Source organism: Nocardia huaxiensis (genome assembly GCF_013744875.1).
GTDB classification, from domain to species: Bacteria; Actinomycetota; Actinomycetes; order Mycobacteriales; family Mycobacteriaceae; genus Nocardia; species Nocardia huaxiensis.
The window spans coordinates 1-114,667 of record NZ_CP059399.1; the positions used below are offsets into that span (position 1 = coordinate 1).

Annotated in this window: 104 protein-coding genes, 1 tRNA gene and 2 pseudogenes (1 of these 107 cut by a window edge); 60 read left to right on the forward strand and 47 right to left on the reverse strand. The window is 67.9% G+C overall.

The window, feature by feature from the left end:
* A complete protein-coding gene (locus tag H0264_RS00005; protein WP_231083685.1) occupies window positions 1-822 on the forward strand; it encodes a lytic polysaccharide monooxygenase in 822 nt (273 codons plus the stop codon).
* 7 nt (window positions 823-829) lie between these two features.
* Here H0264_RS00005 and H0264_RS00010 read toward each other — a convergent pair whose 3' ends face one another.
* The 4 genes and pseudogenes from H0264_RS00010 to H0264_RS00025 all read right to left on the reverse strand — a co-directional run bounded on the left by H0264_RS00010 (window position 830) and on the right by H0264_RS00025 (window position 6,941).
* Window positions 830-1,783 (reverse strand): esterase/lipase family protein, encoded by a 954-nt coding sequence (locus tag H0264_RS00010; protein WP_181582048.1) that lies wholly within the window; start codon window positions 1,781-1,783, stop codon window positions 830-832.
* Window positions 1,784-2,470: 687 nt separating this feature from the next.
* A pseudogene (locus H0264_RS00015) lies at window positions 2,471-3,727 on the reverse strand (YibE/F family protein); the annotation flags it as partial.
* Between the two features lie 461 nt (window positions 3,728-4,188).
* Complete coding sequence (locus tag H0264_RS00020) at window positions 4,189-5,466, reverse strand: pyridoxal phosphate-dependent aminotransferase (protein ID WP_231083686.1); 1,278 nt, start codon at window positions 5,464-5,466, stop codon at window positions 4,189-4,191.
* Window positions 5,467-5,510: 44 nt separating this feature from the next.
* A complete protein-coding gene (locus H0264_RS00025; RefSeq protein ID WP_231083687.1) occupies window positions 5,511-6,941 on the reverse strand; it encodes a helix-turn-helix domain-containing protein in 1,431 nt (476 codons plus the stop codon).
* A gap of 231 nt (window positions 6,942-7,172) precedes the next feature.
* On the opposite strand from H0264_RS00025, the gene H0264_RS00030 reads away from it, so the two are divergent.
* Window positions 7,173-7,625 (forward strand): hypothetical protein, encoded by a 453-nt coding sequence (locus tag H0264_RS00030; protein ID WP_231083688.1) that lies wholly within the window; start codon window positions 7,173-7,175, stop codon window positions 7,623-7,625.
* Window positions 7,626-7,918: 293 nt separating this feature from the next.
* Here the strand turns inward: H0264_RS00030 and H0264_RS00035 are convergent, their stop codons facing one another.
* Window positions 7,919-9,271 (reverse strand): DUF7159 family protein, encoded by a 1,353-nt coding sequence (locus tag H0264_RS00035; protein ID WP_181582050.1) that lies wholly within the window; start codon window positions 9,269-9,271, stop codon window positions 7,919-7,921.
* Between the two features lie 255 nt (window positions 9,272-9,526).
* Between H0264_RS00035 and H0264_RS00040 the strand changes: the two genes are divergently transcribed.
* Window positions 9,527-9,916 (forward strand): hypothetical protein, encoded by a 390-nt coding sequence (locus tag H0264_RS00040; RefSeq protein WP_181582051.1) that lies wholly within the window; start codon window positions 9,527-9,529, stop codon window positions 9,914-9,916.
* Here H0264_RS00040 and dcd read toward each other — a convergent pair.
* Both dcd and ctaD read right to left on the reverse strand, forming a co-directional pair.
* Complete coding sequence (gene dcd / locus H0264_RS00045) at window positions 9,873-10,445, reverse strand: dCTP deaminase (RefSeq protein WP_181582052.1); 573 nt, start codon at window positions 10,443-10,445, stop codon at window positions 9,873-9,875. The genes H0264_RS00040 and dcd overlap by 44 nt on opposite strands.
* 64 nt (window positions 10,446-10,509) lie before the next feature.
* Entirely contained in the window at window positions 10,510-12,249 is a 1,740-nt protein-coding gene (ctaD, locus tag H0264_RS00050; RefSeq protein WP_181582053.1) for an aa3-type cytochrome oxidase subunit I, read from the reverse strand.
* A gap of 266 nt (window positions 12,250-12,515) precedes the next feature.
* Here ctaD and H0264_RS00055 point away from each other — a divergent pair.
* Window positions 12,516-12,589 (forward strand) — tRNA-Gly (locus tag H0264_RS00055).
* Between the two features lie 64 nt (window positions 12,590-12,653).
* Here H0264_RS00055 and H0264_RS00060 read toward each other — a convergent pair.
* The 4 genes from H0264_RS00060 to H0264_RS00075 form a co-directional block, all read right to left on the reverse strand.
* A complete protein-coding gene (locus tag H0264_RS00060; protein ID WP_181582054.1) occupies window positions 12,654-13,094 on the reverse strand; it encodes a hypothetical protein in 441 nt (146 codons plus the stop codon).
* An 85-nt stretch (window positions 13,095-13,179) separates the two neighbouring features.
* Complete coding sequence (locus H0264_RS00065; RefSeq protein WP_181582055.1) at window positions 13,180-13,503, reverse strand: hypothetical protein; 324 nt, start codon at window positions 13,501-13,503, stop codon at window positions 13,180-13,182.
* A 49-nt stretch (window positions 13,504-13,552) separates the two neighbouring features.
* Window positions 13,553-13,852 carry a hypothetical protein gene (locus tag H0264_RS00070; protein WP_181582056.1) on the reverse strand — a complete coding sequence of 100 codons (300 nt, stop codon included), beginning with the start codon at window positions 13,850-13,852 and terminating at the stop codon, window positions 13,553-13,555.
* Window positions 13,839-14,063, reverse strand: coding sequence for a hypothetical protein (locus H0264_RS00075; RefSeq protein WP_181582057.1), 225 nt, complete (start codon window positions 14,061-14,063; stop codon window positions 13,839-13,841). Before H0264_RS00075 ends, H0264_RS00070 begins: the two co-directional genes overlap by 14 nt.
* Window positions 14,064-14,149: 86 nt before the next feature.
* Between H0264_RS00075 and H0264_RS00080 the strand changes: the two genes are divergently transcribed.
* From H0264_RS00080 to H0264_RS00095, 4 genes are all read left to right on the forward strand, one after another.
* Entirely contained in the window at window positions 14,150-14,932 is a 783-nt protein-coding gene (locus tag H0264_RS00080; RefSeq protein ID WP_181582058.1) for an alpha/beta fold hydrolase, read from the forward strand.
* A 16-nt stretch (window positions 14,933-14,948) separates the two neighbouring features.
* Window positions 14,949-15,716: a crotonase/enoyl-CoA hydratase family protein gene (locus tag H0264_RS00085; RefSeq protein WP_231083692.1), complete on the forward strand. Its 768-nt coding sequence runs from the start codon at window positions 14,949-14,951 to the stop codon at window positions 15,714-15,716.
* Window positions 15,717-15,872: 156 nt separating this feature from the next.
* A complete protein-coding gene (locus H0264_RS00090; RefSeq protein ID WP_181582060.1) occupies window positions 15,873-16,982 on the forward strand; it encodes a DUF4185 domain-containing protein in 1,110 nt (369 codons plus the stop codon).
* A gap of 179 nt (window positions 16,983-17,161) precedes the next feature.
* On the forward strand, window positions 17,162-17,896 hold the full coding sequence (locus H0264_RS00095; RefSeq protein WP_181582061.1) for a class I SAM-dependent methyltransferase: 735 nt from the start codon (window positions 17,162-17,164) through the stop codon (window positions 17,894-17,896).
* 13 nt (window positions 17,897-17,909) lie between these two features.
* Here the strand turns inward: H0264_RS00095 and H0264_RS00100 are convergent, their stop codons facing one another.
* Window positions 17,910-18,500 (reverse strand): TetR/AcrR family transcriptional regulator, encoded by a 591-nt coding sequence (locus H0264_RS00100; RefSeq protein WP_244976069.1) that lies wholly within the window; start codon window positions 18,498-18,500, stop codon window positions 17,910-17,912.
* A gap of 58 nt (window positions 18,501-18,558) precedes the next feature.
* Here H0264_RS00100 and H0264_RS00105 point away from each other — a divergent pair, with 58 nt between their 5' ends.
* Window positions 18,559-18,993: a DUF6463 family protein gene (locus tag H0264_RS00105; RefSeq protein WP_181582062.1), complete on the forward strand. Its 435-nt coding sequence runs from the start codon at window positions 18,559-18,561 to the stop codon at window positions 18,991-18,993.
* Here the strand turns inward: H0264_RS00105 and H0264_RS00110 are convergent.
* Window positions 18,921-19,529 (reverse strand): alpha/beta hydrolase family protein, encoded by a 609-nt coding sequence (locus H0264_RS00110; RefSeq protein ID WP_181582063.1) that lies wholly within the window; start codon window positions 19,527-19,529, stop codon window positions 18,921-18,923. The two genes, H0264_RS00105 and H0264_RS00110, sit on opposite strands and share 73 nt — an antisense overlap.
* 324 nt (window positions 19,530-19,853) lie before the next feature.
* On the opposite strand from H0264_RS00110, the gene H0264_RS00115 reads away from it, so the two are divergent.
* The 3 genes from H0264_RS00115 (at window position 19,854) to H0264_RS00125 (ending at window position 22,581) form a co-directional block, all read left to right on the forward strand.
* Window positions 19,854-21,680 carry an acyl-CoA dehydrogenase gene (locus H0264_RS00115; protein ID WP_181582064.1) on the forward strand — a complete coding sequence of 609 codons (1,827 nt, stop codon included), beginning with the start codon at window positions 19,854-19,856 and terminating at the stop codon, window positions 21,678-21,680.
* A 73-nt stretch (window positions 21,681-21,753) separates the two neighbouring features.
* The gene (locus H0264_RS39270) at window positions 21,754-21,966 is read left to right on the forward strand and encodes a DoxX family protein (RefSeq protein WP_220139926.1); all 213 of its coding nucleotides are present in this window, start codon (window positions 21,754-21,756) and stop codon (window positions 21,964-21,966) included.
* A gap of 165 nt (window positions 21,967-22,131) precedes the next feature.
* The gene (locus H0264_RS00125; protein WP_181582065.1) at window positions 22,132-22,581 is read left to right on the forward strand and encodes a hypothetical protein; all 450 of its coding nucleotides are present in this window, start codon (window positions 22,132-22,134) and stop codon (window positions 22,579-22,581) included.
* Here the strand turns inward: H0264_RS00125 and H0264_RS00130 are convergent.
* Entirely contained in the window at window positions 22,568-24,313 is a 1,746-nt protein-coding gene (locus H0264_RS00130; protein WP_244976070.1) for a VanW family protein, read from the reverse strand. The genes H0264_RS00125 and H0264_RS00130 overlap by 14 nt on opposite strands.
* A gap of 316 nt (window positions 24,314-24,629) precedes the next feature.
* Between H0264_RS00130 and gnd the strand changes: the two genes are divergently transcribed.
* From gnd to H0264_RS38925, 4 genes are all read left to right on the forward strand, one after another.
* Window positions 24,630-25,658 (forward strand): phosphogluconate dehydrogenase (NAD(+)-dependent, decarboxylating), encoded by a 1,029-nt coding sequence (gene gnd, locus H0264_RS00135; RefSeq protein ID WP_181585175.1) that lies wholly within the window; start codon window positions 24,630-24,632, stop codon window positions 25,656-25,658.
* A 17-nt stretch (window positions 25,659-25,675) separates the two neighbouring features.
* Window positions 25,676-26,842 carry a glycoside hydrolase family 3 N-terminal domain-containing protein gene (locus H0264_RS00140; protein ID WP_181582067.1) on the forward strand — a complete coding sequence of 389 codons (1,167 nt, stop codon included), beginning with the start codon at window positions 25,676-25,678 and terminating at the stop codon, window positions 26,840-26,842.
* A gap of 190 nt (window positions 26,843-27,032) precedes the next feature.
* Window positions 27,033-27,632: a TetR/AcrR family transcriptional regulator gene (locus H0264_RS00145; protein WP_181582068.1), complete on the forward strand. Its 600-nt coding sequence runs from the start codon at window positions 27,033-27,035 to the stop codon at window positions 27,630-27,632.
* A 105-nt stretch (window positions 27,633-27,737) separates the two neighbouring features.
* Window positions 27,738-28,928, forward strand: coding sequence for a DUF5685 family protein (locus H0264_RS38925; protein ID WP_181582069.1), 1,191 nt, complete (start codon window positions 27,738-27,740; stop codon window positions 28,926-28,928).
* A gap of 414 nt (window positions 28,929-29,342) precedes the next feature.
* Here H0264_RS38925 and H0264_RS00155 read toward each other — a convergent pair whose 3' ends face one another.
* Window positions 29,343-30,215, reverse strand: a complete 873-nt coding sequence (locus tag H0264_RS00155) for a MaoC family dehydratase (RefSeq protein ID WP_420832021.1) — start codon at window positions 30,213-30,215, stop codon at window positions 29,343-29,345.
* Window positions 30,212-31,570 (reverse strand): 3-oxoacyl-ACP reductase, encoded by a 1,359-nt coding sequence (locus H0264_RS00160; RefSeq protein WP_181582070.1) that lies wholly within the window; start codon window positions 31,568-31,570, stop codon window positions 30,212-30,214. Before H0264_RS00160 ends, H0264_RS00155 begins: the two co-directional genes overlap by 4 nt.
* A 185-nt stretch (window positions 31,571-31,755) precedes the next feature.
* On the opposite strand from H0264_RS00160, the gene H0264_RS00165 reads away from it, so the two are divergent.
* On the forward strand, window positions 31,756-33,078 hold the full coding sequence (locus H0264_RS00165; protein ID WP_181582071.1) for an acetyl-CoA C-acetyltransferase: 1,323 nt from the start codon (window positions 31,756-31,758) through the stop codon (window positions 33,076-33,078).
* 148 nt (window positions 33,079-33,226) lie between these two features.
* Window positions 33,227-33,643 (forward strand): hypothetical protein, encoded by a 417-nt coding sequence (locus tag H0264_RS00170; RefSeq protein WP_181582072.1) that lies wholly within the window; start codon window positions 33,227-33,229, stop codon window positions 33,641-33,643.
* 75 nt (window positions 33,644-33,718) lie between these two features.
* Here the strand turns inward: H0264_RS00170 and H0264_RS00175 are convergent, their stop codons facing one another.
* Both H0264_RS00175 and H0264_RS38215 read right to left on the reverse strand, forming a co-directional pair.
* Entirely contained in the window at window positions 33,719-35,068 is a 1,350-nt protein-coding gene (locus H0264_RS00175) for an ADP-ribosylglycohydrolase family protein (RefSeq protein ID WP_220139927.1), read from the reverse strand.
* 7 nt (window positions 35,069-35,075) lie between these two features.
* A complete protein-coding gene (locus H0264_RS38215) occupies window positions 35,076-35,516 on the reverse strand; it encodes a hypothetical protein (protein WP_220139928.1) in 441 nt (146 codons plus the stop codon).
* A 253-nt stretch (window positions 35,517-35,769) separates the two neighbouring features.
* Here H0264_RS38215 and H0264_RS00180 point away from each other — a divergent pair, with 253 nt between their 5' ends.
* The 4 genes from H0264_RS00180 (at window position 35,770) to H0264_RS00195 (ending at window position 42,258) form a co-directional block, all read left to right on the forward strand.
* The gene (locus H0264_RS00180) at window positions 35,770-36,255 is read left to right on the forward strand and encodes a universal stress protein (RefSeq protein WP_181582074.1); all 486 of its coding nucleotides are present in this window, start codon (window positions 35,770-35,772) and stop codon (window positions 36,253-36,255) included.
* Between the two features lie 110 nt (window positions 36,256-36,365).
* A complete protein-coding gene (locus tag H0264_RS00185; protein WP_181582075.1) occupies window positions 36,366-37,457 on the forward strand; it encodes an isochorismate synthase in 1,092 nt (363 codons plus the stop codon).
* Window positions 37,458-37,562: 105 nt separating this feature from the next.
* Window positions 37,563-37,733, forward strand: a complete 171-nt coding sequence (locus H0264_RS00190; protein ID WP_181582076.1) for a DUF2613 domain-containing protein — start codon at window positions 37,563-37,565, stop codon at window positions 37,731-37,733.
* Between the two features lie 37 nt (window positions 37,734-37,770).
* On the forward strand, window positions 37,771-42,258 hold the full coding sequence (locus tag H0264_RS00195; RefSeq protein WP_244976318.1) for an alpha-(1->3)-arabinofuranosyltransferase: 4,488 nt from the start codon (window positions 37,771-37,773) through the stop codon (window positions 42,256-42,258).
* 69 nt (window positions 42,259-42,327) lie between these two features.
* Here the strand turns inward: H0264_RS00195 and H0264_RS00200 are convergent, their stop codons facing one another.
* The gene (locus H0264_RS00200; RefSeq protein ID WP_181582077.1) at window positions 42,328-43,491 is read right to left on the reverse strand and encodes an acyltransferase family protein; all 1,164 of its coding nucleotides are present in this window, start codon (window positions 43,489-43,491) and stop codon (window positions 42,328-42,330) included.
* A gap of 188 nt (window positions 43,492-43,679) precedes the next feature.
* Between H0264_RS00200 and pgfA the strand changes: the two genes are divergently transcribed.
* The 3 genes and pseudogenes from pgfA to H0264_RS39435 all read left to right on the forward strand — a co-directional run.
* Window positions 43,680-44,852: a cell envelope lipid trafficking protein PgfA gene (gene pgfA / locus H0264_RS00205; protein ID WP_181582078.1), complete on the forward strand. Its 1,173-nt coding sequence runs from the start codon at window positions 43,680-43,682 to the stop codon at window positions 44,850-44,852.
* Window positions 44,853-45,058: 206 nt separating this feature from the next.
* Entirely contained in the window at window positions 45,059-46,720 is a 1,662-nt protein-coding gene (locus tag H0264_RS38375; RefSeq protein WP_244976071.1) for a polysaccharide biosynthesis protein, read from the forward strand.
* Between the two features lie 10 nt (window positions 46,721-46,730).
* A pseudogene (locus H0264_RS39435) lies at window positions 46,731-47,603 on the forward strand (MmpA family trehalose lipid delivery protein); the annotation flags it as partial.
* 1,704 nt (window positions 47,604-49,307) lie between these two features.
* On the opposite strand, the gene H0264_RS00220 reads toward H0264_RS39435, so the two are convergent.
* Window positions 49,308-50,483: a glycosyltransferase family 4 protein gene (locus tag H0264_RS00220; protein ID WP_181582079.1), complete on the reverse strand. Its 1,176-nt coding sequence runs from the start codon at window positions 50,481-50,483 to the stop codon at window positions 49,308-49,310.
* Window positions 50,484-50,856: 373 nt separating this feature from the next.
* On the opposite strand from H0264_RS00220, the gene H0264_RS00225 reads away from it, so the two are divergent.
* Window positions 50,857-51,726: a class I SAM-dependent methyltransferase gene (locus tag H0264_RS00225; RefSeq protein ID WP_181582080.1), complete on the forward strand. Its 870-nt coding sequence runs from the start codon at window positions 50,857-50,859 to the stop codon at window positions 51,724-51,726.
* Here H0264_RS00225 and H0264_RS00230 read toward each other — a convergent pair.
* Together H0264_RS00230 and H0264_RS00235 are read right to left on the reverse strand one after the other, a co-directional pair.
* Window positions 51,688-51,990, reverse strand: coding sequence for a hypothetical protein (locus tag H0264_RS00230; RefSeq protein ID WP_181582081.1), 303 nt, complete (start codon window positions 51,988-51,990; stop codon window positions 51,688-51,690). The two genes, H0264_RS00225 and H0264_RS00230, sit on opposite strands and share 39 nt — an antisense overlap.
* Window positions 51,991-52,183: 193 nt before the next feature.
* Entirely contained in the window at window positions 52,184-52,387 is a 204-nt protein-coding gene (locus H0264_RS00235) for a hypothetical protein (protein ID WP_181586140.1), read from the reverse strand.
* 308 nt (window positions 52,388-52,695) lie between these two features.
* On the opposite strand from H0264_RS00235, the gene H0264_RS00240 reads away from it, so the two are divergent.
* Window positions 52,696-54,129: an aldehyde dehydrogenase gene (locus H0264_RS00240; protein ID WP_181582082.1), complete on the forward strand. Its 1,434-nt coding sequence runs from the start codon at window positions 52,696-52,698 to the stop codon at window positions 54,127-54,129.
* Window positions 54,130-54,193: 64 nt separating this feature from the next.
* The gene (locus tag H0264_RS00245) at window positions 54,194-54,481 is read left to right on the forward strand and encodes a DUF4190 domain-containing protein (RefSeq protein WP_181582083.1); all 288 of its coding nucleotides are present in this window, start codon (window positions 54,194-54,196) and stop codon (window positions 54,479-54,481) included.
* 65 nt (window positions 54,482-54,546) lie between these two features.
* On the opposite strand, the gene H0264_RS00250 is transcribed toward H0264_RS00245, so the two are convergent.
* From H0264_RS00250 to H0264_RS00260, 3 genes are all read right to left on the reverse strand, one after another.
* On the reverse strand, window positions 54,547-56,373 hold the full coding sequence (locus H0264_RS00250; RefSeq protein WP_181582084.1) for a phosphoenolpyruvate carboxykinase (GTP): 1,827 nt from the start codon (window positions 56,371-56,373) through the stop codon (window positions 54,547-54,549).
* 222 nt (window positions 56,374-56,595) lie between these two features.
* Window positions 56,596-58,359, reverse strand: a complete 1,764-nt coding sequence (locus H0264_RS00255; protein WP_181582085.1) for a hypothetical protein — start codon at window positions 58,357-58,359, stop codon at window positions 56,596-56,598.
* A gap of 237 nt (window positions 58,360-58,596) precedes the next feature.
* Window positions 58,597-59,256, reverse strand: coding sequence for a hypothetical protein (locus H0264_RS00260; protein WP_181582086.1), 660 nt, complete (start codon window positions 59,254-59,256; stop codon window positions 58,597-58,599).
* Window positions 59,257-59,514: 258 nt separating this feature from the next.
* Between H0264_RS00260 and H0264_RS00265 the strand changes: the two genes are divergently transcribed.
* The 4 genes from H0264_RS00265 to H0264_RS00280 are packed head-to-tail and all read left to right on the forward strand — an operon-like array spanning window position 59,515 to window position 65,709.
* Complete coding sequence (locus H0264_RS00265; protein WP_181582087.1) at window positions 59,515-60,861, forward strand: lipase family protein; 1,347 nt, start codon at window positions 59,515-59,517, stop codon at window positions 60,859-60,861.
* Between the two features lie 59 nt (window positions 60,862-60,920).
* Window positions 60,921-61,670, forward strand: coding sequence for a tRNA (guanosine(46)-N7)-methyltransferase TrmB (gene trmB / locus H0264_RS00270; RefSeq protein ID WP_181582088.1), 750 nt, complete (start codon window positions 60,921-60,923; stop codon window positions 61,668-61,670).
* Window positions 61,667-62,413, forward strand: a complete 747-nt coding sequence (locus tag H0264_RS00275; RefSeq protein ID WP_181582089.1) for an NYN domain-containing protein — start codon at window positions 61,667-61,669, stop codon at window positions 62,411-62,413. The genes trmB and H0264_RS00275 overlap by 4 nt, the downstream gene beginning before the upstream one ends.
* Window positions 62,413-65,709 (forward strand): MMPL family transporter, encoded by a 3,297-nt coding sequence (locus tag H0264_RS00280; protein ID WP_181582090.1) that lies wholly within the window; start codon window positions 62,413-62,415, stop codon window positions 65,707-65,709. The genes H0264_RS00275 and H0264_RS00280 overlap by 1 nt, the downstream gene beginning before the upstream one ends.
* A 130-nt stretch (window positions 65,710-65,839) precedes the next feature.
* Here the strand turns inward: H0264_RS00280 and H0264_RS00285 are convergent, their stop codons facing one another.
* The 6 genes from H0264_RS00285 to H0264_RS00310 all read right to left on the reverse strand — a co-directional run bounded on the left by H0264_RS00285 (window position 65,840) and on the right by H0264_RS00310 (window position 73,146).
* A complete protein-coding gene (locus H0264_RS00285; RefSeq protein WP_181582091.1) occupies window positions 65,840-67,483 on the reverse strand; it encodes a DUF2339 domain-containing protein in 1,644 nt (547 codons plus the stop codon).
* A gap of 848 nt (window positions 67,484-68,331) precedes the next feature.
* Window positions 68,332-69,138, reverse strand: coding sequence for an alpha/beta fold hydrolase (locus tag H0264_RS00290; protein WP_181582092.1), 807 nt, complete (start codon window positions 69,136-69,138; stop codon window positions 68,332-68,334).
* A gap of 69 nt (window positions 69,139-69,207) precedes the next feature.
* Window positions 69,208-69,975, reverse strand: coding sequence for a DUF1707 SHOCT-like domain-containing protein (locus tag H0264_RS00295; protein ID WP_181582093.1), 768 nt, complete (start codon window positions 69,973-69,975; stop codon window positions 69,208-69,210).
* Between the two features lie 59 nt (window positions 69,976-70,034).
* On the reverse strand, window positions 70,035-70,706 hold the full coding sequence (locus tag H0264_RS00300; RefSeq protein WP_181585178.1) for a response regulator: 672 nt from the start codon (window positions 70,704-70,706) through the stop codon (window positions 70,035-70,037).
* A gap of 30 nt (window positions 70,707-70,736) precedes the next feature.
* Window positions 70,737-71,945, reverse strand: coding sequence for a MacS family sensor histidine kinase (gene macS, locus H0264_RS00305; RefSeq protein WP_231083708.1), 1,209 nt, complete (start codon window positions 71,943-71,945; stop codon window positions 70,737-70,739).
* Window positions 71,926-73,146, reverse strand: a complete 1,221-nt coding sequence (locus H0264_RS00310) for an AI-2E family transporter (RefSeq protein ID WP_181585179.1) — start codon at window positions 73,144-73,146, stop codon at window positions 71,926-71,928. The genes macS and H0264_RS00310 overlap by 20 nt, the downstream gene beginning before the upstream one ends.
* Window positions 73,147-73,367: 221 nt before the next feature.
* Here H0264_RS00310 and H0264_RS00315 point away from each other — a divergent pair, with 221 nt between their 5' ends.
* From H0264_RS00315 to H0264_RS00325, 3 genes are all read left to right on the forward strand, one after another.
* Entirely contained in the window at window positions 73,368-74,885 is a 1,518-nt protein-coding gene (locus H0264_RS00315) for an adenylate/guanylate cyclase domain-containing protein (protein WP_181585180.1), read from the forward strand.
* A gap of 5 nt (window positions 74,886-74,890) precedes the next feature.
* Window positions 74,891-76,051 (forward strand): lysylphosphatidylglycerol synthase transmembrane domain-containing protein, encoded by a 1,161-nt coding sequence (locus H0264_RS00320; RefSeq protein WP_181582095.1) that lies wholly within the window; start codon window positions 74,891-74,893, stop codon window positions 76,049-76,051.
* Window positions 76,052-76,116: 65 nt separating this feature from the next.
* A complete protein-coding gene (locus tag H0264_RS00325; RefSeq protein ID WP_181582096.1) occupies window positions 76,117-76,500 on the forward strand; it encodes a DUF3054 domain-containing protein in 384 nt (127 codons plus the stop codon).
* Here H0264_RS00325 and H0264_RS00330 read toward each other — a convergent pair.
* Window positions 76,497-78,164 carry an NTF2-like N-terminal transpeptidase domain-containing protein gene (locus H0264_RS00330; RefSeq protein WP_244976073.1) on the reverse strand — a complete coding sequence of 556 codons (1,668 nt, stop codon included), beginning with the start codon at window positions 78,162-78,164 and terminating at the stop codon, window positions 76,497-76,499. The two genes, H0264_RS00325 and H0264_RS00330, sit on opposite strands and share 4 nt — an antisense overlap.
* A 338-nt stretch (window positions 78,165-78,502) precedes the next feature.
* Between H0264_RS00330 and H0264_RS00335 the strand changes: the two genes are divergently transcribed.
* The 5 genes from H0264_RS00335 to H0264_RS00355 all read left to right on the forward strand — a co-directional run bounded on the left by H0264_RS00335 (window position 78,503) and on the right by H0264_RS00355 (window position 81,810).
* On the forward strand, window positions 78,503-79,111 hold the full coding sequence (locus H0264_RS00335) for a hypothetical protein (RefSeq protein WP_181582097.1): 609 nt from the start codon (window positions 78,503-78,505) through the stop codon (window positions 79,109-79,111).
* Between the two features lie 136 nt (window positions 79,112-79,247).
* Complete coding sequence (gene aroQ, locus H0264_RS00340) at window positions 79,248-79,679, forward strand: type II 3-dehydroquinate dehydratase (RefSeq protein ID WP_181582098.1); 432 nt, start codon at window positions 79,248-79,250, stop codon at window positions 79,677-79,679.
* Window positions 79,680-79,806: 127 nt separating this feature from the next.
* On the forward strand, window positions 79,807-80,736 hold the full coding sequence (locus tag H0264_RS00345) for an ABC transporter ATP-binding protein (protein WP_181582099.1): 930 nt from the start codon (window positions 79,807-79,809) through the stop codon (window positions 80,734-80,736).
* Window positions 80,733-81,584 (forward strand): ABC transporter permease, encoded by an 852-nt coding sequence (locus tag H0264_RS00350; RefSeq protein ID WP_181582100.1) that lies wholly within the window; start codon window positions 80,733-80,735, stop codon window positions 81,582-81,584. Before H0264_RS00345 ends, H0264_RS00350 begins: the two co-directional genes overlap by 4 nt.
* The gene (locus tag H0264_RS00355; RefSeq protein WP_220139929.1) at window positions 81,574-81,810 is read left to right on the forward strand and encodes a helix-turn-helix transcriptional regulator; all 237 of its coding nucleotides are present in this window, start codon (window positions 81,574-81,576) and stop codon (window positions 81,808-81,810) included. The genes H0264_RS00350 and H0264_RS00355 overlap by 11 nt, the downstream gene beginning before the upstream one ends.
* 145 nt (window positions 81,811-81,955) lie before the next feature.
* Here H0264_RS00355 and H0264_RS00360 read toward each other — a convergent pair whose 3' ends face one another.
* The gene (locus tag H0264_RS00360; protein ID WP_181582102.1) at window positions 81,956-82,828 is read right to left on the reverse strand and encodes an NAD(P)-dependent oxidoreductase; all 873 of its coding nucleotides are present in this window, start codon (window positions 82,826-82,828) and stop codon (window positions 81,956-81,958) included.
* Between the two features lie 139 nt (window positions 82,829-82,967).
* On the opposite strand from H0264_RS00360, the gene H0264_RS00365 reads away from it, so the two are divergent.
* Window positions 82,968-83,327, forward strand: a complete 360-nt coding sequence (locus H0264_RS00365) for a winged helix-turn-helix transcriptional regulator (RefSeq protein WP_181582103.1) — start codon at window positions 82,968-82,970, stop codon at window positions 83,325-83,327.
* On the opposite strand, the gene H0264_RS00370 is transcribed toward H0264_RS00365, so the two are convergent.
* Entirely contained in the window at window positions 83,324-84,442 is a 1,119-nt protein-coding gene (locus H0264_RS00370; protein WP_181582104.1) for a glycerate kinase, read from the reverse strand. The two genes, H0264_RS00365 and H0264_RS00370, sit on opposite strands and share 4 nt — an antisense overlap.
* Before the next feature lie 96 nt (window positions 84,443-84,538).
* On the opposite strand from H0264_RS00370, the gene H0264_RS00375 reads away from it, so the two are divergent.
* Entirely contained in the window at window positions 84,539-84,862 is a 324-nt protein-coding gene (locus H0264_RS00375) for a GNAT family N-acetyltransferase (protein ID WP_181582105.1), read from the forward strand.
* Between the two features lie 46 nt (window positions 84,863-84,908).
* Here H0264_RS00375 and H0264_RS00380 read toward each other — a convergent pair whose 3' ends face one another.
* Window positions 84,909-85,670, reverse strand: a complete 762-nt coding sequence (locus tag H0264_RS00380) for a lysophospholipid acyltransferase family protein (RefSeq protein WP_181582106.1) — start codon at window positions 85,668-85,670, stop codon at window positions 84,909-84,911.
* 191 nt (window positions 85,671-85,861) lie between these two features.
* Between H0264_RS00380 and H0264_RS00385 the strand changes: the two genes are divergently transcribed.
* The 3 genes from H0264_RS00385 to H0264_RS00395 are packed head-to-tail and all read left to right on the forward strand — an operon-like array spanning window position 85,862 to window position 87,733.
* On the forward strand, window positions 85,862-86,476 hold the full coding sequence (locus H0264_RS00385; RefSeq protein WP_181582107.1) for a YqgE/AlgH family protein: 615 nt from the start codon (window positions 85,862-85,864) through the stop codon (window positions 86,474-86,476).
* 43 nt (window positions 86,477-86,519) lie between these two features.
* On the forward strand, window positions 86,520-87,026 hold the full coding sequence (locus tag H0264_RS00390; protein ID WP_181582108.1) for a sigma-70 family RNA polymerase sigma factor: 507 nt from the start codon (window positions 86,520-86,522) through the stop codon (window positions 87,024-87,026).
* Window positions 87,023-87,733, forward strand: coding sequence for a zf-HC2 domain-containing protein (locus tag H0264_RS00395; protein WP_181582109.1), 711 nt, complete (start codon window positions 87,023-87,025; stop codon window positions 87,731-87,733). Before H0264_RS00390 ends, H0264_RS00395 begins: the two co-directional genes overlap by 4 nt.
* Before the next feature lie 98 nt (window positions 87,734-87,831).
* Here the strand turns inward: H0264_RS00395 and H0264_RS00400 are convergent, their stop codons facing one another.
* The 3 genes from H0264_RS00400 to H0264_RS00410 form a co-directional block, all read right to left on the reverse strand.
* Complete coding sequence (locus H0264_RS00400; RefSeq protein WP_181582110.1) at window positions 87,832-88,632, reverse strand: ABC transporter permease; 801 nt, start codon at window positions 88,630-88,632, stop codon at window positions 87,832-87,834.
* On the reverse strand, window positions 88,629-89,603 hold the full coding sequence (locus H0264_RS00405; protein WP_231083714.1) for an ATP-binding cassette domain-containing protein: 975 nt from the start codon (window positions 89,601-89,603) through the stop codon (window positions 88,629-88,631). Before H0264_RS00405 ends, H0264_RS00400 begins: the two co-directional genes overlap by 4 nt.
* 122 nt (window positions 89,604-89,725) lie before the next feature.
* Window positions 89,726-90,250: an EXLDI protein gene (locus tag H0264_RS00410; RefSeq protein ID WP_181582112.1), complete on the reverse strand. Its 525-nt coding sequence runs from the start codon at window positions 90,248-90,250 to the stop codon at window positions 89,726-89,728.
* Window positions 90,251-90,442: 192 nt separating this feature from the next.
* Between H0264_RS00410 and H0264_RS00415 the strand changes: the two genes are divergently transcribed.
* Genes H0264_RS00415 through H0264_RS00430 form a run of 4 tightly spaced genes read left to right on the forward strand, consistent with a single transcriptional unit; the run spans window position 90,443 to window position 94,964 of the window.
* Entirely contained in the window at window positions 90,443-92,107 is a 1,665-nt protein-coding gene (locus H0264_RS00415) for a thiamine pyrophosphate-binding protein (RefSeq protein ID WP_181582113.1), read from the forward strand.
* A 2-nt stretch (window positions 92,108-92,109) separates the two neighbouring features.
* A complete protein-coding gene (locus H0264_RS00420) occupies window positions 92,110-92,769 on the forward strand; it encodes an SRPBCC family protein (protein WP_181582114.1) in 660 nt (219 codons plus the stop codon).
* Between the two features lie 9 nt (window positions 92,770-92,778).
* A complete protein-coding gene (locus H0264_RS00425) occupies window positions 92,779-93,819 on the forward strand; it encodes a 3-oxoacyl-ACP synthase III family protein (RefSeq protein WP_181582115.1) in 1,041 nt (346 codons plus the stop codon).
* Complete coding sequence (locus tag H0264_RS00430) at window positions 93,816-94,964, forward strand: aminotransferase class I/II-fold pyridoxal phosphate-dependent enzyme (RefSeq protein ID WP_181582116.1); 1,149 nt, start codon at window positions 93,816-93,818, stop codon at window positions 94,962-94,964. The genes H0264_RS00425 and H0264_RS00430 overlap by 4 nt, the downstream gene beginning before the upstream one ends.
* Here H0264_RS00430 and H0264_RS00435 read toward each other — a convergent pair.
* Window positions 94,918-95,886, reverse strand: coding sequence for a bile acid:sodium symporter family protein (locus H0264_RS00435; protein ID WP_181582117.1), 969 nt, complete (start codon window positions 95,884-95,886; stop codon window positions 94,918-94,920). The genes H0264_RS00430 and H0264_RS00435 overlap by 47 nt on opposite strands.
* A 103-nt stretch (window positions 95,887-95,989) precedes the next feature.
* On the opposite strand from H0264_RS00435, the gene H0264_RS00440 reads away from it, so the two are divergent.
* The 6 genes from H0264_RS00440 to H0264_RS00465 all read left to right on the forward strand — a co-directional run bounded on the left by H0264_RS00440 (window position 95,990) and on the right by H0264_RS00465 (window position 99,663).
* The gene (locus H0264_RS00440) at window positions 95,990-96,961 is read left to right on the forward strand and encodes a TIGR04222 domain-containing membrane protein (protein WP_181582118.1); all 972 of its coding nucleotides are present in this window, start codon (window positions 95,990-95,992) and stop codon (window positions 96,959-96,961) included.
* Window positions 96,958-97,923: an MbnB/TglH/ChrH family RiPP precursor modification enzyme gene (locus tag H0264_RS00445; protein ID WP_181582119.1), complete on the forward strand. Its 966-nt coding sequence runs from the start codon at window positions 96,958-96,960 to the stop codon at window positions 97,921-97,923. The genes H0264_RS00440 and H0264_RS00445 overlap by 4 nt, the downstream gene beginning before the upstream one ends.
* The gene (locus tag H0264_RS00450; RefSeq protein WP_231083719.1) at window positions 97,920-98,300 is read left to right on the forward strand and encodes an SCO6045 C-terminal-like domain-containing protein; all 381 of its coding nucleotides are present in this window, start codon (window positions 97,920-97,922) and stop codon (window positions 98,298-98,300) included. The genes H0264_RS00445 and H0264_RS00450 overlap by 4 nt, the downstream gene beginning before the upstream one ends.
* A 105-nt stretch (window positions 98,301-98,405) precedes the next feature.
* A complete protein-coding gene (locus H0264_RS00455) occupies window positions 98,406-98,705 on the forward strand; it encodes a hypothetical protein (protein ID WP_181582120.1) in 300 nt (99 codons plus the stop codon).
* Window positions 98,706-98,791: 86 nt separating this feature from the next.
* The gene (locus tag H0264_RS00460; RefSeq protein ID WP_181582121.1) at window positions 98,792-99,214 is read left to right on the forward strand and encodes a cupin domain-containing protein; all 423 of its coding nucleotides are present in this window, start codon (window positions 98,792-98,794) and stop codon (window positions 99,212-99,214) included.
* A gap of 14 nt (window positions 99,215-99,228) precedes the next feature.
* Window positions 99,229-99,663 carry a GNAT family N-acetyltransferase gene (locus H0264_RS00465; RefSeq protein ID WP_181582122.1) on the forward strand — a complete coding sequence of 145 codons (435 nt, stop codon included), beginning with the start codon at window positions 99,229-99,231 and terminating at the stop codon, window positions 99,661-99,663.
* Window positions 99,664-99,682: 19 nt separating this feature from the next.
* Here H0264_RS00465 and H0264_RS00470 read toward each other — a convergent pair whose 3' ends face one another.
* Complete coding sequence (locus H0264_RS00470) at window positions 99,683-100,084, reverse strand: SdpI family protein (RefSeq protein ID WP_244976074.1); 402 nt, start codon at window positions 100,082-100,084, stop codon at window positions 99,683-99,685.
* Window positions 100,085-100,259: 175 nt separating this feature from the next.
* Here H0264_RS00470 and leuS point away from each other — a divergent pair, with 175 nt between their 5' ends.
* Window positions 100,260-103,127, forward strand: a complete 2,868-nt coding sequence (gene leuS / locus H0264_RS00475) for a leucine--tRNA ligase (protein ID WP_181582124.1) — start codon at window positions 100,260-100,262, stop codon at window positions 103,125-103,127.
* A gap of 132 nt (window positions 103,128-103,259) precedes the next feature.
* Complete coding sequence (locus tag H0264_RS00480) at window positions 103,260-103,604, forward strand: GIY-YIG nuclease family protein (RefSeq protein WP_244976075.1); 345 nt, start codon at window positions 103,260-103,262, stop codon at window positions 103,602-103,604.
* A 137-nt stretch (window positions 103,605-103,741) separates the two neighbouring features.
* On the opposite strand, the gene H0264_RS00485 is transcribed toward H0264_RS00480, so the two are convergent.
* The 3 genes from H0264_RS00485 to H0264_RS00495 form a co-directional block, all read right to left on the reverse strand.
* The gene (locus H0264_RS00485) at window positions 103,742-104,245 is read right to left on the reverse strand and encodes a COG4315 family predicted lipoprotein (protein ID WP_220139930.1); all 504 of its coding nucleotides are present in this window, start codon (window positions 104,243-104,245) and stop codon (window positions 103,742-103,744) included.
* Between the two features lie 99 nt (window positions 104,246-104,344).
* Window positions 104,345-105,166, reverse strand: a complete 822-nt coding sequence (locus tag H0264_RS00490; RefSeq protein ID WP_420832023.1) for a polysaccharide deacetylase family protein — start codon at window positions 105,164-105,166, stop codon at window positions 104,345-104,347.
* A gap of 148 nt (window positions 105,167-105,314) precedes the next feature.
* Window positions 105,315-106,019 (reverse strand): SDR family oxidoreductase, encoded by a 705-nt coding sequence (locus H0264_RS00495; RefSeq protein WP_181582125.1) that lies wholly within the window; start codon window positions 106,017-106,019, stop codon window positions 105,315-105,317.
* A 471-nt stretch (window positions 106,020-106,490) separates the two neighbouring features.
* Between H0264_RS00495 and ggh the strand changes: the two genes are divergently transcribed.
* Window positions 106,491-107,831 carry a glucosylglycerate hydrolase gene (gene ggh / locus H0264_RS00500; protein ID WP_181585186.1) on the forward strand — a complete coding sequence of 447 codons (1,341 nt, stop codon included), beginning with the start codon at window positions 106,491-106,493 and terminating at the stop codon, window positions 107,829-107,831.
* Window positions 107,832-107,913: 82 nt separating this feature from the next.
* Window positions 107,914-108,669, forward strand: a complete 756-nt coding sequence (locus H0264_RS00505) for a glycoside hydrolase family 25 protein (RefSeq protein WP_181582126.1) — start codon at window positions 107,914-107,916, stop codon at window positions 108,667-108,669.
* A gap of 152 nt (window positions 108,670-108,821) precedes the next feature.
* Here the strand turns inward: H0264_RS00505 and H0264_RS00510 are convergent, their stop codons facing one another.
* The 4 genes from H0264_RS00510 to H0264_RS00525 all read right to left on the reverse strand — a co-directional run bounded on the left by H0264_RS00510 (window position 108,822) and on the right by H0264_RS00525 (window position 114,437).
* The gene (locus tag H0264_RS00510; RefSeq protein WP_181582127.1) at window positions 108,822-110,888 is read right to left on the reverse strand and encodes a PhoX family protein; all 2,067 of its coding nucleotides are present in this window, start codon (window positions 110,886-110,888) and stop codon (window positions 108,822-108,824) included.
* 132 nt (window positions 110,889-111,020) lie between these two features.
* The gene (locus tag H0264_RS00515; RefSeq protein WP_181582128.1) at window positions 111,021-111,746 is read right to left on the reverse strand and encodes an amino acid ABC transporter ATP-binding protein; all 726 of its coding nucleotides are present in this window, start codon (window positions 111,744-111,746) and stop codon (window positions 111,021-111,023) included.
* On the reverse strand, window positions 111,743-113,488 hold the full coding sequence (locus H0264_RS00520; RefSeq protein WP_181585187.1) for an ABC transporter substrate-binding protein/permease: 1,746 nt from the start codon (window positions 113,486-113,488) through the stop codon (window positions 111,743-111,745). The genes H0264_RS00515 and H0264_RS00520 overlap by 4 nt, the downstream gene beginning before the upstream one ends.
* Window positions 113,489-113,642: 154 nt before the next feature.
* Complete coding sequence (locus H0264_RS00525; protein ID WP_181582129.1) at window positions 113,643-114,437, reverse strand: LLM class F420-dependent oxidoreductase; 795 nt, start codon at window positions 114,435-114,437, stop codon at window positions 113,643-113,645.
* Window positions 114,438-114,582: 145 nt separating this feature from the next.
* Between H0264_RS00525 and H0264_RS00530 the strand changes: the two genes are divergently transcribed.
* A protein-coding gene (locus H0264_RS00530) for a heavy metal translocating P-type ATPase (RefSeq protein WP_181582130.1) crosses the window boundary here: on the forward strand, window positions 114,583-114,667 show its start. Its footprint extends 1,979 nt past the window's final position; the window shows 85 of its 2,064 coding nt (coding positions 1-85); the start codon lies at window positions 114,583-114,585; its stop codon lies off the right edge, out of view.

The following is a 114,667-nucleotide window of genomic DNA, read 5'->3' on the forward strand; positions in this document are numbered from 1 at the left end:
GTGGTAGCTAGCAGAAGACTGTGCACTGTCGGGGCCGCGACCGGAGTGCTCACCGCACTCGCGGTGCTCATGCCGGGAGATGCCCGCGCGCACGGATATGTGGACAGTCCGGCGAGCAGGCAGGCGCAATGCGCGCAGGGGCTCGTGGCCTGCGGGGAGATCAAGTACGAGCCGCAGAGCGTGGAGGGACCCAAGGGACTACGCAGCTGCAGCGGCGGGGTCGGGCGGTTCGCGGAACTCGATGACGACAGCAAGGGCTGGCGAGTCCAGAACGTCGGGCGCACAGTGACATTCAGCTGGAAGTTCACCGCGCAGCATCGGACGCAGAACTGGGAGTACTACATCGGGGGCACGCGGGTCGGGATGGTGGAGGGGAACAATCAACCGCCTTCGCAATCCGCCTCGCACACAATCGATCTCGGGGGATTCACCGGGCGGCAGAAGTTGCTGGCCATCTGGAATATCGGGGATACGGCCAACGCGTTCTATTCCTGCCTCGATCTGAACATCAGCGGGGACGGCGGCCCGACCACTCCCCCGGCGACCACCACGAACCCGCCCACCACGAACCCACCCGCGACGACCACACATCAGCACACCACCACGCCGCCGACCACCGAACCGCCGGTCACCACCACACCCCCACCGGTCACCACGACGACCCGGCCCGCACCCGCCGGTGAGTGGAAGGTACAGGCGCAGTACGCAATCGGCGATGTCGTGACCTATCAGGGCAGCCGCTACCGCTGCCGTCAGGCGCACACCGTCCACGACCCGAACTGGACGCCACCCGCCACACCGGCGCTGTGGGAACGGCTGTGACGCAGCGTTAGATTCCCGCCGGACCCGAGTTGGGCGCGCAGGGGATGGAACGCGGCTGGTCCGGATCCAGCCCCTGCACTGCCAGGTTCACCGACCGCGGATCGCTGGACAGCATCAGATGACCGGTCAGATTCTGCGGACATCCATGCTGCAGAACCACATTCGTCGCATTCGGGGCGTCCACCCAGCCATTGGTGAACGGCACCACCTGCCCGTCCACTTCGGTGAGAACCGAGTAGTAGCGCACCTCGTCCGAATAGACACCGCTGGCCGTCAGCCTGTCGATGAACGCCGAGCCGGTGAGCACATCGACGCAGGCCCCGCACGGCGGATTCATCGCGGCGTACACGCTGTTGTAGATGCCCAGCGAATTGGCACTGTTCGTGGTGCTCTGCGCAACCTGGGTGCCCTTCCACATGGGGGCCAGCGACACCTGGGCGTCGACGGTCCGATCACCACCGAGGAACTGGATATAGGCGGCACCGACCACCGCCCCCGCCGACCAGGTCAGCAGCTTCACCTTCGGCGCACCCGTCACGGCCAGCACCTGATCGACATACCGGGCGAGCTCGGCACTCGAATCCATGATGGGCGTCCGCCCACCCACGCCCGCCCACCATCCGCTGTCACCCGGATAGGTTCCGTAGGTGAGGGCGAAGACGCAGTAGCCCTCGTTCTTCAACAGCGGAGAGATCGTCTGCCAGCTGTTCTCGCCATTGCCCGACAGACCGGTCACCAGCACCACCGGCAGTGGACGCTCCGGGCCAGGTCTGCAGGTCCAGTCGTTGCCGCCCGGCGGGTCGTAGGGTGCGGTAGCCGTCAGGATGGCATTGACGAACGGCCCCATCCCGTAGACCACCGGCAGCCCATCCGCCGCTGCCGTACCGGGAACGGCAACGGTCACAGCCAGTGCGCCGGACAGTCCGGCGAGCAACAGCGTCTTGATTCTCCTGAGCAGCATCCGGACAACGCTCCTTGGCACTCGTCATTCCGGCGGGCTCGGCCGGAATCCGTCGTCGCCCGGCCAGCACCAACAGCGTGGATCCCGGCCACGAGCATGCCGGGATGACGGGGTTGCTGCTATCCCACAGCAAACCGAGGACGTGCGGTCACCGTACTCGGAATCATCCATTCACCAGCGGATTCCGATCAGCACAGCGTGTCAGGGCCGGGAGTGTCGACCGTGCCGCGGCGCATCCGGCGGGTTGTCGTCCGGCGGCACGATCGGCATGCCGGTCGGCGGGGTGGCGTCGTCGTCCCAGGCCGGAGCCGGGTCCGAGAACGCATCCCACGAACCGGTCGTCGTCGCCTCGTCCCCGTACTGCGGATCTCGCGAGCCGGAAGGTGCGGAGACGGAGGGGAATTCGCCGGTGCGGTATCGACTGGTGTGCGGAAAGTGCTGTGCTTCACCGGTTCCGGGCGTCTGCCCCGAGTCGCCCGGCCCTTCCGCGGATCGAGGCCGCTCACCGGTACCGGCGACCTCCGGTGCGGACGGCACGCGCGGGGCCTCCCCCGTTCGCGATCCGGAAGCCCTCGGCACCCGCGCGGTTTCACCGGTGCGCGGTGCATTGGGTCCACCGGCTTTCGGGCGCGGGCCGCTCGCACGAGCGCCACCCACGATCGCGCCGGAACGCGCCGCACGGGAGGAACCCGCCGCCCGCTTGGCCGCTGCGGGTTTGCTGCCGAATGGCCGGGCCAGCATGACGGCGATGGCAGTCGTCAGCGGTACGGACAGCGCGAGGCAGATGCCGCCGACCGCGGACCGCGCGATCTCGATGCCCACCGCATCACCGACGAGCACATCCCGGATCGGCCGATTCGCCACGCTGAACAGCAGCAGCAGCGGCAGCGCGCCACCGGCGTAGGCGAGCACCAGGGTGTAGACGGTGCTGGCGATGTGGTCGCGACCGACCCGCATGGCCGCCGCGAAAATGCCTCGGCGCGTAGCTTTTTCATCCAGCGCCGCCAGCTCGAACGCGGCCGACGCCTGGGTGATGGTGACATCGTTGAGCACACCGAGCGAACCGATGATGAAGCCCGCCAGCAGCAGCCCGGTAATGCTCACATGCTGGAGATACGTTGCGACAGTGGTGTTCTGCTCTTCCGACAGACCCGTCAGGTGCGTCATTTCGAGGGTCACCCAGGACAGCACGGCCGCCAGCACCATCGAGGCCAGCGTGCCCAGCAGTGCCGAACTGGTTCGCAGATTCACCCCGTGCGCCAGGTACAGCACGGCGTAGAGGATCAGCGCACCCGCCACCAATGCCACTGGGATGGCCGGTTTTCCGTCGAGCAGCGCGGGCAGCATGAACACCACGAGCACGCCGAACGCGAAGATCAGGCCGATCAGCGCGCGCAGGCCGCGCCAGCGCGCCACCGCGATGATCACCACCGCGAACACGATGGCGATGATGGTCAACGGCAGCCCGCGCGCGAAATCGTCGAAGCCGTACATGGCCTGCCCGGTGGGATCGACCTGCCGCACGATCCGAATGTGGTCGCCCACATGCAATTCGGGCTGACCCGGCCCCGGGGCGATCTCGAACAGCGTCTTGCTGCCCTCGTGCGGTCCGGAGTCGATGCTGATGATGCTGCGCGTGCACTCGTACGCCTTGGTCGGCGGCGCCTGCGGCTGATCCGCGAAAACCCGGCCCTGCGAAGCACTTCCACACGGTCCCAGATCCTGCGAGATCACGGTGCCGGCTTCGGTCTGCCAGGCGCCGCCGGTCGCGTTCTGCATGGGTAGCGGAATGTCGATCGATTGCTTGCTGGGCCACAACCACACCAGCCCGACCAGCACGGCGACACCGATGACGGCGAGCAGCCCGATGACGACACGGGCGGCCGTAGCGCTGATGGCTATCGGCCCCGAATGATCATGATGGTGGTGATGGTGATCGCTCACCCGAGGCAGCCTAAACGAAAACGATTCTCTGTCGCGCACAAGGGCGACAACGCGTTTCACGAGGCATTTCAGCAGAATTCTGAAAATACAAACACCCCGTAACGGGGGCCGGGGGCAGCGCCCCCGATTCCGGGGGTCCGGGGGCAGAGCCCCTGGGAAAAGCACAGAATCCCTGGGAGGGGGCGGCGGAGAGCAGGGGGATGTCTCCGCCGCCCGGGGGCCGGCGGCACAGGGGGGGTATGCCGGGCCGACCCAGGGCTGGACGGCCCAGGGGGGGTAGGCGGTCCAGCCGGGGCACTTGAAGTGCCGAGGACCACTGTACACAAAAGTCGGTTCTTTGCGCTAGCTAAGTCTCTAAAAACCCAACTTTTTCGTACCAGCGGTTTGTTTTTGAACCGAATCCCCGGAAAGCAGCTGGTCAAGCGACCAGCATGCCGATCGGGCCCCGAAGGTGGTGTGCGTCACTGCCGATAGCTCGACAGGAAGTTGCCGAATCGCTCGATCGCGACCGACAGATCCCGCGCCCACGGCAGCGTCACGATCCGCAGATGATCATGATGCGGCCAGTTGAACCCCGTGCCCTGCACCATCAGGATCTTCTCCTGCAGCAGCAGATCCAGCACCAGCTTCGAATCATCGTGGATCTCATGCACTTCCGGGTCCAAACGCGGAAACGCGTACAGCGCGCCCTTCGGCTTCACACACGAGACGCCCGGAATCGTATTCAGCTTCTCCCAGGCCACATCCCGCTGCTCCAGCAGCCGGCCACCCGGCAGCACCAGATCCTCGATCGACTGATGCCCGCCCAACGCCACCTGAATCGCATGCTGCGCAGGCACATTCGGGCACAGGCGGGTCGAGGCGAGCAGATCGATGCCCTCGATGAACCCTTCCGCATGATCCTTCGGGCCGGTGATCACCAGCCAGCCGGAGCGGTAACCCGCCACCCGGTACGCCTTCGACAGCCCATTGAAGGTGAGGCACAACAGATCCGGGGCCAGCGTCGCCAGCGAGACATGCTTGGCGTCGTCGTAGAGGATCTTGTCGTAGATCTCGTCCGCGAGCAGCAGCAGCTGATGCTTGCGCGCCAGGTCCACGACCTGCTGCAGCACCTCCGCCGAATACACCGCGCCCGTCGGATTGTTCGGGTTGATCACGACAATGGCCTTGGTCTTGTCGGTGATCTTCGATTCCATGTCCGCGATGTCCGGCTGCCAGCCATTGGACTCGTCGCACAGGTAGTGCACCGGGGTGCCGCCGGCCAGCGAGGTCATGGCGGTCCACAGCGGATAGTCCGGCGCGGGGATCAACACCTCGTCGCCATTGTCCAGCAGCGCCTGCATGGTGATGGTGATCAGCTCGGACACGCCGTTGCCCAGGTACACGTCGTCCACATCGAACTGCGGGAAACCCGGGACCAACTCGTAGCGGGTCACGATGGAACGCCGCGCGGGCAGGATGCCCTTCGACTCCGAGTAGCCCTGCGCGTACGGCAGCGCGGCGATCATGTCGCGCATGATCACGTCCGGGGCCTCGAAACCGAACGGCGCGGGATTGCCGATATTCAGCTTGAGAATGCGATGACCTTCGGATTCCAGCCGTGCCGCATGTGCGTGTACCGGCCCCCGGATCTCATAGAGAACGTTCTGAAGCTTGGTCGACTGCTCCAGGGTGCGCGGGGGCCGATGCGGTAGGTGACTGGAAGGGCTCACCCGACCAATGGTGCCATCCGCCCGCATGCCGGCTCGTGCACCACCTGGTTTGTCCCTCGGGCCCCCAACTGCTACCGCGCTGTATCAGGAGGTAACAGGCTCTTGGCGGCCGTCGCTCCGCAGAACTCCTCGATCCTTTCGTCCAGGTGGCGGCCCTCGGCGGCATCGCGGAACTCCGGACCGGTGAGGCGCTGACGCAGGCCCGTGAGGCGCTCCTCCAGCTGGGCGATGCGCTTGTCCTCGTCCAGCTGCAGCACCGGCTGCAACGCTTCGGCGGCACCGTCCAGGCTGCCGTTGATCAGGTGCGCGGCGGCACTGTCCACGCGGGCCAATGCCTCGGCACCGTACGAGCGCTGCTCGGTCGGGCCGTTGGCGTACAGGTCGATGGCGCGGGTCGTCGCCTCCAGCGCCGGCTCGGCCTGACCGAGATGGATGTAGGTGGCGCCCGCGTAGTACTGGCTCTTCGGTTCCTTGAAACCGAAGACGCCGCCGACCTCGTCGTGCAGGGTGTCGCTGACGTCGCCGCTGCGCGCCTCGTCCGCGGCACGGATGCAGCGTTCGGTGTCCTGCGTACTACCCAGGCGCGACCAGATACGGGCCTCGATATTGAGTAGTCGCACCCGCGCGGTCGCCGACTCCGCGTACTGCTGCCCGCTCTGGGCGAGGAGCACCGCGCGGCGTGGACGTTCCGACCAGTATTCGATGAGCGCCTGCATGCCCCGCGTCCACGCACGTAATCCGTTGTGCCCGCACAGTTCCGCGTAAGCCCAAGCGGCCCTGCCCTGTTCGCCCGCCGCATCGAAATACCCGAGATCGGTGCTGGCATTGGCGAGCAGTCCGGACAAGGTTCCGGCGAGTAGGTACAAATGCGACGTATCGGCCGGGCGCTGATGACCCTCGAGCAACCGGTACACACGACGCCGCACCCGCAGCATCTCCACCATCATGGGCACCGGGGGCACATGCACGTAATCGTTCGCAATACGCATGACATCGGCGTCGAGCTGCTCCAACGTGGTCGCTCCCACATTGGTGCTCTCCGCCCGCCCGGCATGCTCACTTGCTTCATGGGCAGCCGCCATGATCAGATCCCTCTCCGAAATCGCCGCTAACGCATCGCCTCTCATTGCACCCGTGTCGACGAGTGCCAGCAGTTCCGCGTCGCTGGAATAACTGGCTTGCACCGGACGGTCTTGCCGCTCAAAGGTTTTGCCCTGAAAGGCACCGTTGTGGTGCACATCGAAACCGGGTACGGCGGGGCGGTCGATCAGGGGTTGGTCGATCAAGGCCGCGAACCGTGCCCGCACAACATCGTCGGACCTGGCGAGGGAGGTGTCGAGGGCGGCCTGATTGATGGGGCGCGGATGCACCCGGATCCCACCGGCTTCCCACTTCGAGACCAAGCGCTCGTGCACACCCAAATGTGCTGCGAACTCCCGGATACTCATCCTTTTGGCATCGCGGAGGGCACGGGCCTCTTTACCTGACCACTGCCGGACCACGATGTCATCCCTTCCGAACGAACTCCGATGTCCAGGGTACGAGCGCTGCGTGACTGCGGCCACAGCCGAAACACAGCTGGTATCAGTCGGTATCAGAGTTGTACGCGCCGGTAGTAAAGGCAGCGGAAGGGCAGCGCAAGGCGGGCGCGCGGGCGTTTTCACACTGCCCCCGCAGGCGCGACCCTTGAAATCGGGAGGCTCCCCGTCATTTTCGGGAGTGCAAGGAGTCGGATGTTGAACGCGGACAAGCTTCGGACGGTGGAGGACTGGGTGTCCTTCTACCGGCACGAGTTCGGCCTGCCGGTAGCCGAACGCGGCGGGTTCGTCATGCTCCCGGTAACCGGGCAAATCGGCGTCGTCCATCTACCGGTGGCACGCGCCGAAAAGGTCCGCGACGCAATGCAACACCAGCAGACGCCCGCGCCCGCCCTCGCCCGGCAGATCCGCTGGAGCTTCCTCGTCGACCCCGACAGCCGCCCCGGCGACCAGATCATGGAGGAACTCAACCGCCTCGACATCGGCATACCCGCCATCGGCAGCGCCGTCATGCTCCCCACCGGCCTCGGCCGCTGGACGCGCGAAGGTTGCTACTGGGTCGTCCCACCCACCCGAGATCTCAAACTCCCACCCCTGTCGTCGCTCATCACGACAGCTCTGGCGGTGGGAATCGAAAGCGAGGGCTGAAACGCAGCCGGCCCTCGCCCCGGCGTCCCGTACGCCGGGACCCACCGAGTCCGCCCCTCCTGGCAGTCGACGGGGCGGACTCGGCGGGTTGGACAACTCTCGTAACTCTCAGGGGCTTCGCCCCCGAACCCCCAAAGGCGAAAGCGGGGGCTAGCCCCCGGCCCCCATAGGGCTGCGCCCGGTAATCCCACCCGTATAGCGGAAGCTCGGGACACCACTTGGCCTCGCCCAACTCTCGTAAGGGGGTTCGGGGGCGAAGCCCCTGAGAAGTCTGAATAGTTCAGACTTTCAGATCACGGAGCCGGAGCGGCTGGGAAGAGCGGCGGAATGGTGGGCACCACGATTGGCGGGAGGCCGGGGATCACGGTGATCGTGTTGGGGCCCTGCGTGGGTGGGGCCTCGGTGGTGGTCGTCTGGTAGCGAGGTTGCGGTACCGCCAGGGCGTCGTTGGTGGGGTCCGTGGTGGTGGGGGCCTCGGTGGTGGGGGCGGGAGCCGCCGAGGTGGTGGTGGGGACTGCCGTGGTGGTCGCGACGTCCTTGCTCTGGGAATCGTGTTCCAGGACTTGGGGGCCCCAGCCGAGAGTGGTGCCGATGGCGGCCACGACCACGAGGGCGCCTACCGCTACGCCGGCGACGCTGATTTCGCGGCGGCGGTTGGGTTTGTCGGGGTCGGAGTGGTTTCCGAGCCAGGCGGGTTCCGGGTCGGGGCGAACCTGGGCGGGGTGGTCGTCGTGGAAGGTCGACGGGAAGGGCGCGGGGGCCGGGCGCTGGTGGGCGGGACGGGCCAGCATGACCGCGCCGCGGGCGGCGACCGTGTCGGGGGCGGCGGCGACAATGACGGGGACGCCGAGCCAGCGGCGGAGAACCCTTGCCACCAGGGGGATTTGGGCGCAGCCGCCGATCAGGGCCACGGCCTGCACCGGTTGTTCGGAGCGCAGGATGACGTCTCGGGTCATGCGGGCGGAGGACTCGACGGCCAGCATGATGAGGGCCTCGAAGTTCTCCTGGGAGAGCAGGACCAGGCCCTCGGGGGAGGGCAGCGCTACCGCGCTGCTGGTGGAGAGCTGTTCTTTCGCGGTGCGGCACAGGGCGTCCAGGGCCGCCAGGCCCGCCGGATCCGCGGGGTGCGCGATGCGGCCGGAGGCGATCTGCTGTTCGCGGATGAGGGAGTCGAGGTAGTCGCCGCTGATGTCGCTGGTGCGTTCGCTGGCGCAGATCTGACGGGAACCGGTATCCACAACGGTGACCGAAAGGCCCGAAGCGCCCAGATCGTAGAGGGCGACGGTGCCGAAACCCTGGAGCTCACCGGCGTTTTCGAGGAACTCCAGCGCCGCGATCACATCCGGCACCAGCTCGTAATTGGTGAACTGGCGGCGCGCGAGTTCGGCGCGAATACCGCGGGCGTGCTGTTCGTCCCGATACGCGATGGCGGTCGCCGCGATCTGCGGATCGGCGGCCAGCACGGCGCCGATCGCATCCGCGACCAGCTCCTCCGCGCGGCGCTCCTCGACCGGAATGCCCTGCACGTCGAATGCGTCCGGCGCGGTGTGGAATCCGGCCGGGCGCGGCTCGGCGGAATTCCCGGCGTGTGGACGTGCGACGCGAACCGCGCCCGCCCCCACCGAAACTCCCAATACCGAACTCATCTGCAGCCCATCTCGATTCCACACTCCCCGACACATGGGAGCGAGCACTTGCCTGGTGCAATCGGCGGGTGTCGCGTCCCAACGGGTGGGGTCACTGTACCTGTCGGGGTCACCTTACGGCCTGACACGGGTTCCGTACACCCGGGGATTCACTGATCGGGCGACACATTCACGCCACATTTGTGGGCTGTACGAATCCACACCCGAAGCGCACGATTGCGATCGACATGTAGCGCGATCGGCGAGAGGGATCTCATGTCGGGCATACCGGTCACCGTGCGAATTGCCGCGCTGGGCATAGGCATTCACGCGATCAATCACATCATCGTCCTGCTGACCTCACCGTTCAGCTGGAATGTCGGCACCGTCTACCACCTGCTCGGCGCACCGATCTACGCGGCACTGATCCCGCCGATCCTGCGCGGGCGCAACTGGGCCCGCATCACCATCACCGTGCTGCTCGTCTGCCAGTTCGGCGGACGATTCGTGGTGTGGGCGCTGTGGCCCAGCGAAGGTGTGCGCGCGGCACTGGTTTTCGGCTGGGTGCTGTCACTGCTCGTCTTCGTCATGCTGTGGGCGCCGCGCGGTTCGCGCGCCCACTTCAGACCTCGAGTGGAAAGTTCAGGTACGCCCGCGACGGAGTAGGACCGCGCTGGCCCTGATACTTGGAACCGGCGGCGGCGCTGCCGTACGGGTGCTCGGCCGGGCTCGTCAGACGGAAGACGCAGAGCTGACCGATCTTCATGCCCGGCCACAGCGTGATGGGCAGATTCGCCACATTCGACAGCTCCAGGGTGATGTGGCCGCTGAAGCCCGGATCGATGAAACCGGCGGTGGAGTGGGTGAGCAGGCCGAGACGACCCAGACTCGACTTGCCCTCGAGCCGGCCCGCCAGATCGTCGGGCAGCGTGCACACCTCGAGGGTCGAGCCGAGCACGAACTCGCCCGGATGCAGGACGAACGGCTCGCCCTCCTTGGGCTCGACCAGCGAAGTCAGTTCGTCCTGACGCTGCGCCGGGTCGATATGGGTGTACCGGGTGTTGTTGAAAACCCGGAACAGGCTGTCCAACCGCACATCGATACTCGACGGCTGGACCAGCTTCTCGTCGAAGGGCTCGAGCGCGAGACGCCCAGCGGCGATCTCCGCACGGATGTCACGATCGGAAAGCAGCACTGTGCCATTTTGCCCTCCGCTTCGCTCCGGGCGGGCCGCGGCCCCCTCGGTCGCGGTTTTTGCGTTATTGCTTCGGGGCGGATTCCTTTTCGATTGCCTTCTTTCTCCGGCCTCCCCAGCCCACTTCGGCTTCGGTGCGCATGCGGTCGATCATGTGCGGGTAGTGCAGTTCGAAGGCCGGGCGTTCGGAGCGGATGCGCGGGAGTTCGTAGAAGTTGTGCCTGGGTGGCGGGCAGCCGGTGGCCCATTCCAGCGAGTTGCCGTAGCCCCAGGGGTCGTCGACGGTGACGACTTCGCCGTAGCGGTAGCTCTTGAAGACGTTCCAGACGAACGTGATCATCGAGAATCCGAGCACGAAGGAACCGACGGTCGAGATGGTGTTCAGGGCCGTGAACCCGTCCTGCGGCAGATAATCCGCGTACCGCCTCGGGAACCCCTCGTTTCCGAGCCAGTGCTGCACCAGAAATGTGGTGTGGAAGCCGACGAACGTGGTCCAGAAGTGCAGTTTGCCCAGCCGCTCGTCCAATAGCCGGCCGGTCATCTTCGGGAACCAGAAGTAGATGCCCGCGAAGGTCGCGAACACGATGGTGCCGAACAGCACGTAATGGAAATGCGCCACAACGAAATACGAGTCAGACACGTGGAAGTCGAGCGGCGGGGAGGCCAGCACGACGCCGGACAGGCCGCCGAACAGGAACGTGATCAGGAATCCGATGGACCACAGCATGGGCGTCTCGAAGGTGAGCTGCCCGCGCCACATGGTGCCGATCCAGTTGAAGAATTTCACCCCCGTCGGCACGGCGATCAAGAACGTCATGATCGAGAAGAACGGCAGCAGAACGGCTCCCGTCGCGTACATGTGATGTGCCCACACCGCCATCGACAGCGCCCCGATGGACAGCGTCGCGTACACCAGCGTGGTGTACCCGAACACCGGTTTCCGGCTGAACACCGGGAAGATCTCGGTGACGATGCCGAAGAACGGCAGCGCGATGATGTACACCTCGGGATGCCCGAAGAACCAGAACAGATGCTGCCAGGCGATGGCCCCGCCATTGGCCGAGTCGAACACGTGCCCGCCCATGCGCCGCTGGATCTCCAGCACCAGCAGGGCCGCGGTGAGAATCGGGAAGGCAAGCAGCACAAGCACACTCGTCACCAGGATGTTCCAGGTGAAGATGGGCATGCGGAACAGCGTCATGCCGGGTGCGCGCAGGCACACGATGGTGGTGATGAAGTTGACGCCGCTGAGGATGGTGCCGAGGCCGGACACCGCCAGGCCCATGATCCACAGGTCCCCGCCGACGCCGGGTGAGTGCATGCCGTCGGCCAGCGGCGTGTAGGCCGTCCACCCGAAGTCGGCCGCGCCGCCCGGGGTGAGGAATCCGGCCGTGGCCATGCTGGCCCCGAACAGATAGAGCCAGTAACTAAGGGCATTCAACCGGGGAAACGCCACATCCGGAGCCCCGATCTGCAGAGGCAGCACCGCATTGGCAAATCCGAAGACGATCGGTGTCGCATAGAACAGCAACATGATCGTCCCGTGCATGGTGAACAGCTGATTGAACTGCTCCGGTGAGAGCACCTGCAATCCCGGCCGCGCCAGCTCCACCCGCATCAGTAGCGCCATCAGGCCGCCGATCAGGAAGAATGTAATGGCCGTGAACATGTACATGATCCCGAGCACCTTGGGATCGGTGGTGGTGACGGCCTTCCAGAAGAAGGAACCCTTGGGCCCCATCCTGCGTGGATACGGCCGCACAGCCTTCAGTTGCGGAACGTCCTTGGCGGGCACAGCGGTCATAAGTCCTCCTCGACCCCCGAGCAGGAAGCACCGAACCCGCGCCAGCAAATGTTCAGCGCATCCAAAATCCCTGTGGTGGACGGGTTTTCGACCCTGCCCGACAGTCTACGACCGCCCGTAAGAGGAACTTCCTACTTCAGCGAAACAACCCCGCCGATCTTCGGCGCGCCGCCCCGACACGTCGACAACCCCCTCCCCCGCACCCCCGAAATATTTGCGCCCGCCCGCCCGGCGTCTGATAGAGTCGCGGACGCGCCTAGCGCACTGCCGGTGTGGTGTAGTGGCAACACGCTACCTTCCCAAGGTCGAATTGCGGGTTCGATTCCCGTCACCGGCTCCAGCAGAAAGGCCCTCCGACCAGCAAATCTGGTGGAGGGCCTTTTTCGTGTCGCGCGGCCGGACCGTCAGTTGCATTCGGAGACGACGCGGGCGGTGGCCTTCACGGCCTTGGGGATGTCCGAGGTGGTCAGGCCCAGGTCGGAGACGTTGAGGGTGCCGGTGGTGGAGTCGCTCTCCAGGATTTTGCGGAGGCCGGGCTGGGAGATGCCCTCGTCGATGTAGATCTCGGCGATGCAGTTGGCGGTCTTGGCGTCGAGACTGCCCTTGTCCTGCAAGGCTTTCGAGATCTCGGCCGCCGTGAGCGGGGCGCCGGAGACCGTGGTGGTGGACGTGCCGGTCTTGACCGTGGTGGTGGGAGCCGCGGAGGTGGTGCCCGCGGTGGTCGTCGCTGCCACCGAGGTTGCCGCGGCGGCCGAAGTCGACGGGGCGGTGGACTGGTCGCTACTGCCGCACGCGGCCAGCAGCGGCAGCATCGCCAGGGCTGCCGCTATCAGGGTTTTCCTCATCGCAATCCTCGAATCCGTTGGGCGACGGGATGATCGCCGTCTCGTACAACAGAGTGGAGGGCCGCGCTTGCAAATTGCCTAACAGCTACTTGAGGCACTCGCCGACGATGCGGTTGGTGGCGCTCTTCGCCTTCTCCGAATCGTCCTTGGTCATGCCGAGGGCCTCCGGGTCGGTGGCGGAGGCGGTCCGGCCGTCGTTCTTGATCATCAGGCGCAGGCCGTCCTGCGAAATGCCTTCGTCCACATAGATTTTCGCGGCGCAATCGGCCAGCTTGGTGTCCTTCAGGCCGCCGTCCTGCAGGGCCTTGGAGATCTCGGCCGCGGTGACTGCCGGAGCGTCGTCACCACCACCACAGGCGGTCAGCAGCGGGAGCGCGACGAGCGCGGCGGCGATCAGGGAAATCCTCACTGGTTCCTCTATTCTCGGCGGTCAGACGGGTTGTGCCGCAGAGACGATCTCACAGATCCATGGCAGCGCGCAGCGCGGTGTCGATCCGCTCCGCCGTCTCGATGTCCACCGTGCCGACATGCCGCGCCAGCCAGCCGCGATAGATGCGGCCCAGATTGCCGGCGTGAATCCAGCCGTGACCCGGAATCGACACGGCCAGAATGTCTTGCGGATCGTCGTCGAGCACCTCGGCGGCGATCAGCCACGGGCGCGGCGACTCGTTGATGCCGTCACTGCTGATGAGAATGATGTTGCGAAGCCGGGGGGCGTCGCCGTGCGGGTGGTAGAGCCAGACTTCACCCTTGCGCACGCAGCTCCTCCTCGGCGGCGGCCAGCTCCGCCTCTTCCGTCGCGGCGGACGCGGTCTGATCGGGCATCGGGCCGCAGCCGGTGCGAATGGCTTCGCGCCGAGCGGCGCGGGATATCCACGCCGAGGGTGACATGCCCGCGCGGGCCGCGGCTTGTTCGGCATAGGACCAGGCCGCCGCGTCGAGCGACAAGGTCACCTTCCTGGTAGCCATACCTTTTATCCTACTTCCGAGGTGGGCGTCCGGGTTGGCCGAATTGCCCTGTTGGCGGCATGTCAACCGCTGATAGGTTCAGCCGCGTGACGAAGTTGAACCACCACCGCACCGGGAGCGGCGAGCCGCTCGTACTCGTGCACGGCGTCGGCAGCCTGTGGCAGGTGTGGGAACCCGTCATTCCCGCGCTCGCCGAATCCTTCGATGTCATCGCCGTGGACCTACCCGGTTTCGGCGGCAGCGAACCGCTCACGCACACAACGGTTTCCACCCTCGCCGACGCACTGGTCGACTTCTTCGCCGCCGAAGGCGTCGAAAACCCGCATCTGGCAGGCAATTCCATGGGCGGCGGCATCGTGCTCGACCTGGCCGCGCGCGGCCTCGCCCGCTCGGTCACCGCCTACTCCCCCATCGGATTCTGGGACACGCCCGGCCGCATCTGGTGCCAGCAGGCACTGGCCCGCGCCAAAGACCTTGTGCGCGTGCTCGGCCCGAATCTGAGCGCCGGCATCCTGGGCACCACCGCGGGCCGCACCGCCTTCACCGGCCTGGTGTTCGGCAAGCCCTGGGACATCAGCCGAGAGGTCGCCATCGCCACCGCCGAAGGGCTCATGAGCGCCCGCGGATTCGACGCCGCCCTGGCCTCCTTCACCGACTTCCGGCTCCCCGACCGCACCGCCGTCGAAACCATCCCGGTCACCATCGCCTGGGGCAACCGTGACATTCTGCTCACATACGCCACCCAGGCCCGCCGCGCCCGCGCGGTACTGCCCGGCGCACGGCATGTCACGCTGCACGGCAGCGGCCACACGCCGTACTACGACGACCCGGCCGGCTGCGCCCGGCTCCTGCTGGACCAGCTGGGTTAACCCAAGGAAGTACGCAGTGAGCAGCAACAACAACGTCACCCTCAGCTTCGACGGCGACCGCGCCCACGTCACCCTGGACCGGCCGGACAAGCACAACGGCCTGACCATCGACATGCTGCGCGAACTGGTGAAGGTCGCCGGAATCATCGGCAAGCGCGGCGATATTCGCGTGGTCATCCTGTCCGGCAACGGGCCCAGCTTCTCCAGCGGCCTGGATATCGCCCGCGCCATGCGCAATCCGCTCGACGTGGCGCTGGCGTTCGTGCCGCTGCCGTGGAAGGGCACCAATGTCTTCCAGGAGGCGTGCTGGGCGTGGCGGCGGCTGCCGCAGCCGGTGATCGCCGTCGTGCACGGCAACTGCTTCGGCGGCGGCCTGCAACTCGCGCTCGCCGCGGACTTCCGGTTCGTCACGCCGGACGCCGAATTCTCGGTGATGGAAGCCAAATACGGGCTGATCCCGGACATGACCGGGGCAGCGACTTTGTCCCGCCTTGTCGGCGTCGACAAGGCGCTGCTGCTGACCATGACCGCCGACACCGTGGACGCCGCCTACGCCGAGAAGATCGGCCTGGTGACCGAAGTCACCGCGGACCCGCGGGAGGCCGCCGAGAAGCTCGCCGATCGCATCGTGGCGCGGCCCGCGCCGGCCGTCGCCGCGGCCAAGAAAATGTTCGATCGCACCTGGCAGGCGTCGGTGCGGCGGACCCTGGCCGTGGAGCGGGCGACACAGCTGCCGCTGATCGTCCGGCAGGCCCTGAATCGTGGTATCAATTCAGGAAAGTAAGCCAATTCACGGCAAACAATCCGGTTTGGAACCCCACCGGTTCCGGTTCCGCTGTTAGCATTTTCACACTTTGCCAGCGAGCTGAACACTTTGTGCGGCCCGTCACATACCGTGTGGTCCGCTCATTAAGTCGGCGAGAACCGGAGGGCCCACGCGTTGAACAAGTCCGCTTCCCTGCTGCTGTCCGCAATCGCAGGAGCCTCGGCCTTGCTCCTCACCGTGACCACACAAGCCTCGGCCAACCCCAACGCCATCAACCCCATCCCCGTGCTCAACGGCACCAACGGCCTGCCCCAACTCCCCGGGCGCAGCAAGGCCGTCTTCCAGGTGACCGGCATGCAGAGCCCCAACAACACCCAGACCTACAACGTGCTCGGCACCGACCTGGGCATCATGTGGGACAACGGGCACGGCGAAATGCTCACCGCCTTCGGTGACACCGCGGGCCTCGGCTTCCCCAACCTGCTGGTCGGCAGCACCTGGGCGTGGCGGTCCAACATTCTGGTGCGGTCACACACCCAGGACCCGTCCAACGGCATCTACTTCGACAGCGTGGTGCGCGACGTGTTCGGGCAGGCGCGCGACCTCATCCCCAGCCCCAAGATTCCATTCCTGGAGATCAGCCGGATTCCCACCGCAGCCATCTCCGTGGACGGAACCCAGTACATGAGCCTCATGTCGGTGAAGACCTGGGACGACGTCGGGCAGTGGACCACCAACTTCTCCGGGCTCGCCGTCTCCGGCGACAACGGGGAGAACTGGGTGGAGTTGCCGGCCACCCGGCGGCCCGACGAGGGCGCCAACGGGAACTTCCAGATGAACGCCTTCCTCAAGGCGGGCGGGTTCGTCTACGAGTACGGGACCGCGTCCGGACGCAACAATGCCGCGTATGTGGCGCGTGTGCCGGAGCAGGCCATCGCCGATCTCGGGGCGTACGAGTACTGGAACGGCGACAAGTGGGTCAAGGGTGATGTGAACGCGGCCGCGCCGGTCATCGGCGGCGGGGTGTCGGAGATGTCGGTCATGTGGAACGACTACCTCGGGCAATACATCATGCTGACCACCGATCCGTGGAACTCGGTCGTCATGTACACCGCACCCAGCCCGGAAGGGCCGTGGAGCGCGCCGTCGGTGCTGATCGACACGCGTGAACTGCCGACGGCCTACGCGCCCTCGATCTTCCCGTACCAGACCGGGCGTGACCTGTACTTCCTCACGACCGTGCACAGCCAGTACAACGTGATCCTCATGAAGACCACTCTCTAACTCTCAGAGGGGCTCTCAGGGGCTTCGCCCCCGAACCCCCAGGAGCGGGGCTCCAGCCTTCCGCCCCTGGCGCTCGAGGACCGCGGACTTCCGACTCCTGGCGCTCAGGGGCCTCGGCCGCGAACACAACGGTGTTCGCGGCCGATTCGCGTTTTCGGGGAGCTCATACACTCGTGGGCATGGATGCCGCGGCTTGGGACGAGCACTACTCACGCACCGAATTGGTGTGGGGTGCACCGCCGAGCGACACCGTGGTGGAGCAGGTGTTCGGGCTGGAGCGGAAGTTGCCGCTCGGCGGGTTCGGGATCGGGGAGCCGCGGCCGGAGTTGCCGCGGGCGCTCGACCTCGGGTGCGGGGAGGGGCGCAACGCGCTGTGGCTGGCCACGCACGGGTGGCAGGTGGACGCGGTCGACTACTCGCAGACCGGGATCGACAAGGGGCGGACGGTGGCGTCGCGGCTGTCGCGGTCGGTGCGGGGGCGGATCCACTGGCACTGGGCGGATGTCACCGCGCTGGAGAGTGCGGGAATCACCGGGCCGTACGAACTGATTCTCCTTGCGCACGTGCATATTCCGGCTGCGGAGCGGCGGGCGCTGTTGTTGCGTGCGGCCGAAATGCTGTCACCGGAGGGCACTCTCGTGGTGCTCGGCAACGACACCCTCAATATCACTGAAGGTTATGGGGGCGAACAGGATCCGGCGATCACCTTCACGCCCGAGGACATCCTCGCCGATCTCGGACCGGCCGAGGAACTCACCATCCGGGTGGCGGGCCGGGTGCAGCGGCCCACCGAGGATCGCGATGCCATCGACGCGCTGGTGGTCGCGTACAAGCCGGCGCCGGACGTTCCGCCCGCACAGCCGCTCGCACTCGATCCGCCCATCGAACCGCCGGCCCTGGGCCCGCAGTTGTGAACCGCGCCCGGGCTTATCCGGGCATCAGGGTGGCCGCTACCGAATTCGCAACTGTCGCAGTAAGTTCCGGCAGTTGCTCCGGATCGCCCTGGAACACCTGCAGCCACACGAAGATCGGCCCGAGCACGAGGGCGTGCACCGTCATCGGGTCCGGCAGCGCCGCCAATTCGCCACGGTCACGGGCACGTTCGAGAAGTTCGGTGATCACCTCGCGCTGCCGCGCCAGGAAGGTGCCCGAGAACCGTTCCCCGAGAGCCGAATCGGCGTAGATGTCGGCGAGCAGCCCGTTGACCACATCGGTCGGTGCGCTGGCGAGCTGTCCGGCGACCGTCGCGGTGAGCGCCGCGAGATCGGTGCGCAGCGAACCGGTGTCCGGCGGCGCGACCTCCCGCATGTCGTGGATGACGACGGAGAAGATCATTTCCTGCTTGGTCGCGAACCGCCGGTAGATGGCCGCCTTGCCGATGCCGGCGCGGGCCGCGACCGCATCCACGGTGAGGCCCGCGTAGCCGCGCTCGCCCAGTAGCTCCCGGGTGGCGCGGGCAATGGCGTGATCCACCTGACTGTCGCGGGGGCGTCCGACTGCTTGTTTCGGTTGCGGCACGGCCCTACTATACGGAACCAGAAGTATCGAAACTATCAGTTCCGTATTAGGAGTTCCGATGGTCAAGTGGGCAGGTCGCATCCTCGTTTTCCTCGGAGCCGCGCACACCGCGCTCGGACTCGCACTCACGGCCCCGCACCACGCCGGCGCATGGTTCGGCTTCGAACTGTGGACCGTGAGCGACAGCATTGCCGAGATGGACTCGAGCACCGGCGCGTTCTGGATGTCGGTGGGCAGCTTCGGAGTTCCGCTCGCCCTCGTCGGCGCGCTCGTGCTGTGGATGGACAACCGCGGCATCGTGCCGCCGCCGTTCATCGCCTGGACGGTCGGGCTCTGGATCGCGGTCGCCGCTGCGATCGCCGAACCGGCGCCATGGCTGGTCGCCTGGGTCGCGGTCGGGCTGCTGCTCGCGGCCGATCGTCAGGCCAAGCCCGCCCAGCGGGAGAGCCAGGGCATCGCGGCGCCGGCGATTTCGTCGAATCCCGCACGGTAGGAATGCGCCTGGCCCTGAACGACATGGACTTCCGCGGCATCGGCGGCATCCGGGATGCCGAACGGGTCGCGGGAGCCGTTGATCACGAGCACCTCGATGTCGCCGGGAGCCAGGAGTTCCTCGCGGCGCGACTTCTCCGGCTTGCCGGGCGGATGCAGAGGGAACGAGAGGGCGAGAACGCCGCGCGCCCCGGCCTCGCGGGCGGTCCGGCAGGCCACGCGGGCGCCATTGCTGCGGCCGCCCTGTATCAAAGGCGTCTTGGTGAACTCTTGGCGCAGCGCGGCGATGATCTCCAGCCAGGCGGCGTCCTGCACGTCGGCCTTGCCGGGGGCGCGGCGGCCCGCGACCCGGTAGGGCTGGGTCACCAGCGCCACCGCACCACCCAGCTCGACTGCGGAATCCCGCACGGCGAGAAGGTCTTTCGCATCGACTCCGCCACCGGAGCCGTGCGTCAGGACGAGCAGGAACTTCGGCTTCTTTTTCCCCGGCCGGTCGATCTCCACCTCAGCCGGACCGGCACTCGTGTCGATGCGCATAGCGAACGGTAACCAGCGCCGTCGCCGAGTCGTTCGCGCGGTCGCCGAATCCTCATCGCCGCAGCTCCCGCCCGGTGAGGACGGGCGCTAGCTGCGGCTTCGGGATCCCCTTGGGCGCAAGGGGTCTGCGACCTGCGGGCAACCCGCGTGCTTTCGATCACATTCGGCCGAGATCGCCTTGGCGGAGCCCCTACCGCTCGGTAACATGGCGCATAAGTTACCCGCCAGTAGCACTGCTTTACGGTGTCTACACGGTGGAGACCTGACGGGCGGGAACGGGACACACCGAACCGCACCCATCCTCAATGGAGAGTGAGTACGACCATGGGTCACTACAAGGCCAACGTTCGCGACCTCGAGTTCAACCTCTTCGAGGTCCTCGGCCTGGGCAGCCTGCTCGACAGCGGCGCCTACGGCGATCTCGACACCGAGACCGTGAAGGAAATGCTCTCCGAGGTGCGTCGCCTCGCCGAGGGCCCGCTCGCGGACTCCTTCGAAGACGGCGACCGCAACCCGCCGACCTTCGACCCCGAGACCCACACCGTCACCCTCCCCGCCTCCTTCAAGAAGAGCTACAAGGCTCTCGAGGACGCCGGCTGGTCCAAGGTTCCGGTGCGCGAGGAGCTCGGCGGCCTGGGCGCCCCCTCCGTCATCGGCTGGGCGCTGGGCGAAATGATCCTCGGCGCCAACCCGCCGGCCCAGATGTACGCCGCCGGCGCCGGTTTCGCGCAGGTCTTCTACAACAACGGCACCGATGAGCAGAAGAAGTGGGCTCAGATCATCGCCGAGCGCAACTGGGGCGCCACCATGGTGCTGACCGAGCCCGACGCGGGCTCCGACGTCGGCGCCGGCCGCACCAAGGCGGTTCAGCAGGAAGACGGCTCCTGGCACATCGAGGGCGTCAAGCGCTTCATCACCTCCGGTGACTCCGACGACCTGTTCGAGAACATCATGCACCTGGTGCTGGCCCGCCCCGAGGGCGCCGGACCGGGCACCAAGGGCCTGTCGCTGTTCTACGTGCCGAAGTACCACTTCGACTTCGAGACCGAGACCCTCGGTGAGCGCAACGGTGTCTTCGTCACCAATGTCGAGCACAAGATGGGCATCAAGGTTTCGGCCACCTGTGAGGTCACCTTCGGCGGCCACGGCGTGCCCGCCAAGGGCTGGCTGGTCGGCGAGGTGCACAACGGTATCGCGCAGATGTTCGACGTCATCGAGAACGCTCGAATGATGGTGGGCACCAAGGCCATCGCCACCCTGTCGACCGGTTACCTGAACGCGCTGGAGTACGCCAAGATCCGCGTGCAGGGCGCCGACCTGACCCAGATGACCGACAAGGCCGCGCCGCGCGTGACCATCACCCACCACCCGGACGTGCGTCGCTCGCTGGCCACCCAGAAGGCGTACGCCGAGGGCCTGCGCGCCATCTACCTGTACACCGCCGCGCACCAGAACGACGATGTGGCGCAGCTGGTTTCGGGTGCGGACCACGACCTGGCGCACCGCGTCAACGATCTGCTGCTGCCGATCGTCAAGGGTGTCGGCTCCGAGCGCGCCTACCAGTACCTGACCGAATCGCTGCAGACCTTCGGTGGCTCCGGCTTCCTGCAGGACTACCCGATCGAGCAGTACATCCGCGACGCCAAGATCGACTCGCTGTACGAGGGCACCACCGCCATCCAGGCGCAGGACTTCTTCTTCCGCAAGATCGCCCGCGACCGCGGCGTGGCGCTGGCCCACGTGGCCGGCCAGGTGCAGAAGTTCATCGAGCGCGAGGGTGGCAACGGCCGCCTCAAGGCCGAGCGCAAGCTGCTCGCCACCGCCCTCGAGGACGTGCAGGCCATGGCCGCCACCCTGACCGGGCACCTCATGGGCGCCCAGCAGGACCCGAAGGAGCTCTACAAGGTCGGCCTGGGTTCGGTCCGCTTCCTGATGGCCGTCGGCGACCTGCTCATCGGCTGGCAGCTGCTGCAGCAGGCCGAGGTCGCCATCAAGGCCCTCGACAACGGCTCCACCGAGCCCTTCTACCAGGGCAAGATCGCCACCGCGCAGTTCTTCGCCCGCAACATCCTGCCGGAGCTGACCTCGGTCCGCACCGTGCTGTCCAACCTGGACAACGACATCATGGAGCTCGACGAAGCCGCCTTCTGAGGCTAGAGCGAACTCTCTGAGATCTCCCGGCCCCCGCACCTTTTCGGTGCGGGGGCCGGACTCGTATGGAGGGGTGGGCAAACCGGCCAGGCTGCGGTCATGGTGCTCGGTACGAGGCGCGGATAGCGTTGAGGGAGCTGCGGCGGACTTTCTGAGGCCGGGTTGGATTCTGGCGAATATGGACCGTTATGGGGTGCCGCGGTCTTGGCTGCCGTGGCTGGGGAGTGCGAAAACTGTTGGGGCGGTGGGGTTGCTGGTGGGTTGCGACCACCTGTGGTTGTGGTGATGCGGGCGCGGGTGTACTCGGATCTTCCGTATCCGGTGTTGTTCGTGGCGCCGGTGATCGTGGCGTTGGTGCTCGGGGTCAGGGGCTGAGGTGCGCGAGGGGGTCTGCGCGAAATCTCCACAGTTGTCCCAAGATCTGTCCACGGGCTGTGGATAGCGTTGGGGCGTGGGGTATTTCCGGGGAATTGCCTATGGACTGCAGGTTGCGGGGACGTGGATTGCGGTGGCGGGCTGGGGACGAATCGGGATGGGGCTGTGGACAACTCGGCCGACTGCGGATCCCCTGCGGGATCTCGAAGGGGGCGGGTCCTTCGCGGCGGCCGTCCAGGTCTATCTGCCGTACCTGGTGTTGAGTGCGTGTGTGGCCGGGCTGGCGGTGGCCGGGCTGACGCCGGGGCGGGGAGCGGTGTGGGCATCGGTATGGGGTTCGGTACTGGTCGCAGCGTTCGCGGGGTGGGTGCTGAGCCGGGGGTATCTGCTCGACTATCTGCCGGGGCTGCATGAGCAGCTGCTGTGGACGCTGCCGCTGAGCGGGTGCGCGGCCGGGGTCGCGGCAGCGTCCTGGGGTGTCGATGAACTTCCGGCAGGGCGGCGGGAAAGGGCTACTCGCACTTGACGACCGGGATGGGGTCGTATTTGACGGTGCGGGTGGTGCGGGAGATTTCCTTGCCGGACTTGGAGTCTCGGATTACGCGGGTGTCGGAGGTGGTGAAGCCGGGGGCGCCCTCGGAGGCTATGCACTCCTTGCCCTTGGGGAGGGTGATCTCCTTGGGGTCGGTGGGCTTGGTGCGGTCGCCGGTGATCGACTCGACCTCTACGGTTTTGGTGCTCCACAGGCGGACGGTGACGTCGGAGCCGGTGGTGACGGTCTCGATGAAGACGCCGTAGGGGGTGTTGTTGCGGAATTTCAGGTCGATGGCGCCGTCGAAGACGGTGGCCTCGCGCGCCGCCGGATAGCGGGAGATGTAGTAGCTGTGCTCGGTGTGGCCCGCGTCCTCCATGCCGGCGAAATAGGCGGCGTTGTAGAGGGTGGTGGCGAACTGGCTGATGCCGCCGCCGACCGCGGTGCTGGGGCGGCCGTTGTTGATGATGCCGGATTCGACGTAGCCCTGTTCGACGCCGCGGGGGCCGGTGAAATCGTTGAGGGAGAAGGTGTCTCCGGGCTTGACGACCGCGCCGTCCACCTTCTGCGCGACCGTGCGGATGTTCACGCCGGAGGGACCGCTGAAACCACTCGTGGTGAACGAGCCGACAACCTGTGTGACACCGAGCTTTTCGGCGTCCTCGGTGACCAGTTTGGGCTTGACCTGTTCGTAGACGACGGTCTTCGATCTGTCCGAGGGTGAAAGCAGCAGGGCGGGAAGACCTTCCAGGGTCTTGTCCCACTTGATGGTGTCGCCCACCACCGACGGCACCACGGTGGCGCGAGTGCCGGACACGTTGAAGGTGGCGTCCTTCGGCTCGATCTCGGTGCTGTGCAGCTGGGGTTTCAGTGCGGCGATCAACGCGTCGTTGTTGTACGAAGCGGCAAGTCCGCCTTGGCCGTCGGGCGCGAAGGTGAGCGCGGCGGCGATCTGCGCGGGCTCGAGCACGCCATTGCCGCCCTTGCCGGTGAAGGTGACCGCGGCGCGCACGGCGGGCTGCGCCACCTCGCGCAGGGTGCGGTCCACGGCGGCCTGCGTCACCTGCGCCTGGGTTTCCACGGCGGGCAGTTCCAGCACCGAGCCGTCGGCCCAATGTTCGGACAGCACAGTGCGAGCTGCCGGAACGTCCAGCACCCGGCCGGGCACCGGGTACACGCCCACCGGCCGCGCGTCCTCGAAAACGATTCCGCCCTCGACGGGTTGGCGGTCGTGCGCGCGCAGCGCGTCCAGCTGGGCGGTCATGGCGGAGTCGGCAATGACGGCCGCGGGCTCCACATTTCGCGTGCTGAAGAAGGAGGCCAGCCGGGTGAGGGGGTTCACGGGCTGGCTGCCGATGCGCTCCCAGGTGCCGTCCCAGTCCACCGACAGGCCCGCGTCGCGCGGCACCAGGGTGGCCTGCACATCACCGATCTGCACCGTCAACGGTTGTGCCACACGCTGATTCAGCTCGGTTTCCAAACGGGTTTGCGCCTGTGCCCGCTCCAGGCCGCCGATGTCGATACCGGCGACCTGCACTCCGCGCGGCACATGCCCGGACGATAGCGACCAGTCCGCCGCGAAAGCCAGCCCGCCCGCAGCCATCAGCACACCTGCGGCGATTCCCGCCCGACGCGCCGCCGTGGAGTTCAGAAACTGCTGTGCAGGCGCCGAATTCCGATCCGGCTGACGCTCACGCGCGTGACGCCCGGGACTTCCGCTGGTCACGAACCATCCTCCCAAATGGCTGATCGTGGACTCACAGGGCGCGAATCCACCGCCCACCATAGTGGGCCGCACCGACAACCGAAGTATGCCCAGGCCGACAGCAAACTCTGTGCAACAGGTCGTCCGGGAACGAAGAGAGCTCCGTGCGGTTGCCGGGTCGGGGGTCTGGCAACAGCACGGAGCCACCCCGTCTATCGGGTGGTCCGGCGCGGCGTTACACACCTCTTTCACAGATCCGGAAAAATTTCCCGTAAGCCTCGACTGGGACAATGAAGCGAGAGGTTTCCGAAGCTCGACACGATTCGAGGAGATGAGTATGCAGCTCGGAATGATCGGACTCGGTCGGATGGGCGCGAACATCGTGCGCCGCATCGTCAGGGACGGGCACACGGCGGTCGGGTACGAACGCCATCAGACCAATATCGACGACCTCGCGGCCGAGCTCGGCGACAAGTTCTCCGGGACCACCGATCTGGCCAAGTTCGTGGCATCCCTCGACGCACCGCGGGTGGTGTGGGTCATGATTCCGGCCGGGGCCACCGGGGCGGTCATCGACCAGCTCGCCGATCTGCTGGAGCCCGGCGACATCATCATCGACGGCGGCAACAGCCGCTACCACGAGGACATCGCACGGGCGAAGACCTTGCAGCCCAAGGGCATTCACTACCTCGACATCGGCACCTCCGGCGGCGTGTGGGGGCTGGAACGCGGCTACTGCCTGATGATCGGCGGCGAAGCCGCACAGGTCGCCCACATCGACCCGCTGCTGAAATCCATCGCACCCGGCGTCGACGCCGCGCCCCGCACGCCCGGCCGCACCGGCGAACCCGCGCAGTCCGAACAGGGCTACCTGCACTGTGGTCCCGCAGGCGCCGGGCACTTCGTGAAGATGGTGCACAACGGCATCGAATACGGGGCCATGGCCGCCTACGCCGAGGGCATGAACATCCTGCACAAGGCCAATGTGGGCAATCAGCAGGACGAGGAGCATTCGGCCGAGGTCACACCGCTGGAGAATCCCGAGTTCTACCGCTACGACATCGATATTCCGGAGGTCACGGAGGTGTGGCGGCGCGGGTCGGTGGTGGCCTCGTGGTTGCTGGACCTCACCGCGGAGGCGCTCTACGCCGATCCCAACCTGGATTCCTTCGGCGGCCGCGTCTCCGATTCCGGTGAGGGCCGCTGGACCCTGGACGCCGCCATCGACGAGGGCGTGCCCGCGCCGGTGCTGTCCGCGGCCCTGTTCCAGCGCTTCTCCTCACGCGGCGAATCGCTGTACGCGGACAAGGCGCTGTCGGCCATGCGGAAGGCGTTCGGCGGGCACCACGAGCTACCGCAGCGGTAAGCGGCTACCGTCGGTGCATGCGCATTGTTCCGGGGATAGTGCTCGCAGTCACCGCGGTCGTGCTGACCGCTTGCTCGGGGAGTAGTAGCGGACCGTCGCAGGGCTCGGCGTCGAGCAGCACCGACCCGGGCAGCACGACGGCACCCGTCACAACCCAACCGGCGCAACAGGATTGCAAGGCCGGCTATCTGGCGCAGTTCACGCTGCGGCAGAAGCTGGCCCAGTTGCTGACCGTCGGTGTCACGGGCGCGGACGATGCCGAGAACGTGGTGCGGACCGAGCAGATCGGCGGCATTTTCATCGGCGGCTGGACCGATCGGGCATTGCTGGCCAACCAGCAGATAACCGAGGTCACCAAGGCTTCCCGCACGCCGCTCATGGTGACCATCGACGAAGAGGGCGGGCGGGTCTCACGACTGGGCGCGCTCATCGGGACGGTGCCGTCGGCGCGGGAGATCGTGGCGAGCGGCATCTCGCCCGAGCAGTACTACCAGGACAGTCTGGTGCGGGCGCGAAAGATGAAGGCGCTGGGCATCACCGTGGATTTCGCCCCGGATGTGGATGTCAGCAGCCAGCCCGACGACAGCGTGATCGGCGACCGGTCCTATTCGAATGATCCGGACGTGGTGGTGGAGTACGCGGACGCGCAGATCCGGGCGCTGCAGGACGCCGGGATCGGCGCGGTCATGAAGCATTTCCCGGGCCACGGTTCCGGGTCCGGCGACTCGCACACCGGCGCGGTGCGCACGCCGCCGCTGGCGCAGTTGCAGGAGAAGGACCTGGTGCCGTATCGGGCGCTGGTCGGGTCGGGCGCGGCGGTCATGGTCGGGCACCTGGACGTGCCGGGGCTCACTACGCCGAACGTTCCGGCCAGCATCAGCCCGGAAGTGATGGATCTCCTGCGCAAGGGCACCGGGTACGGCGCGGCACCTTTCGACGGCGTGATCTTCACCGACGATCTCGGCGGCATGGCGGCCATCACCAGCCGCATGAGCATTGAAGATGCCGTGGAAGCGGCCTTGGTAGCGGGTGCCGACAACGCGCTGTGGATCACCACCGACGCGGTGTCGAGCGTGCTCGATCGGCTGGTGTCGGCGGTGGAGGCCGGCCGTCTACCGGGAAGCCAGGTGGATGCCTCGGTGCTTCGCATGGCAAAGTTCAAAGGCACCGCTCCGCAGTGCTGAATTTTTCCCAGGGGCTCTGCCCCCGGACCCCCGGAATCGGGGGCGCTGCCCCCGGCCCCCGTTACTGGGTGGGAGTTTCTGGGGGGTTTCCGGGTTGATGGAGTGCGCTTCTAGCGAATGCGGGGCAATTGGCGGTCTTGGAACTTACCTTGGAGTAAGATAAGGGCTTCAACGTGTCCTAGGAGAGTGAATGGCAGGCGGAACGAAACGGCTACCTCGCGCTGTGCGCGAGCAGCAGATGCTCGACGCCGCCGTAGAGGTCTTCTCGCTCAAGGGGTATCACGACACCTCGATGGACGCGATCGCCGCCGAGGCGAAGATTTCCAAGCCCATGCTCTACCTGTACTACGGCTCCAAGGATGAACTGTTCCGCGCCTGCATCCACCGCGAGAGCATCCGGTTCATCGAGGCCGTCGCGGTGGCCGGCAACCCCAAACTGACGCCGCACGAGCAGTTGCGCGCCGGGCTCGAGGCGTTCCTGTCCTATGTCGACAAGAACCGGCTGTCGTGGCAGGTGCTGTATCGGCAGGCCATCAATCAGCAACCGTTCGCGTCGGAGATCGCCAACAGCCGGGAACGGATCATCGAGCTCACCGCGAAACTGCTCGAATCCAGTGCGAAATACGCCGAGCCCGGCACCAATTTCGAAGTGGTGTCGGTGGCGGTGATCGGGGCCGGCGAGGCCATCGCCGACCGGGTCGCCAGCGGGCAGGTCGAGATGGCCGAGGCCGTCGACCTGCTGGACAACCTCGCCTGGCGCGGTCTGTCCGGCAAGAAGAAGGACGCGTAGGCCCTTCCCCCTGGGTGAGCGTCCGCGTTAACCTCCTGCCACAGTTCGCACGATTTGTGGTGTAGGACGGCCGGGTTGGACACGGCCGGGGACGGGGAAACGCGAATGTTCGGCTTGCTGAAGCCCTGTGCGCACAGCGCGGCGGAGTACGGGATCGACGCCACCACCTGGCAAACCCATATGTGCGGGCTCTGCCTGGGCCTGCGCGACGGGCACGGGCAGTTGGCGCGGGCGGCCACCAATACCGACGCGCTCGTGCTCGGCGTGCTCACCGAAGCGCAGCAGCCGACCGAGGCCGAGCGCACGACCGCCGCGCCCTGTCCGCTGCGCGGCATGCGCCGGGTCCCGGTGGCGACGGCCGGCTCCCCCGGCGTTCAGCTCGCCGCCACCGCGTCACTCCTGTTGGGGGCGGCCAAGATTCGCGATCACGTGGACGACGGGCAGACCGGGCGGCTGTCGACCCGTCCGATGCGCCGGGTCTCCACGCGCTGGCGCACCCAGGCCCGCGCGGCGGCGGCTCCGATCGGGCTCGACATCGAACCTCTCATCGCCGCAATCGATTCCCAGGCGGAGCTGGAAACCCGACTCTCCGGGGAGCTCGAGCTGGATCGGCTGACCGCGCCGACGCAGGTGTGTGCGGCGGAGTTGTTCGCGCACACGGCGATTCTGGCGGGGCGGCCCGAAAACGCTGAGGCGCTGCGGGAAGCCGGGTGGCATTTCGGGCGGATCGCGCATCTGGCGGATGCGATCGAGGATCTGGACGAGGATCGGGCGGCGGGGCGGTTCAATCCGCTGGCGGCCACCGGGACCAGCGCGGAGGACGCGCATTCGCTGCTGCGGGAATCGAATTCGGCCCTGCGGGCGGCCTTGGCGCGGGTCGCGCTGGAACGAGTGGCCACGGTGCGGTGGATGCTGCTCGACCCGCTGAACGGGGTGGTGCGGCGGATCTGGCGGGTGACGGGGGCCGTGCGGGCGTGCAGCGCGCACGCGTGCGGGAACGATCATGCGGCGCAGTCGGAGGACGGCGTGGTGGCCGTCGTCCGCGGTGACACCACGAAGCCGCCGCGGCACCGGAAACCCGGCCTGCTCGAGGGGATCGGAATCATCCTCTCGCAGTACTGCACCGGATACGCGTGCTGCAAGGACCACACCCGGCCGTGTAGCGGGCATCGCCGCAACGCATGGGTGGACCGGTGCAATTGCCGTCGCCGGTGCAAGAACTGCTGTGACGCGTGTGATTGCTGCAGCGGTTGCGGTGACGATTGCTGCTGCGACGGCTGCTGCTGCGACTGCTGAAACGACAGGGTCGCGCGCTGATTCGGGCCGGATGTCGACACCCCTGCGAGACCACATACGACGGCGGACCAGTGCGCGACCCTTGGCCCCACCCACCTGGGGATCGTTACCGCCCCGCGGTCCGGTCGCGAACGGCCGGCGTGCGGAGCAGCCAACTGAGCACGGTACCTGTGTCCCAGTCACTTCGGGAAGGATCCACAGGAAGTTGGCAAGCCTCGTCAGTCAGCAGGCAGGCTACGGCCCACAAATATTCGTGCAGCCCGGACAGTCGCACGGCGGGTCGCGAATACGAAAGAGCCGCGCTCCGATTCGGCCGGATGTCGAAACCCCTGCCAAGCCACATACGGCGGAATCGGTGCGCGGCTCTCGTCCCTCCCTGTCCGGGAGACCAACTCTGTGTGAGAGCTGTTCAGGTTAGCGGATGGTCGCGGTGAAGTGGGGGAAACCCTTCTTCGGATGCTTCAGGGACAGGTCCCAGCCGCCCGCGACCTGATCCGCGTACAGGTTCACGGTGGACGGCAGGAAGATCGGCTTGCCGAATTTCACCGTGTACGTGGCCTTTTCGGGGATGCGCCCCTCGACGGCGCCGAGAATGGCGGCCGCCGACCACATGCCGTGCGCGATGGGCTTCGGGAAGCCGAAAGCCTTGGCGCCCAGGGCCGAGGTGTGGATCGGGTTGTGGTCACCCGAGGCGTTGGCGTAGCGGTTGATCATCTTCTGATCGACGCGCAGCTGCCGCAGCGGGGGCGGCGGCACCTCGTCCGGCTTGGGTTCCGGCTTCGGCCCGCCCGACAGCGAGGTGCGCTGCTGGTGCAGGAAGGTGGTGACCTGCCGCCACACCAGTTCCCGGCCCACACTCACCTCGGTGATGGCGTCCACGAGCAGGCCCTTCGGGTGCTCGCGCAGGTTCTCGATGTGGGTTTCGAAGTCCAGCGGCTCCGACACCGAGATCTCGCGGGTGCGTTCGATGACGTTCTCCGCGTGCACCGCGCCGACCGCCACGAACGGGAAGTCGCGGGCGACGACCAGCTGCATGGCGAGCGGGAAGCTGAGCACGAACGGGTAGGTCAGCGGGAGCGCGTCACTGAACCGCAGACCGGTCGCCCGGCAGTAGGCGGCCAGGTGATCGGGATCGACCTTGAAGCCCTCCAGCCGCACCTTGCGGTCCGGGATCTTCGAGCCGCGGGCGTTCAGCGGACCCGGCACCGGCACCGCGCCCAGCGCGGCCTTCACGAACAGCCCGGAGTTCTTGGGCACCTCGGTGAGGTTGATGGTCTGCGACATCATGCTCCGATCAGGGCCTGGCCGCAGACGCGAACCACATTGCCGGACACCGCGTTCGACGCCGGGGAGGCGAAGTAGGCGATGGTCTCGGCGACGTCCACGGTCTGACCGCCCTGCAGCAGCGAGGACAGCAGGCGGCCGGCCTCACGGGTGCCGAGCGGGATGGCGGCGGTCATGGCGGTCTCGATGAAGCCGGGGGCCACCGCGTTGATGGTGATGCCCTTCTCGCCCAGCTTCGGGGCCTCGGCGTTCACCATGCCGATGACACCGGCCTTGGAGGCGCCGTAGTTGGTCTGGCCGCGGTTACCGGCGATACCGGCGATGGAGGACACGTCGATGACGCGGCCGCCGGCCTTGAGCGCGCCCTTGGCGACCAGGCCCTCGGTAATGCGGTGCGGGGCAGCCAGGTTCACGTTGATGACCGAGTTCCAGCGGCCCTCGTCCATGTTCGCGAGCAGCTTGTCGCGGGTGATGCCGGCGTTGTGCACGACGATGTCGATGCCGCCGAAGCGCTCGGTGGCGAATTCGGCCAGCTTCTCGGCGGCGTCGGGGGCGGTGACGTCGAGGGCCAGGGCGGTCGCGCCGACCTTGTTGGCGGTCTCGGACAGCGCCTCACCGGCGGCCGGGATGTCGGCGACGATCACGGTCGCGCCGTCGCGGGCGAAGACCTCGGCGATGGTGGCGCCGATACCGCGGGCGGCACCGGTCACGACCGCGACCTTGCCTTCCAGCGGCTTGTCCCACGAGGCCGGGGCGGTGGAGTCGTCCTTGCCGACGCGGAAGACCTGGCCGTCGACGAAGGCCGACTTGCCGGACAGGATGAAGCGCAGGGTGGATTCCAGACCCGTTGCGGCGGAAGCGGCTTCGGGGTGCAGGTAGACCAGGTTGGCGGTGGCGCCGCGCAGCAGCTCCTTGCCGACCGAGCGGGAGAAGCCCTCGAGCGCGCGCTGGGCGATCTGCTCGTCGACCGACGCGGACAGCTCGGGGGTGGTGCCGATGACGAGCACGCGGCCCGACGGGGCGATGCTGCGCATGGCGGGCTGGAAGAACTGGAAGAGCTGCTCGAGCTCCTCGATGGTCTTGATGCCGGTGGCGTCGAAGACCAGCGCGCCGAACTTCACGCCGGGGGTGACGGAATCCACAAAGGTGTAGTCCGACAGCAGGTTCCGCACCGAATCAGCTACGCGGCCCTTGCCACCGACGAGCACCGGGCCGGGGAGGGCGGGCTCGCCGGCCTGGTAGCGGCGCAGGGTTTCCGGCTGCGGCAGGCCGAGTTTGCTGGCCAGGAACGCGCCGGGGGCGGAGTGGATGAACGATCCGTACAGGTTCGGAGCACCCTTGCTCTTGCTGGCTGCCACTGTTCCTACCTTCTCTGAGTCGGTTTGCGTTTCTTTGCCATCCCCAGGGCGGTGTTGCGCACACGGGCGGGGTACGGTGTCGACAAATGAACTTACTCCAGAGTAAGTTTAATGTAAACCGACTGACGCCGGTCCCGCGGGACCACATAAAGCCGGAACCAACCGACGAGACACTGGAGACTCGAGTGACCACCAAAGCCCGTTCGGCGAAGACCGCGGCCAAGAACACCAAGCAGGCCCGCCCGGTTGCCATCCTCGGCGGTAACCGCATTCCGTTCGCCCGCTCCGACGGCAAGTACGCGCACGCCTCCAACCAGGACATGTTCACCGCGGCCCTGAACGGCCTCGTCAGCCGCTTCGGCCTGCAGGGCGAGCGGCTGGGCATGGTCGTCGGCGGCGCGGTGCTCAAGCGCGTCGGCGAGCACGGCATGATCCGCGAGAGCGTCCTCGGTTCCACCCTGTCGCCGTACACCCCGGCCCACGACCTGCAGCTCGCCTGCGGCACCGGCCTGCAGGCCATCCAGACCGTGGCCGACGGCATCGCGCTGGGCCGCATCGAGGCCGGCGTCGGCGGCGGCACCGACACCACCTCCGACGCGCCGATCGGCGTGAGCGAGAGCATGCGCGAGTGGATGCTCGACGCCAACCGCGCCAAGAACAACAAGGACTACGTCAAGCTGGTCGGCCGCCTGCGGCCGTCCATGGTCGGCATCGAGATCCCGCGCAATGCCGAACCGCGCACCGGACTTTCGATGGGTGAGCACGCCGCCATCACCGCCAAGGAGTTCGGCGTCTCCCGCGAGGCGCAGGACGAGCTGGCCTACCTGTCGCACAAGAACATGGCCGCCGCCTACGACCGCGGCTTCATGGACGACCTCATCACCCCGTTCCTCGGGCTGACCCGCGACGACAACCTGCGTCCGGGCTCGACCATCGAGAAGCTGTCGACCCTGAAGCCGGTGTTCGGCGTCAAGGCCGGTGGCGCGACCATGACCGCCGGCAACTCCACCCCGCTCACCGACGGCGCGTCGGCCGTGCTGCTGTCCACCGACGAGTGGGCCGCCGAGCGCAACCTGAAGCCGCTTGCGTACCTGGTGGATTCGGAGGTCGCGGCCGTCGACTACATCCACGGACCGGACGGCCTGCTCATGGCGCCGACCTACGCCGTGCCGCGCATCCTGGCCCGCAACGGCCTGACCCTGCAGGACTTCGACTACTACGAGATCCACGAGGCCTTCGCTTCCGTGGTGCTCGCCACCCTGCAGGCGTGGGAGTCCGACCAGTACTGCAAGGAGCGCCTGGGCCTCGACGGCGCGCTGGGCTCCATCGACCGCTCCAAGCTGAACGTGAACGGCTCCTCGCTCGCCGCGGGCCACCCGTTCGCCGCCACCGGCGGCCGCATCATCGCCCAGACCGCCAAGCAGCTGGCGGAGAAGGGCGGCGGCCGCGCCCTCGTCTCCATCTGCGCCGCCGGTGGGCAGGGCGTCGTGGCGATCGTCGAGCGCTAAAGACCCCGGGGCTCAGGCCCTTCGGAACGCCGAGGGCGGTGCCCGGTTCGAGGACCGGGCACCGCCCTTCTCGCTGCCATAAGAAATATGGGCGTTTCAATTCGGGGCGATCTTCCTAGGCTGGCGGCCGCCCCAGGAAGGCATGCTCATGAAATACCGTCTCGCGCTGACCGCTATCGCCCTCGGACTTCCCCTGCACGCGGGAGCGGGAAACGCTCACGCGGAAGGCATTCCGCTCGAGCCCGTCGCCGTGGACTCCGGTTCCGCGCTGCTCGATACCGATCTGGCCACCCAGCTCGGCACCGGGTCGGGGCAACTGGCCAGGGCTTTGCTGACCGGATCCAGCCAGTTGCAGCGCGGCTCCAACGCCGACATCGCAGGCAGCGGATCCGGCGATCTGGCGAGCTCCGGATCGGCGCTCGGCAATGACGTTCTGACCACAGGCTCGGCGCAGGCCCTCATCGGACCGGGCAGCGCACTGTCCGACCTCGTGCTCGGGGTCATGAGTTCGGGCTCGGGCAAAGGCTGGCTGCAGGGCTTCGGCTCACACGCACCGGTGGGCTGAAAACCCTTTGGCCCCCAATCTGTTACGCCGATAGCATCGTGATCGGCTGCGGAGTTCGGTTCCCACCTCCATGACCTATCCGAATCTCACCGCCAGGTCGCGGGTGCGACCGGCGAGATCGGAAATACTGCTGCCGTCGTAACCGGTTACGGCGCTGCGTAATCGGTCGTGCAGGGGAGCGGTCCACCGGGCAGGGATTCTCGATGCGCCGGTGAGAATGCCCGCCACGGAGCCGGCGGTCGCTCCGTTCGAGTCGGTGTCCCAGCCCGCCTGTACGGTCAGACCGATGGTGCGGGTGAAATCGCCTTCGCCCCAGAGTAATCCGGCGGCGATGCAGCAGGCGTTGCCGATCGCGTGCACCCAGTTGTAGCGGCCGTAGCGGGCGCGGATGGCGGCGTTGGAATGCTCCCACGGGAAGCCGCGACGGTGGTCTTCCAGGACCTCCGAGAGGCCGGCGGCCAGGCGGGAGCGCTCGGGGACGAACCGCTGCGCGGTGGTGAGGGCCGTGTGCGGGGAGTCGGCGGTGAAGGCGGCGGCGACCAGGGCCGCCGCCCACTGGGCGGCCCATGAGCCGTTGCCCACGTGGGAGATCGAGGCATCGCGGGCGGCCAGGGCGGCGGCGCGGGCGGGGTCGCCGGGGTTGGTGTAGCCGTGGATGTCGGCGCGGATGAGCGCGCCTATCCACTCGCGGTAGGGGTTTCGGAAGGTGGCGGTGTCGGGTGGGGTGTAGCCGTCGATGAGATTGCGGTAGGCGACGCGTTCGGCGGTGTAGGTCTGCAGGAAGGGGAGACGCTCCAGCCAGAGGGACGCCACATCGTCGGGGGTGAAGTCCGGGCCGTGCTGTTCGAGCAGGTGCAGGCCGAGGATCGTGTAGTCGAGGTCGTCGTCGCGGGGGCAGCCGTCGATGCGGTCGCGGGTGGATTCCGGCCAGGTCCAATGCAATTCGATGCCTTCGGGCATGGGATCGCGCACCGGGACGTAGTCGCGCAGGGGATAGCCGCCGGCCGGTTCGAGATAATCGCGGATGCGGGCGGGGGTCCAGACGAAGCCGTTCTCCAGCGGCTTGCCCAGGGTGCAGCCGGCGCAGCGGCCGAGCCAGCCGCCGTGGATGCGGTCGAACAGCTCGTCCGGCGGAAGGGCGGGTGCCTCAACCCGGGGACGCGAATCATCCACAGCGCCCGGCGCATTCACGTCCCGCCACTCCACATACGGCCAATCAGGCAGGGGCGCAGCGGATTCGATGCGCTCCAGCAGCCGCCAGCATGCCTTCTCCAGCGGTCGTTCGACGCGGCTGAGTTCGTACACCTCCTCGGTGAAGTCGTCTACCGCATAACCGGATTCACGGCGCTGACACCACTCGTAGAACAGCAGGGCACGCGGATCGGCCTCGTGATGGCCGAAGAACGCCGACTCTATCGATCCCACCGCACCCTCACAGGACGGCCATGGTCGCGTCCACCACCTCCGACAGCAGCGGCAGGGACTCGTCGCGCTGCGGCGCCCGCGCCCACCATCGGCCCTCGTGGGTGTGCCGGCCGAATCCCGTGGGCAGGATGACATTGCTGCGATGCGGGCCGATGTCGACGCTGTTGCGTTCCATCCGCTCGATGAACTCGTCCGCGGGATACCCGTCGAACACCGCCAGGAACGTGCGGCGCGGCGGCTGATCGCGCACCAGCACCGGGCCCGGGATGCCGCGCACCGTGAGTTCGCCGAGTATCAAGGCGCCCAACGGTTCCGGCGTGTTCAAGGCCGCCACGGTGTCCTGCAGCGACAGCACCACGAAACCCGGGGTGGTCACATGCACGTGCGGCAAACCGAACAGGGACCGGTACACCAGTGCCCATTCCTGCGGGGTCGTCAGCTCGTCCAACCGCACAATCCACCCCTCGTTCGGGCCCAGCTCCAACGACGGCGATGTCGATCGTCGGCACGAGCCGACCCTTTCCAGTGAAAACCGGCCGGGCCGTCGACGCCATCGGTTTGGGTGAATCGTTCGCAAACGGTTGTATCAATGCGCGAAACTCCCAGTGGCTGTACCCACCACGTGTCGAGCTCACGTGATTCCGCACGGCGCGGGGGTAACCTCGGTAACGAGACAGACACTCCGAACTGGAGGTTTCGTCATGCCGTGCGACTTGATGCTGATCGCCTACGACGGGTCCGAGAACGCCCGGCGCGCCGTGGAGTACGCGGGACGGTTCCTGGCCGCCGACAGAGCCGTGGTGCTCACCGCCTGGGAGCCCATGGTGCGGCAGGCGGCGCGCATGTCCGGGCTGTCCGGGGTCATGCAGCCGGAATGGGTGACCGACGAGGAGATCGAGGACGTCGCCTTCGTGGACGCCAAGACCATCAATTCCGAAGGGGTCCGGCTCGCCAAGCTGGCCGGACTCAATGCCGAAGCCCGCACCGTGGAATGCACGACCACCATCTGGAACGCCATCGTGGAGGTGGCCGACGAACTGGACGTGGACATCATCGTCGCGGGCACGCGCGGCGCCACCGGCATCCGGGCGCTCATGCACTCCAGCGTCGCGGACGCGGTGCTGAAGCACTGCCATCGGCCGGTGCTCATGGTGCCGCCCGGACGCGAACCCGACTCGAAACGCTGACGCCGCAACAGCATTGAACCCGCAGGTGCGGCAGGGTGACGAGAGCGACTGAGATCTGCGTCGCTCCCCCGCCCCCACGGCTCGCGCGGCGGACTAGGGTCGGAAAGACCATGGACGGATTTCTGCTCGCGACACCGGACGGGGTCCTACGCACGACCGGAACCCGCGCCGCGTACGACACCGCGCAGAGCGCTGCCGCCGCCCTGCGCGACGGCGCCGCCGACCTGATCGTCGGCGCACTGCCCTTCGAACCCGGACGGCCCGCCGCCCTGCGCGCGCCCGCCGAGGCCCTCCACACCGCCGGACCCTGGCGGCCCGCCGCGGTGCCCGCGCTGCCCGCCGTGCGCGTGGTCTCCGAAATGCCCAGTGCCGCAGAACATGTGGCGCGGGTGACGAAACTCGTCGAACAGCTCGGCGACCCGGCGCAGCCGCTGCGCAAGGTGGTCGCGGCGCGCTCCCTGCTCGCCGAAGCCGAGGAACCCCTCGATCCCGAGGTGGTGGCGGCGCACCTGGTGACCCGGCATCCGCGAGCCAATGTGTTCGCCGTGGACCTGACACCCGCCGGGCGGCCGGGCGACACACTGCTCGGCGCGACACCGGAAGTCCTGGTCGCCAAACAGGGCAATACCGTGACGCTGCGCCCGCTGGCCGGCACGCTGCCCCGGCTCGCCGATCCGGAGGCGGACCAGGCGCAGGCGCGAGAACTGTTGTCCAGCACCAAGAATCACGATGAGCACGCCTTCGTCATCGCATGGATCCGGGCGCGGCTCGAGACCGTGTGCGGTGAATTGACGATCCCGGACGCGCCGGAACTGCTCGGCACCCCCGAGGTCTGGCACCTGGCCACACCCATCAGCGGAAAGCTGAACGACCCGGGCATCTCGGCCCTGGACCTGGCCGTCCTGCTGCACCCCACACCTGCCATCTGCGGCACACCCACCGACCTCGCACTCGAAACCATCCTCGAGATGGAGGAGGATCGCGGCTTCTACGCGGGCGCGGTCGGCTGGTGCGACAGCCGCGGCGACGGCGAATGGGTGGTCGCCATCCGCTCCGCCGAACTCTCCGCCGACGGGCGCTCACTGCGCGCCTTCGGCGGCGGCGGCATCGTCGCGGCCTCGGACCCGCACACCGAACTGGTCGAAACCACCGCCAAGCTCCGCACCTTCCTCGGCAGCCTGAACTGCGCAGTCCCGAACTAGACGGGTTTCAGCCGGGCAATCGGTATGTGCATGATCACGTCAGGGCCGTCGACCTGCTAGGTTGGCTCGAGTTACGCACAAGCGTCGATGTATGGGAGTTCCGCGATGAAGTTTGCCGTCCCGGGTGCAGCAAGTGCTGTCGGTGGAGCCTTGGTCGGGCTGGCCGCAGTCCTGGTCATCACGATGGCGGCGTCGCAGGACAAGCGACCCGATATCGACCGCAGTGGCGACGCCTCCTCGTCGCTGCTGAACAACGTTGAGTACGGCGCCCGCTGACGGGCTGACCAAGGATCCAACCGCGGCGACCGGTCCGGTGGACCGGTCGCCGAACACTGAACCGCTGGGCCGCCGCTGGCTGCTCGGCACCTTTCTCGCCGCGTTCCTGCTGACGTTCCTGCAGGCGCCCGGCCGCACCGTCGCCGACACCAAATACGACCTGGCGCAGAATCCGCTCGGCTTCCTCGAGCGCGCGTCACACCTGTGGAGCAGTCAGGCTCCCATGGGACAGGTGCAGAACCAGGCGTACGGGTACTTCTTTCCGCACGGGGCGTTCTTCTCGCTGGGCCACCTGCTCGGCCTGCCCGCGTGGGTCACCCAGCGCATCTGGTGGGCGCTGCTGCTGCTCGCCGGCTGGTGGGGAATCATCAAACTCTGCGAGGTCCTGGGGATCGGCAGCCGCGGGTCGCGGATCATCGCCGCCACCACCTTCGCGTTGTCGCCGCGCGTGCTCACCACCCTGGGCTCGATCTCGTCGGAGACGCTGCCGATGATGCTGGCGCCGTGGGTTCTCCTCGGCCCCGCCGCGCTCGGGGTTGCGCTGCGGCGCAAGCGAAATGAGAGCCATCCGGCCTCAGCGCACACAATCGCGCGGGAAACTGCCGAAACGGCGGAATCAGAGCCGGAAGTGTGCGCTCAGGCCGGATCTCCCCGCTGGGGTGCGGCGACCCCGGCGGGGAGCGCGCTGGCACTGGCACTGATGGGGTCGGTCAACGCGGTGGCGACCGCCGCGGCGTTTCTGCCCGCCGCGCTGTGGTGGATCTCGTTCCAGCCGAATCGGCGATGGTGGCAGTTCACGCGGGCGTGGATTCCGCTGCTGGTGCTGGCCACCTTCTGGTGGGTGGTGCCACTGCTGTTGCTCGGCAAGGTGAGTCCGCCGTTCCTGGACTACATCGAATCGTCCGGGGTGACCACCCAGTGGGCCTCGCTCGGGGAGGTGCTGCGCGGGACCGACAGTTGGACGCCGTTCGTGTCGCCGGAGCGGATCGCGGGGGCGGTGCTGGTCACGCAGCCTGCCGCCGTGCTGGCCACCGGGATGCTGGCGGCGGCGGGCATGGCGGGATTGGCCATGCGGTCCATGCCGTATCGCGGACGGCTGGCGCTGATCCTGGGCGTGGGACTGGTCGGCATCTGCGCCGGATACGCCGGGCAGCTGGGCGGGCCGTTCGCCGAGCAGGTGCGGCTGTTCCTGGACTCCGGCGGCGCACCGCTGCGGAACGTGCACAAGCTGGAACCGCTCATCCGGCTGCCGCTGGTGCTCGGACTGGCGCAGCTGCTGAGCCGGGTGCCGCTGCCCGCCTCGGTGCCGATGCCGGTGTGGCGCAAAGCCTTCGCGCATCCGGAACGGGATCGGATGGTGGCGGTCGGGGCGCTGATCCTCACCGCGCTGGCACTGTCCACCTCACTGGCGTGGACGGGGAAGCTCGCACCGCGCGGGGATTACGACAAGGTGCCGGACTACTGGCACCAGACCGCGGACTGGCTGGCGCACAACGCCTCCGACACCCGCGCGCTGATCGTGCCGGGCGCGCCGTTCGCCAGTCAGGTGTGGGGACTGACGCGCGACGAACCCCTCCAGGCGCTGGCGAGCACCCCGTGGGCGGTGCGAGACGCCGTGCCGCTCAACCCGCCCGGAGCGATCCGGGCCATGGACTCGGTGCAGCGGCTCATCGCGGACGGGCGGCCCTCGACCGGGCTCGCGGCCACCCTCGCCGCTCAGGGCATCGGAATCCTGGTGCTGCGCAACGACCTCGACCCCGACACCTCGCGCTCCACGCGGCCGATGCTGGCGCACCGGGCCATCGAGGGATCGCCGGGGCTGACCAAGGTCACCGAATTCGGCGATCCGGTCGAAACCCCGAAAGCCGAAGGACTCGTCGCCGACAACGACCTACGACCCGCGTACCCGGCGATCGAGATCTACCGCGTCGAAGCCGAACCACCGGGCACGCCGGTCGCCGGACAGGGCGGGAACGGCGACGCGGCGCGTGCGAACGGCGATCCGGGCAGCACAACCGGCGGCGACGGTGGCTCCGCCGAGTCGGGCAATGCGGCGATCGAGGTGCGCAGCGGAACCGGTGCGCCCCAATCATTTCCCGGTGCTTACACGGTGCCGCTGGACAGCGTGCCCGTGGTCGAGGGCGGGCCGGAGGTGCTGGAGCGGCTGCGCCGGAATCCGGCCACATCGAACGGGCCCGTGCTGCTCGCGGCGGATGCGGCGGCGGCCGGGCTGCCGGTGCGCTCCCTCACCGTCACCGACACACCCATGGATCGGGAAGCCGACTTCGGGCGGGTGGACAACCACAATTCGGCGTTGCGGGCACCCACCGACGCCCGACGGACACACAATCTGGTGCCCGACTATCCGGTGCCCGGCGCGCAGCTGGTCGAAGGCGAATGGTCGGGGGCGACCGTCACCGTGTCGAGCGCTGCCGCCGATGCCACCCAGCTCGGCGGGGCCGCACCCGGCAGTTCGACCGCGGCGGTGGTGGACGGGGATCCGGCCACCGCGTGGATCAGCAACGGCACCGAACACGCACTGGGGCAGTGGCTTCGGCTGGATCTCGACAAGCCGGTCAGCTCGGGGGTGCTGCGGTTGACCACGAGCGCGGCCGCCATCGGCAGCCCGGTGAAATGGGTGGAGGTCGAGACCTCCAAGGGGACGGTGGCCGGGCGCATCGCCGAACCCGGTACGCCGGTGTCGATCTCGCTGCCGCCGGGGAAGACCGACTGGGTGAAGATCACCGCCACGCGCACCGAGAACGGCACCGCCGGTGGGCAATTCGGAATCGCGGAACTTCAGCTCGTCGACTACGCGGACGGCGACAATCCGGCCCCGATCGACATCCGGCATCGCACGGTGCTGCCGCCTACACCCGCAGGCGCGGAAGTGCTGGGCTGGGATCTCGGGCAGGAATTCCCCGGCCGCGGTGCGTGTTTCGACGCACCCGACCGGGTGCGCTGCAGCAAGGGGCTGGCGCTCGCCGCCGAGGAACCCGGCCTGTTCGAGCGCACGCTGTCCGTGCCCCAGCCGGTCACCGTGACACCGGAACTCACCGTCCGCACCCGGCCGGGTCCCGCGCTGGACGCGCTCATCACCGATCCGAATCGGCCGATCGCACGCGGACAGGCCGATGTCGGCGATCCGCGCGGGTCGGCACTCGCCGCCACCGACGGTGACCCACGCACCAGCTGGATCGCACCCGAAACCACGGTGCGCAACCCCACCGGGCCGAAACCCACACTGGTCATCGAACTTCCGGAACCGACACTGGTGACCGGACTGGAACTCACGCCGTCCCTGGGCGATCTGCCCGCCCATCCGACCTCGGTCATGGTGAATCTCGGCGCGGGCCCGCAGGTTCGCGAAATGGATGCGGACGCAGGCAAACCCACTCGCATCGAGCTGTACCCGGCCGTCACCGACCGCATCGAACTCAGCATCCAGTCGTGGAAGCCGGTGCTGGACCGCACCGCGCTCGGTTTCGCGCAGGATCAGCCCGCCGGGCTCGCCGAGATCAACGTCCTCGGCCCCGAATACCCGGCACCGGCCGATCCCGACCGGCTCATCACCATCGACTGCGCGCACGGCCCCACCATCGCCGCGGCCGGCCGCACCCTGCACACCACGGCCACCGGCACCGCAGCCGAATTGCGTTCCGGCGCACCGCTGCCCGCACAGGTCTGCGCGATGGACGACGCCGCCGACTCCACCTTCGACCTGCCCTCCGGCCGCATCGACGTGACCGTCGCACCGACCGAGCTGTTCAGCGTCGACGAGCTCCGGCTGCAGCGACCGGCGACACCCACCATCGCCGACGATCCGAATGCGGGTCTCGCCGAGTCGGATTCCGAGAGTTCGGGTCTCGACGCCGGGAATCCCGGTCGCACGCACGTGAATCCGGAGGACGCCCCGCTGTCCCCCTCATCGGTGCGGGCGCCCGAGGGAGCGCAGCTGCTGGTGCTGCCGCTGAGCACGAATGTCGGCTGGAAGGCCGAGACCGCCGACGGCCGCACCCTCGACCCGGTGGTGATCGACGGCTGGCAGCAGGCGTGGCTGGTGCCGGAGGGCGCCTCCGGGCCGATCACCGTCAGCTTCCCCGCCGACCGCTGGTACCGGGCGGCCATCTTCGGCGGCCTGCTGCTGCTCATTCCGCTTGTGGCGCTGGCCTTCCGGGCGGGAACGCGGCGCGTGCGCGATCCGGGTCCGGCGCCGCGCGCCTGGCAGAGCCGCACGGTCGGCGCGGTCGCTGTGACTGCCGCGGCCGGTCTGATCGGCGGGCCCACCGGGCTGGTGCTGGCGGTGGCGGGACTGCTCGCGGTGCGGTTCGCGCCCGGCAACTGGTCGCGCATTCTCGTCTGGACCGCCGGGCTGGGGACCGCCGTCTGTGCGGCGGCCCTGTCGACCGGGCCGTGGCGCTCACCCGAGGGATACATGGGCGGGTCGCTGTGGACACAGTTCCCGGCCTTGGTCGCGATCGTCGCGGTGGGGCTCGCCGCACTCCCGGCCCGCGATTCGGACTGAGGCTGCGGCGACTCCCTCGCAGGCGGTCGAACCCTGGGCTGCGAGAACCCCTATCCACCCCTTACCGATTCAGCCGAAGCGGCGGCGCGTCCACTGCCGGACCGGCTCTTCGACGAGCGCGAAACTGGCGGCGGCCAAGGGCAGCGTGAAGGCGACGGTCAGCACATAGACGATCACGAAATGCCCGCGGAACGGGACGATTCCGAACACCGGGAAAATGATCGACAGCACCGCCAGATGCCAGATGAAGATGCCGTAGGACCAGCGCCCCAGGGTCGCGGCTGTGCGGCTCTCCAGCCACCGGTGCCGGGTTTCCGGCCGCAGCACCAGCGGCGCCAGCAGGCTGAATCCGATGATCATGCCGAAGACGATCTTCATGACGTACTGCCACGGTTCACCCCGCGTCAGGCCGCGCAGGCCCGCGAGATCGGTGGCCGACAACAGCAGCGCGGTCACCGCGATCGGCCACATCAGCCACTGGTTGCCGACGATGCGACGCAGCCGCGGCACCGCCAGATCGGCGAGTTCGGCCAGCAGCATGCCGGCCGCGAACCACGGCAGATAACCGGGCAGCCAGTTGTCGGCGTGCGTGGCCTCCGGCGTCGGAATCGGCAGCAGGTTCCAGGTCAGGAAGAGCAGCCCGAACGCGAGCACCGCCGGAACCCGCCAGCGGGCGCGCGGGCCGCGCAACCACGCGAAGGCCAGCGCGATCAGCGGAAGCACAAGGTAGAAGGCGACTTCCACCGACAGACTCCACATCTGCGTGAGCCCGTCGGTGAGCGTGTACGACACGAACACCTGCGCCAGACCGAGATTCGCCAACCACACCCGCAGGCCCGCGGTGTGCGCCGCGCTCGGCAGCAGGATCAGCACCGCGACCACCACCACCCAGTACGCGGGCAGAATGCGCGCGGCGCGATGCAGGAGATAGCGCCCCGCGCTCGGGGCCGCGCCGAGTCCACGCGCCGCCGCAGCGTGCGGCCGCCACAGCAGGAAACCCGACAGCGCGAAGAACACCGCGACCGCCATATCGAAGCGCTCCCACACGCGACCCAGGACGGGGTGCGCGGTCGCGCCGGTCTGGAAGGCCACATGGGTGAGGACGACACCGAGCGCCGCCATCGCCCGCATGCCCTCGAGCGAGGGGACGAACCTGCCCAGGCGCGCCGCCGGCGGAACGTCGGTTCCGGCTGTTGCGGCCGGTTCGCGGGACGGGTGCAGGGTCGTGCTCATCGCGTCCAGTGTGCCTGGTACCTCCCGCGAGTGAGCATCTCGTGTTTGACTTACGGGCGTTTCGCGATGTTTTCCTGCCTCAGCGAGACGATGTATGGGCCCGGACTGTTAGTGTCGGGGCTCACGAGTGCGGCGCGGCGACCGCAGCACTCACAAGAACAACCTGTTCGACGACGAGGAGAACTTGCATGGCACTGAGTGCCGGTACCAGAAGGACGGTGGCCTGCCTGCTCGTGGGGCTGGGTGCGATGCTGCTCGTCGCCGCGATCCTGATCCCCACCTACACGGTGAGCCGACTCGCGAAAACACCGCTCGACCTGGAGATCACCACCGTCGCGGCCAACACTCCGGGATCCACCAGCGAGGTGCTGGACAGCAAGTCGCTGACCTCGCCGACCGGTTCGGCCACGGTCGACAAGAACGTCCCGCTGATCTCGCAGCGCTACCTCACCGTCGAAGAGCCGGCGAACGCCGAGGAGCTGACCGTGCAAGCCGGTCAGACCCTGCGGCGCACCGACAAGCAGGGCGACACCGGCCTGCTCACCGCCACCATCGACCGCGTGACCATCGACCGCAAGACCGGCATGCCGGTCGACGAGGTCGACGGCGGCCCCAACGGCTCCATCGCCGTCACGGTCAACAAGCAGGGTGAAGCGGCCATGGAGCCGGTGCAGCACACCGGCCTGCAGTACCGCTTCCCGATCGGCACCGAGAAGAAGACCTACCCGTACTTCGATCTCAACGCGCGCAAGACCTTCGACATCAACTTCGTCGAAGAGACCGAGATCAACAGCATGAAGGTCTACCACTTCCAGCAGTCCGTCCCGGTCACCGACATGTCGGCCGTGGTCAACACCCCCACCAACAAGCTGGCGCTGCCGGCCGCCAAGTGGGGTCTGGAAGGCGACGAGACCGTCACCATGACGCGCTTCTACACCAACACCCGCGACATCTGGGTGGAGCCGCAGACCGGCACCGTCATCAAGGGCGGTGAGCAGATTCACCTCTACTACGCCCGCCAGGGTGACAAGCCCGAGGTGACCGCGCTCAAGGCGAACATCGTCTTCGACGAGAACACCATCGAGTCGCAGATCGCCGTGGCCAAGGAGAACATCGACAAGCTGTCGCTGTACGGCCGCATCATGCCGATCATCCTCGGCGTCCTGGGCGCCATCGCCCTCATCGCGGGCCTCGTCCTCGGCTTCCTCGGCGGCAAGAACGACACCCCGGTCCGCCGCGTCGCCCCCGCCGGCGGCAACCCCTACCGCGCCCCCGGCGCCGGAGCGGGCAACGCCGACGCCCCGACCGAGCAGATCGACATCGGCAAGACCCAGCAGATCGACATGAACAAGGACAAGTAGTCCCCAGTCGAGACAAGCGGCCCCGCACCTTGAAGGTGTGGGGCCGCTCCCATTGCTGGGCAATCCCAAGGAGGGGCCTTCAAGATCACGGAGCTGTATTGGCGGGAATTTGTCCGTTCCGCCGCCACCAGAGCTCCCTCACCGAAAGCCGCGCGGGTGTAGGGGTGGGCGGAGGGGGGTGGGGTGGGGGTGGGAGCATTGCGGGCGTGTCCGTTGTACGCCGTCTGCCCGTCGTCGCGGATTTGACGTTGGTGACGGCGGGGGCGATGACGGCGAATGTGGCGGGGTATCTGCTGCAGCTGCTGGCCAGCCGGTGGTTGGGGGTTACCGGGTACAGCGAGTTCGCTAGCCTGCTGGCGGTGCAGTCGCTGTGTGCGGTGCCCGCCATCGCATTGCAGAACGTGGTGGCGCGGGAGCTGGTGCGGGGGGCGAGTGTCGCGGTCGCCCGGCAGTTGACGCTGCGGTGCGCGGCGCTGGTGACGGTGGTGGCGGCGCTGCTCGTCCCTATCGTGGCAGCCGTTCTGAAGGTCGGGGTCGGAGCCTCGGCGGCTGCTCTGTGCATGACGCCGGTGCTGGTGATGCTGTCCGGGGAACAGGGAATCCTGCAGGGTCGCAGCCGGTTCCGGGAGCTCGCCTGGGTGCTGGGTGGCGCAACCATCGCGCGCGTCACCCCGGCGCTGGCCTTGCTCGCCGCCGGAGCCGGAACGGCCCCGGCACTGTGGGCGGCTGCCGCCGGCCTCGGTGTGGCCACGGCCGTCGCCCGCCGCGCCACCGACACCCACCAGACATTCCGACGGCCCACCGGAAATTCCGCCTCCGCATCGGCTGTCGGCGTGCAGGACACAGGCACCGGACGCTCCCGGCGTTCCCATCCGACGGACAACCACCATCCGGAATCCGGCGAGCACGAAGCCGGAACCACCACGAATCCGACCAGCGCGGGCGACGCGCTCGCACCGTCGGTCGAGTTCGATTCGCTTGCCGACGAGGCAGTTTCGGCAGTCGTGCGGGCACCCGGTGCCGGAGTCGCGGGGCGGGTGCGGGCGTATGCGGCCAGTGTCGGCCCCGTGATGCGGGCCGGGCAGGTGCAGGCGGCGTTGATCGCCCTGTCGTCGGCGGATTTGATCGTGTCGCGGATCGTGCTGAGCGAGCAGGACGCCGGACTGTACGCGCTCGGGGCCATCGCGACGAAAATTGCTTTCTGGTTGCCGCAGGCCGTGGGAGTCGTGCTGTATCCGCGGATGGCGGAGGCCCGGCACTCGGCTCGGGCGGTGCGCGCGGCGCTCGCCGTCCTGACGGCGGTGGGGGCGGTGGCGGTCGCGGTGGCGGCGGCAGCAGCGCCACTCGCGCCGATGCTGGCGGGACAGGACTACGCACCCGTGCAGGGGCTGCTCTGGCTGTTCGCGCTCAACGGGGCGCTGCTGGCCGTACTGCAGGGAGCGCTGCTGTCGGCCATCGCCACCGACCGGACAGCGCCCGCCGCGATCACGTGGATCGGGTTGGCCGCCGGTGTGGCCGCCATGCTCGCCTGCGCACAGTCGGTGGCCGGGCTGATCGGAATCGCCACGGCCACAGCCGCAGTCACCACAGCGGTGATCGCCGCGATCGCGGTGCGGACGGTGCGCAACTCCAACAAAAGCAGCAGCAACGCAGTCGACAGCGGCAACGCAGGCAGCGGCAACGTCGGCGACAGCAGCAACGCGAACAGCAGCAACGTCGACGACAGCGGCAACGTCGACGACAACGGCAACACGAACAGCGACAGCGACAGCGGCAGCTCCGACAGCCGCTGGGCCGATGGGGGTAGCAGTGGCGGCGGCGATGGAAGTGATTCCAGCGTCCCCGGTTTCGAGGCACGTGGAACGTAGGGTGCCCGGTGTGAGTGCGGAGGGCCGCGAGCGGCGGTGGATCAGGTTGGTACCTGCGGGATACAGCCTGGTGCTGGCGCTGCTCGTGGTCGGGCCGCTGCTGGGACCCGGATATCTGCTGCTGCGCGACGCGGTGAGTACGCCGCGCTCCTATCTCACGGATTCGGCGCTGGGGCTGGGTGACGCCGCGCCCCGCGCCGTACCGCAGGATGCGCTGATCGCCGTCCTGTCGACGGTGATCGACGGCGGCCTGATCGTCAAAACCATTCTGGTGGTGGCGATCTGGCTCGCAGGCTGGGGCGCGGCAGTCCTCGCACGTGAACTCCTGCACGTCTCCACCGCGCCGCAACTGGTCGCATCCACCGTGGCCATCTGGAACCCCTATATCGCCGAACGCCTGCTGCAGGGCCACTGGAGCCTGCTCACCGGCTACGCATCCCTCCCGTGGATAGCCCTGCTGGCCAACCGTTTACGCACCACCGACCGCCCCTTCCCCACCTGGGCGGCCCTCACCGGCTGCCTGGCCGCCGCCGGTCTCACCCCCACCGGGTCCCTGCTCGCCGGATGCGTGGCCGCACTGCTCGTCGGATTCCGCAAACTCCCAGGCGTAGTGGCGATCTGGCTCGCCACCTCCGCCCCCTGGCTGGTCGCCACCGCCCTGTCCGGAGCCGCCTCCGCCCCCTCCGACCCCGCAGGCGTGGCCGCCTTCGCCGCCCGCGCCGAACCCGGCCTCGGAACCCTCGGCAGCCTCGCCGGATTGGGCGGCATCTGGAACAGCACCGCCGTACCCGGCACCCGCACAACCCTGTTCGCCCTGATCGGAACGATCATCCTGCTCGGCTTGGTCGCCACCGGACTGCGCGCGGTCCTCGGCCACCCCGTGGATCGTGCGAAGACCGGCGGCGCATCCACAACGCGACCTTCTGGTGACTCGAACCCGCCGCCCAATACTGCAGCGGCATTCTCGTCATTCCGGCGCGCTTTTGGCCGGAATCCACACGATCTGATGCGGCACTACAGCGGTGGATCCCGGCCAAAACCATGCCGGGATGACGGAGGACGAGCCGAGCGCCGTCGCAGTACCGACCGCGAAGCGGCTGCGTCCGCCGACTCCGGAGCGCACGGTCTGCCGCGCAGAACCGTGCAGGGCGGCGACTTCACCGCCTCCGCGCATTCGCCGGCCGATCACGATGCGCGAGGCGTTATCCCCGGCGGCCGCGGGGCGGGCTCCACAGGTGGGGGCGGGCGGATCGCCGAATCCGCTGCGCGACATACTCGCCGGGTATTGCTCGGCGTGGCGGCGGTGGCGATCGTGGTGGCCGCGGCGGGCGCGACGGGCTGGGGCCTGTCGATCGGCGAGTGGCTGGTCGCGCACGTCCCGGGGGCGGGATTGCTGCGGGATACGCAGAAGTATGTCGCGCTGGCCATGCCCGCGTTCGCGCTGTGCGCCGCCGCCGGATGCGGTGTGATCGCCGCCCGGATTCGATCGGCCGCAACACTCGAAGCCGATGCTGCGGACGCCGTCGATGCCGAACGCACCGGCGCCGGCCGCGTGCCTGGGACCGACTGCTCAGCGCTCGATCGCAGCGGCGACAACGGCGATGCGGATGCCGTCCGCATGCGCGCTGAGGACGGTCCACGCAACGGTTTCGGAGATGCGGATCGCGAGACTCTCAGTGGCGCTGCCGCATCCGTGATGGTGACGCACTCGGTAGCAGGACAGCCTGCCTACCGGGGCCGAACTGCCGGTGTTGCAGCTGTTTTCATTGCGCTGCTGTTCGTGTCACTGCCGGATCTGGCGTGGGGTGTGGGCGGGCAGGTGCGGGCCGTGGAGTATCCGGCGGGGTGGGAGCGGGTGGCGGGGATGGTCGAGGGGCCGGGGGATGTGGCGGTGCTGCCGGGAGGGATGTTCCGGAAGTTCCGGTGGGCGGGGGACGCGCCCGTGCTGGATCCGGCACCGCGGATATTGCCGCGGGATGTGTTGCAGACCGGGGAGCTTCCGGTTCGGGGTGGGAGCGTGGCCGGGGAGGGGAATCGGGCGCGAGAGGTGGAACAGCTACTGCTGCACGGGGGTTCGGCGGCCGAGCTCGGGCGGCTCGGGGTCGGGTGGGTGCTGGCGGAGAAGGGCACGCCGGGTCCGGTCGGGGATTCGAAAAGCACACTGGGACAGTTGAATTCCGTGTACTCGGACTCGAGTCTGGAGCTTTACCGGGTGCCCGGGGAGATCACCGGGCACGACGCTTCGGCGAGCGCGCGGCGCATCGCGGGAGCGGCTCACTTACTGTGGGGGGCACTGCTTTTCGGGGGATTGCTGGTGGCGGCCGGGGCCGGGAGGGTTACTCCTTCGGGAATCCCACGTGGAATCCGTACGCGATGATGACTACGGCGACAGCGGATATGGCCGCGATGCTCCACATGCCGGGAGCCTACGACGATGCGAAAAGCCATGTGCGCTAATTGAGATAGTTCGCGGCGAACCACAGTGCGCCGCTCCGACTCTGAAACGCCAACGGGCCCGCAGGGTTGCGACGGTCGAACCCGGAACCGCTACTGCTCCACCAGGCGGGGGCGGCCCGGAGCTGAATTACTAGTGCTCCACCAGGGCGGCTGCGACCAAGCCGGAGACGCGGTCGCCGCGGGCTACCGCCGACAGCACCTCGTAGACGCCGTTTCCGGTTTGCTCCCAGGAGAATTCGCGGGCGCGGGCGCGGGCCTTCTCGCCCAGGACGGTGCGGGCTTCGGGGTCGTCGAGGAGGTCGCCGACGGCGGAGGTGAGCTGGGCGGGGTCGTCGACGAGGAGGCCGGTGACGCCGTCGACTATGGAGTCGGTGAGGCCGCGGGAGCTGCGGTAGCCGACGGTGGGTACGCCGTGCTGGGCGGCTTCGATGACGGCCAGGCCCCAGCCTTCCTTGCGGGAGGGCATGACGTGGACCCAGGCGCGGGCGAGCAGTTCGTGTTTGCGGTGCTCGTCGACGTGGCCGTGGAAGGTGACGGCGTCGGCGATGCCGAGGTCGCGGGCGTGTGCGCGGAGGTTGTCGGACCACCAGCCGTCGCCGATCACATCCAGGTGCAGACCGGGGATGCGGGCACGCAGGCCGGCGGCCACCGCCATGGCGTCCTCGATCTGCTTGTGCGGGACCAGGCGGGAGAGGACGACGATGCTGGGGTGCGCGGTGCGGGTGCTGTCGTCACCGGCGGGGAGGTCCGCGGGCAGCGGTTCGGCGCCATTGCGGACGACCGCGATGCGGGAGCCCTCCACGCCCAGCGCGGTCAGTTCTTCCGCCGAGGGTAGGGAGACCGTCAGGTACTGGTTGTTGCGGTGGACGCGCGGGGACAGCCGGGATTCGATCCACCAGCCGATGCGGCCGACCAGTTTGCCCGCCACCGGCCACTGCTCACGATGACCGTGATGCACGAGCACCACGGTCGGCGCCTGTGAGGCCGCGCGCGCGAAGAAGGGAATGCCGTTCTGGGTATCGATCACCGCGTCCGGTCGCACATCCCGCAGCGGGCCGAGGCCGAGCCGCCCGAGCGCGATGGCCGCCAGTGCCCGCGGATAAACGGTGTACCGTCCGCCGCCGCGACTGATGTCGATGCCGTCGATGCGTTCCCGCTTGGCCGCTCCCGGATACCGGGCGGTCCGCAGCGTCACCTTCACACCCTGGGCCGCCAGTTGCGCACCGACCTGCTCCAGATACCGCTCACTGCCCCCGCCCTGCGGATGCCCGGTGTCGCGCCAGCACAGCAGCAGCACTTCACGCACGGGCGGATCTCCAGGGTTCATGCACGGGGGCGACGGACAATGGGCTCCACCATATAGCCCGAATGCTGTCTATGGACCAGCAGTGGTCACATGACCTGGTCAGTCACCACTCTCGTGAAAGCTCTCAGGGGCGTTGCCCCTGAAACCCCTGAGGCCCCGGGAGGTCGTCTGCGCAGCCCGTCATCCCAGCGCAGCCCCGCCATCCCGGCGCGCTTTTGGCCGGGATCGACACGGATAGCGTGCGTCGCTCTGTGGAACCCGGCCAAAAGCATGCCGGGATGACGGGAGTGGCATCGCGGAATAGGTGTCGCTGGGGGTGCGAGAGTGCGGTCCGAAGGGTGGGGTGGGCGGCGGCTGTGCGAGACTTTCCGCCGTGCTTCGAGCCGAGCAGACCCTTTCGAGCGGGGCGGTCAACCGTCCGCGCTTCGCCCGTCGCGCCACTTTGCGGCGGTCGCTACGGCTGCTGGGCAGTTTCAAATACGCGCAGACGGATCCGGCCGTGTTCTACGGCGGGGTGGCCAGCGATACCGCGGATCTGGTGGGCGATTTCTATCGGGATCTGACGGGGCGGTCGTTGAACGGGACGATCGTGCTGGATGTGGGCGGCGGACCCGGGTATTTCGCGGACGAGTTCGGAAAAGTGGGGGCGCGGTATCTGCCCGTGGAGCCGGATCCGTCGGAGATGCACGCGGCGGGGTTGCGGGTCGCGGGGGCGGTGCGCGGGTCGGGGATGGCGCTGCCGTTCCGGGACGATGCGGTGGATGTGTGCATCTCGTCGAATGTGGCCGAGCATGTGCCGCGGCCGTGGGTCATGGCCGACGAGATGCTGCGGGTGACGAAACCCGGTGGGCTCATGGTGTTCTCGTACACCGTCTGGCTGGGGCCGTTCGGTGGGCACGAGACCGGCCCGTGGCATTACCTGGGTGGTGAGTACGCGGCGCGGCGGTATCGGCGCAAGCAGGGCCGGGAGCCGAAGAATCGGTTCGGGAAGTCGCTGTTCGCGGTGAAGGCGTCCGATGGTCTGCGCTGGGCGCGGGAAACTCCGGAGGACGTGGAGATTCTGTCGGTCTTTCCGCGTTATCACCCGCGTTGGGCGTGGTGGCTGGTGCGGGTGCCGGGCCTGCGGGAACTGCTGGTGAGCAATCTGGTGGTGGTGGCCACCAAGAAACCCGGTGCGGCCCAGGCGGATTCGACCGTGCGCGGTTCAGCGTTCGAGATGGCCGCGGCGCCAGAATCGGCGTAATCCATTGGAGCGGACCGGTTCGCTCCACGGTGACTCCTGGGTAGCCAACCCGACGGTCTCCATTGCGGTCAATCCGACCTGTCCGGCCAGAGCATTCACCGCAGCAACCGCTTCCGCGGCTTGCAATGCGGCCGTTGCCTGTTCGGTGGTGAGGGTGCGGCCGGGCAGGAAGGAGACGACCCATCCGCCTATGCCGACGCTTTTCGCCTGATGCGGGGTGAGATCACTGGTCATCAGCGACCGACCGACCACTTGCACCGCCATGACTCGGACTCCCCTGTGCGGTAACGGTTCAATTATCGAGCGAGCTATCCACGGTAGCTATAAAGCATGCTCGCTACGCCTGCCGAATGCAATAGTGCGTTCAGCGAAAAGCGAACCGACAGGTTGGGATTCGATTTTCCGGAGTGCTCGCAATTAGCCACCGGTATGCACGACCCTGCGTACCCGGCGAAGGTCAGAGATCGGACATGACCAGACGTAGCGCCGGCTGATCCTTGCGGCCGGGGCGCGGTGGAACGGCGACGACCTCCACGCGCCAGCCCGGCGGCAGCACCTTCTGCAACTGGCTCGCAGCCCGATGCATCGGCGTGCTCGCGGGCGCGGGCGCCAGTCCGGTTAACTCCGGGAGAATGAAAGCGTCGATGTCCACATCGGTCATGCCATTCGCCTACCTTTCGCGTATCGAACCAGCACGTTCGGCCGATGACCGGAAAAGCGCGGTCCAGCGGCCGCGGTAAAGAACATACCAACAGCTAATTTGAAGCAACCGACCAGAGTGGCGGCGAGACGAAACCATGCAGAGCATAAGCCACCGGCAGGCAAACGGAATTGCGAACCGCAATCCGAATGCGGAGTCTGCGAATCGAATTGCAAACCACCGAGTCGAATTGCACCCGGATCCCGGTGGCCGGGATCTGTCCGGAAGATGCCACGAACAGGAACCGGCCAAAACTGTAACGTGTTCTCATGGAGTACCCGAGCCTGTTCATCGGCGGTAAGTGGACCGCACCCGCGAGCGCCGACCGCGTCCCCGTGGTCTCGCCCGCCACCCTCGAAACCGTGGGCAGCGTGCCCGCCGTGACCAATGCCGACGTGGACGCCGCGGTCGCCGCCGCGCGCCGCGCCTTCGACAGCGGGCCGTGGCCGTCGACGCCGCCGGAGGAGCGCGCCGAGGTGCTCACCCGCGTCTCCCAGCTGCTCGATCAGAAGGTCGGCGACCTGGTCACGGCCCTGTCGGCGGAGATGGGCGCGCCCGCGCTCGCGGCCAATACGCTCAACTACTTCCCGGCCAAGGCGACGCTCGATTTCTTCGCCGGGCTCGGGAAGTCGTTCCCGTGGACCGAAACCCGCACCGGCATGTTCGGCACCTCGCGGGTATCGCGGGAACCGGTCGGCGTGGTGGCCGCGGTGATCGCCTGGAATGTCCCGCTCTTCCTGGCCATCAACAAGCTCGCGCCCGCGCTGCTGGCCGGCTGCACCGTGGTGCTCAAGCCCGCGCCGCTGACGCCGCTGTCGGCGAATATCGTGGCCGAGCTATTCGCCGAGGCCGGACTTCCCGAGGGCGTGCTGTCGGTGCTGCCGGCCGATGCGGAAGTCTCCGAATACCTGATTTCGCATCCCGATGTGGACAAGGTGACGTTCACAGGGAGCACGGCTGTCGGTCGCAAGATCGCCGCCATTGCCGGAAAACAACTGAAACGCTGCTCCCTCGAATTGGGTGGCAAGTCCGCAGCAATCCTGCTGCCGGATATGGACATCGCGGATATCCCCAAGCTCGCCTTCGCCGGTCTGATGAACAGCGGCCAAGCGTGCGTGGCCCAAACCCGCATTCTCGCGCCGCGCACACGGTACGACGAAATCCTCGGCGCGCTCACCGAATCCATCGGTGCGCTGCCCGTCGGACTGCCCAGCGACCCGGCCGCACAGCTCGGCCCGCTCATCTCCGAACGACAGCGCGAACGCGTGGAGGGATACATCGAGAAGGGCAAAGCCGAAGGGGCACGGCTGATCACGGGCGGCGACCGGCCGGACGGTCTCCCCGGCTGGTACGTGAACCCGACCGTCTTCGCCGACGTGTCCAACTCCATGACCATCGCCCGCGAGGAAATCTTCGGACCGGTCCTGTCGGTACTCCCCTACGACACCGAGGACGAAGCGGTCGCCATCGCCAACGACAGCGACTACGGCCTGGCCGGTTCCGTCTGGACCACCGACATCGAGCACGGCATCGAAATCGCCTCGCGCGTAAGGACGGGCACCTACGCCATCAACTGGTACGCCTTCGACCCCTGCGCCCCGTTCGGCGGCTACAAGACCTCCGGCATCGGCCGCGAGAACGGACCCGAGGGCCTCGACGCCTACTGCGAGCAGAAGTCCGTCCTCATGCCGATGGGCAGCTGAACTTCACGAGAAGGGCTCGCCCACATCATCATTCGTTCATGGTCGGTCGGCCACCCTACTGGCCATGAACGCGTACCACGCCGCCCCGCAGCAGAAGACCAACACGCTCGCCATCGTCACCCTGGTGACGGGCATCCTCGGCCTCTGCCTCATCCCGTGGATTCTCGGCGCCATCTCGCTGGGCCAGATCAAGAAGTCGGGCGAGAAGGGCCGCGGCATGGCGATCTGGGGCATGGTCATCGCCGTGGCCTGGACGATCATCGGCATCATCGTCGGGGTCGCCTCCGCGATGAACGCCGAGTCCGCCGAAACCGTCGAGGGCCTGCGCCTGCTGACCCAGACCGTGGCCTGACAGTACGAAAACGGCCCGCCCGCACCGGATTCGGTGCGGGCGGGCCGTGTCGTTTCGGCTGGGGACTAGCCCAGGCGCTCCTTGAGCGCCTCGAACTCGTCGCGCACGCCGGAAGGCAGCCTGTCGCCGACGAACTGGAACCACTCCTCGATCATCGGGATCTCGCGCTTCCACTCCTCGACGTTCACCACGAGCGCCTCGTCGACATCGGCCGGGTCGACGTCCAGGCCCTCCAGGTCGAGGTTGGCGGCGTGCGGCACGGTGCCGATCGGGGTGGCCTCGCCCTCGGCGGTGCCTTCGATGCGACCGACGATCCACTGCAGCACGCGGGAGTTCTCACCGAATCCGGGCCACAGGAAGCGGCCGTCCTCGCCGCGGCGGAACCAGTTGACGTAGAAGATCTTCGGCAGCTTGTCCGCGTCGGCGTTCTTGCCGAGCGAGACCCAGTGGTTCATGTAGTCGCCGACGTGGTAGCCGAGGAACGGCAGCATGGCCATCGGGTCGCGGCGCACGGTGCCGACCTTGCCCTCGGCGGCGGCGGTCTGCTCGGACGACATGGTGGCGCCCATGAACACGCCGTGCTGCCAGTCGAAGGACTCGGTGACCAGCGGGACGGTGGTCTTGCGGCGACCGCCGAACAGGATGGCCGAGATCGGCACGCCCTGCGGGTCGTCCCACTCGGGGGCCAGGGTCGGGCACTGCGACATCGGGGTGCAGTAGCGCGAGTTCGGGTGCGCGGCCAGGGTTTCCGACTCGCGCTCGTACCAGTCGTTGCCCTTCCAGTCGATCAGGTGATCGGGCTGGCCCTCCAGGCCCTCCCACCACACGTCGCCGTCATCGGTGAGCGCGACATTGGTGTAGACGGTGTTGCCCGCGTCGATGGTGGCCATCGCGTTGGGGTTGGAGGAGTGGTTGGTGCCCGGCGCGACGCCGAAGAAACCGAACTCCGGGTTGACGGCGTAGAGGCGGCCGTCCTCGCCGAAGCGCATCCACGCGATGTCGTCGCCGAGGGTTTCGGCGCGCCAGCCCGGGATGGTCGGCTGGATCATGGCGAGGTTGGTCTTGCCGCAGGCCGACGGGAACGCGGCGGCCACGTAGTAGTTCTTGTTCTCCGGCGAGATCAGCTTGAGGATGAGCATGTGCTCGGCCAGCCAGCCCTCGTCGTGCGCCATGGCGGAGGCGATGCGTAGCGAGTAGCACTTCTTGCCCAGCAGCGCGTTGCCGCCGTAACCCGAACCGTAGGACCAGATCTCGCGGTCCTCGGGGAAGTGGGTGATGTATTTGGTCTCGTTGCACGGCCACGGCACGTCGGCCTGGCCTTCGGCGAGCGGGGCGCCCACGGAGTGCAGGGCCTTCACGAACGCGCCGTCGGTGCCGAGCTTCTCCAGGGCGGCCTTGCCCATGCGGGTCATGACGCGCATGGAGACGACGACGTATTCGGAGTCGGTGATCTCGACGCCCAGCTTGGGGTCGGCGGCGCCGAGCGGGCCCATGCAGAAGGGCACCACGTAGAGGGTGCGGCCCTTCATACAGCCGCGGTACAGCTCGGTCATGGTGGCGCGCATCTCGGCGGGATCGACCCAGTTGTTGGTCGGGCCGGCGTCGGCCTCGTCACGCGAGCAGATGTAGGTGCGGGATTCGACGCGGGCGACGTCGGAGGGATCGGAGAGCGCGAGGTACGAGTTGGGCTTCTTCGCCTCGTTCAGCTTCTTGAAGGTGCCGGCGGCGACCAGCTGCTCGGAGAGGCGGACCGCTTCCTCCTCGGACCCGTCCGCCCAGACCACGCGGTCGGGCTGGGTGAGTTCTGCGACCTCCTGTACCCAGGCAAGCAGTTCCTTGTGCTCGGTGGGCGCGGTGCCATCGTGAAGACCAGGAATGGTCGCTGAGGTCATGAAAACTCTCCTGATGTGGGTGGCCCTCGGCGGCTCGCGACACCGGGTGCCACCAAATTGCGGCAAGGCACCCACCCGGCTTGCCGGTAGCACGTCCCGGCTGGACGGCGTACAAGGACCAAGCGGACGCCCAGGTTCCTGCCATAGAGGTTAACGCCATATATCCCGAGGTATGGAATCGGGTTGTCCAGTCGGTATCGGGTCGAAACCCTCGACCTGCGGTTATGCGAATTCGAGTGCAGCAAGGTCACGTTCGCATGCCGCCGTCAAGGCGGGTCGCCGCTGCGCCGCCTGACGTAACTGCGCCTCCAATTCCCCTACCCGACGGTCTGTTTCGACCATGCGCTCGGTGGTGGCGCCCACCACCTCTTCGGCCAGCCGCTCCTCCGCCTCGACCAGCGCGGTGGCCACCCGCTGCTCCAGTTGCGCCTTCACGTTCACCAGCGTGTCGGACACCCACTGCTGCACGTGCGCCCGCTCGGCGAGCTGTCCGCGCGCCCGCACCACCCACCACGCCACCGCGGCACCCAAAACCAGACCGACCGGCACGATTGCCCAGTCGAACGCCTCGAACACCGCCAGCGGCGCCACCACGAACCGCCCCAGCCCGAACCCCGCCGACGCGCCCAGCGCCACCATCAGCCGATCCTCGAGCCCGCGCCGCCGCCGCTCCGGCCCCGCCCCCACGCACGGCTGGACGACCCGCGCCGCCTGGCACGCCGCCTCCGCGATCTCCCACCCCGAACCACCGGCCGACACCTCGACCTGTGCGCTCAACTCCTCCACCCGTTTCCGGATCACGCGATCCATCTCACGTGTGAGATCTTCCACTGCACTCGCCAAACGCCCGAAATGCCCGATATCAGCCCTATTCGGCCGACCCTCGGCCTCCGCACGCGCCTCCATATTCAGCGCCCGCACCCGCGCACCCACCTCATGAACGAGATCGACTCGCGCCAACTGCAATCGATTCCGCAGCGTCGACATGGCCACCCCGCGACCGCCGTCGCCCACCGCCAGCAACGTCGCCCGCTCCTCCCGTAGCGCGACCACATCACCACTGCCACGCAGCTTCTCCAACTGCCCCTCGATCCGGGCGCGCGTCTCGTCCACCACCCGGTCCCGCACGATCACCCCCTGATCCACCAGCGCACCCGCACCCACCGCCGCCACCAGCCGCGCATGCAACAGCCCCAGCCCCGACCGATCCAGCAACGCCCCGTCCACACCCACCCGCGCCACCGCCGCCATACGCGCGGACACCGGAACAACCTCGACATCCGCCAGCGCCGCCCCACCCGACAACGCGATATCCCGCTCGAGGGTCAGCAGCGCGACATCCCGCTCGAGCACCGCCCGCCATTCCCGATGCGCATGAATCCCGTCCAGCGCGAACACCACCCGCGTCCCGTCGGCCCACAACTCGTGCACAGCCTGCAGACCGTCCCCGCCGATCGGCGACCCCGCGTCCAGCACGACCAACGCCACCGGCACCGGCCGTCGTCGGATTCCGCCGTGCTTCCCGTCGCGCCCAAGGGTTTCCGCGTCGCCCACGGCAGCCCTGTCCGAGACATCCGCACCGAGCGCCTCGTCACCGGACGACGGACCGTCCACAGCGGCAGGCCCATCCGCCGCTGTCCGCGGCTCCACCATGTCCACGTGCGGCTCGAACCGGGACAACTCGACGCGCAGCAGCATCTGGTTCACATCACCGGAACCGACCAGCGTCACCGCTGCCGCCGCCTCCTCGCCATCCCAGCTCATCGCCCGCAGCAGCGCGAGACCGTGTGGATTCCAGCGAGCCACAACCGCTTCCGCCGCATCGGAGATTCCGCCCGCACCGGCGAACGACGGCCCGGACACCGGATCGGACGGAGCGGTGGCCCCGCTCCCGCCGGTCGGCGCGTGGTTCGACCCGATCGACCGCCGCTCCACAGCAGGCAGGTTCAAGGCCGGCCACGTTCGGGCATCATCCTGCGCGCTCATGCAACTCCTACCGGTAAGAGCGGATTCGGCCTCCGAGACCGGCTGCGGCACAGCGATATCGGACCGCGCCGCAAAACCGGCGGGTCGTACGCATCCGCACACCGTGCGGGCGGGCAATCGTGGTCCACCGATGATCATTCGTTTCCGACTGTGGGAACGGCTGGCCCGATCACGAATTCGGGGGCACTCGGCCGTGGCGGCGGCGCGTGACCGGCGTTCGAGCACCGTTGCGGCGTGTCAGCCGCGCGGGCCCTGCTCGTAACGGCGATGCAGTTCCTCGTACAGCGCGTCGATACCGCTGGCGCAGTGCAGGATCTGCAGCAGGGCGTGCGGGGTGAGGGTGGGATCCATCCGCAGGGCGGTGAGCGCGCAGGCGACACCGTGCAGATCCCAGTGCTCGAGCAGCGTTCTCCTGTCGTCCACATCGGGTCCGAGGTCGGGGGAGGTGAAGAGCTCGGGGGCGAGGGCGAAGGCGGGGTCGTTGCGAGTGCGATGGCGCTGCAGGGTGCGAAGATCCGCGGTGGTGAAGGTTCCGGAGCGGGTGCGCGCGGCCAGGCTCGCGACGACCGGGTAGACGGGTACGCCGAGTATCTCGGCGTAGCGGGCGGCGGCCGCGGCCGCATCGGACCAACGGGTCCCTATTGTTTCGGCCTTGTTGAGGGCCACAAGTGTTCGCTCGGCTGTCAACGCTGCTGTGAGCTGTCTGTCCGTAGGTTGTGGACAACCGGTGAGTACATAGATGATCAGGTCGCCGTCGAGCACCGGAGCGGAACAGCCGGGTTGGTCGACCGGTTGGGTTTCTTCGGCGGCGAGGAGGGACAGCGCATTTCGCAGGGTGGTTTTGCCGACCTTGGAGCGGCCGGTTATCTGGATGCGCAAGGGTCGGCTTGCCGGCACAGGGGCAGCCTAATTGTTCATGGGGAGATGCGCGCAGGGTTGGGCAGGTGCGGAGCAGGCGCCCGGTGAGTGGGACGGCGCAGCGCCCCTGCCACTCGGGTCCAGCTGTGCGGCAGCACAATTCGGTGCGACTGCTCTTCACACACACTCCTGTTTCACCTAGTGTTTCGATCCGGTCGGCTGTGCGGCCGATGTGCGGTGTGACGGTGTGACCCCCGAAAGGTCCGGCCGCGCGCCGGAATTCGTGAGGAGGTTGCGATGACTGTCACCGCCGACGTCATCGGAGATGCGGAGCCGAGTGGCAGACAAGCCGCTCCGGACCGGCCGGTGCCACCGAGCCGGGACCCGTTCTTCCGCGCGCCCTCCGGGTTCGCCATGCACGCGCCGGGGACGATATTGCGCAGTCGCACAGTGGAATTGGCGCTGTTCGGCCTGGTGTCGCAGCAGGTGACGGCCTGGCAGCTGCTGTATCGGAGCAATGATCTGCACGGCCGGCCGGAGGTGGCCGTCACGACCGTGCTGCTGCCGAAAGGCGCTGCACCGGACCGGAATCGGCCGCTGCTGGCCTTCCAGTCGGCCATGGACGCGGTGACCGACCGCTGTGCGCCCTCCTACGCGCTGCGCAAGGGCGCGATGGCCCCCGGATCGATCACGCAGCTGGAATGGCTGCTGGTGGCCAATGCGCTGCGGCGCGGCTGGGCGGTGAGCATCGCCGATCACGAGGGCCCGGACGGCGCGTTCGGTGCGGCCCGCGAGCCCGGGTATCGCGCGCTGGACGGTGTGCGCGCCGCGCTGCGTTTCGCCCCGATGGGTCTGCGGCCGGAGACCAAGGTCGCGGTGTGGGGGTATTCGGGTGGCGGCATGGCCAGTTCCTGGGCCATCGAGATGGCGCCCGGGTACGCGCCGGAGCTGAATATCGTGGGCGCGGTGCTGGGCGCACCGGTCGGCGATCCCCGGCACGTGTTCCTGAATTTGAACGGTGGCCTGTTCTCGGGTTTCCCGGCGATCGTGATCGCGGCGCTGCGCGGTGTGTACCCCGCGCTGGCCTCGGTGGTGGACAACGACATCACCCCGGAGGGCCGCCGCATGCTCGACCGCATGGCACGTCTCGGCCCGATCGCGGCGCTGCCGCTGCTGGTGGGCCGGGGCATGGACAACTATCTGCATCGCCCGCTGACCGAGATCCTCCCGGAGCTGGAGGACATGTTCGACGATATGCGCCTGGGCAATTCGACGCCGGAGTGTCCGGTGCTGGTGGTGCAGCCGGTGAACGACCAGGTCATCCATGTGAAAGGCATCGACGGTCAGGTGGATCGCTACCGCGAGGGCGGTGCCGCGGTCTGGTACGTCCGCGATCGCCTGAGTGAGCATTTCTCACTGCTGCCGCTGTCGACGCCGATCAGCCTGGATTGGCTGGCCGATCGCATCGCGGGCAAGCCGCTGCAAGCCCCCACGACAAAGACCGTCTGGTCGGTCGCATTGCACCCGGCCCGCTGGCGCAGCATGGTGGAAATGGCAACTACCGCAATGCGAGTCACGCTCGGAATGCCCCTGAGCAGGGAAGCCGAGCAGCCCGCCGACACCGCGTCGGGCCTGGCAGCTTGACCGATCGCTGGGATCGGTAGGCGTAACCGATTGATGCGCTAAAGATCCAATACTGGACAATGGACGCCGTGAACGACGCCGACGCAGCCCGTCCCACCGGCAACCGCCTCTACCCTCGGGTGACCAGCTTCCGCGCGCGCCGCGGCGCGATTTCCCCGACGCGGCAGGATGCCTGGGATCGGTTGTGGCCGGAAATCGGCCGCGACGTCGCCGACGAACCCCTCGACGCCGACACCTGGTTCGGCCGCAAGGCGCCGGTGATCGTCGAGATCGGCTGCGGCACCGGCACGGCCACCGCGGCCATGGCGCAGGCCGAGCCGCAGTTCAATCTGATCGGCATCGAGGTGTACCGCCCGGGTCTGGCACAGCTCGTGCAGCGCATCGAACGGGAAAACATTCCGAATATCCGCCTGCTGCGCAGTGATGCCGTGGACGTTCTGGAAAACATGGTTGCTCCCGGGTCGCTGACGGGCGTCCGCGTGTTCTTTCCGGACCCGTGGCCGAAGGCTCGCCATCACAAGCGGCGGCTGTTGCAGCCGGAGACCGTGAAACTCATCGCGGATCGCCTGATGCCCGGTGGCGTTTTGCACGTGGCGACCGATCACGCTGATTATGCGGAGTGGATTGCCGAGGTCGGAGCAGGAGAACCCCAGCTCATCGGCCTGAACGAGACCACCGGGGGGCGTTCCGAGGACTGGAAAGAAACCGCACCGATCGGTTTCGAACGTCCGATTACCAAATTCGAGAACAAAGGACTCCGCGCGGGTAGCGCCATCCAGGAGTTCATCTGGGGGAAGATCGAATCATGAGCGTCAGTGAGATGGCCCGCGACGTCGCGGAAGTTGCCGAAATAGTGCACGGCACCTCGTCGACCGAACTAACGGGCACCACGAGCTTGTCCAGTAGCGTCCCCGATGTGCGCCGGGTGCTGCTGGTCTGGGACGCCCCCAACCTCGATATGGGTCTGGGCGCGATCCTCGGCGGCCGGCCCACCGCCGCCTACCGCCCGCGCTTCGACGCGCTGGGCCGCTGGCTGCTGGCCCGCACCGCCGAGCTGTCCGTCGGCAGCCCGACCCGCGTCGAACCCGAGGCCACCGTCTTCACCAATATCGCCCCCGGCACCGCGGACGTGGTGCGCCCGTGGGTCGAAGCCCTGCGCAATGTCGGTTATGCCGTCTTCGCCAAACCCAAGATCGACGAAGATTCCGATGTCGACAGCGACATGCTGGCCCACATCGAGCTACGCCGTCGCGGTGCGGGACTCGCGGGCATCATGGTCGCCTCGGCCGATGGCCAGGCCTTCCGCGCGCCCCTGGAGGAAATCGCGTCCAGCGGTGTCCCTGTCCAAGTATTGGGATTCCGCGAGCACGCGAGCTGGGCGGTCACGTCGGATATTCTCGAGTTCATCGATCTCGAGGACATCCCGGGCGTGTTCCGTGAACCGCTGCCCCGGGTCAGCCTCGACTCGCTGCCCGACGAGGGAGCCTGGCTGCAGCCGTTCCGGCCGCTGTCCGCCCTGCTCACCTCCCGCCCCGCTCAAGGAGTCGCTTAGTGTTCACCCGCTGGGGCGACCTGGTCTATCGGCTGCGCTACACAGTTCTCGGAGTTACCGTTGCCGCATTTCTCGGCCTCGGATATTTCGGGCTCGGGGTCAACGACCATCTCAGCTCCAGCGGATGGTTCGACCCCACCTCGGAATCGGTGCACGCCGCGATCCTCAAGGATCAGGCCTACTCGCGCGATCACAACAGTGACGTAGTGCTGCTGTACACCGCGCCCGACGGCAAGACCGTCGACGATCCGGCGTGGAATCAGAAGATCATCGACAGCCTCAATGCGCTGCCGAAGCAGTACCCGCAGATCAGCAAGGTCAATGTCGCGCCCTGGAAGACCGAAACAGGTCAGCAGGTGGCGCAGACGGTCAGCCCCGATCGCAAACACGCGTTCGCGACCGTCGCGCTCAACGCCAACAACGACACCGAGATGCTGCAGGCCTATGCCGCCGTGCAGAACGCCTTCACCGTTCCGGGCGTACAGGTCGAGGTCGGTGGTCTGCAGCCGATCGCGTACACCCTGAACAACACCATCGCCAGCGACGTGAAGCGCATGGAGATGCTCGCGCTCCCGGCCGTCGCGGTGCTGCTGTTCTTCATCTTCGGCGGCGTGGTAGCCGCCGCGCTGCCGCTGATCATCGGCGGTCTGACGATCATCGCCGCCAACGGCATGATCATGGCGCTGACCAAGTACACCGAGGTGAACTCGTTCGTCTCGGCCGTGGTGTCGATGATCGGCCTGGGCCTGGCCATCGACTACGGCCTGTTCATCGTGAGCCGCTTCCGTGAGGAACTCGCCGAGGGCTACGACACCAAGGCGGCGGTGCGCCGGTCGGTCATGACCGCCGGCCGCACGGTCACCTCCTCAGCGACCATGATCATCGCGGCCAGTGCGGGCATGCTGCTGTTCCCGCAGGGCTTCCTGAAGTCCGTCGCCTACGGCACCATCGCGGCGGTGCTGCTGGCCATGATCTCCTCGCTGACCGTGCTGCCGGCCATCCTCAGCATCCTCGGCCGACGCGTGGACAGCCTCAGCCTGAAGTGGATCAACAAGACCAAGACCGCCGACGAGATCGAGAACGGCTACTGGGGCAAGATGACCGCGTGGGTCATGAAGCACCCGCTCAAGGTCGCCATCCCGATCGTGATCGGGCTGCTGCTGCTCATCATCCCGGTGAAGAACCTGCAGTTCGGCGGTATCTCGGAAACCTATCTGCCGCCGGACAATCCGGTGCGCGTGGCGCAGGAGCACTTCGACGAGATCTTCCCGCTGCGCAAGGCGGATCCGGTGCAGCTGGTGATCGTCACCGACAACTCCAAGGACATCGGGCCGATTCTCGCGCAGGCGAACAAGGCTCCCGGACTGGTGAAGAACGCGCAGTTCGGCATCCCGTCCAAGCCGCCGAACGGCTCCAACGTGTGGGTCTCCGAGGCGACCGTCGAAGACAGCGCGCATCCGGAGGACACCGTCGACTATCTGCGGTCGATGGAGGTGCCGGACAACGCCGAGGTCATGGTCACCGGTCAGCCCGTCATGATGATGGACTCCATCGACTCGCTGCTGGCCAAGATGCCGCTGATGATCGCGCTGGTGCTGTTCATCACCACGGTGCTCATGTTCCTGACCTTCGGGTCGCTGGTGCTGCCGTTGAAGGCGGCGCTCATGAGCGCGCTCGGCCTGGGTTCCACGCTGGGTATCCTGACCTGGATCTTCATCGACGGTCATGGTGCGTCGCTGCTGAACTTCACGCCGCAGCCGATCATGTCGCCGGTGCTGGTGCTGATCATCGCGATCATCTACGGCCTGTCCATCGACTACGAGGTATTCCTGTTGTCGCGCATGGTCGAAGCGCGCACGCAGGGGGCCAGCACCACCGAGGCCGTGCGCATCGGCACCGCGCAGACCGGGCGCATCATCACCGCGGCCGCACTCATCCTGCTGGTCGTGACGGGCGCGTTCGCCTTCTCCGATCTGGTGATGATGCAGTACATCGCCTACGGCATGGTGGCGGCGCTGTTCATCGACGCGACCGTGCTGCGCATGCTGCTGGTGCCCGCCACCATGAAGCTGCTCGGTGACGACTGCTGGTGGGCGCCCGCCTGGATGAAGAAGATCCAGCAGAAGATCGGGCTGGGCGAGCCCATCCTCGATGATGAGCGGCCCGGCGGCGAGGAAGTGGTCGACCTGGTGAAGACCACGCCGATCACCGATCCGGTCACGATGCAGATCCCGATGCTGGCCGACGGCTCCATGCCGCGCAGCCGCAAGCCGCGCCGCACGGCCCGGAAGGTCGACGTCGACAGTGAGGCGCCCACCCAGGCGCTGAACGAGGTCGCCCCGGCCACCCCGGCGGCTGCGCCCGGAACTCCTTCCGGCCCTGCGCATCCCGCGCCGCCGTCGGAGCCCGCGAACGCCGGATTCACCGGTTCGCCGACGTCGGCGAACGCGGGTTTCGCCACCCCGTCCGCCCCCGCGAACACCGGATTCACCGCACCGTCGACGCCCGCCAAGACCGGATTCGCGGCCAAGTCCGATGGCCCGCACGGGGTTTCCGATTTCACCGCGTTCATCGGTACCGCGACGGGCGCCGCCACCGGCGATCCGGCCGCGGAATCCGGGGCCCCGCACTCCCCGGCCGCCGGCGTTGCCGGTGCCGACAGTGGTGCGCCGCAACGTGTTCCGGCGCCGCCGGCCCCGGCTGCCGGAGTGCCCCCGCGTTCCGATCGTGCCGCCGACGGCGCATTCACCCAGCCCGGATTCGGCACGCCGGCCGGACAGGATGTGGGGGTGCGTCCGGGTACGGGCGTCACCGAGCAGTCGACCTCGCGCGGCCAGGACGGTGCGTTCGCCCAGCAGGGCGGGCCCGCCGCGCCGCAGGGCCCGGTGCCCGCGGTCTCGCAGCCGGGTTCGGCTGCGCCGCAGGCGGATCCGCAGTCGCCGTCCGCTCCCGCGCAGCCGGTGGCCGGTGCGGAGCGGGTGCTGCCGCCACCGTCCATGAAGGTGCCGCCGCACCCGGCCACGCGCGCGCAGCTCTACCAGCCGCACGCCGAGCCGACGCAGCCGGTGGCGGCCGCGGAATCCGATGCGACGCAGCCCGTTCCGACGCAGCACGCGCAGCAGGAGGCCCCGCAGGGCGGGGGCCGCAACAGCATCGAACAGTGGATGTCGGACCTACGTTCGGCCCGTCGCCGCCCCGGCAAGGACGAGGAGGACGACGACGAGGGCAAACACCGTGGTGGTGAGGGCCGCACCGTCAGCGTGAACGAGCTCCTCCGCCGCCAGAACCGCGACTGACCGCGGCTCGATACACACGGCGAAAGTCCCGCACACCCCTTGCGTGTGCGGGACTTTCGCTTGTCGGGCGGAAGCGAAGGGTCTCGCTGCCGGGCACCGCGGCTGTCGCCGGGACCCCGTCCGCCCGCGGTCAGGGCGCAGGGGTCTCCCGGTCCGCGGCTTCGGCGAAGGCGCGCGCGTAGCGGGTGCCCGCCACGAGTAGGAGGACGCCGACCGCGAGGAAGGCGGCCGCCCGGACCAGGCCGTCGAGGGTGGCCAGGTCGAAGAGGAACAGTTTGGCCAGCGCGGCGGCGGTGACCAGCAGCCCACCGGCCAGCGCGACCTTCGCCTGCTGCGGTGTGCGCGCCAGGCGGCGCAGGCCGAAAAGCAGTGCCGCCGTGGCGGTCACCATCCAGATGATGGTGGCGATGCCGTGCCCCGCGAGGAATCCGTCCTTGTCGCCGGTGGCGACGCCGACCGACACCGTCAGCACGGTGACCGCGTACAGACCGAGAATCCCGGCCAGCACCGCGGCAGTCGAGGTGGTGTTCTCGCTGCCCAGCAACCCGATCCGGCGCGCGCACCACAGCGCGACCGCCACCACTCCCAGTGCCGCCACGGCCGCCAGCGCGGTCGAAACACCCAGGTGCGCTTCGGCGGAACGCTGCCCGGCCAGCATCCCCGGAGCCGCGATATCGAGGAACACCCCGGCCCCGAGTCCGGCGAAGGCGGCGCCGATCCAGGCCGCGACCTTCGAACGCTGTTGTGCTCCCACAGCGAGGAACCCCAGCGCCACCAGGAACAGCGCGATCGGCAGCGTCTCGAAGGTGGTGGCCCGGAAGCAGCCGATCAGCAGCGAGCACGCCCCGACCACCGCCGACACGATCGCCAGATGCCCCGGAATCCGCGCCGCCGCACCCAGTTTCGGCACCCACGGCAGCACGGCCACCGCGAACAGCACCACGGCGTACCCCACGGCGAGGCTCACCGCTCCGGCCCGCTCGAACATGGCCGTGGCCGCCACCAGCGGAATGCCCGCCGCCGCGAACGACACGCTCGCGGTGAGGTCACCGGCCCGCCGCCGCACCACCAGAATCGCCCCCGCGAGCCCGGCCACCGCGGCCACGATCGCCGCCGCGAGCACTTCCTCCCGAATGGACCCGCTCCTGCGCCCCTCGAACCCGACCGCGGCCACCGAGATCAAGATGGCCAAGGCCGCCGGAACGGTCCGCACAATGTGCAGATACGGCCAGTCCCGCCCCAATTGCACCGGCACAGCGGCGATTTGCAGCACCAGCAGGAACGCCAGCAATGCCATCTCGGTGGTGATCACCGGCGACAGCACCGCGGCCCCCAGCACGACCAGCACAGCCAGCGCCTGCGACCGCCACTGCACGGCCAGCCACACCCCCGCCGCAGCGATCCCGAACGCGACCGCCAATCCCGCAACCGGATGCACCCAGTCGTAAATGCTGGTCACCGCAACAACATCCAGATATCCCCCGGCGATACCCGTAGCCGCCAGCGCAACCGCACCCACATACCCCCCGGCCCGCCCGTGCACCCGCACCGCAGCGGCCACCAGCGCCCCCGAGAACACTGCCCCGGCAACAACTCTCGGCACCGGCCCGAAGAATCCGGCCTGCGCCGCCAGCACCAGCAGCATCACCACCCCGATCAGCGTGACCCCGACCCCGGCCACCGCCAGCACCCGGCTGATCACCCCTTCGCGCTGCCACCACGGCGGCCGCACCTCCCGAGGCGGCGCCATCCGCCGCTGCGGGATGCCCGGCATCGCCGGATAACCCTGGTACCCAGGCTGTCCCGCGGCCCCCTGCCATCCCGGCCGCGGCGCACCCGATTGCAGAGCGGGCGCGGCAGCGGCTCCCGCCGCCCACGGCGACGAATACGCCGCTGCCGCAGGGGGAATCCCCCCTCGAGGAGGAACCGGGCCCGCAGGCGGGATCGGCCCGACGCCGGGCCGGGCCGGCTGTGCGAACGAGCCAGGCATTGCGTGCATCGGCTGGCCGCTCCCCCAGGGCTGTGGTCCGGCACCCGGCGGAACCTGTTGCGCGGCAGGTGGAATCTGTTGTGCAGCAGGCTGAATCGGTTCCGCCGCCGGGGCGCTCTCGCCCGGCTGCGCGCTGACGGGCGGTGTCCGGCCGGAGGCCGGGGAAGCCGCACCTTGCGATGAAATCTGCTCGGCGGCAGACTTTTCCGCTCCGCTGGACGGCGCTTCCGGGCCGGCTTGCGGCTGGTTCGGGGCGACAGGCTGCTCCGCCGCTGTGCGCGGGCGCGAAAAACCGCCCGTCTGCTCGGCGGCGGGCGGTACAGGAGTGAAGGCGGCGGCAGCGGCGGAATGACGGTGCTCCGCGAGGACCTGGGAGTGCAGGGAGTCGAGATCGCGTCCGAGTACGCCCATCTGCTGTCCGAGCGCCGCGAACTCGTCCGACAATCGTGCGATCAGACGGGGGTCTATGGCGGTGTTCATGGGAGCCATACTCTCGGCCGGGGTGGGGCCGGGGCATGAGTAGAAACACGTGGGTGCGGGTCGATTCCTACCCGAATTCGAGCGGGCGGGAAGCACCCACCCGCAAAACCCCACCCGATAACGGGGGCCAGGGGGGTGAAGCCCCTGGGAAATCAGGCCGCGCGGGAGATGGTGGCGCGGATTTCGGCGGTGATGCGGGCGGGGTCCTCGAGCATGGGGATGTGTCCGAGGCCGGGAAGGGGGCGGATTTCGCGGGTAGGGGTTTCGACCAGCGGTGCGTAGACATGGGGCGGGAGGACGCGGTCGTGTTCGGGCAGCAGGATCGTCACCGGGACGTCGAGGGCGTCCATTGCTGTGAAACCTGTTGGCAGAGCGGGATCTTCGGCGATTTCCTCGACGATGGTGCAGTTGGCGGGTGCGGCGGCCATGGCCTTGGCGACATGATTGGGAACGATCGCGGGACGGTGGGCCAGCAGGGGTAGGAGCAGGCTGCGGATGAGGGCCGGGCTGGTCGGCGGGGCGTCGGTGTCGAGGCCGATGAGCGGGCCGAAGGTGCGGAATTTGCGGAGCAGGGAGTCGGCGGCGGCCGGGTTGCGCCAGAGGCCGCCGGGTGCGATGGCGGTGACGGTGCGGGCGCGCCCGCGGGCGGCGAGTTCGAGGGCGAGCCAGCCGCCGAGGGAGTTGCCCGCGAGGTGGGCGGTGGCCCATCCGGCCTCGTCGAGGGCCTGTTCGGCATGGTCGGCGAGGGAGGCGATGGTGGCCGGGCGCTTCGGTTCGGGGCCGCCGTGATGGCCCGGGTAGGTGATCGCCAGCACGTCGTGGTCGGCGGCCAGATCGTCGAGGACGGGCAGCCAGGATTCCCAGGTGAGCAGCGCTCCGTGCAGCAGCAGGAGGGGTTCGCCGCGTCCGGTCCGCAGTTGGGGTTCCGGAGTGGTTCCGAGGGGTGCGCCTTTCACCATGTGCGCGACGATACCGGCCGGCGAAAGTCGGCGGCGCGGGCTGCTTTTCGCATCACAGCCGCTGTCGTGTCACAACCCGTTGAGGAAACGCTTCCAGTGCGCGCTGAACGGATGCCGGACGGTGACCGAGCCGAATCGGAACTGGCCGTGCACGATCAGATGCAGGGGTCCGATGGGCGGCCCGGTGCGCACCTTGTTGTTGATGCCGGCGCCCACCAGTTGCAGGCCGTTGGTGTCGACGGTGGCCTCGCCGGGCACGATGAGCTCCAGGGAGCCGATCTGATGCCGCACCCGGATCTCCACCACCTGTGTGGACATGATGGCCTGGGTGAAGTCCAGTTCCACCCCGGCCATGCTGCTGTCGATGACCAGCACCGGCGGCACCGTCCACCTGCCCTTGCGGGTCACTCCGGACATGCGCGCGCGAATCACATTGCCGGGCACGGCCGGTTGCGGGCCGGGCCCGAATTGCGGTGCGGCACCGGCTCCGAACTGCTGCGCGGCCCCCGGCATGAACTGTTGCGCGCCACCGGCGATGAACTGCTGTGCCCGCGGATTCTGCACGAATCGCGGCGGTTGCTGCGCCGGTTGCGCGGGCTGCCCGACCAGCCGGATCCCGGGCAGATCCACCAGCACCGCGTTCAGTTCCCCGCGTGTCTTGGCCGCGAGCGCGGTATCCATGCGTTCGGTGAATTCGCCCAGTGACAGCATGCCGAGCCCGACCGCGCGCTGCAGCAGCCGTCCCACGTGTTCGCGTTCGCTGTCCGACACTCGTAGGTCCCGGTCGCCGACCACAGCGGCAGGTTCGGCGCCGGACATCGCTTCAGGACCTCCCATGATTCGAGGCTAACCAGGGCACGGTGTCCGGCGCATCAGGGCAATCCCTGAACTCGGTCCTATTCGCCGTCGAGGCCCTGTTCGATGGCGTACCGGGTGAGCTCCACGCGATTGCCGAGTTGCAGTTTGCGCAGTGTGGATTGCACATGGTTCTCGACGGTGCGGTGCGAGAGGCTGAGCCGGGTCGCGATCTGCTTGGCGGACAGCCCTTTCGCGACCATGCGCAGCACTTCGGTTTCCCGGTCGGTGAGCGCGGGCCGGTGCGGTTCGTCGCGATCGGGTGGGGTGTTGGCGATGCGCCGGTATTCGCCGAGGACCAGCCCGGCGAGCCCGGGGGTGAACACGGCCTGCCCGGCGGCGGTGGCGCGGACGGCGTCGTAGAGCTCGGTGGCGGAGGCGCTCTTCACGAGATAGCCGATGGCCCCGGCCTTGATGGCGTCGAGGACGTCGTCGCGTTCGGCGGAGGCGGACAGCACCAGCACATGGGTGCGCGGGGATACGCGCAGCACTTCGGCGGTGGCGTCGGCGCCGTTGCCGTCGGGCAGCTGCATGTCCATGAGGACGACGGCGGGTTGCACGGCGGCGGCGCGGCGTCCGGCGGCGGCGACGCTGTCGGCGGTGGCGACCACGTCGAATCCGGCTTCGGCGAGGTCGCGGGCGACACCGTCACGCCAGATGGGATGGTCGTCGACCACCATGATCGAAATCCGTTCGGCCGCATCCTCGGCCATGGCCACCTCCTCGGTCACCGGTCGTTCTTCTCATTCTCGTGGGCCGCGCGGGATGCGGAACTCCCATTCCGCGCCCGCGCCCTCCTCGGCGGCGTCGTCGTCGGCGGGCAGCGCTTCGAACAGCAGCTGCGCGGTGCCGCCGATGGCGTCGATGCGGCCGATGATGGATCGTGAAACCCCCATGCGCCCTTGCTCTTCGGCTTGCGCGAGGCGGCCCGGCGGAATGCCCGGCCCGTCGTCGCGCACGCTGACGATGAGTTCGTCGCCGGTGTCCTCCAGCAGCACATAGGCTTTCGCGCCCGGTCCGGCGTGCAGGGCGGTATTGGCGAGGGCGGCGGCCACGGCGGCGGAAACCTCGCGCGCCTCCCAGTGGCCGAGCAGCACCGGTTCGCCGGGTGTGGACACGAAGACCGAGGGGGTGGCCTGTGCGGTCAGCAGCGGACGCAGATCCTCGTCGGCGCTGTGTCCTCCCATGTCGGCGCGGGCGCCCTGTTCGGAGATGAGCACCCGCAGCGCCACCTCCTGCTCCCCGGCGCGCTGCGCCAATTCGGCGGTGGGACCGCCGATTTCGGTGCCACGCCGTTTGATGTAGCTGAGCACCTGGAGCACCCCGTCGTGCACTTCGCGCGCGAGCCGTTCGCGTTCCTTGGCGGCGGCCGTGAGCCGCACGGCGCGTTGCAGTTGTTCCTGCGCCCGCTTGGCGGTATTGGTGGCGAGCCCGAGCGCCAGCCCGACCGAGAGCAGCACCGGCAGCGTGGCATCGCGCCAGACATCCAGTTCCCATTGGGATCTCGCGGTGATGATGGCGAAGGAGATGAGCAGGCCGGAGCCGATGCCGCCGAACGGCCCCCACAGGATGGCGGCGGAAATGACGGCGTTGGCGCACCACAGCGTGGTGGGCAGGGTCTGATGCCCGTGATACCAGTCGTAGTCGGCGACGAACCGGGTCGCGAAGATGAGCGCGATGGTGATCAGGTGGTCGCCGATGACCACGCACACCCGCAGCCACGGATGCTGCCGAATGTTCCACTGCGACAGCAGGATCGCCGAGACGCCGGACCACATCGCCATGACCGCGATGAGCGCCCAGCTCAGCCGCTGATTGGTGTAGTGCGAGACGGATGCGATCTGCTGCCCGACCGCGTACAGCAGGGTGACCAGCCGCAGCGCCTGCGCCGCCCGCCACAGTGGCGCGGTGGCGATGGTGCCGGGGTCGGGTTCAGTCCGCGGCGGGGTCACCGGCGGGCTTGCTGTCGGAAGTCGTTGCCGCACCGTCGGATCCAGCCTTGCCGGGCGGGGCGGCCCCGCGCAGGTAGGCCACCTCGTCGAAGTCGTCCTCGGGACTGTCGGGTTCGGCGCTGTACATGGGTTTGCTCGGATCCCCGGTGTGCAGCTCCTGATACAGCTCCTCGGGCGTATCCGCGAGCAGGGAGCGGATGGCCGTGTTCAGCACCGCCACGAACGGCACCGCGAGCAGACCGCCCGCGATGCCGGCCAGCACCACACCGGCGGCGATGGCGAGCACCACGGCCAGCGGATGGATGCGCACCGCGCGCCCCATCAGAAGTGGTTGCAGCACATGGCCTTCCAGCTGCATGACCGCGATGGTGATGCCCAGCACGATGAGCGCGGTCACGAACCCCTTGGTCATGAGTGCGATGAATACGGCCACCGATCCGGCGATGAAGGAGCCGATGATCGGAATGAACGCGCCGATGAACACCAGCGAGGCCAGGGGTAGGGCGAGCGGCACGCTCAGGATCGCCAATCCCGCGCCGATGCCGATGGCGTCGACGAGCGCGACCAGCACGGTGGCCCGCACGAATCCGGTGAGCGTGCCGAATCCGAGCTTGCCCGCGACCCGCACCCGCTCACGCTGCTCGGTCGGGATGATGCGGGTGATGAACTCCCAGATCTGATCCCCGCCGTAGAGGAAGAAGATGAGGATGAACAGTGTCAGGAAGGTGCCGGTGAAGAATTCGCCGATGACGGTGGCGGTGGTGAGCGCCCCGCTGGTCAGCGTGTCCTGATTCGACTCGATGGTCTTGACGATGGTGTCGCCGGCATTGCGGATCTGCTCGTTGCTCATGTGCGGCGGCCCGTTGATCAGCCAGTCCTGGATCTCGTGCACGCTGGTCTTGAATTCGTCGGACAGCTGCGGCACGCCGACCACGAACTGTTCCACGACGAAGGTCATGATCCCGGCCATCAGCCCGATCGACCCGACGAGCGCGACGAAAACCCCTAGCGATCGCGGCACCCCGAACCGCTGTAGCAGGTCCACCAGCGGATTGAGCAGCGCCGCGGCCAGCAGCGCGATGCTCAGCGGAATCATCACCGAGGACAGCCGGTGCGCGAGATAGGCCACGGCGAGCACCGCGAACAGGATCAGCAGCAACCGCCACGACCATTCGGCGGCCTCCCGAACCAGCGGATGCACCGCCTCGGCATCCCGCTTGCGCACGGTTTTCGGCGTCGCGTCCGGTGTTTCTCCTGCCTGCGCCTGACTCACGAGGGCGAGCCTACTGTCTGGTTTATCCCGTCGCCCGGCTCCACACGGCTTCGCACCCCCTGTCGCACCGAACTCCGCGACTGAATCTTCATGATCGGACCGCTAGATTGGTGGGCGTGTCAGCGCCACTGGAAGCGGTCAAACAGACCATGCGAACCCGCTGGCCGCTGTACCTCGCTTCGATGCTGGCGGCCAATGCGTTCGGCGCTGTCCTGGTGTGGGCGTTCATCCAGTACGGGCTGCCGGTGCCCGAGGGTGAGCTGAGCGCGACGCGGCAGACCGGGCTGGTGATTCCGGCGATCGTCTTCGCGACCTGTGGGCTGTTGAGTGTGACGGCGTCGGCGCTCATGCTGCGCCCGGTCATGCGCTGGCAGATGCGCGGCGGTCCGCCGAGCCGGCAGGAGCAGATGGCCGCACTGCACGCGCCGTTGCGGCAGGCCATCGTGCATCTGGCGCTGTGGTTCCTGGGCGGTGGCGTGCTGGCCTGGTTGATCATCATCCGGGCGCCGGAGCTGGCGGCGGCCGTGATCGTCACCGAATGTATGGCCGCCACCATCGTTTTCGGTTTCACCTACATGCTGGGGGAACGGATTCTGCGGCCGGTCGCGGCCGAGGCGCTGACCGTGGGCGCGTTCGATCACACGCTGACCCCGGGTGTCGGCACCCGCATGGCCATGACGTGGGGGATGGGCACGTTCGCCCCGGTGATCGCCATCGTGCTGCTGTGCGTCACGCAGATTTCCTCGCGCGTGCAGTTCTCGGCGCAGTCGCTGGCGGTGTCGATTCTGCTGCTGTGCGGTGTGGTGATCATGCAGGCGCTGGCGCTGTCCATGCTCACCGCCTCGAGTATCTCGGATCCGATTCGCCAGCTCAGCCAGGCCATCGATCGCGTGCAGGAGGGTGCGCGGGATGTGCAGGTGGAGGTGTTCGACGGGTCGGAGATCGGGCTGCTGCAGGTCGGCTTCAACCGCATGATGGACGAGGCGGCCAAACGCCGGGAACTGCAGGAATTGTTCGGTCAGCACGTCGGCGAGGATGTGGCGCGCCGGGCCCTCGAATACGGCACCGAACTCGGTGGTGAGACCCGGTTCGTGGCGGTGTTGTTCGTGGATATGGTCGGTTCCACCGCGACGGCCGCGGAACGCCCGCCCACCGAGGTGGTGTCGCTGCTCAACGAGTTCTTCCGCATCGTGGTGGATGTGATCGACCGGCACCACGGTCTGATCAACAAATTCATGGGTGATGCCGCATTGGCGATCTTCGGGGCGCCGCTGGATCGCCCGGACGCGCCCACCGCGGCTTTGACGGCGGCCCGGGAACTGCGCGAAGCCCTGCGGGAAGTGCCCGGCCTGGATATCGGAATCGGTGTCTCCGCCGGGCTCGCGGTGGCCGGGAATATCGGTGGCGCAAATCGTTTCGAGTACACGGTGATCGGTGATCCGGTGAACGAGGCGGCGCGGCTCACCGAATTGGCGAAGGAACGGCCCGAGCGGGTGCTCACCTCGGGCAGCGCGCTGTTTTTCGCCGACGAGTCCGAACAGTTGCATTGGGATACCGGCGATGAGGTCCAGTTGCGCGGGCGACGCCGGAAAACCCGCCTGGCCTGGCCGAAGGAAAGCGGCGACCCGATGGATGCAGACGAGGTCGAGGCGAGTTCGTTAGGCTGACCAACGTGAAGGCCCATCGCGACCTGGCCGGCGAACCCGCGCCGCCTGCGGAGAACTCGCGCCGTGGCAGATTCTGGTGGGCCAAATGGGTTCTCGGTGTCGCACTGCTCGCTCTGTTGATCGGGGAGGGCGCGTATCTCTATCCGCGCCTGCACGATTCTTGGAAGAACCTGACGGAAATCCATTGGGGATGGGTGGTCGCGTGCATCGTCATGCAGGCGATTTCCATGAGCGGTTACGGCCGTATTCAGAAACAGCTGCTGCACGCCGGGGGCGTGGCTGTGAGTCAGCGGAAATCGGTGTCGGTGGTGTACGGCTCGACCGGAATGGCTTTGACGCTGCCGGCCGGGCAGGTGTTCTCCACGGCGTTCACCTACCGGCAGACGCGGCGCTGGGGTGCGAGTCCGATCGTGGCGTCCTGGCAGCTGGTCATGTCGGGGGTGGTGGCGGCGGCCGGGTTGGCGCTGCTGGGCGTGTTCGGCGCGATGCTGGCCGGGGACCGGATCGGTCCGGTGAAGGTGGTGCTGTCGCTGGGCGCGGTGGCGCTGCTGGTGTGGGCGGGCAACTACGTGTCCGCGCATCCGGGCGCCATCGAGGGGGCGTTGCGGCGAATTCTGCGGCTGGTCAACAGGATTCGGCATCGGCCGGTCGATGACGGCATGGACAAGGTGGCCGAGGTCCTGGACCAGCTGGAGTCCGTGGATCTCGGTAAGCGCGATGGCGCGTGGGTGGCGCTGTGGGCGATCGTGCACCGGCTCGCGGATGTCGCGTGCCTGGGCGCGGCCTGCTACGCGGTGGGCGCGGACCCGCGGCTGACCGGGCTCATGCTGGCGTTCGCGGCCGGAAAAGCGGTGGGCACCATACCTTTCGCGCCCGGCGGCATCGTCTACGTGGATGCCACGCTGTGGGCGAGCCTGGCGACCTTCGCGGGCCTGCCGTTCTCGCAGGCGGTGGCGGCCGCGTTCGTGTACCGCCTGGTGAGCTTCATTCTGGTGGCGATCGTCGGCTGGATCGTCTTCCTGTTCCTGTACCGCAAACCGCAGGCCGACGACGCCGAGTACGAGAAGGAGTTCGAGGAGCTCCGCACCGCTCCCCCGCTGTCGGACACCCGTCGCCCCAATCCGCCCGCCGCCCAGGACAACCCCGGCCCGTCACCCGCGGTCTGACTGGCATCCGGCGGCCGGGAGTGTCCCTGCGCGCCGCCGTTCGGCGCGGCCGATAACCTTTGGCCGTGAAGAAACTGGTGCCGTTCGCCGTCGATGTCGTTCTGGTCGTCGTGTTCTGCATGCTCGGCCGCTCCAGTCACGACGAGGACGTGCTCGCGGGCCTCGGCCGCACCTTCTGGCCCTTCGGCCTGGGCCTGCTGCTCGGCTGGGTGATCGCGGTGGCCGTGGCCTCCGGCCGCGAGGGCGCCAGCGCCGCAAAGCGTTTCGACGGCCGCGCGGCCTGGCCGACCGGCGTCATCGTGTGGGTCAGCACTCTGGTCGGCGGCATGCTGCTGCGCGCCGTGTCCGGTCAGGGCGTCGCCTTCAGCTTCATCATCGTGGCAACCGCGTTCCTCGGCCTGTTCCTGGTCGGCTGGCGGGTCGCCATGAGCATTCTGCGTACGCGCTAGTCGTCCGGGCTGGCCAGGGACTGCAGCATCCGCGCCGCCATCCGCGCGGTGGCGTCACCGCTGTCGGCGTCGTCGATGTGGATGGCGAAGGCGAGATCACCCATGGTGGCGATGAGCCAGCCGCCGGAACCGTAGGCGCTGACATCGCGATACCGGTTGAGCGTGACCATCTCCGGCGACGCGGACCCCTCCTGCAGCATGGCGCGCAGTTTGTCGGTGGCATTGCCGGGCAGCGCGGGCAGGTCGGCCTCGGTGGTGGCGGGGCTGCCGATGGCGATCATCGGTTTCGGCACCTGGCCGCGCGCGATGGCGGCGGCCGCGATGGCCATGCCCCACGGGCTGGCGAGCAGATTGTCGGCGGCCTTGCCGTTGCCGACGTTCTCCGCGCCGTTCTTGCCGTTGGGCAGCCGGCCGGTGGTCTCGTCGAGGCCGGGCACGGTGAAGTCGATGCCGACGCCGAGCTGGGTGGCGGCCTCGGCCGCGTCGTTGACCGAGACGTCCTGCGGCGCTTTGTTCTTGGTGACGGCGGCCAGGTTCTTGAACAGTTCGATCATGCCGCCGACCGGGTACAGCCCGGTGAAGGCGACCGACCCGTGCGCGCTGGCCTGGCTGTTCTGCGCCACCGCCACGAGTGCGCCACTGGAGGGCTGGATGGCCACGACGGAGGCGGGCGTGCCGACGCTCACCACAGCGTCCTCGGCGGCGCGTTGCAGCCGCTGATCCATGGTGGCGGGAATGTCGGGACCGGGCGGGCCCTGTTCGCCGGCGAGCTGGGTGATGAAGGCCCCGTTCTGCCCGAACAGCTGGACGCCCCAACCGGAGTGCTGGTCGTTGCTGTCCTGCCAGACCTTGCGTAGCGCGTCGAGCATGGGCGACCAGACCCGCCGGTCGGCGGAGATGAGCCGGTTCTGCTTCTCCATCACCACGCCGGGGATGACGGCCATGCGGGATTCGAGGATGTTGAAGTCGCCGTCGCGCAGCTGCACGGCCACGATCGGCTTGCCCTGCGACGACGAAAGCTGTTGCATGAGCGTCGCTCCCGTGATGAGCGGGGCGACGGGTTCGATGGCGTCGGCGAGGGCGTTGGTGGTGCCGACCAGGTCACCGGTCTTGGCCGGGTCGACCTTGATGACATTGATGGTCTGTTCGGTCATGAGCGGCGCGCCGACGATGTCGTTGACCTTGGGCGACGGCGCGGCGTAGGTGCGCACCAGTTTGGCGGTGCGGGTGCTGTCGAGCTGCGGCATGACCAGGGCCGGATCCCACGAGATGCGCCAGCCGACACTGAGTTTGCGGACGGTGCCCTGCAGGTCGTATTTCCAGTTCTTCTTCTCGCCGAAGTCCCAGGCGCCGGTCATGCTGAACAGACCGGTGCTGCCGTCGAGGTTGATGAACTGGGTGAGTTCGTAGTCGGGTTTGCCCGGGTCGAGTCCTTCGAAGACTTGCTTCAGGGTTGCCGAGGCACCGTTCGGGTAGGACGTGAGCCGTGCCGCGCCCTCGTAGTCCCGCTCGTCGAGCAGGTTGGTGAATCGCTCGACAACCGATTCAGCACTATTGGTGCGTTCTCGGAACGCACACGACCCCATCGCAATCGCGAGGGCAGCCACCCCCGCGAGCGCGATTGCGCCCCGTACCCGGAAGCGGCGGGATCCCCACACATCCATATCGCCCACTCTTCACTCTTGCCACATCAGCAACAGGTCCACGGTACCGCGAATCAATTGCCCGCGGTTCTACCTTTCCACCAGGCGTACTCCTTCTGAGCATCACCATAGTGCCCGTTTCGGCCAGGAGGGGACAGTTACATGATCACCGGTCGGTTACATCCCCTGGCGTATACGAGACGTTGCGAACCGTCCAGTCCGTACTGGTGGCGCGGGTGCGCCGCATCCGCGCCAACCGGGGCGAACCCCGTTCTCCCAGAGCGCAATCCACCCGCGCCAAAACACCGTAACGTTGTAATCAGTATTACAACTCCATGCAGTAAGTGAGTGTGACCGCCATGCGACACGGACATCACGGACGCGGATTCGGACGCCCCGGAGGCTGGCAGCAAGCCGACCTCCCCGACGCCGCGGATGCCGAAGACTGGTTCGCCGGAAGATTGCCAGCTGACTGGTTCACCGGCCCGGCAACCCTCGAGATCGATCGCGACGAAATCGTCGTGGTCGGTGAACTCCCCCTCCCCGCACCCGAACCCGCCCCCGCCGACGAAGCCGACGGACCCCAGGACGCCGTCCCCAACGAGGTCCCGCGCGCCACCCGCGAGGGCCTCATCGCCCGCTTCCGCGAATCCACCCGCCCCGCCCGCATGCAGATCGCCCAGGAGGCGCAGGCACGTTACGGGCGCAGTGTGGCCTGGGGCGTGTCGGTCGGCGGCGAGCGAATCATGTTCACCCACCTGGCCGTTCCCGTCATGACGCGCCTGCGCCAGCCGGAACGCAAGGTCCTCGACACCCTCATCGACGCCGGCGTCGCCCGCTCCCGCTCCGACGCCCTGGCCTGGACGGTCCGCCTGGCCGGCAAGCACGCCGAGGAATGGCTCGAGGAATTGCGTTCGGCCATGCGCAAAGTCGACGACCTGCGCTCGGAGGGACCACGCGGGCTTTGACCAACTCTCGGGACTCTCAGGGGTTTCCCCTGAAACCCCTGGGTCCGAAGTGAGGCGGCTCCCCTCCGGGAGCCCTCCGGGTCGGAACTGGGGCGGTGTACGCGGGCATCGGGCTTCGGGCCGTTAGGCTCGGGTCATGACCGGTCCGATCCTCGTGCTCAACGGCCCGAACCTGAACATGCTCGGCACCCGCCAGCCCGAGGTCTACGGCGCGGACACCCTGGACGACGTGGTCGAACTGTGCCGCAAGACCGCGGCCCGGTTCGGCCGCGAGGTCGAGGACTTCCAGTCGAATCACGAAGGCGCCCTGATCGACCGCATCCACGCGGCCCGCGGCGTGAACTCCGCGATCGTCATCAACCCGGGCGGCCTCACCCACACCTCGGTGGCGCTACGCGACGCGCTGGTGATCCCGGAGGTCCCGATCGTCGAGGTGCACATCAGCAATGTGCACGCCCGCGAGGAGTTCCGGCACCACTCGTTCGTCTCGCCGATCGCGACCGCGGTCATCGCCGGCATGGGCATCCAGGGCTACGCGGCGGCGGTCGAATTCCTCTGCACCCGCTGACCCCAGAGCGGCGAACGGCCCGTGACCACAAGGTCACGGGCCGTTTTTCATTCCGGAAATAGCTTGTCCGCAGCAGAATGTAGTAGATATGCTACATCTGATCCAGTACTTACTACTTGGGGGCGAGATGACCGTCGACGGCGGCGTCGTACTCGACGTTGATCAACTGCGTATGCGATACGGCACCCGGGACGTTCTGCGGGACGTCAGCTTTCAGGCGCACCGGGGCGAAGTCCTGGTCCTGCTCGGGCCGAACGGGGCGGGCAAGACCACCACCATCGAAATATTGGAAGGCTTCCGGATGCGGTCCGCGGGACGGGTCGAGGTCCTCGGCACGGATCCAGCGCACGGAAGCGAGGAATGGCGGGCGCGGGTCGGGGTGGTGCTGCAGTCGTGGCGCGATCACGGCAAGTGGCGGGTGCGCGAACTGCTCGGCTATCTGGGCATGTTCTACGAGCCGTACTCCACCGAGAACATCCGGCGGCCCTGGGACACAGACGAACTCATCGCGGCGGTGGGGCTCACCGAGCACGCCGGCGCCAAGATCATGTCGCTGTCCGGCGGGCAGCGGCGGCGGCTCGATGTCGCCATCGGCATCGTGGGGCGGCCGGAACTGCTGTTCCTGGACGAGCCGACGGCGGGCTTCGACCCGCAGGCGCGGCGCGAATTCCACGATCTGGTGCACCGGCTCGCCGATGACGAGCGCACCACCATCATGCTCACCACGCACGACCTCGACGAGGCGGAGAAACTGGCCGATCGGATTCTGATCCTGGCCGGCGGCCGCATCATCGCCGACGGCTCCGCCGATCAACTGTCCCGCCGCATCTCCGGTGAAGCCGAGGTGAAGTGGACCCGCGACGGACAACGATTCGTGCACACCACCACCGAGTCCACCAAGTTCGTCTACGAACTGTTCCAGCAGCACGGCGAGGAGATCGACGAACTCGAGGTGCGCCGCGCCTCGCTGGAGGACACCTACATGACCCTCGTGCAGCGCTTCGAATCCGGACAGGGCGAATTCGACGTGCGCACCCTCGAGGAGGTGACCCGATGAACCCGACCACCGTCGCCGTACGGGCGGGGCTACGCCGCGGCCTGATCGAACTACGGCAGAATTTCACCAATGGCATGGATCTGTTCGGGCAGCTCTTCTGGCCGGTCGGCGTCATGGTCGCGCTGTATCTCATGCGCAACGGCACCTTCGAGGCGAGCGGGCTGGGACTCGGCGCGCTCGCACTGCCCGGGGTGCTCGGCATGCTGATCGCCTTCAACGGCCTGTTCGGCATGGCGCAGTATCTGGCCGTCGATCGCGAGGACGGAACCCTGTTGCGCGCCAAGGCGACTCCCAACGGCATGCGCGGCTACCTGATCGGCAAGATCGTGCTCACCGCGGGCACGGTGTTCGCGCCGCTGGTGCTGCTGCTGGTGTTCGGCATGGCCGTGATCGGCGGGGTCGAGCTCAACAGCGTGAGCCACTGGCTGACGTTCATCTGGGTGCTGCTGCTGGGTCTGGTGGCGTCGCTCCCGCTGGGCGCGGTGATCGGGTCGCTGTTCGAGAGCCCGCGCAGCATCGGGTTCATGTCGTTCCCCATCATGGGGCTGGTGGCGATCTCCGGCATCTTCTATCCGATCACCTCCATGCCCGGCTGGCTGCAGGGCCTCGGACAGGTGTTCCCCATCTACTGGCTGGGTCTGGGCATGCGCTCGGCCATGATGCCCGACAGCGCGGCGGCGGTGGAGATCGCCGGTTCGTGGCGGCACCTGGAAACCGCCGCGGTGCTGGGCGTGTGGGCGGTGCTGGGGCTGGCGCTGGCGCCGATCCTGTTGCGCCGCATGGCCCGCCGGGAATCGGGCTCGAATGTCGCGGCGCGCCGTGAGAAGGCGATGCAGCGTGCCTTCTGAGGTCATCTACAACCGGATCGCGATGCTGCGCGCCGAGCGCGGCATCTCGCGCCGGGAGCTGGCCGAGGCGCTGGGCGTGCACTATCAGACCGTCGGCTATCTGGAGCGCGGCGAGTACAGCCCGAGCCTGCACCTGGCGTTGCGGATCGCGCAGTACTTCGAGGTGCCGGTGGAGATCATCTTCTCCACCGCGCCTTTCCCGCGCATCGGCTCCGAAACCGCTTGAGGCCAACCCAATCCGTCATCCCGGCACGCCACCACCGTCATCCCGGCATGCTTTTGGCCGGGATCCACACGATGCGGTGGATCCCGGCCAGAAGCGCGCCGGGATGACGAGGGCGCGGGCACAGTTCGCGCCGGGAGCACCGGGCTCAGTTGCCGCCGCGAATCAGCTCGTAGGTGGAGACCGCTCGGCCCGCCTCCTCGCTGGCGGCAATGGCCTTGCGCCACAACGCCTGTGAGGTGTGCGAGAAGGTGGCGTCCACGCCGACCTCTTCGCTGGCGTCGATGATGTGCTGCGCACCGGCGTCCATCATCTTCAGGGAGGCGAGGGTGGCCCAGCCGCCGTTCTGGTTGGCGACCGAGAACTCCTGCATGAAGTAGGGGAACGCCTCGCTGGACCGCACCGCGAACGGAACGAACTGGGCGATATCGTGCCCGGACCGGCTGATCATCGCCGTCGCCTGGTCGAAGGCCAGCAGCCAGGGGTGGAAGATGGTGAGCAGCCCCTGGTAGAAGACCTGCGCCAAACCGTCATCCGCGCCCAGGTACTCCTGCGGGCTGAGCGGGCGCAGCAGTTCCGCGTGCGCGTCGAACACCGCGCGCGGACCGCTGTAGAAGATGTACGAGGCCGGATGCTCGATATTGTCGCCCGCGGACATGACTCCGCCGGAAACGAATTCGGCCCCGTGCTTGCGCACCCACGTGGCTCCGGCCCGCGCCTTCTCCGGCGAATCGGAGGAGAGATTGAAGATCACCTTGCCGTTCAGGTGATCGGCGGCCTGCTCCAGCACGCTGTACATGGCGGCGTAGTGGGTGAGGCTGAGCACCGTCACCGCATTGGCGTCCAGTGCCTCGGCGACGGTGGCCGCCTTCTTGGCTCCGAGTTCCACCATCGCATCGGCCTTGTCGGCGCTGCGGTTCCACACGGTGACCTCGACGCCTGCCTTCAGGAACGCCTTCACCATCGACTGCCCCATCGGGCCGAGGCCGATGACGGAGACAGAACGCTGCTGCTGAGACATGTTTCGTCCTTGCTGTTGATCGTGTGTTTCGGTGATTGGCGCCTGAGAAGAGAGTGCTCCGATCGGTAACCTCGGGGAAGACCGCACGTTCGCGTGGGGTTGCTTACCTCGAGGTTGGGATTCAGGTCAGGAGGCCGCGATGGAGTCGGACAGTGGTGCGGATCACGATGTGTGCGGCATGTCCGTCGCCATCGACGTGGTCGGCGGCAAATGGAAACTGCATCTGATGTGGGTGCTGGGCGAGGGCCCACAGCGCTTCAGCCACATCCGCCGCCTGCTGGCCGGTGTCAGCGAGAAGGTGCTCGCCGAAAACCTCCGCCAACTGGAAGCCAGCGGCGTGGTCCACCGCGAGATCTACCCCGAAGTCCCACCCCGCGTGGAGTATTCGCTCACCCCCCTGGGCGAGGATCTGAACCGCGCCCTCGCCCCACTGGAGCAGTGGGGCGAACGCAACCGCGACCAGATCCTCGGCCGCACCCCGGTAGCAGCCGCGAGTTAGACCAGCTGTTCGCCGACCCGCTCGAGCAGGGCCGCCGCATTCGCCATGCTCCGAGCGGGATCGGGTTCGAGATCGGAAAGGGCGTGGGCGGCAGCGAATCCCGCATCGCGGAGTTGATCTCGGGACAGCTGCAGGCGTCCCACGACGGCGACCACGGGAATACCGGCCCGATGTGCGGCGGTCGCAACTCCCATGGGGGCCTTGCCGTTCAGGCTCTGCGCGTCCATGGACCCTTCGCCGGTCACCACCAGGTCCGCCCCCGCGATCCGCGCCGGGAAGTCGACCAGGTCCAGCACCACCTGGATGCCGGAGCGTTCGACCGCGCCGAGCACCGCCATGGCACCGAATCCGGTGCCGCCCGCGGCTCCCGCGCCCGGCTCATCCGCCCATTCGGCTCCGACGAGGTCGGCCCAATTCTTCAGTGCGGCTTCGAGAATCGGGATCTGGTCCGGCGTCGCGCCCTTCTGCGGGGCGTAGACGGCCGCCGCGCCGGAAGGTCCGAGCAGTGGATTGTCCACATCACTGGCGAGGGTGAAACTCGTGTCCGCGACGGCGGGATGCAGACCGCTTCGATCGATCCGGGCGGCCGTCGCGAGTCCTTCCGCACCACCCGCCGATTCGTCGAGTTCTTTGCCATTCGAATCGAATATGCGCAGGCCGAGGGCTTGCAGCAGGCCCGCGCCGCCATCGGTGGAGGCGCTGCCGCCGAGGCCGAGGACGATGTGCCGTGCACCGTGATCCAGGGCGTGGGCGATGACCATGCCCAATCCGTAGGTGCTGGCGTGCAGCGGATCCGGTTGTCCGCCAGGTAGTTTCGCGAGCCCGACGACGGCGGCCAGCTCGATGACGGCGGTGTCGCTCTGGACCGCGTACTCCGTGGCGACGGGTTCCAGCGTCGGCCCGACCGAATTCACCGGCACCCGCTCCCACCCGGCCGCGAGGAAGGCGTCGACGGTTCCGTCCCCACCGTCGGCGATGGGTAGCTGCCGCACCTCGGTTGCGGGCGCGGCGCGGGTGATGCCGGTGGCGAGCGCACCTGCCACCTGGGCGGCGGTGAGCGATCCCTTGAACTTGTCCGGGGCGAGGATCACCAGCCGGGGGCGCGCGTCGGTCATGCTCATAGTGTGGCTGCTGTCCGCAAGTGCGACACGCCGAGCCGATCCTTCGGCAATACGGACAAATAGCTGTCAGCGGAGGGTTAGCGTCGTCTCATGCCGAGTGAAACGATTGAGGTCCGCAAGAACTCCGCTCTCGATCGCTTCGAGCTGTATGTGGACGGCTATCTGGCGGGGGTGGCCTCGTACCAGGACACGGCCAGTGAGCGGGCGTTCGTGCACACCGAGATCTACCCGCAGCACGAGGGTCTCGGGTACGGCCGCAAGCTCGTGCAGGGTGCGCTCGACCAGACTCGCTCCGAGGGGCTGGGGATTCTGCCGATGTGCCCGATGGTGCATCACTTCGTGGAGTCGCGGCCGGATTACCTTGCGCTGGTGCCACAGTGGTCGAGAGGGCGGCTCGGACTACCCCAGGCGTGAGCCCGGAGCAGCCCGCGCCGGGGTTGTCCGCGTAGATCAGATTGTCTCAGTAGGCCGCGACGGCCCCGTCGAGCGCGATCTGCAGTTCGTCCCGCACCACGCGGGTGATCTCGGCCGGCTTGAGCGGCAGTTCGGGGACCGGCACCCCGAAGTAGAAGCTCGCCGACCGCGCCTCCTCCTTCGAGGGCTCGATCTTCGGGTCCGGCCGCGGCCCGTAGCTCAGGCCCAGGCTCACCAGCACCGGATCCGCGCCCAGTTTGCGCGCGCGGAAAGCGATGTGCCCGATGCCGGTTCCCACCGCCTGCACCTGGGTGTGGTCGACATCGTTGCAGGTTCCCTCGGGGAAGACCGCGACCCCGTCGCCGCGCGCCATGCGCTCGGCGCAGATGTCGATCATGCGCTGTCCGGCAGCATTGACCGCGCGAATGCCGTGGTCCTTGCCCCGGAAGACCGGGATCCCGCCCATCATGTCGATCTTGCGCCGCTGTTCGGGTTCCTCGAACAGTTCGTCCTTGGCCAGCACCCGGGTGCGCCCGATGGCCGGTCGCAGCGCGCTGTTCCAGGCCGCGGCGGCGACCGTGTAGGGGTCCTGCTGGGACAGATGATTGATGGAAATCAGCAGCGCCCGCCCCTGAGAGATGTACTCCCGCAACTTCTCCCGCGCCCCGGGCGCATAACCGACCCGAGCGCGGAAGCGACGATTGAGCAACCAGTAGGCCGCCTTCGCCTTCACCAGATTCTGCTGGTGATCGCGGTAGTAGTCGTACACGGCGTCACTGTTCTCGAGGATCACCTCGGGCGGTTCCATGTCGCCACCCTAACCCCGCCGCAAACCTTCCGCTCGGCGGTGGATACATCGTCTGGGACAATGCAATTTCCGTACCTTCCGGCACGGCACTCGCCCGGGTCCACGCGCGGATTCGGCACGCAAACGGCGCAATTGAGCACCTTGACCAATTAAGCACAGCAAATGACCTGTGCCAGTGCGATGATGGCGGAGTGGCACGCGCAGAGGAACACGGTGACCGTTCTCGACGCGAATTCCGGCGCGAGGACCAGGTGGTACGGCCTGGGACTCTGCTGGTCTCGGCAACCGATCTGACGGAGCCGTCCTTCCGGCGCACGGTCGTCTACATCGTCGAGCACAATGACGCCGGCAGTCTCGGCGTGGTGCTGAACCGGCCCAGCGACACCGCCGTGGCCGATGTCCTCCCGCAGTGGGCCGACCTGGCCGCCGACCCGCGCACGCTCTACATCGGCGGGCCGGTGAAACGCGATGCGGCCCTGTGCCTGGCGACCATGAAGGTGGGCGTCGCCTTCACCGGCGTGCCGGGGCTCAGACGCGTGGACGGCCGGGTCGCCCTGGTGGACCTGGACTCCGACCCGGACACGATCGAACCCCTCGTCGAGGGCCTGCGCATCTTCGCGGGCTACGCCGGCTGGACCTTCGGCCAACTGGAAGGCGAACTGGATCGCGGCGACTGGATCGTGCTGTCCGCCCTGCCCACCGACCCCCTCGCCACCCGCGCCGACCTGTGGGCGGCAGTGCTGCGCCGCCAGCCGCTCCCGCTGTCGCTGCTGGCGACCCATCCGATCGAACTCGAGCGCAACTGAACCGCCGCGCGTGCTGTGTCGTGCCTTGGTGCGGAGGTGAATGATGCCCGACGATCAGGCGGCGTTGCTGCGAGCGATCTACGAGGAGCACGCGGCCGCGTTATGGCGGTATACGTTCGGCCTGGTCGGCGATCCGGGGCGGGCAGAAGACATCGTGCAGGAGACGCTGCTGCGCGCCTGGCAGCGTCCGGCCATCCTGGATCAGTCCACGACCTCGGCGCGGGCGTGGCTGTTCACCGTCGCACGTAATCTGGCGGTGGACGAGCATCGCAGTGCGCGCAGCCGCCGCGAATTCCGCACCGACCATCCGCCGGAGCAATCGCAACCGGATCAATCGGATCGGGCCCTGGACGGCTGGCTGGTGGCGGATGCCCTCGCTCAGCTGAGCCGCGATCATCGTGATGTCATCGTCCGCGCCTACTACCGGGGCCTGTCCACGCATCAGATCGCGGCGGAACTGGACATCCCGGAGGGCACGGTGAAATCCCGTATGCACTACGGCATGCGGGCCTTGCGTTTGGTGCTGCAGGAGATGGGGGTGACGAAGTGACCGAAAGCCAGGAGCTCTGCGACGCCTATGCGACGTGGGACGGCGCGTATGTGCTCGGCGCTCTCGCCCGCGACGAGCGCCGCGAATACGAGGATCACCTGGTGGGCTGCGACCGCTGCAAGTCGGCGGTGACGGAACTGGCCGGCCTGCCGGGACTTTTGGCGCTGGTGGACGAAGAGACCGCGGTTTCGGTTGCCGCGCAGGAGGATCCGCCGTCCACGGTGCCGCCGCCACCGGATCGGCTGCTGCCGAAGCTGGCCGAGGCGGCCGACCGGAAGCGGCGGCGCGGCCGGTGGCTGGCACTGGGCGGCGCGGTCGCGGCCGTCGCCGCGGCGGTGGCCGTCGCGATCCCGGTGACCGCGGACATCGTGAGTCATCGCCCGCCCGCGCAGGAGGTGGTGGCGGAGGGCTCGTTCCAGGCGAATGTCGACACGACCATCGTGGCCACCTTCAAAGTCCTTGCGGTGGACGGGCAGACGCGGGTGGACATGTGGTGCAGCTACCCGCCGTCGAACAGCATCTACGCCTGGCAGCTGTCGCTGTGGGTGGTGCGCCAGGACGGCACGCAGTCGAAACTCGCGGAGTGGACGGCGAAACCGGGCGAGGTGTACACCCCGGACGGAACCACCTCGGCCGCTCCCGGCGACCTGAAGACCGTCGAGGTGCGCAACGCCTCCGGCAATGTCCTTCTCTCGGCGGGACTTTGACGCACACCTCGTCCGTCATCCCGGCATGCTTTTGGCCGGGATCCACACAGGTAGGTGGATCCCGGCCAAGAAGCGCGCCGGGATGACGAGGGCGGTGCCTACCGGGTCTTGCGGCGGAACAGGGAGGTGGACCAGAAGAAGCCGCCCACCGCGATGGCCAGACACCACGCCAGGGCGAGAATCCCGTTGTGCCCGATCTCGGTTCCCATGAGCAGTCCGCGCAGGGTTTCGGTGATGGGCGTGAACGGCTGGTATTCGGCGAACTGCTTGACCCCGTTCGACATGGTGTCGGTGGGCACCAGGCCGCTGCCGAGGAACGGCAGGAACAGGATCGGCATGGGCATATTGCTGGCGCTCTCCGGCGTCTGCGCGATGAGGCCGAAGGCGACGCCGAGCCAGCTCAGCGCGAAGATGACCAGGCCGATGAGGCCGAAGGCGGCCAGCCACTCCAGCGGATTGGCGTGCGGCCGGAATCCGATGAGCAGGGCCACCAGCGTCATGCCGAGCACGCCGAGCATGCCCATGATCCAGCTGCCCAGCACCTCGCCGGTGAGCAGCGCCGACTGCGAGATGTGCATGCTGCGGAACCGGTTGACGATGCCCTTGGTCATATCGGTGGAGATCGAAACCGCTACGCCCGCAACCATGTACGCGGGAATCATGAGCATCATGCCGGGCGTCAGATAGTTGATGTACTTCTCGCCGGTGGGCGCCCCGAGCGCGCCGCCGAACACGTAGTTGAACAGCAGCAGCAACATGACCGGCATGACGATGAGCGCGAACACCATCGACGGATAGCGCTTGGCGTGCAGGAGATTCCGCATGAGCATGGTCTTCACGTCCGCGAGCGGGTGGGACTTCAGCGGCGCGGCGAGCGGGGTGCCGGTGATCGTGGTCATCGCGCGATCTCCTTCTCGGTGGAGGCGGTGGCGGCCGGGTTGGAACCGGTGAGGGCGAGGAAGACGTCGTCGAGGTCGGGGGTGTGCACGGACAGGCCCTGCGGTTCGATGCCGACCGTGTCCAGCCGGTCGATGACCTCGCGGACCGAGCGCACCCCGCCGTCGCTCGGGATCGCGAGGGTGAGCTCTCCACTGGACTGCGCGCAATCGCCGAGAGCCCGTGCGGCAGCGATGAATTCACCCGGTTCGGCGAAGTCGAGCTTGATGTAGCCGCCCGGCACCAGCCGCTTGAGCTGATCCGCGGTGCCCTCGGCGACGATGCGCCCGCCGTGCAGCACGGCGATGCGGTCGGCCAGCTGATCGGCCTCCTCCAGGTACTGCGTGGTGAGGAAGATGGTGACGCCCTCCCCCACGAGTCCCCGCACGATGTCCCACACCGCGCGGCGGCTGCGCGGGTCGAGGCCGACGGTGGGCTCATCGAGGAAGATGATGCGCGGGTCGCCGACCAGGGTCATGGCCAGGTCGAGCCGGCGGGTCATGCCGCCGGAGTAGCTGCTCGCCACCTTGTCGGCGGCGTCGACGAGGTCCAGGCGTTCCAGCAGATCGGCTGCGAGCCGGACGCTTTCGCGGCGCGGCAGGTGGTGCAGGTCGCCCATGAGGACGAGGTTCTCGCGGCCGGTGAGCAGTTCGTCCACCGCGGAGAACTGTCCGGTCACGCCGATGGTGGAGCGGATGCCGTCCGGCGCGGTGGCGAGATCGTAACCGCCGACGGTGATTTCGCCGCCGTCCGGGCGCAGCAGGGTCGAAAGGATTTGCACGGTGGTGGTTTTGCCCGCGCCATTCGGGCCGAGGAGCGAAAAGATGCTGCCCTCGGGCACTTCGAAGTCGATGCGGTCGAGCACGATGTGCTCGCCATAGGATTTGTTGAGGCCGGTGACCGAGATGGCCGACGAACGGAGTTCGCTGTACACGGTGTCCCCTTTTCGATAAATTAATATGCATGAATGCATGCGTCATCCAGGCCGTGACCGCCGAGGCTCGCGGTCAAAGCGTCCGGTTGTGCGTATTCAGTTGTGGTGCAGTGCTATTGGAATCAGATGTCGAGGTCTTCGACGATCGGACCGCCGCTCATGCCGACGACGCGGGCGTAGACCTGTGGCGGAACCAGGGCCTCGACCTCCTCGACGGTGTCGACCACGTCGAGGTTGAAGTCGCCCCACTCCTGCTCCCCGAGCCCGAGGAAGCGACGCCAGCTGGTCATGTCCTTCCAGTTCTTGAGGATGTTGACGTCGGTCGGCATCTCGCTGAAGTTGGAGAAGTGGCTGTGCACCGCAAAGGCGCCTTTGCGAGTGCGGTACACCCGGATGTCCTCGATGCGCTCGTTGGTCACCTGGTGCCATTCGGTCAGCAGCTGACCGGAGAAGCGGACCTGCCGCACCCCGTCCCGGCCGACCTTGAGGATCACCTCGTCGTAACCCTCTACGCGGCCTTCCTCGAGCTCGATGAAACGCCGCAGCGCCGTCACGATCGCGCCCGACAGATTTCCCCCCACCAGTTCCTGCGCGCGCTGAAACAGCTTCAGGTCTTCATCGGATACGTAAATCGTCTTGTTCGGCATGAGCCAACTATACGTAGACGTATACATACATGGCAAGAGGGTGTCGCAACTCTCGGAGCTCTCAGGGGCTACGCCCCGACACTCCCGGGTTGCGCAGCGTGAGCGCCAGCGGTTGAACCGGCTACCGCTCACATTCGTATTTCGGGTAACGAGACTCGGGCAATCCTGTGTGAAGCACCGAAAGGGGCGCCCATGCACAGTGGTAGTAGGGCAGCAGACTACCTGGTCCAGGCCATTTCCACGCTCGGCGTGGGGCATATCTTCGGCGTCGGCGGCGCGAACATCGAAGATCTCTACGACGCCGCCTTCGATCACCGCCAAGCCCTGACGGCGGTGGTCGCCAAACACGAGTTCTCGGCCGCCACCATGGCCGACGGATACGCCCGATCCACCGCCGGCCTCGGCGTCGTGGCCGCCACCTCCGGGGGCGGGGCCATGAACCTGGTGGCCGGGCTGGCCGAGTCCTATACCTCCCGGGTGCCGATCCTCGCCCTCATCGGGCAGCCGCCGACCGCGCTGGAGGGCAGGGGCGCCTTCCAGGATTCGAGCGGGCGGGCGGGCGCCATCGACGCGGTGCGACTGTTCTCGCCGATCTCGCAGTACTGCGCCCGCGTGGAGCATCCGTCCCGCCTGCCCGCCCACCTGGCCTGCGCGGTGGCCGCGGCGCAGCGCGGTGGTCCGGCAGTGCTGTTGCTGCCCAAGGATGTTCAGCAGGCCGAGCTGAGCGCGCCGCCGTTCCAGCCGCCGGTCCGCGGCTACCGCCGCGATATCGAGAACCTGTGGCGGGTGGTCGATGCCGTGCGCAGCGCCCGCGCCACCGGCAAGATCGTGATCATCGCGGGTGATCAGATCGCCCGGGACGACGCGCGCGACGAATTGGCAAGGCTGGCAGCGGTACTCGATGCCGCCGTCGGCGTCGCCCCCGACGCCAAGGACGTCTACCACCACGCCGATCCCGGATTCTGCGGTGTCGCGGGCAGCATGGGCCATCCGGAACTCGTCGACGCGCTGCACAATGCGGCGCTGTGCCTGCTGGTCGGCACCCGCATGCCGGTCACGGCGCGCGCGGGGCTGGAGGATTCGCTGGCCGGGGTGCGCATCGCCAGCCTGGGCGCGGAACCGCCGTACCTGGCAGCCGTCCACGCGCACACCAACAATCTGGCCACCACGCTCGGCGAGCTCATCACGCCCGCGTTCGAGGAGGAGGGCGAGCAGGCCGCCGCCCTCACGCCGCTGGCCGTGCCGCCCTCGGATGGCCCCGGGCTGCGGTATCGCGAGGTGGTGGAGACCATCAATGCCGAATTACCGGAGGGCGCGGACGTTTTCGCCGATGCCGGGAACACCGGCGCGGCGGTCGTGCACCATTTGCGGCTGCCGCGCGACGGCAGGTTCACCGTGGCCCTGGGGATGGGTGGCATGGGCTATTCGTTCGGGGCGGGCATCGGGTCCGCGTTCGCGCGCGGCCGACGCCCCGACGGCAGCCCGCGCCGCACCTTCGTCATCGCCGGGGACGGCGCGTTCTTCATGCACGGCATGGAGATCCACACCGCGATCGAGCACAACCTGCCGATCACCTTCCTCGTCTTCAACAACAACGCACACGCCATGTGCATAACTCGCGAGCAGGTCTACTACGGAGACCGCTACAGCTTCAACAGGTTCCGACCGGCGCATCCGGGCGCCGGCGTCGCCGCCATGTTCCCGGATATGTGCGCCCACGCACCCACCACAGTCGCCGAACTCGCCGCGTCGCTGCGGCATTGCGTCGGCCGTCCCGGTCCGTCGTTCATCGCGGTCGATTGCGATCCCGACGAGATCCCGCCCTTCACACCGTTTCTGACGGCCCCCAGGAGGTAATCGTGACAACCAGCGCCCTGCCCGCACTCAGCGACATCCCCGAGGAGGTGGTGCCCGGCGTGCTGCGCATCGAGAACTCCGACCGGGAGGCCACCACCCCGATCATCCTCGACATGCTGCGGTCGGTGTATCCACACGACCAGGTCTTCGGCGAATTCTGCCCCGTACAGGGGTATATCGACGCGCCGCCCCGGGAACTGTTCGAATACCTTTCGGACACACGGTCTCTGGAGGAGTGGACATACAGCCTGCGCGGCTTCGAACAGACCGAGGAACCGGGGCTGTGGGTGTCCTACGACCGGCTGGGCCCCAATACCCGCATCTACACCCGCACGGTCGCCAACCCGGAATCCATGACGGTCGACTACCACTGCGCCTGGGATCAGGGCGAACACCTGTGGATGATCTACCTCATGCGGGTGGTCGACGCACAGGTGGTGTTCGACAAGCCCGGGTCGGTGGTGCTGTGGAACAACTGCCATCACCCGTTCTACGACAAGAACCCCTACCAGGACACCGCGCCCGAGGGCCGCAAGGTGTGGGTGGGCGACTTCTGGGAGATGTTCTCCGCGGGCCACCAACTGGAACTGGACAACCTCAAAGCCATTGCCGAATACCGGGTTTCGCACGGACTGCCGGTCAAGCCGGCCTGGATGGATTGAGCGCCGATCATGGATTTCACCGACCCGAACCTGCGGACCGTGCCCGTCAGCCTGGTGGACGTTTCCAGCTACCTGCCCGGAAAGCCGGTCGGCACCGAGTATTTCACCCAGTTCTCCCGCTCCGAACGCATGGCCAAGAATGTCATGTTCCGGGCGCCCAAGGCTCGCCACCACGTGCAGCGTGACGAGACGGCGGTGGACATGGCCGAGCGCGCAGTCGCCGGCCTGATCGAACGCCATGGGGCGCAGGAGATCTCGAATATCGACGTGCTGCTCACCCACACCCAGCTGCCGGACAATCCGGTGCTCGGCTGCGGCCCGGAGGTGGCGCGGCGGCTGAACATGCGACCCGGCTGGGTCTTCGACGTGCACAACGGCGGCTGCGCGGCCTTCGTGCACATGATGTCGCTGGCCCGGATGATCCTGCGCACCACCGATGCCCGCACCGCGCTCATCGTGACCGCGCAGAACTGCGCGGGGCCGGTGTTCACCCAGACCGAGATCCGCGGGCTCGCTCAAGCACCGGTGCCCGGAGACGGTTGCGGCGCAGGACTTCTCGTGAAGAACAACGACGCGCCGATCCTCGACATCGAATGCCGCACCTATCCCGAATTCGCGGGCGACATGGATTTCAGCACCGGATCCGACCGCAAGTACTGGGAGCCCGGAGAGGGCCAGGGCTGCGTCACCTTCAGTGAATCCAAAGTGGCCAAGGTGTTCTCGCGCGGCAACCGCCTCGTCCCGGAGGTGGCGCTGACCGTGTGCGAGCGCATCGGGGTGAAGAGCCGCGATATCGACACCTTCGTCACCAATCAGCCCAACCGGCTGTTCCTGCGCAACTGGCACGACGCACTGGAACTGCCCGCCGAACGCCATCCCGACACCTTCGACGACTGCGGAAACCTGTTCGCCGCAGGCATTCCCGTCACCCTCGACACCGAGAACCGGGCGGGCCGGCTGCGCAATGGATCCATCGTGCTCATGTCGGCCTTCGCGCACGCCGGAGACTTCGCGGGCGCGGCGGCCGTGCGGTGGGGCGCGGCTCGATGACGCCGCAGCCGGGGGCGGATGTGGCGGCGGCGGAGGCGCACGTGGCGGCACAGCGGGACGCCTCGGTATCCGGCTCGCCGCGCTTCGACGCGGTGCGCTACGACCTCACACTGAGCGAGAACCCTTTTCCGCCTTTGCCTTCCGTGCGGGCCGCGATCGAGGGGTGCCTGGCACGGGCGAACCGCTACCCGGAATTCCTGCCGCGCCTGCTGCCGCAGGTCATCGCCGAACACCTCGGGGTGGAAGCCGACCACATCGTGGTGGGCGCGGGCGCGACCGGGGTGGCCATGCAGATCATGCAGACGCTGCCCGCGCGCGGCAGCCGATTCATTTTCGCCACACCGACTTTCGACGGTTATCCGATCCTGGCCAACCAGGTGGGCCTGCACACCGTGCAGGTGCCCCTGGACGGGTCGGGGCGGCAGAACCTCTGGTCGATACTGCGGGCGGTGGACGAGCGCACCGGGCTGATCGCCGTCTGCCGCCCGCACAATCCCACCGGCACCGTGGTCCCGGCCAGTGAACTGAAGGGATTCCTGTACTCGGCGCCATCGCACATCCCGATCATTCTCGACGAGGCGTATGTCGAATTCCTCGGCGCGGCAGATACTCTGGATCCGGTCGAGCTGGTGCGGCGACATCCCAATGTGATCGTGCTGCGCACCTTCTCCAAGGCGTACGGCCTGGCCGGACTGCACATCGGCTACGGCTTCGGCTCGCCGGAACTGCTGGCCCGGGTGCGGCGGTTACAGCTGCCGTTCGGCATGCCCGAGGCGGCCATCGCGGCGGTGCGCGCCTCCTATGCGGCCGAAGCCGAACTGGGCGAACGCATCCTGCGCATCACCACGCAGCGGGAGGTGCTGCGCACGGCCCTGCGCCGCACCGGCATACGGGTGCCGCGCAGCAGCGGCAACTTCCTGTACCTGCCCGGCCGCGATATCGCGGCGACGCTGACGCACGCCGGCATCGCGGTGAAGCGCTACGCCGACGGCAGCGCCCGCATCGCGGTCGGGGACCCCGAGGCCGATCGCGCGGTGCTGAACGCGCTCGCGGCGCCGGTCGATCCGATCTCCGGGGAGGACAGCCACATCCTGTCGCTCACGCTGCGGTCCGGGCCCAGCGCTGTGCGATCGCGGCACAGGTGATCAGCTGGATCTGATGGAAGATCATGAGCGGCAGCACGATCAGGCCGACCGGTGAACCGGCGAACAGCACGGTGGCCATCGGCAGACCGGTGGCCAGGCTCTTCTTGGAGCCGCAGAACACCACCACGATCCGGTCGGCCCGATCGAACCCCGCCGCCCTGCCGATGAACACCGTCGCACCCAGCACGATGGCCAGCATCACCGCGCACACCCCGGCCACCGCCAGAATCCGCCACGGCGACAGCGAATGCCAGATGCCCTCCACCATGCCCGCGCTGAACGCCGCGTACACCACCAGCACGATGGATCCGCGATCCACCAGCTTGGTGGGCTCCGCGTAGCGCCGCAGCCAGCCGATCACCCTGGGCCGCAGCAACTGCCCGACGAAGAACGGCACCAGCAGCTGCAGCACGATGTCGAGGATCGCGGACGGATCCACCTGCGCCTGCCCGGTGGTGTTCATCAACAGGATCACCAGCGCGGGAGTCAGGAAGACGCCCAGCAGATTCGACACCGTCGCGCTCACGATCGCGCCCGCCACATTGCCCTTGGCGATGGAGGTGAACGCGATCGACGACTGCACGGTCGATGGAATCAGGCACAGGAACAGCACACCCGTGTACAGGTCGTCGGTGAGGATCCCCGGCACCAGGACGTGCGCCGCCAGGCCGATCAGCGGAAAGAGCACGAATGTGCAGGCCAGCACGGTGACGTGCAGCCGCCAGTGCTTCAACCCCGCCAGCGCCTCCTGCGGGGACAAACGCGTGCCGTACAGCAGGAACAGCAATGCGATGGCGATTTTCGTCAGCCAGTCCACCGCCGTCGCCGCCTCGCCGCGTGCCGGGAAGATACTGGCCACGACCACAGCGCCGAGAATCGACAGGATGAAACCGTCGATATAGAACTTGCTGAGAAATCGCACGATTCACCCTAAACACCCCAATTTATTTGGATTAACACCGGACCCGTGCGACGGCGATACTGGTGGTGATCGACCGTCCAGACGACTCCGAGGGGGAATCGCCATGGTCACCTGGATCCTCGCGGCCGGAGCCGACGCCCCGGCCGCCACCGTATGGGCCGCCGCGGACAACCCGGCCGTCGCGGCGGCCACCTGGGGCATTCCCGGCCGCACCTTCCTGGGGCTGTACCTGATCGTCGCGCTGCTCGCCGCCGGGTACGGATTCACCCAGCGCGCCAGGATCATTCGCGACACCGCGCACACCCGGCCGCACGCGCATCCGCTCACCGTCACCGAAACCGCCATGCTGTTCGACGACCGCCGACCGGTGCTTACCGGGCTCGCACAGTTGCGGGGGCACGGGCTGATCACCTCCAGCGGCACCCCGACCGGCAGTCCGCACCGGGGTGCCGAGCAATCGCTGGACCGGTTCTCCCAGGCGCTGCTCGGCTACCTGCGCACCTCGCACAAGAAGCATGTGCTGGCCATGTCAGGCGCCTCGCGCGGGCCGCTGAAGACGTTGCGCAAGTCGTTGGAGGACCGCGGCTACCTGCTCAGCCGGGAACAGCGCAGGGCACTGCTGCTGGCGGCACTTCCGCTCGACGCCGTCTTCGTGCTCGGCCTGGTGCGCGCCGTCGCGGGCTCGTCCAACGACCAGCCGATCGGCTTGCTGATCCTCGCCATGATCGGCGTCTTCATTCTCGCCGTCCTGGTCCTGCGCCCCGTGCGCCTCACCCACCAGGGCCGCCAGGCCCGTCAGGAAACCGTGCGGCGCAACAGCCATCTGCGCCCGGGCAATTCGCCCGCCTACACCTCCTACGGCATGGACAGCGCCGCCATGGCCACGGCCCTCTTCGGCGCCCTCGTCCTCTGGCAGCTCGACCCCGAACTGGCCGGCACCACCGGCATGACCACCGGCGGCGGCAGCAGCGGCAGCTCCGGCAGCAGCTGCTCGGGCGGCAGCGGGGGCAGCAGTTGCAGCGGGGGCGGAGGCGGAGGCGGCGGTTGTGGCGGCGGAGGCGGGTGCGGCGGATGAGCACCCCGAACCCGCTGTCCGACGGCATCCCGGACAGCAACACCCCATCCCACGGCACCGGCGGCCCACTACCCGCCGGTGCGCTGGGCATCGGCTGGCGGCGCGAAATCTGCGGCATCATCGCCGGTTTGGACGGAATCTCGTTCTGCGAGGTGATCGCCGAGTCACTGCCTCGAACCACCCCGCGTGGACAGCGCGCAGTACTCGGCCGCCGCCGGAGCGATCCTCGATTCGAGGTGACGGTTCCGGACGAGCTGGAGGCCCTGCGGTCGACGGGCGTTGCCGTTGTGCCGCACGGGATTTCGCTGTCGCTGGGGAGCGCGGAAGAGGTGGACGCGGCGCGGGTCGCGCATATGGCGGCGTGTGCGCGGGCGCTCGGGTCGCCGCTGGTGAGCGAGCACATCGCGTTCGTGCGCGCGGGCGGCATGGAGGCCGGGCATCTGCTTCCGGTGCCGCGGACCCGGGAAGCGCTGGATGCGCTGGCGCGCAATATCTCTCGGACACAGCGTGAACTGGAGGTGCCGCTGGCGGTGGAGAACATCGCGGCACTGTTCGAGTGGCCGGACGCGGAATTCAGTGAGGCGGAGTTCCTGCGGGAGCTGGTGGAGCGCACCGGCGTTTACCTGCTGCTGGATATCGCCAACGTGTACGCGAACGCGCGCAACAGGTCTCAGGATCCGCTGACGGAACTGCTCAGCCTGCCGGCCGAGCGGATCGCGTACTGCCATGTGGCCGGTGGACGTGAAGCAGGCGGGCGGTATCACGACACGCATGTGCATCCCGTGCCGGACGAGGTGCTGGGGCTGGTCGCCGAATTCACCGCCCACAATCCGGTGCCCCTCATGCTGGAGCGGGACGGAAACTATCCGCCCGCAAGCGAACTCGTCGCCGAACTGTCCGCCATCGCGCGGGCGGCGGGTCGCCCGGCGATCACGCTGCGGCCGGAAGCGCCCGTGGCATGAGCGAATTCGACAGCGCGGTCCCCGCCGGGCCGCAGGAGCCACCGCCGCCCGCACCGGACGGTGGGCGCGGGTCGCTGGCTCAACGGCAGGAGGAGCTGGTGCGCGCCCTGGTCGCCGGGGGTGAGGTGCCTGCGGGTTTCGATCCGGCCGCTCTCGGCGCGACCGCGCACGCGCTGCTGCACAAGCGAGCCGAGGAGGTCGCGCACCGGTTCCCGCGGCTCGCCCATGATGCGGGACCGGAGTACACGGCGAAGTACATCGCCTGGGCGCGCACCCGGCCGAAGGTGAGCACGGCCGCCGATGCCGAGGCGTTCGCGGCCGATCACGACCTGCCGCCGCGACCGCCGCGCCGCCGCCTGCGTGACCTGTTTCGCTGATCCGTGACGGGTAACCCCGGGATTGCCACTCGGGCCAATTCATGCACGAGTGCTAATGTCCGAAATAGTTAGCCGAGAAGTCACCGAATCCTCGAGAGGAACCGTATGACCACGCTCGAGCACGCAGTACACACCGATCACGATCATGTTCACGGCCCCTCCTGCGGGCATGTCGCCGTGCCGCACGGCGACCACGTCGACTACGTCCACGACGGGCATCTCCACCGCTCGCACGACGGCCATTTCGACGAGTGCGAACCCACCGGCCACGTCTCCTGCGAACACGCCGACCACACTCACGGCGAGGGTTGCGGGCATGTCGCCGTCCCGCACGGGGACCACGTCGACTACATCCACGACGGGCACCGGCACGCCTCCCACAACGGTCACTACGACGACCACTGATCCACCGCGCAGGACCGTCGCCGAGGCCACGAGCATCGGCGCGGTCGCACGATGCCGCGTACCGAACGCCGCGCAAGAATACGAAAGTGCCGTTCTTCCGAGCTGACCCGTCGCGCGGCTTCCGCCCGAACGCCGCACCCGCCGTCGGCACCGCCAGCCGGGTGCTGTTCCGCCGCACCCTCGCGGGCCGCGAATTCGTCCTGCGCCAGACCGTCATCGAACCGGGCGGCGACAGTGGCTGGCATTTCCATGACGGCACCCTGTTCGTGCTCGTCACCGGCGGCGATCTCGACCATCCGGGCCTGGATTGCCTGCCCGTCACCAAGCGTCGCGGCCGCGTCTTCCGCGAGCCGAGCGGCCGCGAGCACGCCCACCTGGCCCGCAACGGCGGCACGAAACCGGTGAAACTGACCGTCCTCTATATCGATCCGCCCGGCAGTCCGCTGTCGCGTTCGGTGCCGCCGCCACCCTGCGCGACCGTGCCGGACTCGGGTGACGCCGCGCACTGAGGCATGCTGGCCTGATGATCGAGGTCGTCACCGTAGCCACCGAACAGGAACTATCCGACGCCTACGCCGTTCGCCTGCAGGTGTTCGTCGAAGAGCAGGGCGTGCCGGAGGAAGAGGAACTCGACGCCCTGGACGCGACCGCCGACCACTTCCTGGCCCGCGTCGACGGGCTGCCCGCCGGCGCCGGACGCATGGTCGTCCGCGATGGTGTCGGCGTGCTCGGCCGCCTGGCCGTCCTGAAGGAGGCCCGCGGCACCGGACTCGGTGTCGCGCTGGTGCGCGCGATCGAGGACAAGGTGCGCGAGCGTGGGCTCGATGCGGTCGAACTGCATTCGCAGACCCACGCGCAGGGCTTCTACGAGCGGCTCGGATACCAGGCGTACGGGGAGATCGGCATGGACGCGGGCATCCCGCACATCTGGATGCGCAAGGTGCTCGACGGCCGCTGAGCCGTCCGGGAATTCGAGGTCAGTGCGCGGTTTCGCAGGTGCTGCGCAGCGAGCAGGAACCGCAGGCACTGCCGCAACCGCCGACCTGAGCCTTGGCCGGGAACGCCTTGTCGATGGCGGAACCCGCGGCGGCGGCGCCCGCACCGAGGGTGAACACGGCGACCACCACGGCCAGCAGCGGCACGATCCAGGAGACGACGCCGCCCGACATCAGGGCGACACCGGCGCTGGCGGCCAGCAGCACGCCCGCGACGAGCGAGGTGGGCGCGGCGACCTTGTTGGCCAGTTTGTAGGCGTCCTCGGAGCGCATGGCCTCCTCGGTGTGCACGCCGACGAAACGATTGGGCGGCAGGGTCCCGGTGAGTCCGAGCACCCCGGTGACCACGGCCACCGCCGACAGAGCGAAGAGAATCAAGGCCACCACAAGCACCATTGCAGGCTACTGCACCACGCCAGGGGTCCTGCGTCACACTCGGTTCCGCAACCCGCCGAAGCGGGCGGGGGTGCGGGACTCGACCCTTTTTGGGCCGTGGGGTGGGCACGCTTTACCCTGGTGAGCGACCTTATCGGGGATCGCACCAGCAGAAGGCAGGACCGTGCAGGACACTCGTGCAACCGACACATCCGCAGCGAGCGCGGCGGCGGGCGGCGACGTGCCTGCACACCGTTACAACGCCGACCTGGCCGGTCGTGTCGAGAAGAAGTGGCAGCAGAACTGGCAGGAGCGCGGCACGTTCTTCGCGCCGAATCCGGTGGGGCCGCTGGGTGGTGAGATCCCCGCGGACAAGCTGTTCATCCAGGACATGTTCCCGTACCCGTCCGGCGCGGGCCTGCACGTCGGCCATCCGCTGGGCTACATCGCCACCGACGTGTTCGCCCGCTACCACCGCATGCACGGCCGAAATGTGCTGCACGCCCTGGGTTATGACGCCTTCGGCCTGCCCGCCGAGCAGTACGCGGTGCAGACCAACCAGCATCCGCGGGTGACCACCGAGTCCAATATCGCCACCATGCAGCGGCAGCTGGACCGGCTGGGCCTGGGCCACGATCGCCGTCGCTCCTTCGCCACCACCGATCCCGAGTACTACAAGTGGACGCAGTGGATCTTCCTGCGCATCTACAACGCCTGGTTCGACGAGGGGCAGGGCAAGGCCCGCCCGATCTCCGAGCTGATCAGCGAGTTCGAGTCCGGTAAGCGCGCCGCCAACGGCCACGAGTGGTCGCAGATGTCGACCTCCGAGCGCAATGCCGTCATCGACTCGTATCGCCTGGTCTACCAGACGGATTCGATGGTCAACTGGTGCCCGGGTCTGGGCACGGTGCTGTCCAACGAGGAGGTCACCGCCGACGGCCGCTCCGAGCGCGGCAACTTCCCGGTGTTCCGCAAGCGCCTGTGGCAGTGGATGATGCGCATCACCGCCTACGCCGATCGCCTGGTCGACGATCTGGACGAGCTGGACTGGCCGGAGAACGTGAAGTCCATGCAGCGCAACTGGATCGGCCGATCCCGGGGCGCGCAGGTGAAGTTCGAGGCCGGCAGCGATGTGGTCGAGGTGTTCACCACCCGCCCCGACACCCTGTTCGGCGCGACGTACGTGGTGCTGGCCCCCGAGCACGAACTGGTGGACCGCCTGGTCGCCGCCGCGTACCCGGCGGGCACCGACGCGCGCTGGACGGGCGAGGGCGCGAACCCGGTGGAGGCCGTTGCGGCGTACCGCAAGTCGATTGCCGCCAAGTCGGATCTGGAGCGTCAGGAGAGCAAGGAGAAGACCGGCGTCTTCCTGGGCTCCTACGCCATCAACCCGGTGAACGGCGCGCGCCTGCCCATCTTCATCGCCGACTACGTGCTGAGCGGCTACGGCACCGGCGCCATCATGGCCGTCCCCGGTCACGATCAGCGCGACTGGGAATTCGCCACCGCCTTCGGTCTGCCCATCCTGGAAGTCATTGCGGGCGGGGATGTCTCGGAGTCCGCGTACTCCGGTGACGGCGCGCTGGTGAACTCCGGCTTCCTGGACGGCATGGATGTCGAGACCGCCAAGGCCGAGATCATCGCCAAGCTGGAGGCCGACGGCCACGGCACCGGCAAGATCCAGTACAAGCTGCGCGACTGGCTGTTCGCCCGCCAGCGCTACTGGGGTGAGCCCTTCCCGATCGTCTACGACGAGGACGGCGCCCCGCACGCGCTGCCGGAATCCATGCTGCCGGTGCTGCTGCCGGAGATGGAGGACTTCGCCCCCGTCACCTTCGACGCCGACGACGCGAACTCCGAGCCGTCCCCGCCGCTGGCCAAGGCCACCGACTGGGTGCACGTCGAACTGGATCTGGGCGACGGCCCGAAGAAGTACCGCCGCGACACCAATGTCATGCCCAACTGGGCGGGCAGCTCCTGGTATCAGCTGCGCTACGCCGATCCCACCAACACCGAAGCCTTCTGCGCCCCGGAGAACGAGAAGTACTGGCTGGGCCCGCGTACCGCCGAGCACGGCCCGAAGGATCCGGGCGGCGTCGACCTGTACGTCGGCGGCGTGGAACACGCCGTGCTGCACCTGCTGTACGCGCGCTTCTGGCAGAAGGTCCTGTTCGACCTGGGTGACGTGTCCGGCTACGAGCCGTACCGCCGCCTGTTCAACCAGGGTTACATCCAGGCGTACGCCTACACCGACGAGCGCGGCGCGTACATTCCGGCCGCCGAGGTTGTCGAGCGCGACGGAAAGTTCTTCTGGACCAACCAGTCCGGCACCGAGATCGAGGTGTTCCAGGAGTACGGCAAGATCGGCAAGTCGCTGAAGAACGCCATCTCCCCGGATGAGATGTGCGATCTGTACGGCGCGGACACCTTCCGTTTCTACGAGATGTCGATGGGTCCGCTGGACACCTCGCGTCCGTGGTCGACGAAGGATGTCGTGGGCGCGCACCGCTTCCTGCAGCGCGTCTGGCGGCTGGTGGTGGATGAGGAATCCGGCGCGGTCAAGGTCACCGACGCCGAGCCGACCCCGGAAACCCTGCGCCTGCTGCACAAGACCATCGCCGGCGTCGACGACGACTACGCCAACCTGCGCGACAACACCGCGGGCGCGAAGCTGATCGAGCTGACCAACCACCTGACCAAGGTCTACCCCGCCGGCGCCCCGCGCTCGGTGGTGGAGCCCGTGGTCCTGATGCTGGCCCCCATGTCCCCGCACATCGCGGAGGAACTGTGGGAGCGCCTGGGCCACACCACGGCCCTGGCCCACGGCCCCTTCCCGGTCGCGGATCCGGCTCTGCTGGTGGCGGATTCGGTCGAGTACCCGATCCAGGTCAACGGTAAGGTCCGCAGCCGCGTCAGCGTCCCCGCCGACGCCGACCAGGCAGCGGTACAGGCCGCCGCCCTGGCCGACGAGAAGATCGCGGAACTGCTGGGCGGCAAGGACCCCCGCAAGATCATCGTCGTCCCGGGCCGCCTGGTGAACATCGTCGCCTGACAGCCGGACAACGAACCCCGGGCCGGGTGCACAGCGGTGCGCCCGGCCCGCTTTCGTTCAGCCGCAACAGTCCTCAGCGGCACCAGTCCAGGAGCATCGCCCAAGGAATGACCACGCCCCCGTCATCCCGGCATGCTTTTGGCCGGGATCCACACTGTCGGTGCCCCACGTCATCCTGATGCGATGGATTGTCGGCAACCCTGCGTCTACATCCTGGCCAGCGAGCCGAACGGGACTCTGTACGTAGGCACTACAAGCAATCTCGCCGCGCGTGTTTGGCAGCACCGAAACGACGTCGTGGCCGGGTTCACCGAACGGTACGGCGTGCACAGTCTCGTCTGGTACGAAACACACGAAATGATGCAGTCAGCCATCATCCGTGAGAAGCGGATCAAGCGGTGGCGACGGGCATGGAAGATCCGGTTGATCGAGTCCGTGAACCCGGAGTGGAACGGCCTTTATCCGGCGCTGCTCTGACAGGTGGATCCCGGCCAGAAGCACGCCGGGATGACGAAGGTGCACGCATCCACGGGAGAACTCCAAGAGCATCGGATTCTCCTACAGCCTCGGCGGCACGCGCTTCTACTGAGCCGCAATCGAATCCGCGGGGCCGGTCAGCGAATCGCCGCGCCCGTGGCGTCGATCAGATACCAGACGCCATTGACGCCCTGACCGGCCGTATCACCCGGGTTCTTGTCTCCCGCAAAGTAATACAGCGGCTTGCCCGCGTACGCGGCCTGCATGGCGCCGTCGGGGCGGGTGATGGCGCCGAACTTGGCGGCATCCAGACCCGCGCCGGCGGTGGCGGTGGCAGGCACCGCGGGCCACTTGGCGAGGCAGTCCCCGGCACAGGTGGAGGTGTTCGGGGTGTCCTTGGTGAAGAGGTAGAGGGCACGGCCCGACGCGTCGGCCAGGGCGTCGCGACCACCCAGCGAACGCACGGAGATGGCACCGGCCGTGGCCGCCTTCGAGGTGGTGGCCCCACCGGTCGGCGCGGCGGAGACCGGCGCGGTGGACGAGACCGGGCCGGCCTCGTCCTTGGTGTCGGAACCGCAGGCCGCGAGGGTGATCGCGGCGGTCAGCGCCATGGTGCTGGTCAGCAAGCGTCGCAACATCATTGGTGAAATCCCATCGGTGTCTTGTGGACAATTCCGAAGATGGGACGTTTCCGGGTGGGTGCGCGGTTCAGATCAACCACCCGAATATGACCTGAGTCACTATGTGGGTGGGAGCAATACGTCGTTCAGCGTGACCATGGAGAGGTTGCGTTCGCGGATGATGTCGGCCAGCTGGTCGTAGCAGTGCGTGACGGCGGGGGCGTTGGCGTGGCCGATGACGATGGTTTGGGCGTTGAAATACTCTCGGGCGCACTGCAGGAGGTATTCCTCGGTGATGACGCCGGAGTCGGACAGCGAGCCGTACCACATGGTGGGGACGGTGTAGCCCTGGTCGGCGGCGATGGCGTCGACGGCGGCATTGTGGCGGCCGAAGGGTGGGCGGAAGTACGGGGTGCCGTCCACGCCGAAGTTGTTGCGCAGAAAGGTTTTCGCGCGGTTCAGCTGATCGGCCACGCCGGTGCCGGAGAGGGCGGTGAGGTCGGCGTGATCCCAGGTGTGGTTGGCCAGCTGGATCTGCCCGGACTCCACCAGCGGGCGCAGCGCGTCGCGGTGCGTGGTCCAGGAGTCGTAGTAGGCGGTCACGAAGAAGGTGAAGCGCGCGCCCGTGTCGCGGGCGAACTTGATGTACGCGCCGACCACCTCGGGGCTCGCGCCGTCGTCGACGGTGAGGGCCATGCTGGTGCCGGCCCCGGGCAGCGCGGTGATGGTGCCGGCCGGAATGCGGGTCTTGGGTCCGCTCGGCGGTGCGGGCAGGGTCTTGCCGCCGCCACCCGAACCGGACGGGAAGTTGTCCGGCAGTTCGAACGGCTGACCGCCGGAGGAGCCCGAGCCGATCGGGTCGCTGTGCGCTTGATTGCAGCCGGTCAGGGCCACCGCAGTACCTGCGGCCAGCAGGGTGAGCAGACCTCTTCTATCCATCATGGGTGTTCGTTCACTCCGAATGTCCGGACCCGCGCACTGGGTCACGCCTCGTCTTCCGTGCCTCCCTCGCACGGCCTCACCGTTATAGCGGCAAATGGTGAACCCGGCACGACAGCCGTGCGAAACGATCGTAATCGCGGATGGCCGGTCAGCGTGGGATGGGACGCAGCACAACCTCGGTGGGATGCGCGTCGCGCGGCGTCTCCACGGCATTGCGGACCGCCCGCGCCACGGTCTCGGGGGTGAGGAATTCCCGCGGCTGGTAGTCGCGCTGCTCCCCGGCGATGATGGCGCGCTGCATGTCGGTGTCGATGCGGCCCGGGTGCACGGAGGTGACGCGCAGATCCGGTTCCTCCAGCCGCAGCGCGTCGGCGAAGGCACGCAGGCCGAATTTGCTGGCGGCGTAGGCGCTCCAGCCGGCATTGGCGCGCAGTCCGGCGCCCGAATTGATCAGCACCACATGGCCGTTGGCGGCGCGCAGGGCGGGCAGCAGCAGGCGGGTCAGTTCGACCACGGCTATCAGGTTGGCTTCCAAGGTATTCCGCCACTGCGCGACCGAGGAATCGGCTATGGTGCCCAGGTCGGCGATCCCGGCATTGTGTACCAACACGTCCAATCGGTCGATCGGTTCGACCGCGCGGGCCACCGCCGCGTAGTCGGTCAACTCCACCGGCCACCCTGTGGCACCGGGCAATTCGCCCAGAATCGGTTCGAGCGCCTCGGGCGTGCGCGCCCCCAGCAGCAGGCGATGGGCCGGGGCGAGCTCACGGGCGATGGCCGCCCCGAGACCGCGACTCGCGCCGGTCACGAGCGCGGTCGGCTGGACGCTGCTGGACTCCGCGGAATTCGGCATGCGATCACCGTAACCGGGCGGCCGATCGCGGCGATGCTCCGGGCGAGGCAGCCGGCGCTCGCACGGGGAAGCGAGCGCAGCGCTCACACGCACCGGCGACGGTGCGCCACACGTGATTGTCGAAGCGGATTCACGAAGAAGGCGAACACAGTGCAATCTGGCGACCAGGCGCCGTCCCCCAACCGCATAGAGCCCTACGACAGCTACACCGACCCGCTCCCCCTCGACGCCGAGTTCTATGCCGCCTACCGCGACCCGCTCTGTGCGGAGAGCGAGTTCCGCTCCGCGTACGGCGACCCACCGACCGCCGACGACGAATTCAGTGCTGCCTGTGGTGAGCCCTCCACGACCGAGACCGAGCTCACGTCCGCCGGGGACGACCTCGATTTCGCCGCGCCCGAGCCGATCATCACAGGCCGCGCCCACCGTACCCAGCGCGCGTACCTCGCGGTCCCGGCGCAGAATAAGGCGATGACTCAGCCGGGATTCACGCCCACCCAGCTCGCGGCGCGTGCCGCCTACCTGCTGCGCGGCAATGACCTGGGCACCATGACCAGTGCCGCGCCCAAGCTGTATCCGCACATGTGGAGCTGGGACGCGGCCTTCGTGGCGGTCGGTCTCGCGCCGTTGAGTGTGGAGCGTGCGGCGCTGGAACTCGACACGCTGTTCTCGGCGCAGTGGCGCAACGGCATGATTCCGCACATCGTGTTCGCCAACGGGGTGGACGGGTACTTCCCGGGCCCGTCGCGCTGGGAGTGTCGGCGACTTGCCGCCGACGCGCCGGACGGGCCGGACACCTCCGGCATCACCCAGCCGCCCGTGCATGCCATTGCGGTGCAACGGATTCTGGATCACTCCCGCCGCCATGGCCGTTCCACCCGGGCCGTGGCCGAGGATTTCCTGAACCGGCGCTGGCCCGATCTCATGCGCTGGCATCGCTGGCTCGCCTACGCCCGCGACCCGAAGCAGAACGGCCGCATCACGCTGTACCACGGGTGGGAATCCGGCATGGACAATTCGCCGCGCTGGGATCGCGCCTACGCCAATGTGATTCCCGGCCCGGACCTGCCGCCGTATCAGCGCGAGGACCTGCACGTGGTGGGCGACCCGACACAGCGGCCCAGCGACCGCGAATACGACCGCTACATGTGGCTGGTCGAGCAGATGCGCCGCGCCGGCTACGACGACTACCAGCTCGCCTCCACCATGAGCTTCGCCGTCGAGGACGTCTTCGTCACCGCCATCTTCGCGCTGGCCTGCGATGTGCTCGCCAATATCGGCGAGGACTACAAGCAGCCGCTCGCCGATGTGCGCGAGCTGTACCAGTGGGCCGACTACTTCCGCGCGGGCGTCATCGCCACCACTGACGCGCGCACCGGCGCGGCCCGCGATTTCGATGTGCGCGAGGACAAGTGGATCGACACCGAGACCCTGGCCTGCTTCGCGCCCCTGCTGTGCGGCGGGCTCAGCCGTGACTCGGAGCGACGACTGCTGCGCCTGTTCGAGGGGCCGCGCTGGTGCGGGCACCCGGATCTGCGCTACGCGCTGCCGCCGTCGACCTCGCCGGTGTCCAAGGACTTCCGGCCGCGCGAATACTGGCGCGGACCGGTGTGGCCGGTCATGAGCTGGCTGTTCTCCTGGCTGTTCGCCCGGCGCGGCTGGGCCGAGCGCTCGTTCATGCTGCGCGCGGAGGGGCTGCGGCAGGCCAGCGACGGCACCTTCGCCGAGTACTACGAGCCGTTCACCGGTGAGCCGCTGGGCAGTATGCAGCAGTCCTGGACGGCCGCTTCGGTCTTGGATTGGCTGGGCTGAATCAGCCAGTCGGTCACCATGTAGCAAACACCACACCGGGTGTGCCACGCGCATGACTCCGCTGGGCTTACTGTCCAATGACATGTACCTAAGCCGGAATCGGTCCCCGAAGGCTCGTCGCAGGTACCTGATCGCCCCTGCCCTCGCAGTGGCGGGCACTCTCCTGGCTACCGGAGTCGCCGCGGCCGAGGAGGGCCCCGACGTCTCCTCCTGGCAGCATCCCGGCGGCAGCGGCATCAACTGGTTCGCGGTGCGCGGCGCAGGCCACCGCTTCGCCATGGTGAAGGCCACCGAGGGCCTGAACTACATCAACCCGCACTTCGTCCCCGACAGCCTGCTCATGCGAGCGGCCGGAGTAGCCAGGGGCACATACCATTTCGCTCGCCCCGCCCTGCTCCCCGAAGCGCAGGCCGCCTTCTACTCCGCAATCGTGCTGGGGCAGAACGGACCCCTGGACCTGCCCCCGGTCCTGGACCTCGAGGACTCCGGCGGCCTACCGGCTCCGGCGCTCATCGACTGGACCCACCGCTACCTGAACACGGTGCAGGCGTTGACCGGTCGCGTCCCGATCATCTACACGGGCGTCAACTTCTGGAAGACCGCCATGGCCAACTCGAACGAGTTCACCCGCTACCCCCTGTGGATAGCCGACTACCGCGGAAACGACGACCCGGAGGTCCCCGGCGGCTGGCCCGCCTGGACCTTCTGGCAGTACACCGACTCCGGCAGCATCCCCGGCATTCCGGGCGCGACCGACATCAACGTATACAGCGGAGCCCAGGGCGATCTCGCCCGCTTCGCCAATATGCCGTCGTCGGGCAGCGCGGGCAGCAGCTGACCTCGGCCCGGCCGCATCCCGTCGTCATCCCGGCGCGCTTCTTGGCCGGGATCCACAGGGTGCAGTGCCGCACCTGAGGGTGTGGATCCCGGCCAAAAGCATGCCGGGATGACGAGAGATGTTGCCACTCCCGGAGTAACGAGAGGCGTTGTCTAGACGCCGATTTCGCCGTTGGTTTTCCAGACCACGACCACGGACGGGCGCGGCTGGGAGGTACCACCGTCGGGCCAGTGCGAGCCCGGCTTGTCGGCGCTGGCGCCGTCGAGCTCGCCCGGGTGCTGGACGGAGACCAGGACGCGGTCCTTGGTCACGATCGGGCCGCAGGTCTCCGCGCCGATCGGCACGGTGAGGAACTGCTTGGTCTCGCCGCGGTTCGCGCCCTCGAGCACCACCGAGAACAGGCCGTCATTGGACTTGAGCGCATTGCCGTCGGTAGAGATCCACAGGTTGCCGTGCGGGTCGAAGGCCAGGTTGTCCGGGCAGGAGATCGGGCTGACCTTGGTCTTGTCGAAGCCGGCGAAGTAGGTGTCGGCTTCCTTCGGGTCGCCGCACACCAGCAGCAGGGACCAGGTGAACGAGGTGCCCTTGTGGTCGTCGACCAGTTCGAGGACCTGGCCGTTCTTGTTCTGCTTGCGCGGGTTCGCCTCGTCGACGACGGCCTTGCCCTCGTCGCCGCGGTTCTTGTTGTTGGTCAGCGCCACGTACACCTTGCCGGTGAACGGGCTCGCCTCGAAGTCCTCCGGGCGGTCCATCTTGGTGGCCCCGGCCTTGTCACCGGCGAGGCGGGTGAACACCGCGACCTCGGCGGCGGTCATGCCGTCGACCAGCGAGCGGCCCTTGCCGTCGGCGCCGGTCTCCAGGATCGGAATCCACTGGCCCTTACCGGTGAAGCCCTGCGCGGACGGGACTTTGCCGGTGCCGTCGATCTGGTCCGGGTGGTCACCGGTCAGCTTGGCGACATAGAGGGTGCCCTCGTCGAGGATGGTCATGTTCGCCTTGCGCGCCGCGGCGGTGTCACCGGGCTGGATCTTCTTGCTGGAGACGAACTTGTACATGTACTCGAAGCGTTCGTCGTCACCGGAGTAGGCGACGACGGTGCCGTCCGCGGTGACGAAGATATTGGCGGCCTCGTGCTTGAAACGGCCCATGGCCGAATGCTTCACGGGCGTGCCGGCGGGATCCCACGGGTCGACCTCGATGATGTAGCCGAAGCGGTTGGCCTCGTTCGGCTCCTGCGCGGTGTCGAAGCGCTTGTCGAAAGTCTCCCATTTGCGCGGCATTTCGCCCTGGCCCGCACCCGGATGGCCGAGGCCGTAGCGCTTGCCGCGCGCCTGCCCGGTCTCGTCGGCGATCACGCCGGCGAAGTACTGGTTGAAGTTCTCCTCGCCGGAAAGGACGGTGCCCCAGGGGGTTACGCCGCCGGAGCAGTTGTTGAAGGTGCCCAGCACCTTGGCGCCCGTCGGATCCGCGGAGGTTTTCAGGAAGTCGCTGCCCGCGGCCGGGCCGGTCACCGTGAACTCGGTGGTGCCGGTGATGCGGCGGTTGTACTGGCCCAGCACCGGGGTGAGCTTGCCGCTGCCCTGCTCGCCCTTGACCTCGACCACCGAAAGCCCGTGTGCGGCAAGGGCGATCTCGAACTGTTCCCGGGTGGGGGCGTCGGCCTTGTACCCCGCGAACATGGCCGGCTCGGTGGTGTACTCGTGGTTCGCGATCAGCAGGAAGGAGTTGTCCTTGCCCGCGATCGGCAGCAGCGCCGAGTAGTCGTTGTTGAAACCGAACTGCTTGGCCTGCGCGGCGGCGGTCTGGTTGGCGAAGTCGAACTTCGGCGCGTCGGGCAGCACCGGGTCGCCCCAGCGGATGACGACGCTCTGCTCGTAGCCCTTGGGGATGACGACGGCGTCTTCCTTGTTCGGCGCGACCGGGTCGAAGCCGGTGCCGACGCCGGTGCCCGGGTTCTGCACCGCGGCGGCCTTCTCGGTGTCGTCGCTGCCGCAGGCGGCCAGCGCGCTGCCCGCACCGGCGGCGAGCACGACGGCGGCACTGCCCTGGAACAGGCGGCGGCGCGAGATGCCGGCGACGATGTCACCGAAGTACTCGTTCTTCGAGGTGTTGGGAACCTCGTGGAAGCAGGCGTTGCCGCACTTGTACTGGCAGGTCACGGAGGAGCGTGCGGACGCTCCATCGTGCTTCACGAAGAGGGCAAGGGGTTTGATGCTCACAGCAGGCTCCTGATTCTTCTGTCGCGCCGCACCGTAAACGGGCGAGGAAAGCGAAAGGAGACCCAAAAGTGAACATCCGACCAATTAGGTTGCCCTTAGTTAGCCGGGCAAACTCCCCGTCACCTCGGAGTGCTACAGGACCTGCGAAAGGAACTGCCGCAGGCGCGGTGTCTCGGCACTGTCGAACAGGGCCTCCGGCGTGCCCGTCTCCACCACCTGACCATGATCCATGAACACCACGCGGTCCGAAACCGAACGGGCGAACCCCATTTCGTGGGTGACCACGATCATCGACATGCCGCCCCGGGCCAGCTCGGCCATCAGCGACAGGACGCCCTTCACCAGTTCCGGGTCCAGCGCCGAGGTGGCCTCGTCGAAGAACATGATCTGCGGCTTCATGGCCAGGGCGCGGGCAATCGCCACGCGCTGCTGTTGCCCGCCGGACAGATTCGCGGGCCGGGCATCGGCCTTGCCCGAAAGTCCCACCGCCTCCAGCTGTTCCAGCGCCAGCGTGCGGCCCTGCTCCTTGGAGAGCTTGTGCAGCTTCACCGGACCGAGCGCCACATTGTCGGCGACGGTCATGTGCGGGAACAGATTGAAATGCTGGAACACCATGCCGATGCGCTGGCGCAGGGCATCCGGGTTCTCGGCGAGCACCGATGTGCCGTCCAGCAGAATGTCGCCCTGCTCGGGTTCGTGCAGCCGGTTCAGCACCCGCAGCAGTGTGGACTTGCCGGAACCCGACGGCCCGATCACCGTCGTCGTCTTGCCCGCGTCCACATGAATGTCCACCCCGCGCAGCACATGATTGCGCCCCAGCGTCAGATGCAGGCCCTTACCCGTCAAGGATGCGCTCATGCCCCACGACCTTCCGTGATCACGGCCTGCTCGACCGGGTCGATCGGCTGTTCCTCGCGGCCGGTGCGCAGCCGCTTGTCGATGTAGTTCACCAGGTGCGTCAGCGGCACCGTCAGCAGCAGGTACATCAGGCCCGCCGCCACCAGCGGCGACAGATTCCCGGTCTGCGCGTTGAGGTCACGGCCGACGGCGAACAATTCCCGTTGCGTGGCGAGCAGTCCCAGGAAGTAGATGAGCGACGAGTCCTTGATGAGCGCGATGAACTGGTTCATGAGCGCGGGCAGCACGCGGCGCACGCCCTGCGGGATCACCACCAGCGTCATGGCCTGGCGGTACCCGAAACCGATGGCGCGAGCCGCTTCCAGCTGGCCGGGCTCCACGGACTGGATGCCGGAGCGGAAGATCTCACCGATATAGGCGGCGGCCAGCAGCGCCAGCGCGACCGCGCCCAGCCAGTACGGGTTGTTGCCGGTGATGTTCTTGACCACCGGGCCCACGCCCAGGCCGATCAACAGGATGATCACCACAGCGGGCAGGCCGCGGAAGATGTCGGTGTAAACCCGTGCGGGCCAACGCAACCAGCGCGTGCGGGAGATGCCCGCGACGGCCAGCAGCATGCCGAGCACGGTGCCGAGCACGCCCGACACCAGTGCCAGGATGAGGGTGTTCGGCAAACCGGTCTTGATCAGATCCGGGAACGCCTTCTTGTACAGCGACCAGTCGAAGAACGTGTCCTTCAACTGCTGCAGCGTCGACTTCGGCTGCGCCACAGCCACATCCGCCGGGGCGTTGGCGGCATTCTCGGCGGCGATGCGCGCGAAGTCCGGCAGCTGCGGCACCGGCGCGGCCTTGGATCCCGGCTTCCAGCCCGGCGGAATCTCGCGCGGCACCCACTGTTCGTACAGCTTGGCGTAGGTGCCGTCCGCGATCACCGCGTCCAGGGCCGAATTCAGCGCATTGGTCAGCGGCTGATTGTCCTTGCGCACCGCGTAGCCCACGAAGTTGTTGAGGCTGAAGGTGTTCTGCACGATCGAGGTCGCGTCACCGGGCTTGATCGCGCCCTGCGCCTGCGCCGACGGCGCCACCCAGGCGTCGATCTGACCGGTCTTCAGGTTCGCGTACGCGGTGTTGTAGTCCGGGAACTTCACCGGATCCAGGTGCAGCTCGTTGACCACATAGTCGTCCTGCACCGTGCCCTGCACCACGCCGATGCGGGTGCCCCGGTTCAGATCCGAAAAGCCTTTGATGCCACTGCCGTTCGGCACCACCAGCGAGAAGTAGCCGAAGTCGTAGCCGTTGGTGAACCCCACCAGCTGCCGGCGCGCGTCGGTGGTGGTGATGTTGGAGGAGCCGACGTCGAAGCGGCCATTGGCCACCTGCGCCAGCAGGCCGGAGAACTCGGTGCCCACGAACTCGATCTGCAGGCCGAGCTTGTCGGCCATGGCGCGCAGCAGTTCGTTGTCGAAACCGGTGAACGCGCCCTTGGAGTTGACGCAGATGCTCGGCGGCGCGTCCGAGAGCGTGCCGACGCTGAGCTTGCCCGCGGTGAGCAGGCCCAGCTTGCTCTTGTCGATGCGGTCGAGCGGTTCGGTGGTGGCCGTCGTGAACTTGTCCGACGCGGCGGTCGCGGTGCCGGTCGCCAGGTTCGGCGGGAGCGCGGTCGCGGCGGACAGGCCCGGCGGGGAACACAGGTCACCGCTGTCGGGTGCGGCGACGGCCGGGCCCGCGCCGAGGGTCAGCATTCCTGCCAGGGTGACCAGCAACACTCCCGCGAGAGCCGATATGCGTGGTCGCCGACCGGATTGGCGGGCGGTGGCCGTGCGCAAGCAAACCATGGCGAATGAGCCTAGTAGGACGAATGCGCGAAACCAGACTTGCGGTCGGCGTGAGCGCAGTTCAGGCGATGCCGGTGACCGACTCCGGGTTGAAGGAGTCGCGCCAGGCGATGGCCTCGGCCACGCGGCTCAGGTCGTATTCGGGACCGCCTACGCCGACGGTGAACAGGGTCGCACCCGCCGCCACGAAGGCCGCGGCTTCATCCGATCCGGGCCAGCTCACCGACTTCTCGATGCCCGCCGGGTCGGTGCCCACCTCCGCGCAGTGCTCGGCCAGGATGCCCGACTTGCGCCGCAGCACCTCGAGATCGGCGAAGCTGTGCCAGATGTCGGCGTACTGGGCGACCAGTCGCAGCGTCTTGCGCTCGCCGCCACCGCCGATGAGGATCGGAATATCGCGCACCGGTTGCGGATTCAGCTTGGCCAGCCGATCGGTGATGCGCGCCATGTAGTCCTTCAACAGCGCGAGACGTGTTCCGGGCGTACCGAATTCGTAGCCGTACTGGTCGTAGTCCTTCTGGAACCAGCCCGCGCCGATGCCCAGGATCAGCCGGCCGCCGGAGATGTGATCGACGGTGCGGGCCATATCGGCCAGCAGGTCCGGGTTGCGGTAGCCGCCGCCGGTCACCAGCGCGCCCAGCTCCACCCGCTCGGTCTGTTCGGCGATGGCGCCGAGCATGGTCCAGCACTCGAAATGCGCGCCCTCCGGATCACCGTAGAGCGGGTAGAAGTGATCCCAGTTGAAGACGATGTCGACGCCCAAATCCTCTGCGCGCCTTACCGCGTCACGAATCAATCCGTACTCGGGCGCGTGCTGCGGCTGCAACTGGACTCCGATTCGAACAGGGCGGCTCATGGTGGCTCTCCTCGTCGCGACGGGACTTCCGGCTCGATCACCGAGGCTACCGAGACCCGGAACCGTTCGCCTAGCGAAATACTCCGGCCCTCCCCTCAGCATCACTCATGCATACATTCGCATGTATTGATGCTACGGTGAGGTCATGAGCACAACGGCGAAAGCTCGGCCCGGCACCGCGGGCCCCACCCGCCACAGCGCGGACGACGGACACGGACATGGACACGGCG

Bases quoted from the DNA above. Each gene is read 5' to 3' on its own strand.
- H0264_RS00490 (WP_420832023.1), bottom strand. From the start codon at position 105,166: ATGATGGATAGAAGAGGTCTGCTCACCCTGCTGGCCGCAGGTACTGCG.
- H0264_RS00445 (WP_181582119.1), top strand. From the start codon at position 96,958: ATGAGCACCCCGAACCCGCTGTCCGACGGCATCCCGGACAGCAACACC.
- H0264_RS00455 (WP_181582120.1), top strand. From the start codon at position 98,406: ATGACCACGCTCGAGCACGCAGTACACACCGATCACGATCATGTTCAC.
- H0264_RS00035 (WP_181582050.1), bottom strand. From the start codon at position 9,271: ATGAGTTCGGTATTGGGAGTTTCGGTGGGGGCGGGCGCGGTTCGCGTC.
- H0264_RS00115 (WP_181582064.1), top strand. From the start codon at position 19,854: ATGGGTCACTACAAGGCCAACGTTCGCGACCTCGAGTTCAACCTCTTC.
- H0264_RS00290 (WP_181582092.1), bottom strand. From the start codon at position 69,138: ATGGTGAAAGGCGCACCCCTCGGAACCACTCCGGAACCCCAACTGCGG.
- trmB (WP_181582088.1), top strand. From the start codon at position 60,921: ATGGACGCCGTGAACGACGCCGACGCAGCCCGTCCCACCGGCAACCGC.
- H0264_RS00300 (WP_181585178.1), bottom strand. From the start codon at position 70,706: ATGGCCGAGGATGCGGCCGAACGGATTTCGATCATGGTGGTCGACGAC.
- H0264_RS00335 (WP_181582097.1), top strand. From the start codon at position 78,503: ATGCGACACGGACATCACGGACGCGGATTCGGACGCCCCGGAGGCTGG.
- H0264_RS00200 (WP_181582077.1), bottom strand. From the start codon at position 43,491: ATGAGCACGACCCTGCACCCGTCCCGCGAACCGGCCGCAACAGCCGGA.
- H0264_RS00450 (WP_231083719.1), top strand. From the start codon at position 97,920: ATGAGCGAATTCGACAGCGCGGTCCCCGCCGGGCCGCAGGAGCCACCG.
- H0264_RS00345 (WP_181582099.1), top strand. From the start codon at position 79,807: ATGACCGTCGACGGCGGCGTCGTACTCGACGTTGATCAACTGCGTATG.
- H0264_RS00525 (WP_181582129.1), bottom strand. From the start codon at position 114,437: ATGAGCCGCCCTGTTCGAATCGGAGTCCAGTTGCAGCCGCAGCACGCG.
- H0264_RS00515 (WP_181582128.1), bottom strand. From the start codon at position 111,746: ATGAGCGCATCCTTGACGGGTAAGGGCCTGCATCTGACGCTGGGGCGC.
- aroQ (WP_181582098.1), top strand. From the start codon at position 79,248: ATGACCGGTCCGATCCTCGTGCTCAACGGCCCGAACCTGAACATGCTC.
- H0264_RS00240 (WP_181582082.1), top strand. From the start codon at position 52,696: ATGGAGTACCCGAGCCTGTTCATCGGCGGTAAGTGGACCGCACCCGCG.
- H0264_RS00075 (WP_181582057.1), bottom strand. From the start codon at position 14,063: ATGGCTACCAGGAAGGTGACCTTGTCGCTCGACGCGGCGGCCTGGTCC.
- H0264_RS00370 (WP_181582104.1), bottom strand. From the start codon at position 84,442: ATGACCGACGCGCGCCCCCGGCTGGTGATCCTCGCCCCGGACAAGTTC.
- H0264_RS00480 (WP_244976075.1), top strand. From the start codon at position 103,260: ATGCTTTTGGCCGGGATCCACACTGTCGGTGCCCCACGTCATCCTGAT.
- H0264_RS00170 (WP_181582072.1), top strand. From the start codon at position 33,227: ATGAAATACCGTCTCGCGCTGACCGCTATCGCCCTCGGACTTCCCCTG.
- H0264_RS00140 (WP_181582067.1), top strand. From the start codon at position 25,676: ATGCGCATTGTTCCGGGGATAGTGCTCGCAGTCACCGCGGTCGTGCTG.
- H0264_RS00275 (WP_181582089.1), top strand. From the start codon at position 61,667: ATGAGCGTCAGTGAGATGGCCCGCGACGTCGCGGAAGTTGCCGAAATA.
- H0264_RS00465 (WP_181582122.1), top strand. From the start codon at position 99,229: ATGATCGAGGTCGTCACCGTAGCCACCGAACAGGAACTATCCGACGCC.
- H0264_RS00040 (WP_181582051.1), top strand. From the start codon at position 9,527: ATGTCGGGCATACCGGTCACCGTGCGAATTGCCGCGCTGGGCATAGGC.
- H0264_RS00415 (WP_181582113.1), top strand. From the start codon at position 90,443: ATGCACAGTGGTAGTAGGGCAGCAGACTACCTGGTCCAGGCCATTTCC.
- H0264_RS00110 (WP_181582063.1), bottom strand. From the start codon at position 19,529: ATGCGCATCGACACGAGTGCCGGTCCGGCTGAGGTGGAGATCGACCGG.
- ggh (WP_181585186.1), top strand. From the start codon at position 106,491: ATGACTCAGCCGGGATTCACGCCCACCCAGCTCGCGGCGCGTGCCGCC.
- H0264_RS00250 (WP_181582084.1), bottom strand. From the start codon at position 56,373: ATGACCTCAGCGACCATTCCTGGTCTTCACGATGGCACCGCGCCCACC.
- H0264_RS00285 (WP_181582091.1), bottom strand. From the start codon at position 67,483: ATGCCGGGCATCCCGCAGCGGCGGATGGCGCCGCCTCGGGAGGTGCGG.
- H0264_RS00400 (WP_181582110.1), bottom strand. From the start codon at position 88,632: ATGACCACGATCACCGGCACCCCGCTCGCCGCGCCGCTGAAGTCCCAC.
- H0264_RS00060 (WP_181582054.1), bottom strand. From the start codon at position 13,094: ATGAGGAAAACCCTGATAGCGGCAGCCCTGGCGATGCTGCCGCTGCTG.
- H0264_RS00245 (WP_181582083.1), top strand. From the start codon at position 54,194: ATGAACGCGTACCACGCCGCCCCGCAGCAGAAGACCAACACGCTCGCC.
- H0264_RS00095 (WP_181582061.1), top strand. From the start codon at position 17,162: ATGGATGCCGCGGCTTGGGACGAGCACTACTCACGCACCGAATTGGTG.
- H0264_RS00410 (WP_181582112.1), bottom strand. From the start codon at position 90,250: ATGCCGAACAAGACGATTTACGTATCCGATGAAGACCTGAAGCTGTTT.
- H0264_RS00350 (WP_181582100.1), top strand. From the start codon at position 80,733: ATGAACCCGACCACCGTCGCCGTACGGGCGGGGCTACGCCGCGGCCTG.
- H0264_RS00505 (WP_181582126.1), top strand. From the start codon at position 107,914: ATGTACCTAAGCCGGAATCGGTCCCCGAAGGCTCGTCGCAGGTACCTG.
- ctaD (WP_181582053.1), bottom strand. From the start codon at position 12,249: ATGACCGCTGTGCCCGCCAAGGACGTTCCGCAACTGAAGGCTGTGCGG.
- H0264_RS38925 (WP_181582069.1), top strand. From the start codon at position 27,738: ATGTTCGGCTTGCTGAAGCCCTGTGCGCACAGCGCGGCGGAGTACGGG.
- H0264_RS00145 (WP_181582068.1), top strand. From the start codon at position 27,033: ATGGCAGGCGGAACGAAACGGCTACCTCGCGCTGTGCGCGAGCAGCAG.
- H0264_RS00485 (WP_220139930.1), bottom strand. From the start codon at position 104,245: ATGATGTTGCGACGCTTGCTGACCAGCACCATGGCGCTGACCGCCGCG.
- H0264_RS00390 (WP_181582108.1), top strand. From the start codon at position 86,520: ATGCCCGACGATCAGGCGGCGTTGCTGCGAGCGATCTACGAGGAGCAC.
- H0264_RS00180 (WP_181582074.1), top strand. From the start codon at position 35,770: ATGCCGTGCGACTTGATGCTGATCGCCTACGACGGGTCCGAGAACGCC.
- H0264_RS00185 (WP_181582075.1), top strand. From the start codon at position 36,366: ATGGACGGATTTCTGCTCGCGACACCGGACGGGGTCCTACGCACGACC.
- H0264_RS00495 (WP_181582125.1), bottom strand. From the start codon at position 106,019: ATGCCGAATTCCGCGGAGTCCAGCAGCGTCCAGCCGACCGCGCTCGTG.
- H0264_RS00295 (WP_181582093.1), bottom strand. From the start codon at position 69,975: ATGGGAGGTCCTGAAGCGATGTCCGGCGCCGAACCTGCCGCTGTGGTC.
- H0264_RS00010 (WP_181582048.1), bottom strand. From the start codon at position 1,783: ATGCTGCTCAGGAGAATCAAGACGCTGTTGCTCGCCGGACTGTCCGGC.
- H0264_RS00255 (WP_181582085.1), bottom strand. From the start codon at position 58,359: ATGAGCGCGCAGGATGATGCCCGAACGTGGCCGGCCTTGAACCTGCCT.
- H0264_RS00190 (WP_181582076.1), top strand. From the start codon at position 37,563: ATGAAGTTTGCCGTCCCGGGTGCAGCAAGTGCTGTCGGTGGAGCCTTG.
- H0264_RS00105 (WP_181582062.1), top strand. From the start codon at position 18,559: ATGGTCAAGTGGGCAGGTCGCATCCTCGTTTTCCTCGGAGCCGCGCAC.
- H0264_RS00030 (WP_231083688.1), top strand. From the start codon at position 7,173: ATGTTGAACGCGGACAAGCTTCGGACGGTGGAGGACTGGGTGTCCTTC.
- H0264_RS00235 (WP_181586140.1), bottom strand. From the start codon at position 52,387: ATGACCGATGTGGACATCGACGCTTTCATTCTCCCGGAGTTAACCGGA.
- H0264_RS00020 (WP_231083686.1), bottom strand. From the start codon at position 5,466: ATGCGGGCGGATGGCACCATTGGTCGGGTGAGCCCTTCCAGTCACCTA.
- H0264_RS00425 (WP_181582115.1), top strand. From the start codon at position 92,779: ATGGATTTCACCGACCCGAACCTGCGGACCGTGCCCGTCAGCCTGGTG.
- H0264_RS00265 (WP_181582087.1), top strand. From the start codon at position 59,515: ATGACTGTCACCGCCGACGTCATCGGAGATGCGGAGCCGAGTGGCAGA.
- H0264_RS00230 (WP_181582081.1), bottom strand. From the start codon at position 51,990: ATGGCGGTGCAAGTGGTCGGTCGGTCGCTGATGACCAGTGATCTCACC.
- H0264_RS00430 (WP_181582116.1), top strand. From the start codon at position 93,816: ATGACGCCGCAGCCGGGGGCGGATGTGGCGGCGGCGGAGGCGCACGTG.
- H0264_RS00360 (WP_181582102.1), bottom strand. From the start codon at position 82,828: ATGTCTCAGCAGCAGCGTTCTGTCTCCGTCATCGGCCTCGGCCCGATG.
- H0264_RS00520 (WP_181585187.1), bottom strand. From the start codon at position 113,488: ATGCTGACCCTCGGCGCGGGCCCGGCCGTCGCCGCACCCGACAGCGGT.
- H0264_RS00375 (WP_181582105.1), top strand. From the start codon at position 84,539: ATGCCGAGTGAAACGATTGAGGTCCGCAAGAACTCCGCTCTCGATCGC.
- H0264_RS00155 (WP_420832021.1), bottom strand. From the start codon at position 30,215: ATGATGTCGCAGACCATCAACCTCACCGAGGTGCCCAAGAACTCCGGG.
- gnd (WP_181585175.1), top strand. From the start codon at position 24,630: ATGCAGCTCGGAATGATCGGACTCGGTCGGATGGGCGCGAACATCGTG.
- H0264_RS00380 (WP_181582106.1), bottom strand. From the start codon at position 85,670: ATGGAACCGCCCGAGGTGATCCTCGAGAACAGTGACGCCGTGTACGAC.
- pgfA (WP_181582078.1), top strand. From the start codon at position 43,680: ATGGCACTGAGTGCCGGTACCAGAAGGACGGTGGCCTGCCTGCTCGTG.
- H0264_RS00365 (WP_181582103.1), top strand. From the start codon at position 82,968: ATGGAGTCGGACAGTGGTGCGGATCACGATGTGTGCGGCATGTCCGTC.
- H0264_RS00330 (WP_244976073.1), bottom strand. From the start codon at position 78,164: ATGGATGTGTGGGGATCCCGCCGCTTCCGGGTACGGGGCGCAATCGCG.
- H0264_RS00440 (WP_181582118.1), top strand. From the start codon at position 95,990: ATGGTCACCTGGATCCTCGCGGCCGGAGCCGACGCCCCGGCCGCCACC.
- H0264_RS00315 (WP_181585180.1), top strand. From the start codon at position 73,368: ATGCGAACCCGCTGGCCGCTGTACCTCGCTTCGATGCTGGCGGCCAAT.